Here is a 114974-nt window from a genome sequence, read left to right as displayed (position 1 = left end):
GTACCTGATTAAGTTCATCCTTCGTGAGGAAATCGACCTCGGCACCCGCCTTGATTCTGAACTTCATAGGTTGTCCTTTGCGAAGAAGACCAGTCCGATAATGAAGAACACGACGCCCACAGCGATGAACGCGACTTTCATGCGGTTGGTCCACCACCACGTAAGCAGGGTGCCTATCTCCGCGAAAGGCTGAGCAATCATCGCGAACGGCACGGCAATTGCCGATACCAAACCGCCTAGCCCGAAGTCGAAGAGCCCAGCATTCTGGGCCGTGCCCCCACCGCCGGCCCCGGCCCCTGGCGTGGCTCCGTCGGCGGGTGCATGACCCCCCAGGGCGCTCACCGTGGACCGCCAGGCCGCGTGTACCGTCTCAGCGCCCCGGCCGGAGTAGTAGGACTCCGCCGGGGCTTCAGCGGCCACCGCAGCTTGCTCTGCGGCCCTCTCGGGGTTGGACTGCCACAGGGACGCCGGTTGGGCTGCTGCACCGCGTTGGTAGGCGGACAGCATGTAGCGGGTCGCCCATGCGGGGTTCTGCGCCTGGGCGGCCGTGACCCCGGGATGGGCTGGCAGGTGGATTTGGAAGGGGCCGAAGGAGGTCCCGTTGTCGCCCACTGCATTGGGGTTCCAACTCGACTCCAGTCGGGAGCCCAGCAGCATGGATTCCCGAACGTGGGGGTCGCGGGTGGCGTCAAGGATCGCTTGAACGACGGAGTCAGCCAAAGTACTTGCTCCTACTCGGTGACTTAGGTTCCTTCTTTCGCTCTGGTTCGGCTTCGGCTTCGGCGGTTTCCTCGCTGGCTTCCTTGGCGCTTTCCTCGTTCTTCGGCGCTTCCGGAGCGGCGAATCCGAAAGCCTTTTTGAACGCTTCCGCGTTCCCTCGGAAAACTATGATCTCTTCCGATCCGGCCGCGTCTACTTGGTCGGCCATCTTTTCGGGTTCTGCTTCGCTCTGTTCTTGTTCTGCTTCTTCCATCAATCGCTTAAGAAGTGCTTTTTCTTCGGCGCTCAAACGTGCCATGGGTTTCCCTGCCTTTTCCGGGCGGTCGTGGGGCCGTGAGGCACCCTGTGTTTTCTCGCTCTGACCAGTGCAAACGCGGGTGCCGGCATGGGTGGGTGGGAACACGCCCGCCGTTTCCTGGAATTCGCTGGCATGCTTTGAGTGTAAGCACTCAGCGCCCGATCCGGGGGAGCCATGTCGATACCGCAAATTGAGTTCGATGTTCTCGAATCAGAGCCGACAGCAGCAAAGGAACCGAAGCCAGGAGAGAAGTCGAAGAAGGGGCGTGGTCGCCGGTCGAATGCGTCGATTGAGGCGGAGATTCGCGACCAATTGCAGGCGTTCATGCAGCTTGCCGCCCTCTTTTGGGGAACACGAGATGACGTATGCGCCGGAGTTCTCGGGCAACAGGCCCCGTTGATTGCGGAAGATCTCGCGGCGCTGGCCATGAAAAGTGAATGGGCGCGGAAGTACCTCACGCGGACCGCTGACATGGGCCGGGTAATCCCGCTGCTCATGCACGTCACCCCGATTCTCCAGGCGGTACGGATGCACCACATCACGGCACGTTTCGAGAACGGGGGTGACGATGCCCCCGGAACGAGTCCCCTGGTCTGAACTCGGGCCGGAATTCATCGGCTCATGGGGGTGGCCGGGCGGTAAGTGGGAGCCTGAGCATTTGGCCATCCTGGGACCGACAGGTTCCGGGAAGTCGTTTTTCATGACGCACATCATCGACCAACGGGCCAGACGAAGCGGCGCGAACGCGGTCATTATCGCGACGAAACCGGCGGACTCCACCATGACCCGACTCACCAGAACCGGTGAGTGGAAGATGCGTCGCACTTGGCCACCGTCCTACGGCGAAGAACGCATCATTTTCTGGCCCAAGGCGACGGGACTTGCTGAAGGGGTTCAGCAGCAACGCAAAGCCATCTATGACGTTCTCGCGGAAACCTGGAAACCGGATGCGAATACCATCGTGGCGTTCGATGAAATCGCGTACGTCGAACAGGATCTACGTTTGCAGCCCTTCATTACGAAGTACTGGAGAGAGGCACGGTCCCTTGGGATCACGATTGTCGCGACTACACAGCGACCCCGCTACGTATCGCGCTATATGCATTCAGAACCGACGTGGTCTGTCGCGTTCCTGCCCAGTGATGAGGACGAAGCAAAACGGGTAGCCGAGATTATCGGCGGACGGCGCAAGTTCACCGAAGTATTGATGTCTCTTGAGCCCCGAGAATTCCTCATCATTCATCGCAGAAAGCGGCTTGCGTATATTTCGCGGATCGCGTAGTACCCTGGGCCGCGGGGCCTTCCCCAAAAGCATTTTCCCGGGATTCCTCGGGGTTTCTCTTCGTTGTGTCGAACGGGGGTGAATATGCACACGCACTTTAGTGCCATGGCGGCGCTTGGCGCCTTTCTCGGAATCGTCGTGGTCGGCACCTTTTGGCGCCTCATTGCAGCCCACCTGACAGCGTCCAACAGTTCTTTCGCGAACCATCTTGGTAAGGCGATGGCTTTCCAGTATTGAAAGGATCATTCACATGCCCGCTGCCACTAATGGCGCCACTGGTGCGGCGCCTGGCGCCATGGCAAGTGCTACCGGCGGTGTTCCGTTCGTCGTCGGCTCCAACCACTACAGTGAACAGAACTTCCAATTCTCACTGGTTCAGGACTCTTCCGCTCACGAATACGTCCACAACATCACGCCCGGTGGGTTCCTGCGGGGCATCCGCATTCAGGTCAGCAACTCGGGTGGGGCCGGTAGCGCCAAGTACCACGAGGACGCACCATGGTCGATTATCCAGAGTATTTCCCTGGAGAACATCGACGGGTCTCCGATCAAGTACCCGATGAACGGGTTCTCGTGGTACTTGCAGAACAAGTACTGCGCCCCCTGGCACGGCGATCCGGCACGGGGGCCGCGAGCACAGAACCTCGGGCACTCCGGCGGCAATTTCTCCTTCGAGCTGCGTATGTTCCCTGAAATCCGTGACACCGCCGGAGTCTTGGCGAACACCGACGCGCGAGCGCAGTACCGCATTCGCATCACCATGGCGCCGGCATCCCAGGTCTACAGCACCGTTCCGGCGACCATGCCGATTACCACCGTCACGGGAGTGATGGAGGCGTGGGCGCAAACGGATACGGCGGACTTGCATGGCAACCCCATTCAGGCCCGGCCCGATGGGTTGGCGGTCGCCGCGATTACCCGGCACCAGATTCTCACGTTGAACGCTGCCGGGGCTGACAACACATTTCAGCTCACCAATACCGGCAATGAAGTGCGCTGCCTCATCATTGTGGCCCGTGACTCGAAGGGTGTCCGGCAGGATTATCTGTCGTCGCCGGTACGGTTCCGCCTCGATGACCGTTCCCTGTCCGTATTCTCCCCGACAACCATCGTCAATAAGATGACGGACTTCTATCCGTTCCTCGCGAATGGCACGAGCCACCGTGAGACAGGCGTGTACGTCATTCCGCGATTCCGGCGCCCGGGTGACCTTATCGGCGAATACTGGCTTGGTACGTCCAACGCTACGTATCTCGTGATCGAGTCCTCAACGCCGAATGACGCTGCGAACGTTCCCGGAACGGCTGAGTTCATCACGGATGAAGTCGTACCCGTCGCACCGGTTCCCGTCGAACTTGAGGGGGTGTGAGCATGCAATACCGACTCGGTATGAATCTCGGGGGTTCCTCCGACGATATCCCCAACAGTCAGCCGGTCAACAGTCCGAATTTTTCCCGGAAGGGAGGAGTCACCGCATGGCACCCGACCACGGTCTATCTCGTTCTTCTGGTCTTGGCGGAGTTCGGAACGTATGCCGTGCTCCGTCATGTTTTCCGCAATGCTCACGGGGGTTGATATCGCATGAGTAAGCACGTCGTCATTGCGTTCTTTGTCGGATGGCTGGCAGCCTTGCTGATCTCTCCAACCATTCTCCTGTCCGGTTTCAAGGGGCTCCGCAATGGAGTCTAGGTTCACGGCCGGTGTCGTGCTCGGGGCGGTCGCCTACGCGCTCCTGGCGGAGTTCTTCCGCCAGTTCTCGGCACGCCTGGTGATCGCTGAAGCCACAGACCTTTGCCGACAGTCATGGGCGACGTAATCGGCCTGGTGCTCATGGGCGTGGGCGCCATGCTGATTTGGATCGGCGTGCACGGCCACGAAGGAACCATGTCGGAAATGCTCGGCCAGTTCTTCAGCAAGGTGCAGTCCAGCGAAAAGGGGGGTGGCGGTGCCTAGCGAAAAGGTGCAGCAAGCCGCCCAAGTTGCCGCCAAAGTCGCACCGATCCCGGCCGTCAAGGCTGGAGCCATGGTGGTTGCAGCGAAGGGAGCCAAAGACCAGGCAAGCGGGAAGCCGCAGGGGAAGGCAAAGGGGGCCCCGGCACCGAAGGGGAAGGCAAAGGGCGGTAAGCGGCCTGGTGTTCCACTCCCCAAGGCAACGGGACGCTACCCGCAGGCGGTGAAGGCGGAGTTCCTTGCCGCTTTGATCATCATCGCTCTCTTTCCCCTGGTGGCTAAGAATTTCTCTCCCGTGGCGTGGCTGAAACGTCTTGTCGCGGTATGGCTGACGTTCGTACTCCTGATGCTGGCCTCAAAATTCGGAGCCAGGACGGGAAAGGTAGCGGCCGGTCTCGGCGGGTTGATTGTGCTCGGGTTGCTGGTCTACGGAGGGTCGGCCCGGGAAGGACTGTTGGTTTCCGGCGCCCTGGGGAAACTCGGCGAAGCTCTCCAATCCGGCGACGATACGAATGCGAAGAAGTCCAGCGACACCGCGACGCAAACACTGTTCTCCGGTGTGACGTGGCCAACCACCAACAGTGGCTTCGGGACTGGAATGGGAACTCAGGGAAACGGGGCCCCAGGAAACGGAAGTCAAGGAAATGGAACTCAGGGAAACGGGAGCGTGAGCACGTGAACAAGATCGTTGACATTCTTACCGGCGTGATCATCGTCGCCGGAATCATGGTCCTGGTCCGACCGGGATCACAGGGGCCCTCACTGGTCAACTCCGTTGGATCTTCGTTCTCTTCGATGATCAAGGCCGCGACGGGCGGGGGGTCGTGGTCGTGATGGGACACCGCAGCAGCACCCCGTTGCCGTACGCCCGGCCCCGCTACGACACAGCGACCCCGCGACGTGGCGACGCTTCCGGCGGACCGCCTGAGAGCGGCCGTATCCGGCGTGCCTGGAGCCGCATGGAGCGTGTCGGCGGTCCCGTGTTCGCCAACCCCTCAGGCGCCGTTGAGACGCGCCGCAGGGGGCCTTACTGGCGGGCCGGGAACTACCGACCGGCCGCCGATCCACTCAGGTGGACCGACTCTGGGCCCATCCGTGCAGAGCTGCACATGGACACGTACACCTGGCGCCGTTGGTCGGGCGGGTCGCACCAGGACCGGACAGGGCTCCACACCGGCACCCCCGTTGCCATGAAGGCCGCCAGGACGAAGGGCAGCAACAAGCCCAAGAACATGACCAGGCCCCGGCGCAACAGGCTCACGGAGCAGCGCTACCGGGGACAGACGTACTCGGCGACGACTCAGGTGATTGGGGGTCGTGATGGCTGAGGTGGATCGTGAGTTCTTCACCAAGGATGTCGGGCCATGGCCCATGTGGGTGTGGATTCTCGGCGGGGTCGCAGGCATGTACCTGTGGGAGCGGGTCAAGGGTTCGTCGAAGAAACCGGCTGGTCAGGGTATGCCGGCGGGGGCCGGGAAGCAGGGCCAGGCGGTGAACGACGGGACTACCCCGACGGCTCAGGCCCCGGCGGTGTTCCTACTGCCACAGGGCATGACGACGGACGACGCGACGCGGGTGCAGGGTGGCTGCACGGGGAACTCTGGCGTCAACTCCGGCAATCCGCCGGGGAGTTCGGGGGGTGCGGTCAAGGCGCGGCCGGGTAGCGGGGGGACTTCCGCATGAAAAAGTATCTGTTTCTGTTGCGTATTCGTCTCGCAATCCGCATTCATTCGCGTCGCGGAAAGACCAATAGTGCGGGACTTCCGCTAGATTTCCCCGCTATCGATCCGCGTTCCTCCATACAAAAGACGAATATGTAAACGCTGGCATGCGCCGCAAACATCTGCTTACAGTGCTCACCCACCCCGCGACACACGGAGGTCACATTGCCGCGCAAGGCGACGCAAAGCACCGACGTAACCACCACTGGACCGGAGGTGAAGCACTTCACCGACGAAGAGATAGCGAAAATCCGGGAAGCTGGATATGACTCCGTCGCATCACACGCCGCAAGTTTTGAGGAGTTCACCAGCTCCTACCCTGTGATCAGGGACAAGCGGGAACTGATTGCGGTCCCTTTCATCTCTCTTGAGTGGCATTTCCACGAGGGAGACAACGGGGAGTTTGTGTCGGCGGTCATCATGCGGCGGGACAACTCCCTTGCCGTTCTCAATGACGGTGGCTCCGGGATATACCGCCAGTACAAGGAACTGACCGAACGGATCGGACGCCAGCTTGGCCCGATCACCCACAATAACGGATTGAGCACGTCGGAATACTGGTTCAACTCCGACACCGGCGCTATCTCGCGTAAGCGGCCGGACGACGGTGGAGATTGGCGGAAGGCCACCACTTTCTATCTCACCTGATCTCGGAGATGGGTGGGGCACGCGACGGGGAGCGTGTGCCCCACCTTTCCCATAGCTGAAAGGGGCACCCGGTGGCCAGTCGCCGCGAATGGTCCGCTCTCAGCGACGGATACCGCTCACGGCTCGAACGAAAAGGCATCGACCGTGCGGCTTACGAATCCGGGGCGTCCCTCAAATCCGCAAGAGGTCACAAGGAGACACCCGAGCACCCACGCGACGCGGCCCGGCGGCCGGCCGATTTCACAGCCTACCGAGTACGCAACGCGAAGAATATCAACGTGCTCACCGACAATGGACTACGTCGGGTGCGACTCGACAAAGCCGACCGGAGCAAAGTCGCTCAGCATTGGAACGCCGCACGACTGTGGGCGAAGAAAGGTCAGTCCGAAAGGATCAATGCAATGGCGGGGGTCACTGTGCAAAATGTGGATACCGGGGAGAACATCCCACTTGCCGGAGCGAGCATGGACCTTTACGAACTTGCCCTCACTGGGCAAATGAACGTCGAATCCATTTACGTTGCCGCGTGAAGGGGGGAATCGTGCGCTACGAGGAACACCATATCGCGGGGCGCCGCAACTCGAACGCCACCGTTCGACTGTGCGTCGAATGCCACCGTCGCATCACGGCCTGCCAGGGTGCCGTAGGAGTTCCCCTCTCCGGCACCGCTGAAGAAACTCAGCGCACCGCCGCCATGGTTCTTGGACTTCTCATCATTGTGGAGACGCTTGCCAATGCCTACGCCCGACGCATCGCAGAACGCTACGGACTCCGACCCGACGCCCGAACGGGATACAGAACCCCTCGTGCTGCCTAAGCCTGAAGACCTCATTCCGACGAAACCTCGTGTCATCGACGTCATTGTTCGGGGGCTTGAACCGTGAGGCACATTCTTGTTTTCGATACCGAAACCACCGCCGACACCGTGCAGAACCTGAACTTCGGCGCGTTCCGTATCTACGAACTCGACTACGAAGGGCAGATACTCACGCTCATAGAAGAAGGAATCTTCTACCAGGACGACCTAGCGAAACGCGATCCGGAAGGGTTCGCGACACTGAAGGAATACGCCGAATCCCACACGGCCCCCATCGATCACCGCATCCTGTCGATATCGGTAGCGGACAGGAAGCTGCATTTCCTCTCGCGCACGGAATTCGTTGAGCACTACCTGTGGCGCCGGGCCTACCGGTACCGCATGGGAGTTGTCGGCTTTAATTTGCCGTTCGACATTTCCCGTATCGCCATTGACGTGGGAGCCGCACGAGGTTTCTACGATGGGGGATTCTCGTTCAAGCTCTGGGAGGACAACGACCATTGGCGCCCCCGACTCAGGGTGAAGCATTTGGATTCGAAGAAATCGTTCATCGGTTGGGGCACGACTCCCGAGCACAAATGGCGGGGACTGTTCATCGACTGCCGGACGCTGGCGTTCGGACTGACTAGCACTCCACACAGTCTCGAATCGGCTTGCCGGGCGTTCGGAGTTGAGGGCAAGCACCCCGTGACCGACCACGGAGTCATCACCCCGGAGTACATCGACTATTGCCGTGAGGACGTAGCAGCGACCGCCCGACTTTTCGACGCCATGCTGAGAGAGTTCTACAAGCACCCCATCCCTAAGTTGGCGCACCAGGTCTATTCACCCGCCACGCTTGCGAAAGGGTATTTCGAAGCCATGGGCATTACCCCGCACATGGGGCGTTCCTCGGTCCCTGACGATGTGCTGGGGTTCACCATGTCCACGTTCTTTGGCGGCCGGGCCGAAGCACGCATCCGACGCACCACCGCTCCCGTGTCGGTGCTGGACTTCACGTCCATGTATCCCACGGTCGGTCACCTCATGGGCTTGTGGGACCTGATCACGTCTGCCGATATTCAGGCCGAGGAATTCGACCTTGATCTATCGAATGTCGATGTGGACTACTGCCTGAATCCCGATAACTGGCCTAGCTTCGTCGGCATAGCCCAAGTCATGCCGGACAAAGACGTGCTACCAGTCCGGGCGAACTACGGACTGAACGAGACACCCAATATCGGCATCAACTACTTCAGCGCCACTGAACCTTTCTGGTACGCCATTCCTGATGTGATCGCCTCCACCCTCCTTACTGGAAAGGCCCCGAAGGTGTTGAAGGCGTACCGGTTCACGTCGGCCGGCCGCGCCCCCTCACTTCAACCTGTCTCGCTCCTGGGGCGCATCGACGTATCCCCCGAAGAAGACTTCTTCAAATACGCGGTGGAAGAACGCCAACGGGTGAAGAACTCCGACCCCCAATTGGCGGCACTCCTCAAGACGGTAGTAAACTCCGGGAGTTACGGAATCTTCGCTCAGGTCAACCGCAAGAAATTCGCCCAACCGACACCGGGCAAACTGCTGTACCGGTCCGGAGTAACCCAACGAATCAGCACGTCGAAGGAAACACCGGGCGAGTACTGCTATCCGCCGTTGGCGACCATGCCGACTTCCGGGGCGCGGCTCATGCTCGCACTCATGGAGAAAATCGTGCTGGACGCGGGTGGCTACTACGCCTTCATGGACACAGATTCCTGTGCGGTAACCGGTACCGATCCTGATGCCATCATTGAACGATTCGACGCACTGAACCCCTATGACCGTGACCTCGTACCGCACATGCTCAAGAGGGAGTTTGACGGATACGCCTACGTCATCAGTGCCAAGCGTTACGTGCTCACCGACGCGGCCGGGAACATCGTCAAGAGTTCAGAACACGGTTTGGGCTATCTCATGGCGCCGGAGAAGGGTGGGCATAAAGCGTGGATCGAGCGTTTGTGGCGTGCCATTCTCGACGACGAAGAACCCGAATGGGGAACTCTCTCTGCCCTTATGCGTCACAGCGTTTCATCTTGGGGGCTTTACAACGCGTTCCGCACCCTCAATGCAAAAAAGAAGTACACGGAACAGATGAAGCCTTTCAACTTCATGATGATCGGGCAGATTGATCCCATGTACCGGGCCCCGGAATCGGGATTGCTCATCGCACCCTACGAAGCCGACAGTGCCAAATGGGGGAGCGTGACATGGGTGGACCGGAACAACCCCGACAAGCCCATCAAACGCCCTCCGCTCGTTGTCTTTCAAGACGTCATTGACGACTATGCCGTTCACCCAGAATGGAAATTCGAGGACTTGGGCGGCCAATACTGCCTGACAACGACCAGAGGAATACTCAGGCGCCAATGGATACACGCCCCCGGCGCCACCACGGTTGGCAAGGAATCCAACAGTCTTGAGGGAACTGAACTACTTGACGCCGAAGGAATCGCGCCGGTCCTTTTCGGGAAGACCTGGGAAGACTGGTTCCCTCTCGTTGATTTCTTCCTAGACCAGTGCGCCGAAAGTAACGTCGCGTCACGAACTCAAGTCAAGCAATACCGGAAAGGCAGCAAACCCCGACCGAAGAAAATGAAGGAAATCATCCAAGCCAGTGCGCTCTACGCATGGCGAGACCTCAGAGAAGAACACGCGGATTCTATTCTGAATCGCGACCCGCTACACGTACTGCAAACCTGGTACCACATACACCACGGCTGAGAAAAGACAAGGACCCGCCAGCCCCAAACTGGCGGGTCCTTTCGTCCCCTGAATGCTCCGTCACCCAGGGAACAGCACAACACTACGCGAGATCACACCGGAGGAATCCCACCAACGGCAACCAGGGGTGTACCAGGCTCATGACGACCCTCACACCGCACCGGCGCCTGACAGAAGAACCCCCGGCGCCCACACGACCAACACCCCACATTCGCCCACACCGTGACGCCACAAAGGCCCGGATCAACACGTAGCAACTGCTCCTTCGTACACCCCCACCCCATGCACCCACGGCATTCAAGATGAGGCCCAGCGCACTGCAATCCGACCATTCCCCCTAGCTCTTCGGAACGCAGTGCAGACACGGCGTCTTACCGTCGCGCTCAGCCTTGCTCAGCGACACCACCGCCACGACCGGCGCCGGATTGATCCGGCCCAACGTGTAGCAGGTGGGAATGGCGTGGTAACGCATCCCCCGCCCCTTGGCGACGTACACCGGACCGCTACCCGCCGACTGGGAGACGGGATGCTGACGGGCCTGCGAAGCCGACGACCCATCGTCGTGAAACACGACAGTGACGCCGTGTTCCTCGCAGTAGTACGCCCACCGACTCAACGGCTGCATGTCGTGAGAAGGCATGACCGGGCAACGCTGGATCACTGGCCATCCCCCTTGATGCCCGCAGCGGCCCGTTCGGTCCTGGTGGCCAGCCGGAGCATGCGGGCCGGAGTCGCCCACTCAGTGCCCCCGCCCACGGGGCGGAGGTGCACCTTGCCGCCCCAACTCCCGTCCATCACCACACCGATGCGTCCGTGCAACTCGTCCCAGACGTAGGCGCCCTGTCGGTACGTCATCAGCCAGCCACCTCCACGCCGTGAATCCGCCGGGGGCCCGCGTCGATCCCGTGCGTCGAGAGCCACAACGCCCGGCGCCGACCCCGCTGCAACCGCCGCTCCTGGCGCTCCTGGGGGGTCAGGATGTACGGCCGGAGGAACGCCACGTCCTCACCCCGCAGCACCCGCAGTTCGGCCGGGACACGGGGGATGGTGAGCGTGGGGGTGTCGGGGTGTTCAGGGGTGGGCGGTGCATCGGCCGACCGATGCCGGCCACGGGCGGGGAACAGCAGATGCAACAGCAGTTCGATGATCCACGCGCTATGTTTGCGCATGTCGTCAACCTCCCGACGGTTGATGGCCATGCCCCCGGACGTTCGCCGCGTCGCGGGGGTCTTTGGCGTTCTGGTGGTTCATCAACTCACCACAGAACCGCTAGGGTTGAGGGACTTGACCGCCTTGCGGTCAAGTACGGCGACTGGCGGCCGGTCTGTCAGCATCCTCATATGGGGAGGTCAGAGGGGTGATCGACGTAGAGCGGTCGGGGTACTTGACTCCGCAGCAACGCTTTGGGGTCACAGTCAAGGATGTCCGCATAGGCCGGAAGATCACACAGAAACAGCTGGGGACTTACTCCGGGTACTCAGAGGCGTACGTTTCGAAGGTTGAGAAGGGCACTATGAAACCCTCTCAACAGTTCGCCGAAAAGTGCGACGCCATGTTTCAAACACGCGGCATGTTTGTGCGACTGCTCGGAGACATTGAACGGGACGACAACCCCTCATGGTTTGTGCCGTATCTGGAAAGAGAGCGGGAAGCGTCGAGGGTTCTCGACTTCTCAACAACCAGCATCATGGGGATTTTTCAGACCGGGGAGTACGCACACGCCGCTTTCCGTGCAGGGCACCCACGTGGGTCGGCCGAATTTATACACACTAAGGTGGGTGCACGGCTCAGGCGACGTGAAATCTTGGAGAAGTGCAACCCGCCAATGATCTGGGTGGTGCTTCACGAGGCTTGTTTACGGACTGTAGTTGGCGGGGCATCTGTGATGGCCGCACAGCTTGATCACCTCATCTTGTCCGCCGAATCGCCGAGTGTAGATCTCCAGGTCATGCCGTTCTCGTTCGGAGCTGCGGCGGCGCATGTACCGGCGTTCACTCTACTGACCTTTGACGACGATCCCACCGTTGTGTACGCGGATGACCCGCAGGGTGGGCGGCTTTATCAACAGTGCGAAACCGTGGATACCTATTACGAGCATTACGACCGTCTAAGGTCACACGCGTTAGCGCCCACCGACTCGCTAATCCTCATCGATAAAATCCGTAAGGAGTACCTGTCGTGAATTTGACCAACGCTGCCTGGGAGAAGTCGTCATACAGCGGCTCAAGTGGCGGTCAGTGCGTGGAATTCTCCCGTACATTTGCCGGGTCAGGACTCATTCCCGTACGTGACTCGAAGACCCCCACCGGACCCGCACTGGTTTTCCCGGCTGACGGCTGGTCGTGCTTTGTGTCCGCCGTCAAGCAAGGGGAGTTCCCTGGCTGAGCTGTTCCGAACTCAAGCCAACGGCCACCCTCCAACGTCACGGAGGGTGGCCGTTCGCATGCCCGCCCACCCATGGCTACACAGAGCCACGGATGGTTACATGAAGGACGGGTTCAGCAGGCTCTATCACTACTCCCCCGTCCGGCGGAGGGGGATTCCCGCCGGGCGGGCCGGTTCGCCGGCCCGGGGCCATGCTCGGTGTACGTACGCCGCCCGCGTACGGACTCCCCGGCGCGGGATCCGGTGGTCTGCTCCCCGCGGTGCCCGGCGCGGGGGCGTGCCGCCGACTCCATGAGGGAGGTCGCCCACGTGACCGAGCGCCCCGACATCCCGCCCGACCGTCGACGCCCCTCCGGGGGCCGCGGGCGGGGGACGCCGGGCCGCGATCGGCGGGCACGGTTCCGGGGCTGGCCGGAGCGGCCCGAGGGGCTGCTGGCGACCGACCGGCCGGGGCCGCCGCGGACCCCGGCGCCGCGCCACCGCCGCTGGCTGCGGGCCGCGGTACTGGCACTGACCGTCGCCGTGCTGGCGTCGGCGGGGTTGGGATGGGCCGTGTGGACCCGGCTCAACGACAACATCCGCTCGGACAGCGCCACCGAGCGGGAGCTGGAGAAGTACGAGTCGGAGCGCCCGCCGGCGGGCCCGCCGAACGCGCAGAACATCCTGTTGATCGGCTCCGACAACCGGGGCGGCGGCAACGAGGAGTACGGGGCGGACACCGGCACCCAGCGTTCGGACACCACGATCCTGCTGCACCTGGCAGCCGACCGGAGGAGCGCCACCGCGGTCAGCATCCCGCGCGACCTGATGGTGCAGGTGCCGCACTGCAAGCGCGCCGACGGGTCGGAGTCCGCGCCGCAGACGATGCAGTTCAACTGGGCGTTCGCGTTCGGCGGCGCGGCCTGTGCGATCCGCACGGTGGAGAAGATGAGCCGGATCCGGATCGACCACCACATCATCGTGGACTTCAGGGGCTTCAAGAACATGGTGGACGCGGTGCACGGCGTGCAGCTCTGCCTGGTCCGGCCGATCGAGGACGACGAGGCGCACGTGTCGCTGCCGGCCGGGTGGCAGACGTTGGACGGCGAGGCGGCGCTGGGTTACGTGCGGGCCCGCAAGAGCCTGGGCGACGGCAGCGACACCCAGCGGATGGCGCGCCAACAGCAGTTCCTGGGTGCTCTGGTGAAGAAAGTGCAGAGTAATGGTGTGCTGCTCAATCCGATGCGGCTGTATCCGGTGATGGATGCCGCGACGAGTTCGCTGACCACTGATGCCGGGCTGGCTTCGCTCCGGGGTTTGTACGAATTGGTCCGCAGTATGCGTGGCATTCCCACCGCACATGTGCAGTTCCTGACCGTGCCGCGTACCGAGTACCGCTACGACCCGAATCGCGATGAGCTGGTGCAGCCCGACGCGGACCGGCTCTTCGAGCGGCTGCGCAATGATCAGCCGGTGGCGGTGGTGCCGCAGCCCCCCGCCCGGGCCGTGGACGACAAGGTGGCCGGCGACCGGCGGGGCGGGCGGGCGGCGCCCACCGCGAGTCCGCCGCCGGCCTTTCCCGGGAGTACCGCGGAACACGGCGCCTGCCAATAAAAAAGCCGCAAAGGGCGGCGGCGCCCCGTGAAGGGAATGGGCGGATTGCCCAGTTGTAGGGAAGTGGAATTTGTCACGGGCGTCGCCCCACGTTGAACTGGGCGGATAGTGTGAGCGATCCGGTCCGCTCGACCAGCCGACCGATGACCCTTGTCCATTGACTGTTGACTGTTGACCGAGCACCGAACCAGCTAAGACACGATCGACCGACCGAGCGCCTTGAGGGGATGGCGCCGCGTGGTACCGACGGAGGACTCAAGGCACCGTGGACGCGCAAGGCCGTGGGCAGGCGGACGACAACAACGTCGATCCCGCCGATCAGTGGGTGTTCAATCCGAACACCGGCAACTACGAGTTGCGGCTTGACCCGGCGGGTCAGGCCCCGGCTCGGCCCGCCGACCGCAAGGCGCCCGGCAGACGTTCCGCGCGCAATCCCCGTGCGGGGGGCGGTGACACGGACACCCGTCCGCTGCCGGTCCAGCGTGGTCGGGGCGCGGACGACGACGAGCCCGCCGAGCCCGCCGAGGGCGGCCGGGCGGCGCGCCGGGCGGCCGGCCGGGCCGGGACCGCGGCGGCGGCCGGGGCCGGGGCCGCGGCGAGCCGCCGCAAGCCCAAGCCGAAGAAGTCGGGCAAGCGGAAGTTCCTGTACTGGACGGCCGGTGTGGTGGGCTTCGTCCTGGTGGCCGGCTGCGGCACCGCGTTCGTGATCTACCAGCAGCTGGACGGCAACATCAAGAAGGTCGACGTCGGCGAGGAGAACTCGGCGGTCACCGACGGCCCGGTGAACCTCCTGATCATCGGCACCGACGCGCGCACCGGCAAGGGCGACACCGGCTACGGCGACTCGGGCAGCGTCGGGCACGCGGACACCACGATCCTGATGCACGTGTCCAAGGACCGGACCAACGCCACCGCGCTGAGCATCCCGCGCGACCTGATCACCGACATCCCGGACTGCCCGACGAAGCAGCCGGACGGCTCGACGAAGGTCGTCCCGGGCCAGCAGCACGTGCGGTTCAACACCAGCCTGGGCCAGGAGGGCCGGGACCCGGGCTGCACCTGGCGGACCGTCGAGAAGCTGACCGGGGTGAAGATCAACCACTTCATGATGGCGGACTTCAACGCCGTCAAGGACCTGTCCGACGCGGTGGACGGCGTCGAGGTGTGCGCGGCCAAGGACATCAACGACCCGAAGTCGCACCTGAAGCTGACGGCCGGCCGCCACGTCGTCAAGGGCGAGCAGGCGCTGGCGTTCGTCCGGACCCGGCACTCGGTGGGCACCGGCAGCGATCTGAGCCGGATTCAGCTCCAGCAGCAGTTCATCGGGTCGCTGATCCGCAAGCTGAAGTCCAGCGCGTTCGGCAGCCCGAGCAAGCTGCTGGACGTCGCGCAGGCGGCGACCAAGGCGCTGACGGTGGACACCGGTATCGGCACCGCGAGCAAGCTGCTGGACTTCGGCAACGACCTGAAGAAGGTCGATCTCAACAAGATCACCTTCGCCACCGTCCCGGTGCTGGACAACCCGCGGGACAAGGCCACCGTCGTCCTGGACACGGCCAAGGCCGACCCGCTGTTCAAGATGGTGCAGCAGGACCACACGCTGGCCAAGGGCGCCGGCAAGGACAAGGGCGGCAAGAGCGCGCCGGTCAAGAAGGCCCCACCGGAGCTGGTCCGGGTCGATGTCACCAACGGGGGCGGGCCGTTCGGCGCGGCCCAGGAGACCGTCGACTGGCTGCAGAACACCAAGGGCGCCCGGCTGTCCACGAACGCCGGCAACGCCCCGGAGAAGCTGTCCGCGACCCGGCTGGAGTACGCGCCCAACCAGGCCGACCAGGCCGCCACGTTGGCCGAGTGGATGGGTCTGCCCAAGAGCGCGTTGAAGAAGACCGGCGCGGACGCCGGTCCGCGGGTCCCGATGAAGCTGGTGCTCGGCAAGGACTTCACGGCACCGGGTTCACCGATCGAGGCGCCGACCGAAACCCCGGAGGGGGTTCAGCACGTCAATGCAGATGACAAGAACATCTGCGCGAAGTAACCCGGCGGGCCACTCGACAGGGAACGCCAACAGGGGCCCAACAGGGGACGCGGCGACAGCCGCCCCAGTGGAGCCGGTGCTTGCATCGGCTCCACTGGGGTCGGTGCTTGCACCGGGCGCCGAGCGCACCGGAACGGACACGGGGGGATTGCCGAATGCCGCAGAGCGGTGTGCGCGGTGACGGGCAGCGCCAGGAGCCGGAGCCGCAACGGCTGGGCTGGAAGGCCGGCGGCTTCGCGAACAAGGGGCTGCCGCCGGACGCGCCGGACTGGGCCGCCGACGGAGCCGTCGGCAGCCTCGCGTCCGACGCGGACGGTGGCCCGCCCGATGACGGGCCGACCGGCGGCCGCGCCCGGCGCCGCAAGGCCAACAAGGCCGACAAAGCCAACAAGGCCGCCAGGGCCGACGGTTCCGGCAAGGGCGGCAAGGGCCGCCGGGTGCTGCGCTGGACGGCGCTGGGCCTGGGCGTGCTCCTGGTGGCCGGGGCCACCGGCGGCTACCTCTACTACCAGCACCTGAACGCCAACCTCCGCAAGGAGGCGCTGGACCTCGGCCCGGGCGGGCTGAAGAAACCGGAGCCCAACGCGTTCGGGCAGACGCCGATGAACATCCTGCTGCTGGGATCGGACGGCCGGAACACCGAGAAGAACATCGAGCTGGGCGGGGCCCGCCAGGACGCGGACCGCAAACCGCTGGCCGACGTGCAGATGCTGGTGCACGTCAGCGCCGACCGCAGCAACATGTCGGTGATCTCCATACCCCGGGACACCCGGGTGGCGATCCCGCAGTGCACCGACCCCAAGGACGGCCACACCTACCCGGAGACCACCGCCGCCATCAACGAGTCGCTCCAGCACGGCGGTCCGGGCTGCACGGTCGCCACCTGGAAGGCACTGACCGGGATCTACATCGACCACTTCATGATGGTCGACTTCGCCGGGGTGGTGGACATGGCCGACGCGGTCGGCGGGGTGCCGGTCTGCGTCGACCGGAACGTCTACTCGCACGACAGCAAGGGCCACGGCAGCGGGCTGAAGCTGACCAAGGGCACCCACTCCGTCCAGGGCGTCCAGGCGCTCCAGTGGCTGCGCACCCGGTACGGCTTCGAGGACAACACCGACATCGGCCGGGCCAAGGCCCAGCACATGTACATGAACTCGATGATCCGTCAGCTCAAGCAGGGCACCAAGCTCACCGACCCGGTGCAGCTGCGGGACCTGGCGGAGGCCGCGACCAGCGCGCTCACCGTCGACGAGGGGCTCGGCTCGGTCAAGAAGCTCTACGACCTGGGCGGCGACCTCCAGCGAGTGCCCACCCAGCGGATCACGATGATCACCATGCCCTGGGAGTACGGCCCCGGGGAGCGGTACGTCGTCCCCAGGCCCGGTGACGCGGAGGCCACCTTCGGGATGCTGCGCGGCGACGTGGCACTGGACGGCAAGGACACCACGAAGAAGCCGGAGCCGGCCCCCTCGCCGTCAACTCCCAAGGACAAGCTGGCCGTTGTCGTCCAGAACGGCACCGACGGCGCACGTGGACCGGCCGGCGGCCGGGCGAACGACATCCAGGAGCGGCTGGTCGCGCTCGGCTACGCCGGCGCGCGCACCGACTCCCGGCTGACCAGTCAGGCCGACACCGCCCTGCTCTACAAGGGCGCCGCCCAGCGGGGCGACGCGCTGGCGCTCGCCAAGGCGCTGGGGCTGCCCGGCGGCTCGGTGCGGGAGTCGTCCTCGGTCAGCACGATGCGGCTGGTGGTCGGCGAGGACTGGCGGACCGGCACGGAGTTCCCCGCGGCGTCCGGCGCGGGCGGCGGGGCGTCCGCGCACCGGGCCCCGAAGAGCGCGGACCCGCTGAACGCCGAGAAGGACTCCTCGGCCTGCATGAAGGTCAATCCGCAGTACACGTTCTGACCCGCCGGGACCTGCGGCAGGGGGTGCGCGCCACCGGGCGCGCACCCCGTGGCGGCTACTCCGCGACCGGGGCCGGGGTCTGCACGGCCGGCCGCCGGCTGGCGATGACCTTGCGCGCGAGGGCGCGCGGGCTGGTGAGGAAGCCGACGCCCCACGACATGTGCATGGTCGCCAGGGCGACGGGGATCTGGGCGCGGGCCTTCAGCGAGAGCCCCTTGCCGGCCGGCAGCGAGCCCGCGGTGATCGCGGCCAGATAGCCGGCCGGGACGACCAGGCCCCAGGGGGTGACGGCCGCGCCGACGACCAGGCCCGCCGCGATGGCGCAGACCGCGGTCGGCGGGGCGAGGTAGCGCAGGTTGATCGACCCGGAGTGGTAGCGGGCGACGACGTGCCGCCACTTCCCGTAGTCCTTGTACTGCTTGGCCAGCGCCTTGATGCTGGGGCGCGGCCGGTACTGGACCTTCAGCTCCGGCGAGAACCAGACGCCGCCGCCGGCCTCCCGGATGCGGAAGTTCAGCTCCCAGTCCTGGGCGCGGATGAACTCCACGTTGTAGCCGCCCTGCTGCTCCAGCACCTCGCGTCGGAAGACACCGAGGTAGACCGTCTCGGCGGGGCCGGCCGTGCCGCCGGTGTGGAAGGCGGCGTTGCCCACACCGATCTTGGAGGTCATGGCGGCGGCCACCGCCTCCTCCCAGGCGTTCTCGCCCTCGGCGTGCATGATGCCGCCGACGTTGGCCGCGCCGGTCTCCGCAAGGAGGCGCACGGCGGTGGCGATGTAGTTCGGCGAGAGCATGCCGTGGCCGTCGACGCGGACGACGACGGGGTGCCGGGACGCCTTGATGGCGGCGTTCAGCGCGGCGGGGGTGCGGCCGGTGGGATTGGGCACGGTGTGCACCCGGGGGTCCTCGCGGACCAGTTCCGCGGCGATCTCGTCGGTGCGGTCCGTGGACGGGCCGAGGGCGATCACCACCTCCATCTCGCCGGCGTACTCCTGCGCCAGGATGTGCCGGACCGCGTTGCGCAGGTGACGTTCCTCGTTGAGCACCGGCATGATCACGGAGACGGCCGGGAGCTGCTGCTGGGGCATGGTTCCTCGGGGGTACGGCCCGCGGCGAGCCGCCATGGGGAGGGCGGCAGCGCCCGCCGGGAGACTGCGGTATTCCGCCTCACGGTACCGCGAACGGGGGACGCCCTCGGACGGCAACCGGGTGGCCGGGCAGCGTTCGCCCGGTGTGTGGCGTTTTGATGCAGATCATATGGGCTTACGGTGACCCGGTCCGTTCCGTGACAGGCCCCGCGCCGCGGCCGTCGGGCACCGCCCGGGCCCGTCCCACCCGGCTCCGCCGCCCTGTCCCCGTCCACCGCGGAGGTGGCCTGTGACCGCGCCGTCCCCCTCCTCCCGCACCGTCCCGGGCCGGCGTCCCCGGCGGTCCCGACGACGCCGGGAGCGCCGGCGTCGCCCGGAGCCGCGCTGGGGACTGCGGATCAGCGCCGCGGCGACCGCCCTGCTGCTGTCCGCGAGCGGTGTGGGGCACGCCATGGTCACCGACGTGGAGACCGGGATCGGCCGGGTGGACGCCTTCCAGGGGATCAGCGACCGGCCCGGGGACGGCGCCGGGCTGACCTTCCTGGTCGTCGGCACCGACGGCCGGGAGAAGCTGACCGACGAGGAGAAGCAGCGGTACCACCTGGGCGGCGAGCCCTGCCACTGCACCGACACCCTGATGCTGGTGCACCTCTCCGCCGACCGGAGCCGGGCCAGCGTCGTCAGCCTCCCCCGCGACTCGTACGCCGAGGTGCCCGCCCACCAGGACGCCGACGGCCGGCGCCACCCCCGGCACGCGCTCAAGCTGAACGCGGCCTACGCCGAGGGCGGCGCCAACCTGACCGTGCGCACCGTCGAGCACATGACCGGGGTGCACATCGACCACTACCTGGAGGTCGACTTCACCAGCTTCATGCGGACCGTGGACGCGGTCGGCGGGGTGGAGGTCTGCACGGTGCGCCCGCTCCGGGACCGCTACTCGGGGCTGGACCTGCCGGCCGGGACCTCGCGGCTCAACGGCGGCCAGGCGCTCCAGTACGTCCGCTCGCGGCACGTCGACGCCTCCGCCGACCTGGGCCGGATGCAGCGCCAGCAGCGTTTCCTGGCCGCGCTGCTGGACCGGATCACCTCGTCCGGGGTGCTGATGAACCCGGTCCGCTTCAAGGCGGTCGCGGACGCCATGCTCCGGTCCGTGCGGGCCGACGACGGCTTCGGCGCGGGCGATCTGGCCGATCTGGCGCAGGCGATGCGCGGCTTCGGCCCGGCGTCGTCGGAGTTCGCCTCGGTGCCGCTGCGGGGCGAGGCCGAGAACGTGCCGGGGCTGGGCTCGACGGTGCACTGGGACCCGGTCCAGGCGCCGAAGCTGTTCCGGGCGCTGCGCGAGGACCGGCCGTTCGCGCCCCGCCCGGAGCACGCGGCGCCGCCCGCCACGCTCGTCGACGTCCCGCCCGAGCGGGTCCAGGTGCGGGTGAAGAACGGCACCGGGCGGCACGGGCTGGCCGCCCGGGTCACCCGGGAGCTGCACGACACCGGCTTCGCCACCACCGGCGCGCCCGGCGACTCCGCGCCGGGCGCGGTGCCGCACACGGTGATCACCTACGACCCGCACTGGAACCGGTCGGCGCGCTCGCTGGCCGCCGCGCTGCCCGGTGCCCGGCTGCGCCCGGCGGCCGGACTCGGGCCGACGCTGCGCGTGACCGTCGGGGCGGACTTCCGGGCGGTGCGACCGGTACGCGCCGAGGAGCCGACCCCGGCCCCCGGCACCCTCGCGGCGATCACCGGCGACCAGGCGGTGTGCCGATGACCGTGCCCGCGCCCCGCCGCACCGCCGCGGGGCCGCCGCCGGCCGGACCGGACCGCCGGCTGCGCGCGGGCCGGACCGCGGCGGCGGTCGCGCTGCTGGCGCTGCTCGCGGCGACCGCGGCGGCGGCCCCGGCGGCCCCGACCGCGCCGGCCGGCTGCGGCGTCCTGGTCCGCGGCCGGCTGTGTCTGCGCGGCCCGGTCGGCGCGACCGGCCTCTACACCGCCGTCTACCAGCGGGACGAACCGGTGCTCGGCGAGCTCACCATCCGGCTCGGCTACCAGCGCAAGAACTCCCGGATCACCGCGTTCCCCGGCTGGTTCGGCACCGGGCGGACGCACGGCGGCACGCTCCGGCTGAGCGGCCGGGTGGAGATGCTGCCGGACGAGTGCATCCGGGGCGTGATGGAGCACACCGCGACGGTCTTCGTCACCAAGTGGAGCTGCGACTGACGCCGGGCCGTCCGGTGTCCGGAAAGGTGTGTGCGAGATGTGGCAGATCGTCCTGGCCCTCACCCCGGCCATGGTGGTGCTCTTCGTGCTCGGTTGGCTGGCGTTGGCCGTGGGGTTGGCGCTGTGGTCGCTGCGGGCCCCGCACCGGCACGCCCCGCGCACCGCGGCCCGGGTCCTGTTGGCGGCCTGGGTGCTGCTGATGCTGGTGGTGACCCTCACCCCCACCCAGCCGATCGGCTCCGCCGACGCGACGTTCTGGTGGCGTCCGGGCGGGGGGCTGCTGGAGCTGGGCGCGCAGCTGGAGCCCGGGGAGGTGGCGCTGCTGGTGCGGCGGCAGATCGCCGGCACCGCGCTGTTCCTGCCGGTGCCGCTGCTGCTGCGGTTCGCCGCGCCCCGGTGGTCGGCCGCCGGCGCGTTCCTGCTCGGGGTGGGCCTGAGCGTCGCCATCGAGGTGGCGCAGCTGCTGATGCGGGCGGGGCGGGTGGCCGACATCGACGATGTGCTGTGCGCGGCGGCCGGGACCGTCGTCGGGGCGGCGCTGGCGCTGCTGGCGAAGGGGGCGGCGGTGGCGCTCCACCGCCGGGCGCGGTCCGGCCGGACGGTCCGGGCCGCCGCGGCGCCCGCGCCCGAGGAGGCGTGAGGGCCCGCCCCGGACCCGCGGGCGCCCCCTCAGGTGTCGTCGAGCCCCTCGGCGGCGCGCCGCTCCCGCAGCTCCTTGATGGCGCGGCGGCGGGCCAGCCGGTGCGTCCGGCGGATCTGGGCCTCCTGGTAGCGCCGCCTGTCGCGTTCGCTCTCGGGGACGACCGGCGGCACCGTGCGGGGCTTGCCGTGCTCGTCGACGGCGGCGAAGACGAGGTAGGCGGAGCCGACCTGCTGGGCGGGGGTGGATTCGTTCCAGCGCTCGGCCAGGACCCGGACGCCGATCTCCATGGAGGACCGGCCGGTCCAGTTGACCTGCGCCTTGACGTGGACGAGGTCGCCGACCCGGACCGGCTCCAGGAAGACCATCTCGTCCATGGACGCGGTCACCGCCGGGCCGCCGGAGTGCCGGCCCGCGACCGCCCCCGCGGCGTCGTCGACCAGTTTCATGATCACGCCGCCGTGCACCGTCCCGAGGAGGTTGGTGTCGTTGGCGGTCATGATGTGCGACAGCGTGGTGCGGGAGACGGAGGTGGGCTTGCCCGCAGGGGCGTCCTCCGGGGCGTGGGCGACGAGGTCGGTCATGCAGAACAGCGTAAGCCGGTGCCGTACGGGACCGTACGGCGCGGGCGGCGGGAGCGGGCCCGGGCGGTGTGAGACCGGTCTCGGCGCCGCGTGAGATACCTCTCCCGCCCTCCGCCGGAAACCATCCGGAATTCCTTGTTCCGATGGCGGCGCCCGGAATCGTCGGACCCTTCGCCGTATGGCCCGTTAGCGCTCCGTCGCTTTGCATCAGGTCTGCAACAGCCACGGCCCGATCCGGTACCCGCCCTATGGAGCTGCCCCCCGCGGCGTGCACACTTCCCCGTATGAATGAGTGGCCCCAAGGACGGTCCGGCGACCAGAGCGGCAACCGGTACGGACGCGGCAGCGGCAGCAACGAGCCGGAAGGTGCGCGCGCCATGCCGCACGTACGGCGCGACGCGGGCCCCGGCTACGGACGGAACGAGCCCCCGCTGCCGTCGTCGCTCTCCCCGCGCCGCGGCGGGAGCGTGCCGCCGCAGCAGTCCCAGGGCTACGACGACCACTACGACAGTGGCTACAACACCGGGCAGGTCTACGGCGGGGGCGGCGGCCGGGGCCGAAGCGGCGGCGGCGACGGGTACGGCGGCGACGGCTACGCCCGGCCGCGCCCGCGCTGGGGCCGCCGCATCAAGTGGACGCTGATCACCGTGGTCGTGGTGGCGCTGGTCGCCTCGGTCGGCACCTACTTCTGGGCGGACGGCAAGCTGCGCCGCGAGGTCGACCTGAGCAAGGTCATCGACCGCCCCGCGACCGGCGACGGCACCAACTACCTCATCGTCGGCACGGACAGCCGCGAGGGCATGACCGACGAGATGAAGCAGAAGCTGCACACCGGCGGGCCCACCGACGGCGGGCGCACCGACTCGATGCTGATCCTGCACGACGGCAGCAACGGCCCCACGCTGATATCCCTGCCGCGCGACTCCAACGTCGAGATCCCCTCGTACGTCGGCTCGACCTCCGGCAAGCAGTTCCCGGCACGCGGGCGGCACACCAAGCTGAACGCGACCTACGCCGAGGACGGTCCGGCCCTGCTGGTGCGCACCGTCGAGTACAACACCCACCTGCACATCGACCACTACGTCGAGATCGGGTTCGCCGGCTTCGCCAACATCGTCGACGCGCTCGGCGGCGTGGAGATGGACATCCCCCAGGCGTTCAAGGACAAGGACTCCGGCGCCGACTTCAAGGCCGGCACCCAGACCCTCACCGGCGCGCAGGCGCTGGCGTTCGTCCGGACCCGGCACGCCTTCGCCTCCCAGGACCTCCAGCGCACCAAGAACCAGCAGAAGTTCCTGGCCGCCGTCGCCAAGCAGGCCGCCACGCCGGGCACCCTGCTCAACCCCTTCAAGTTCTATCCGACGCTCGGCGCCGGCCTGGACACGCTGAAGGTGGACAAGGACATGAGCCTGTGGGACCTGGGCCAGATGTTCTTCGCGATGAAGGGCGTCACCGGCGGCGACGGCAAGTCGATGAACATGCCGATCTCCGGCAGCGTCGGCGGCAACCTCGTCTGGGACCAGGCCAAGCTCAAGCAGCTCGTCCAGCAGCTCAACAACGACGAGCCGGTCACCGTCTCCGGCAACTGACCGGACCGACGCCCTATGAGGAGGGGCCCCGACCGCGGTGCGGTCGGGGCCCCTCCTCATAGGGCGCGTGGGAGGCTCCGCCTTACGGCAGGTTCCTCGCCATGACGATCCGCTGCACCTGGTTCGTGCCTTCATAAATCTGCGTGATCTTGGCGTCCCGCATCATCCGCTCCAGCGGGTAGTCGCGGGTGTAGCCGTAGCCGCCGAGCAGCTGGACGGCGTCGGTGGTGATCTCCATGGCCGCGTCCGAGGCGTAGCACTTGGCCGCGGCGCCGAAGAAGGTCAGGTCCTCGCCCTTGCCGCCGGCCGAGACACGCTCGGAGCGGGCCGCCGCGGCGTAGGTGAGCTGGCGGGCCGCCTCCAGCTTCATCGCCATGTCGGCGAGCATGAACTGGACGCCCTGGAAGTCGCCGATCGGCTTGCCGAACTGCTTGCGCTCCTGGACGTAGCCCTTGGCGTAGTCCAGCGCGCCCTGGGCGATGCCGAGCGCCTGGGCCGCGATGGTGATGCGGGTGTGGTCCAGGGTCTTCATTGCGGTGGCGAAGCCGGTGCCCTCCGCGCCGATCATGCGGTCGGCGGGGATGCGGACGTTGTCGAGGTAGACCTCGCGGGTCGGGGAGCCCTTGATGCCGAGCTTCTTCTCCGGGGCGCCGAAGGAGACGCCCTCGTCGCCCTTCTCGACGACGAACGCCGATATGCCCTTGGAGCGCTTCTCGGGGTCGGTGACGGCCATGACCGTGTAGTACTCCGACACCCCGGCGTTGGTGATCCACCGCTTCACGCCGTTGAGGACGTAGTGGTCGCCGTCGCGGACCGCCTTGGTCTTCATCCCCGCCGCGTCGGAACCGGCGTCCGGCTCGCTGAGGCAGTACGAGAACATCGCGTCGCCCTTGGCGAGCGGCGCCAGGTACTTCTTCTTCAGCTCCTCGTCGCCGGAGAGGATCACCGGGAGCGAGCCGAGCTTGTTGACCGCCGGGATCAGGGACGACGAGGCGCAGACCCGGGCGACCTCCTCGATGACGATCACGGTCGCCAGCGCGTCGGCGCCGGCGCCGCCGTAGGACTCCGGCACGTGGACGGCGTGCAGGTCGTTGGCGACCAGCGCGTCCAGCGCCTCCTGCGGGAAGCGGGCCTCCTCGTCCACCGCGGCGGCGAACGGCGCGATCTTCGCCTCGGCGAGCGAGCGCACCGACTCGCGGAGCATGTCGTGCTCCTCGGACGGCCGGTACAGATCGAAATCAGCGGTTCCCGCCAAGGTCTCTCACTCCCCAGAGGTGCCGGTAGTGCTAACTACCGTTAAGTAACCCTTACTGAGAAGGGATTCTAGGGCGATCCCGGAGCCTCGGGTAGGTGAGGTTGCCGACAGTCCCCCCATGGGGCGGACCGCGGTCGGGGAGGGTGCGTTCCACGCGCGGATATGCTCGGTCAGCACCGCAATCCGCCAGACGTCTGGAGCCCCGCACATGGCCCTCAAGATCACCGTGATCGGCACCGGCTACCTCGGTGCCACCCACGCCGCCGCCATGGCGGAGCTGGGTTTCGAGGTGCTGGGCCTGGACGTGCAGCCGGAGAAGATCGAAATGCTCCGCCGGGGCGAGGTCCCGATGTACGAGCCGGGCCTGGAGGAGCTGCTGCGCCGCCATGTCGCCGGCATCGAGGGCTCCACCGGCCGACTGCGCTTCACCACCTCCTACGAGGAGGTCGGGGCCTTCGGCGACGTCCACTTCGTCTGCGTGAACACTCCGCAGAAGCACGGCGAGTACGCCTGCGACATGTCCTACGTCGAGGCCGCCTTCGACGCGCTGGCACCGCACCTGACCCGGCCCGCGCTGGTGGTCGGCAAGTCGACGGTGCCGGTGGGCAGCGCGGCCCGGCTCGCGCGGCGGCTGACGGCCGCCGCCCCCGCCGGCGCCGACGCCGAGCTGGCCTGGAACCCGGAGTTCCTGCGCGAGGGCCTCGCCGTCCAGGACACCCTCCACCCGGACCGGATCGTGGTCGGCGTGGCCGGCGAACGGGCCGAGGCGCTGCTCCGCGAGGTGTACGCCACCCCGATCGCCGAGGGCTCCCCGTTCGTCGTGATGGACTACCCCACCGCCGAGCTGGTCAAGACCTCCGCCAACTCCTTCCTCGCCACCAAGATCTCGTTCATCAACGCCATGGCCGAGGTGTGCGAGGCCGCCGACGGCGACGTGGTGAAGCTGGCCGAGGCGATCGGCCACGACGAGCGGATCGGCAAGAAGTTCCTGCGGGCCGGCATCGGCTTCGGCGGCGGCTGCCTGCCCAAGGACATCCGGGCCTTCATGGCCCGCGCCGGCGAACTCGGCGCCGACCAGGCGCTGACGTTCCTGCGCGAGGTCGACTCGATCAACATGCGGCGCCGCGGCCACATGGTCGAGCTGGCCCGGAACGCGGTCGGCGGCAGCTTCCTCGGCAAGCGGGTCGCCGTCCTCGGCGCGACCTTCAAGCCGGACTCCGACGACGTCCGCGACTCGCCCGCCCTCAACGTCGCCGGCCAGATCCACCTCCAGGGCGGCCAGGTCACCGTCTACGACCCCAAGGGCATGGTGAACGCCCAGCGCCTCTTCCCGACCCTGGGGTACGCGGAGAGCGCTCTGGAGGCGGTGCGCGGCGCGCATGTCGTCCTGCACCTGACGGAGTGGCGCGAGTTCCGCGAGCTGGACCCGGCGGTACTGGCCGAGGTCGCCACCGAACGCCGCGTCCTCGACGGCCGCAACGCCCTCGACCCGGCCCTGTGGCGCAAGGCCGGCTGGACGTACCGGGCGCTGGGCCGCCCGAACGCGTAACCGCCGCGGCCGGCCCCCACCGGCCCGCTTCCCACCCACGACGACGGGAGGGGACGGGCCGGAGGGGCGACCGAGAACGCGGAAGGCCCTAGCCGAGCGTCATGTTCGACGGTCCCCGGCGGCCCTGCTCGTCCCGGGCGACGTCCTCCGCCCCGCGGAGCACCCGTACCGCGTTCTGCCACGTCAGCTTCGCCAGGTCGGCCGCCGACCATCTGCGGTCCAGGAGTTCGGCCAGGAGATTCGGGTAGCTCGCGACGTCGGCCAGGTCGGAGGGGGTGAAGGCGGTGCCGTCGTAGTCCCCGCCGATGCCGATGTGGTCGATGCCGGCGACCTCGCGCATGTGGTCGAGGTGGTCGGCGACGGTGGCCGCGGTGGCCATCGGCCGCGGGTTGGCGGCCTCGAAGGCGCGCTGGACGGCCATGCCCCGCTCGGTGGTGTCGAGGTGGTGCAGGCCGTGGGCGCGCATGTTCTCGTCGGCGCGCAGCGTCCATGCGACCGCGGCGGGCAGCACGAACTTCGGGACGAAGGTGGCCATCGCGACGCCGCCGTTGGCGGGCAGTTGGGCCAGCACGTCGTCGGGGATGTTGCGCGGGTGGTCGCAGACCGCGCGGGCCGAGGAGTGCGAGAAGAGCACCGGCGCGGTGCTGACCCGGAGGGCGTCGCGCATGGTGTCGGGCGAGACGTGCGAGAGGTCGACGAGCATCCCGCAGCGGTTCATCTCGCGGACGACCTCTTCGCCGAAGGCCGACAGGCCGTGGTGGCGCGGTGCGTCGGTCGCCGAGTCCGCCCAGTCGTTGTTGTCGTTGTGGGTGAGCGTCATGTAGCGGACGCCCAGGGCGTGGAAGGCCCGGAGGGTGGCCAGCGAGTTGTTGATCGAGTGACCGCCCTCGGCCCCCATGAGGGAGGCGATGCGGCCCTCGGCGCGGGCCGCCTCCATGTCGTCGGCGGTGGCCGCCGGGCGCAGATCGGCTGCGTAGCGCGCGGTCAGCTGACGTACTGCGTCGATCTGTTCCAGGGTGGCGCTGACGGCGTGGTCGCCGGTGTAGTCGGAGCGTACGTACACCGACCAGAACTGTGCGCCGACGCCGCCGGCCCGCAGCCGGGGGATGTCGGTGTGCAGGTGGGCGCTCTGGTCGGTGGCGACGTCGCGCCGGTCGAGGTCGTAGCGGACCTGTTCGCGCAGCGCCCAGGGGAGGTCGTTGTGGCCGTCGACGACCGGCCAGCGGGCGAGCAGCTCCAGCGCGGCCTCCCGCGCGGTGGTCACTTGCCGCTCCCGAAGCCGAAGCCGGCGGACCCGGCGACCTTGTTGCGCAGCCGCTTGCCCTTCTCGGTGGCCTGGTCGTTGAGGTCCTGCTGGAACTCCCGCATGCGGGCGAGGAGTTCGGAGTCGTGGGCGGCGAGCATCCTGGCGGCGAGCAGTCCGGCGTTGCGGGCGCCGCCGACCGAGACCGTGGCGACCGGCACGCCGGCCGGCATCTGCACGATGGAGAGCAGGGAGTCCATGCCGTCCAGGTACTTCAGCGGGACCGGGACGCCGATGACCGGCAGCGGGGTGACGGAGGCCAGCATGCCGGGCAGGTGGGCGGCTCCCCCGGCGCCGGCGATGATCGCCTTCAGGCCGCGGCCGGCCGCCTGCTCGCCGTAGGCGATCATCTCGTGCGGCATGCGGTGGGCCGAGACCACGTCGACCTCATAGCCGATCTCGAACTCGTCCAGGGCCTGGGCGGCGGCCTCCATGACGGGCCAGTCGGAGTCGGAGCCCATGACGATGCCGACGAGGGGGGTCGCGGGAGAGCTCATTCGGTGATCGTTCCTCGCAGGTAGCCGGCGGCGTGTGCGGCGCGCTCACGCACATCCGCCAGGTCGTCGCCGTAGGTGTTGACGTGCCCGACCTTGCGGCCCGGCTTCACGTCCTTTCCGTACATGTGAATCTTCAACTGCGGATCGCGGGCCATGCAATGCAGGTACGCCGCATACATGTCGGGGTAGTCACCCCCGAGGACGTTGGCCATCACCGTCCAGCGGGCGCGCGGGCGGGGGTCGCCGAGCGGGAGGTCGAGGACGGCCCGGACGTGGTTGGCGAACTGCGAGGTGATCGCGCCGTCCTGGGTCCAGTGGCCGGAGTTGTGCGGACGCATGGCCAGCTCGTTGACGAGGACCGCGGGCGCGCCGTCGGCGTCCCGGACCTCGAACAGCTCGACCGCGAGGTGGCCGACGACGCCGAGCTCGTCGGCGATCCGCAGGGCGAGCTGCTGGGCGTGGGTGGAGAGCTCGTCGGAGAGGTCGGGGGCCGGCGCGATCACGGTGTCGCAGACGCCGTCGACCTGGACGGACTCCACGATCGGGTAGGCGACGGCCTGGCCGTGCGGGGAGCGGACCACGTTGGCGGCCAGCTCGCGGACGAAGGGGACCTTCTCCTCCGCCAGGACGGGCACGCCGGCGAGGAACGGCTCGGCCGCCTCCTTGGAGGATCGCACGAGCCAGACGCCCTTGCCGTCATAGCCCCCACGGACGGTCTTGAGGATCACGGGGAACCCGTCCGACCCGTCACCCCGGCCCTCGCTCGCGAAGCGCTCCACGTCGGCCGGGTCGGAGACGATGCGGTGCCGTGGGCAGGGCACGCCGATGGCGTCCAGCTTCGCCCGCATCACCCCCTTGTCCTGGGCGTGCACCAGCGCGTCGGGGCCGGGCCGGACGGGAATGCCCTCGGCCTCCAACGCCCGCAAGTGCTCGGTGGGAACGTGCTCGTGATCGAAGGTGATCACATCGCAGCCACGGGCGAACGCGCGCAGGGTGTCCAGATCGCGGTAGTCGCCGATGACGACATCGCTGACCACCTGAGCCGCCGAGTCCTGCGGGGTGTCACTGAGGAGCTTGAACTTGATGCCGAGGGGGATACCCGCCTCGTGGGTCATACGGGCGAGCTGACCGCCACCGACCATGCCGACTACCGGGAACGTCACGCCCCCAGGGTAGCCGCCCGGTAGTCGTGCACCCGACCCCGGCTTGGAGGATCATCCGAGAGCTGGCGTTCGAGGGTGATCGGAAGAGTCCACAACCGCGGTGAGGTACCGGACCGGGCCGAGGGCCCCTCCCGGCAGTGGCCGGGGAGGCGCCCGGCCCCGGCCCGGCGATAGGGGGAGGCCGCATGGAGAGCGGCGACATAACGAGGAACTCCCGGGCGCTGGTGACCGTGATGGCCGTCCTCGCCCTGCTGATCGCCCTGTACTCGGTGATCGACCAACTGACCGGGCCCGAGGAGTACGGCCCCGGCGACACCGAGATCGTGGTGTCCGCCGGCGACCGCTTCACCATCGACGTGCCCGACGACCCCGGCGACGGCCGCCATTGGATCGTCGCCGCCCCGCGACCGGATCCGGCCGTTCTGCGGACCACCGGATGGGAGTCCCCGGGTGCCCTCGGTGCGCCGGAGAACGCCGCCCCCGCCGCCGGCGGGCGCCTGACCCCCACCCCCGGCACCCGCGCACTGGGCTTCGAGGCCGTCCGCCCGGGCCGTACCGACCTGCGGCTGCTGCACTGCCTGCGGTGCGCGACGGGGGCGGCGGACGAGCCGGGCGCCGGCGTCCTCAATTTCCGGATCACGGTCGGCTGACGGGCGGTCGCGGCCCGCTCCGTGGCCGCGACATGGCCATGACGTGGCCGCGACATGGCCGCTTCCGTGCGCGGTGGTGCGGGATGGACCGCCCGTACACCGCCGTTCAACCGGCGTGGTTAGCATGAGGGCCTACCGGGTCGCCGGCCCGCCTACCGCCCACAACGGGGAGCTGAACGATCACCATGAGTGAACCGAGCGCGCTGCGGTCGCGACTGGAGGCGCTCACCCGGGAAATAGTGAAGTTCGGTGCCGTCGGCGGCGCCGGCGTCGTGGTGAACTTCGCGGTCTTCAACCTCGTCCGGCACCTGACCGAGCTCCCCGTCGTCCGGGCGAGCATCGTGGCGACGGTGGTCGCCACCGGCACCAACTACGTCGGCTACCGCTACTTCGCCTACCGGGACCGCGACAAGCACGGCCGGACCCGTGAGCTGACGCTGTTCCTGCTCTTCAGCGTGGTCGGCCTGGTCATCGAGAACGGCATCCTCTACGCGGCGACCTACGGGTTCGGCTGGGACAGCCCGCTCCAGAGCAACGTCTTCAAGTTCCTGGGCATCGGGATCGCCACGCTCTTCCGCTTCTGGTCGTACCGCACCTGGGTCTTCCGGGCACTGCCCGCCCGGGAGGCGGTGGAGACCGCCGAGTCGTTCCTGACGGACGACTCCCCACTGCCGAGCGGCGCCTCCCGGAAGTAGGCCCCGCCGTCGCGACAGGTCGTCGCGGCAGGGCTCCGGGCTCACTCCTCGGTGGGCTCGCCCTCCCGGGCCAGGAAGAGCGCGAAGACCGGCGGGTGCTGCTGGAGGAGTTCCAGCCGACCGCCGTCCGCCTCGGCCAGATCGCGGGCGACGGCGAGCCCCAGACCGGTGGAGTTGCGGCCGGAGACGGTCCGTTCGAAGACCCGCGAGCCGAGGTCCGTCGGAACACCGGGGCCGGCGTCGGTGACCTCGACGACCGCCTGATTGCCGGTGACGCGGGTGCGCAGCGCGACCGTGCCGTCGCCGTGCATCAGGGAGTTCTCGATCAGGGTGGCCAGCACCTGGGCGACCGCCCCCGGGGTGCCGACGGCCCGCAGGCCCTTCTTGCCGGAGCGGACGATGGCCCGTCCGGCGCTGCGGTAGGCCGGGCGCCACTCCTCGATCTGCTGCTTGACGACCTCGTCCAGGTCGAAGGCGACCGCCGAGCCGGTGCGCGGGTCCCGGGAGTTGGTCAGCAGTCGCTGCACCACGTCGGTCAGCCGCTCCACCTGGGCCAGCGCGATGGTGGCCTCTTCCTTCACGGTGTCCGGGTCGTCGGTGAGGGTGATCTCCTCCAGCCGCATGGACAGCGCGGTCAGCGGGGTGCGCAACTGGTGGGAGGCGTCGGCGGCCAGCCGCCGCTCGGCGGTGAGCATCCGGGCGATCCGCTCGGCGCTGGCGTCCAGCACGTCGGCGACCCGGTCGAGCTCCTGGACGCCGTAGCGGCGGTGGCGGGGCCGGGGATCGCCGGAGCCGAGCCGTTCGGCGGTCTCGGCGAGGTCGGTGAGGGGGGCGGTGAGCCGGCGGGCCTGCCGGATGGCGAGCACCACGGCGGCCAGGATGGCCAGCAGCGCGACGGCCAGGATCACCAGCAGGGTCCGGCCGATCTCCGCGCTGACCGTGGAGCGGGACTCCTCGACCCGGACCCGCTCGCCGCGGTCGCCGTGCACCTCGGACTCGATCACGTCGCCGGCCGGCCGCTGCCCGATCTCGATCTTCGGCTTGCCGGGCACCTTGATCTCGGCGTAGCGGTGCGCGGTGATCTGCTCCGAGAGGATCTCCGGGGTGATCTTCTCGCCGCTGCCCAGCCGGCTCTCCACTATCCCGACCAGTCGGACCGCCTCGGACGCCACGCTCTCCTGCGCGCCGGACTGGATCGTGCGGGTCTCGACGATCACCAGGGAGACGCCGAAGACGGCGATGACGACGAGCACCACGGCGAGCGTGGAGTTGATCAGTCGGCGGCGCACGGGCCCCTAGCTCTTTTCGAAGCGGAAGCCGACGCCGCGGACGGTGGCGATGTACCGGGGGTTGGCGGCGTCGTCACCGAGCTTCTTGCGCAGCCAGGAGATGTGCATGTCCAGCGTCTTGGTGGAGGACCACCAGGTGGTGTCCCAGACCTCGCGCATCAGCTGGTCGCGGGTGACGACCCGGCCGGCGTCCCGCACCAGGACCCGCAGCAGGTCGAACTCCTTCGCGGTGAGCTGGAGTTCCTCGTCGCCCATCCAGGCGCGGTGCGACTCGACGTCGATCCGCACGCCGTGGGTGGCCGGCGGCTGCTGCGGCTCGGCGGTGGAGCCGCGGCGGAGCAGGGCCCGGACCCGGGCGAGCAGCTCGGCGAGCCGGAAGGGCTTGGTGACGTAGTCGTCGGCGCCGGCGTCCAGGCCGACGACGGTGTCCACCTCGTCGGCACGGGCGGTCAGCACCAGGATGGGGAAGGAGTGGCCTTCGTTGCGCAGGCGACGGCAGACCTCCAGACCGTCCATACCGGGCAGCCCCAGGTCCAGGACCACGAGGTCGATGTTGCCCTGGAGACCGGCGTCGAGCGCCGTCGGGCCGTCCTCACGCACCTCGACGTCGTAACCCTCGCGGCGCAGGGCGCGGGCGAGCGGCTCCGAGATGGACGCGTCATCCTCGGCGAGCAGTACACGGGTCATGGGCCGATGGTAGTCCGATGTACCGACGGCGAGGGGCGGACCAGCACGGATGGGCGACAGTGGGTCCGTTCCGCGCCCGCTCACGCGCCTGAGCCGGGGGCGCGCGGGCGTGGGCGTGGTCGCACGGACGGCTTCAAACGGTTCCCTGCACGAGTGTGAGCGTTCTCTCACCACTCCCCCGGGGCCGTCAAGCGGACGTATGGTGTCCGGAACGTCCAGCGCACAACCACCGGGACGATGGCGCAGAACTCGAAGCCATCGGTCCTTGTTGTGTGTGGGGCTGGTATCCCCAGCCCCTGACACAGTGAAAGACCTGTCGACCGGGTCCGCCGGCCGCGCTATCGCGGCACGGGGGCGTGGATCCCGGTGTTCGGCCTCCCGTCGACCCTCCTCGTGTGGGACGAACCTCCCGGACGTGGGGGGCGGGCGGGCGGCGCCGGTGCCGGTCATCCCCACACGGGCGCGCACCGACTCTCGGACGCGTCCCGAGAAGCAAGGAACCACCATGGCGTCCAGCCTGACGAAGGATGCTGCCCAGCAGGGAACCCCTGCCAACGGCGGCAAGACCTTCTTCGGCCACCCCCGCGGCCTGGCCCCTCTCTTCATGACCGAGATGTGGGAGCGCTTCAGCTATTACGGCATGCGCTCCCTGCTCGTGATCTACCTGATCTCCGGCGGTCCGGACGCCGAAACGGGCGCCCAGGGCGGCGGTCTGGCCATGAAGGCGGCCACCGCCTCGGCCATCTACTCCATCTACGTGGCGATGGTCTATCTGCTGGCCATGCCCGGCGGCTGGATCGGCGACCGTATCTGGGGACCGCGCAAGACCGTCGCCATCGCGGCGGGTGTCATCATGACCGGCCACCTGGTGCTGGCCGTGCCGGGGCAGGCCGGGTTCTTCGCGGGTCTGGCGCTGGTCGCCGTGGGCTCGGGCCTTCTGAAGGCCAACATCTCGACGATGGTCGGCCACCTCTACGACGGTCCCCAGGACCCGCGCCGGGACGGCGGCTTCACCCTCTTCTACATGGGCATCAACATCGGTGCCTTCGCGGCGCCGCTGGTGATCGGCACCGTCGGCCAGAGCGTCAACTGGCACCTGGGCTTCGCGCTGGCCGCGGTCGGCATGGCCCTGGGTCTGGTGTCGTTCCTGGTCGGTACCCGCCACCTCAGCCCGCAGTCCAGCGTCGTGCCGACCCCGCTGCAGGCCGAGGAGCGCGCCATGTGGCTGCGCAAGGGCCTGATCTGGGTCGCCGCCGCCGCGGTCTTCTACGGCGTGGTCGGCTTCACCGGCCACTTCACCCTGGACTGGGCGCTGATCCCGCTCGCGCTGCTCGGCCTGATCATCCCGATCACGGTGCTGGGACGCATCAAGCGCGACAAGGAACTGACCGACACCGAGCAGACCAAGGTCAGCGGCTACATCTGGTTCTTCGTGGCCGCCGCGGTGTTCTGGATGATCTTCGACCAGGCGGGCTCGACGATGTCCGTCTTCGCGGAGAAGAAGACGAACGGCCAGGTCTTCGGGATGGACTTCCCGTCGTCGTGGTTCCAGTCCGTGAACCCGCTGTGGGTCATGGCGCTCGCCCCGGTCATCGCCTGGGTGTGGATGTGGCTGGCGCGCCGCGATCGCGAGCCGAGCACCACGGTGAAGTTCTCCATGGCGATGTTCTTCATCGGCGCCTCGTTCGCCGTCTTCATCATCCCGATGCTGATGGCCTCGGACGGCACGAAGGTCAGCCCGATGTGGCTGCTGTCCATCTACATGATCCAGACCATCGGCGAGCTGTGCCTGTCCCCGGTCGGCCTGTCGGTGACCACCAAGATGGCGCCGCAGAAGTACGCCAGCCAGATGCTGGGCGTGTGGTTCCTCGCCGTCACCGCGGGCGACTGCATCACCAGCCTGCTCTCCACCGCCGGCGCGGACCTGAGCGGTCCCCCGGTGCTGGCCGCCGAGGCCGGGCTGGCGGTGCTGGCCGGTGTCGCGGTGTGGCTGAGCCGCAAGAAGATCGTCGCGCTCATGGGCGACGTCCGCTGATCGGTCCCCGACAGGGGAGTCAGGGCCCGGCACGCTGGTTGCGTGCCGGGCCCTTCCGTATGCCGGGCCCTCGGTGTGCCGGGCCGTCGTGCCCCGGGCCGCGGGGTCAGCGGCGCGATCGCCGCGGGGTGAGGGTGAGTGCCGCGGCGCCGAGCAGGACGACGGTGCCGGCGAGCACGCCGAGGGCGGTCAGCGTGCCGTGGTCCGCCGCGCCGGTCTGGGCGAGGCCGCCGGCGCTGCCGCTGCCGCCGGACCCGCTGGCCGATCCGGCCGTGCCGCCCCCGGAGGAGGAGCCGCCGGCCGAGCCGCCCGAGGTGCCGCCGGGCTGGGCGGCGGTGTCCAGGGCGAGCGAGACCCCGGGGTCCTTCTCGGGGGTGCAGGTCGTGGTCGTCCCCAGGGCGTCGACGGTGAGGACGCCCGGGGTGAGCGTGGCCCTACCGGTGGCACCGGGCTTGTAGGTGCCCTTGAGGTCGGGGATCTCGATGGGCTGGCCGGCCTTGATGGGCCCGGCGTTGGTGGGGCCCTCGACCTTGACGGAGCCCTTGTCGGCGCCGCCCACCTTCACGTCCATCGACGGTTTGACCGAGCCCTTGGGGATGTCCGCCGGGCTGTCCATGACGGACTTGGCGAAGTGCACCGTCAGGTCGTAGCCGCCGCCCTTCTTCACACCGTCGATCTGGACCGGCGAGGTCGCCTTCTTGTCGCCGATGGGCGTCTTGCAGGCGTAGGGGACCTGCACCTCCTTGCCCTTGTACGCGGTGCCGTCGGGGTCGCCGCCGGTGCCGCCGGAGGAGCCGCCCGCGGTACCGCCGGTGCCGCCGGAGGTGCCCGCGCTGCTGCCGCCGGTGGTCGCGCCGCCGGAGCCGGTGCCCCCCGAACCGGTGCCCCCGGCGGTCGTCCCGCCGCTGTCCGAACCGCCGCTGCTGGTCCCGCCGCTGCCCGTGGTGCCGCCGGAGGAGCCGCCGCCGGCGGTGACCTTGATGGTGGCCGCCGCCTTCACCGCCTCCTTGGGCGCGCACTTGGTGTCGGTGGAGATCGGCTTGCTGACGTTGATGTTGTAGGCACCGGGCGTCAGCGTGACCTCTCCGGGCGCGGTGAGTTTCAGCGTGCCCTTCATGGCGGACAGCTTCATCGGGCTGTTCTTCGGGATCGGCGGGTTCTGCCGCGGTCCCTGCATCGCCAGATCGGCGGTCTGCGCCCCGGCGACCTTCAGCGTGCCGGTCGGCTGGACGGTGTCCTTGTCCAGGTCGAGGATGCCGGGGTTCTGGGAGGCCGCCTGGACGGTCGTCCAGACCACCTCGACCGCGTCGCCGACCTTGGCGGTCGCGGGGGCGCTGATCTCGACCTTGGTGGTGCCCTCGACGGGCGGCAGCCCCGAGATCGGCGGCGGCTGACACTCGGTCAGGTACGCCACCTCGGCGGCCTGGGCGGTCCCGGCGGTGGTGACCACCCCCGCCCCCGCGAGCATCAACGCGGCCGCCGCGGCGGTGACCGCTCTCCTGCGCTGCCCGGTCGGCCTCGTGGGCCGGGTCAACCTCATCAACGTCATCACGCGGAACCTTTCGACGGGGGTCGTTCGGTTGCTGTGGTGGACGGTGCGGTGTCCGGGGTGAACCACGGCAGTGCGGCGGTGCCGTCCGGCGCAGCGCCGGTGCCGGGTTCCCTGTCGTGCCGGTCCTTCTGCCGGCCCTTCGGCCGGTCGTCGTGCCGGTCGCCGTGCCGGCCGTCATTCCGGTCGCCGTGCTGGTCCCCGCCGGTGCGCCCGGGGCGGGCGGCGGCTCCCGGGCGGGGCGGGCGGACGCGGTCGACGACCGCCATCCCGATCCGGAACACCACCGTCGGGACGACCACGCACAGCAGCACCCAGAAGAGCGTCACGCCCCACGGCCGGCCGACCTCCCACGGCTGCTCGACCAGCAGTCTGCCGCCGTACTTGAGGGAGACCAGGTAGTCCCCGTGCGCCCCGGCGGCGAGCTCGACCGGGAGCCTGACCTCGGTCCGCCGCCCGGCGGGGACGGTCCCGCGCCACTGCTGGTCCTCCCACTTCGGCGCGAAGACGCCGTGCGAGGTGCCGACCTGGAAGATCGGGTCCTTGGTCGGCGTCGACCCCAAGTTGCCCACGGTGACGGCCAGTTCGCGCTGCGGCGGGGCACCGAACCAGGTGAGGAGTCCGCCGCTGCCGATCAGCCGGGGCTGTGCCAGGACGGCCAGCCGGCCGGCGCTGACGTCCTGCGGCAGCGGCGCGACCGGGTGCCCGGCCACCTTGAACGCGGCATCCGCGGCGGCCGCCGGGCCGGTCACGGTCGCCACGTGCACCACACAGGGGCAGGGCTTGGGCGGTTCGGCGACCGGCAGCGGCCTGCTGAACGCGCCCCGGTCGTCCGTGGTGACGGCCCGCCCGTCACCGTTGGCGCAGGAGTTGGTGCCGCCGATCATGTTCTGTCCGCAGATCAGCAGCGTCAGCAGGGTGTGCGGGCGCCAGCCCCGCCCGGTGACGGTGATGCTGCCGCCGGCACCCGCCTCCTTCCGGGAGACCGCCGCCGAGGGCGGGTCGCCGGCCGGCGCGGCGTGCGCCGCCGCCGCGGGCAGGACGGACGGCAGGACCGGGAGCAGGGCCAGGGCGAGGGCGGCGAGCAGGGCGGACGGGCGGTGCCGGCGCCCGGCCCGGCGGCCCGACCCGACGCGCGCACCGTTCCCGCCCGTCCCGTCCCGCGCCCCGTGCCCGCCGCCCGCGCCCTGCTCGCCCGTCTCGCCGTTCTCACCGTTCTCGCGGCTCTCACCGTTCACCCGCGCACCCCTGATCCCGTCCTCGCGACCGTCGTGGTGTCCGTCGCCCCGCCCGTCGCCGTCCCGCGCGCCGCCGTTCCGCCTGCCGTCGCCGCCTTCGCCCGGCTCGCCGTCGCTCCGTTCGCCTTCGGTGCGTCCGCTGCCGGTGCGTCCACTGCCGACGCATCCGCTGACGACGCGTTCCCCTGCGCCCCCTGCGCCCCCTTCGTTCCGTTCGTTCCGTTCGTCGTCGCGCTCGTCCGCCGTGTGCCGTCGGTCGGCCGCGGCCCGGGCCGGCGCGTCACCGCCCGTGCGTCCCCCGCGGCCGGCGCGTCTGCGGCGCCGCACCACCGCCCAGCCGCCCCCGCCCGCCGCCAGGAGGAGCGACAGCGCGCCGCCCGCGCCCCAGGGGGCGGCGGTGTACCGGGCGGTGGCGGTGTCCCGCGCGCCGCCCGCGGCGGTCGCGGTGAGCCGGACGTCCACCGCGTCCAGGGCCGGCGGATCGGACCAGGTCTCGGTCCGGTCGGCGCGGGCGCCGGGCGGCAGGACGTCCGGCAGGGTGCGGGCGGGCCGGCGCAGCAGCGGGCCGAAGAGGCCGTCGGCACGGACCTCCAGCCGCGGCCGGAGCGCGGTGTTCCCGCGGTTGACCAGGGTGTAGTGGATCAGCGCCGCGCTCCCCCGGCGGGTCACCGACACCTGCTCGACGGTGAGCGCGGACAGCGTGGGGCCGGTCACCCGCAGCCGTATCGGTATCCGGGTCCGCGCGCCGGGCGTCGTACCGGTGACGGTGAGTCCACCGGGACGGCCACCGGGGGCGGCGGTGTCCGGCACGGTCACGGTGAACGGCACGCTGGCCTGCGTCCGCGGCGGAACCGTCACCTCCGGGGTGCCGAAGGCGAGCCATCCGTCGACGCCGCCGTCGCCGGCCAGGCGCACGGTGAGCGGCCGGCCGGTCGGGTTGCGGACGGCCAGCCGGTCGGTGAGGGCGGTGCCCGGCGGGCCCTCCAGGTAGAAGGCCGTCCGGGCGGCCCCGGTCGGTGCGGCGGACCAGCCCGGCGCGGCGGCGGTCGGCGGCCCGGCCCGTGCCGCGGTGGGCGGCCGGGCCTCGGCCGCCGCGGGGCACAGCAGGACCGCGGCGACCGCGAGGGCCGCGCCGGTGGCCGCGGTGCGGGGACGGAACGGCATCGGCGGCTCCCGTCGGCCGTCTCAGACGCGTTGCTGACGGCGGGTCAGCCAGAGCACTCCGGCCGCGCCGGCCAGCAGGACGGTGCCGCCGAGGGTGCCCAGCGCGAGGGCGGAGTCCGCCGGTCCGGTCTGCGGCAGTTGGCCGCCGCCGGTCGAACCGCCCGCCGCCGCGGAGCCCCCGCTGCCGCCCGAACCACCGCCGCCCTTGACGTCCAGGGTCAGCGAGGGCTTGGGGTGGTTGCTCGGGGTGCAGGTGGTGGTGGTGCCCAGCGCCTTGATGGTGAGCGTGGAGGCGGTGAAGGTGACCTTCCCGCCGGCCTTCGGGGTGTACGTACCGCTCAGGTCGCTGATCTTGATCGGGGTGTTCGCGGGAATCGCCTGGTCGTTGGGCGGTCCGCTGACCTGCACGGTGCCGCTCTCCGCGCCGCCCAGCTGGATCAGCGCACTGGGCTTCATCGCGCCCTTGCCCAGTTCGACGGGGCTGGAGGAGACGCCCTTCTGGAACGACATCACGAGCTTGTACGCGCCCCCACTGGGCGTTCCCTTGATGTCGATGGGCGAGACCGCGCCCTTGTTGCCGATCGGCGTCTTGCACTGGTAGTTCACGTCGACGACCTCGGCGTGCGCGGCGGGCGCGGTGAACAGCACCGCGGATCCGGCCGCCGTCGCCGCGGCCACGGCCAGCCCGGCCGCCCGCCGCGGCCGCCTGCCGTGCTGTGCGTGGAAGCGGGCCACCTTGATTTCCCCTTCTTCGGGTTCGGCGCGCCGCCGGATATTACTGACGGCACATCAGATCGGGCGCTCAAGGTACGCCCGGGAGGTTGTCGAGGGAAGGCACCGCACAGCCCCGATACGAGGCATCGGCCGTATCCCGTCCGGCAGGGGCCCGGCCCCCGCCCCGAACGGCCCCGGAAACGACATGGCGCGGGCCCATGGGCCCGCGCTCTCGATCTCTCCCCGTTCGCCGCCCCTTCAGGAGGGGGCGGCCAGCTCCGCCCAGACGGTCTTGCCCGCACCGTCGGCGTTGCGCACCACGCCCCAGTCCAGGCACAGCCGCTGCACGATGAACATGCCGTGGCCGCCGGGACGCCCCGGGCGGTGCGGGCTGCGCGGCGCCGGCGAGCCCGCACCCAGGTCGCTGACCTCCAGACGGAGGACCTTGGCCGCGCAGCGCAGCCGCAGCTCCTCCGGGCCCTCGGCGTGCAGGCAGGCGTTGGTCACCAGCTCGGAGACGACGAGCAGGACGTCCTCGGCCGCGGCCCGCTGATCGGCGGTCGCGGCCGGCAGCCAGCCCCAGTCGTGCAGCGCCTCCCGGGCGAAGTCGCGGGCCCGCGCCACGGCGCCCCGGGTGTCCGCCAGGCGCAGCCTGCGGATCTGCCCCGCCGGGACGGCGGACGAGGCGCCGGCGGTGGGGGCACCACCCATGCCACTCAGGCTATGGGGGCCCGGCTCCGGGCCGAGATCGCCCGGCGGGTACGGCCGGGTGGTGCTCATCAGCGCTTCACCTCACCGATTCGCCTGTTCACGGACAACAGATAACTGACTGATTCAACGGATTCAGATGTCTCCTGCCCGACCGGACCGTGAGAACACCCACTTCTTGGGTACGGAAGTTGTGATGCCGACTACGCGCCCGGAACGCATCCTTCCGGACGTCGCGGCCGGTCAGTCGGCCAGGGCCGCGTCGAGTGAGTCGTGCACCGTGAAAACCGCCTCCGCGCCGGTGATCTCGAACACCCGGGCCACCACCGGCTGCATGCCGGCCAGGTGGACACCGCCCCCCGCGGCCTCCGCTTTCAGTCGGGCGCCGAGCAGCACGTTCAGACCGGTGGAGTCCATGAATTCAAGGGGTGAGCAATCCACCACCAGGCGTGCGTATCCGTCGTCGACACAGCCTTCCAGCGATTCCCGCAGCAGATCCGCGGTGTGGTGATCCAACTCACCCGCGACGGTCACGACCGCGCTGGCGCCGTGATGGCGGATCTCGACATGAAGCCGACCCCGGCTTGCACTGCCGACCGTCCCGCGGTCCATGCGAGCGCACCCCTCTTGCTGCCTAGACGACTGTTTTCGTGACGACCTTGCTTACGACTGCGCTCGTCGAACCCTACGCCTTCCTGACGCCCGTCGGTAGTCGCAGAAAGTGCATAGCGTTGAATTCTGGACATCGCGCACTTGCCTTCTTCCGGCGAAGCCAGGTAGGCGTAGAAGGACACATTCGAAACGGCCGGCTTTGGAGGCGCCGCACACCGCAGCTTCACGCAGAGGCTTCGGCAGCCATATGCCGAGAACGATGGAGGAGACACATGTCACCCCGGCTCGACGAATTGCGTATCGAGGACGAGCAGATCCCCGCATCGTCGACACCCCGGTCCGATGTGACCGGTCACATTCCTTCCCAGTCGCATGCCGCGGCCACCGAGCCGGTGGGCGTGCCCGACATCGACGGCCTGCCCGAGATCCCACCGTTCGACGAAGTGGGTCCGGTGGACGCGAGGGCCCTGTCGAAAACCCTCTTCGAGCGCCTGGAATCGCTGGAAGAAGGCACCCACGAATACGCGTACGTCCGCAACACCCTGGTCGAGCTGAACCTCGCCCTGGTGAAGTTCGCGGCCTCCCGGTTCCGCTCCCGCAGCGAGCCCATGGAGGACATCGTCCAGGTCGGCACCATCGGTCTGATCAAGGCGATCGACCGTTTCGAGCTGAGCCGCGGCGTGGAATTCCCGACGTTCGCGATGCCGACCATCGTCGGCGAGATCAAGCGTTTCTTCCGCGACACCAGCTGGTCGGTGCGGGTTCCCCGGCGCCTTCAGGAACTCCGCCTGGACCTGGCCAAAGCGGGCGACGAACTGGCGCAGAAGCTGGACCGGGCACCCACGGTCGGCGAACTCGCCGAACGCCTCGGCATCACCAAGGACGAGGTCGTCGAAGGGATGGCCGCGAGCAACGCCTACACCGCGAGCTCGCTGGACGCCCAGCCCGAGGAGGACGACAGCGAGGGCGCGCTGGCCGACCGGATCGGCTACGAGGACAACGGCCTCGAAGGCATCGAATACGTCGAGTCGCTGAAGCCGCTGATCGCCGAACTGCCCTCGCGGGACCGGAAGATCCTCTCGCTGAGATTCGTCGCCAATATGACGCAGTCCGAGATCGGCGAGGAGTTGGGCATTTCCCAGATGCACGTCTCCCGGCTGCTCTCCCGCACCCTCGTACGGCTCCGCAAGGGCCTGATGATCGAGGAATAGCCGCCGCGGTCGGCGCCGGCCCCCGCGGTCGGCGGGCGCCCGTGCACACGAGGGCCCGCCCCGGAATCGTCCGGGACGGGCCCTCTGTGCGTCTGCCGGCGGGTGCGCCCGCCGCCTCGTCGCGCCGTCCTCAGAGGCGAACGCCCTTGTGCCAGACGTCCGTCACCAGCGGCACGCCCGGACGGTAGGCGAGGTGGACGTGGGACGGGGCGTCCAACAGGAGCAGGTCGGCGCGGGCGCCGGGGGCGATCCGGCCGACGTCCTCGCGGCGCAGCGCCCGGGCACCGCCCGCGGTCGCCGCCCACACCGCCTCGTCGGGCGTCATCCCCATGTCGCGGACGGCCAGCGCGATGCAGAACGGCATCGAACTGGTGAAGGACGAGCCCGGGTTGCAGTCCGTGGAGAGCGCGACGGTGGCGCCGGCGTCGAGCAGCGGGCGGGCGTCGGGCCACTTGGCGCGGGTGGAGAACTCGGCGCCCGGCAGGAGCGTGGCGACGGTGTCGGACTGGGCCAGCGCGTCGATGTCGGCGTAGGTGAGGTGGGTGCAGTGGTCGGCGGAGGCGGCGCCCAGTTCGACGGCGAGCTGGACGCCGGGGCCGTGGCCGAGCTGGTTGGCGTGCACCCGCGGCACCAGGCCCTTGGCCCGACCGGCGGTGAGGATGGCGCGCGCCTGGTCGCCGTCGAAGGCGCCGCGCTCGCAGAACACGTCCACCCAACGGGCGTGCGGGGCGCAGGCGTCCAGCATCGGGCCGGTGACCAGCTCGACGTAGCCGGCCGGGTCGTCGGCGTAGTCGGGGGAGACGATGTGGGCGCCCAGGAAGGTGACCTCGTCGGTGTGGGCGGCGGCGATCCGCACCGCGCGGGCCTCGTCCTCGACGGTGAGGCCGTAACCGGACTTGATCTCCTGGGTGGTGGTGCCCTGGCGCAGGCCCTCGGCGAGGTAGCGGGCGACGTTGGCGTGCAGCGCGTCGTCCGCGGCGGCGCGGGTGGCCGCGACGGTCGTGCGGATGCCGCCCGCGGAGTAAGGGCGCCCGGACATCCGGGCGTTGAACTCCTCGGTGCGGTCGCCGGCGAAGACCAGGTGCGAGTGGGAGTCGACGAAGCCGGGCAGGCCGGCCCGGCCGGCCGCGTCGACGGCGTTGTCAGTGGCGGGTGCTTTGCTTGAGGGACCGACCCAGGCGACGCGGTCTCCGTCGATGACGACCGCGGCGTCCTGGATCAGACCGAGGGGGCCTTCACCGAGGGAGGGGTCGTTGGTGACGAGCTGGGCGATGTGGGTGATGGCGGTGGTCGGCGCGGAGGTCGTCGTCATCGCGGGGGTGTTCTCCTTCGTCCGCGGGCGGCGCGGGCCGGGCGGCCTGGGGGCACCTTCCAGCGGTAGCTGGTGGAGGGTGGGGGTGGTCAGCCGCGCACGGCGGCGATGGCGTCGGCGAGGGCGGTGGGTACGTCGGGCACGCGCGTGTGCGTCCCGTCGCGGACGATCTGCCGACCACCCACGACGGTGTGTCGCACATCCGCCGCGGTGGCGGCGAATACGGCCGTCTCGGCGCCCAGTCGGGGCAGCGGTCCGGCGGTGCGTACGGAGTCCAGCCGGATCGTGGTGAGGTCGGCGAGCGCGCCCGGCGCGAGGGTGCCGGCGTCGTCCCAGCCCAGGGCGGCGTGGCCGTCGGCGGTGGCGGCGCGCAGCAGGGCGGCGGCGGTCCAGTGGCCCCGGGTGCGGGTGCGCAGCCGCTCGTTGAGCTCCATGGCGCGGGCCTCTTCGAGCAGGTCGATGACGGCGTGGCTGTCGCTGCCCAGGGAGAGCAGGCTGCCCTGTTCCTGGAGCGCCACGGCCGGGCCGATGCCGTCGGCGAGGTCCCGCTCGGTGCTCGGGCACATGCAGACGCCGGTGGCGCTGCCACCGAGCAGGGCGATGTCCTCGTCGGTGAGGTGGGTGGCGTGCACGGCCGTGGTGCGCGGGCCCAACACCCCGTGGTCGGCCAGCAGCTGGGTGGGGGTGCGGCCGTGCGCCGCCCGGCAGGCGTCGTTCTCGGCGGTCTGCTCGGAGAGATGGACGTGCAGCGGTGCCTGCCGCCGCCGGGCCCAGTCGGCGACGGTGCCCAACTCCTCGGCGGGGACGGCGCGTACGGAGTGCACGGCGGCGCCGATCCGGGCGTGCTCGGCTCCCTTGAGGGCGTCGGCGCGCTCCGCCCAGGCGTCCGCGGTGCCGTCGGAGAAGCGCAGCTGGTGCTGGTTGGGGCGGTCGCCGAAGCCGGCGGAGAGGTAGGCGGTGTCCAGGAGGGTGATCCGGATGCCGGCGTCGTCGGCGGCGGCGAGCAGCGCCCGGCCCATCGCGTTGGGGTCGTCGTAGCGGGTGCCGCCGGGCGCGTGGTGGAGGTAGTGGAATTCGCCGACGCAGGTGATGCCGGCGAGCGCCATCTCGGCGTAGACGGCGCGGGCGAGGGCGTAGTAGCTGTCCGGGGTGAGCCGGTCGGCGACGCCGTACATGACCTCGCGCCAGGTCCAGAAGGTGCCGGAGCCGACCTGGACGGTGCCGCGCAGGGCGCGGTGGAAGGCATGGCTGTGGGCGTTGGCGAGGCCCGGGAGGGTCAGCCCGTGGAGGGCCTCGGCTCCCGGTGGCGGTGCGGGCGTCCCGGTGCGGACGGCCGTGATCCGCCCGTCCGCCACCTCCACGGTCACGCCCGGCTCGACGTGCGTGCCGAGCCAGGCGTGTTCGAGCCAGTAGGTCGTCGGTGTTGCCTGTGGCGTCAGCGGCACGCCAGCCCCTCCAGTACGTCGGCGAGTGCGGTGACCCCGGCGACGCAGTCGTCCTCGGCGGCCGACTCGGCGGGCGAGTGCGAGACGCCGGTGGGGTTGCGGACGAACAGCATGGCCGTCGGGACGGTTGCGGACAAAATACCCGCGTCGTGTCCGGCTCCGGTGCCCAGGACCGGTACCGGCCGCTCGCTCTTCTTGCCGAGGAGGGCGCCCAGTTCGTCCCGCAGGGCGTGCTGGAACTCCACGACGGGGGTGAAGGACTCGCGGACGACGTCGAGGTCGACGCCGTCGCGGGCGGCCCGCTCTGCGGCGGCCCGCTCGATGCCGGTGATCACGGTGTCCAGGGTGTCCTGGCCGGCGGCGCGGGCGTCCAGCCAGCCGCGGACCAGCGAGGGGATGGCGTTGACGCCGTTCGGTTCGACGCTGACCTTCCCGAAGGTGGCCAGGGCGCCGGTCAGGCGAGCCTGCTCGCGGGCCGCGAGCACGGTCGCTGCGTAGGAGAGCATCGGGTCGCGGCGGTCTTCCAGGCGGGTGGTGCCGGCGTGGTTGGCCTCGCCGCGGAAGTCGAACCGCCAGCGGCCGTGCGGCCAGATCGCCGAGGCGATGCCGACCGGGTCCCCGGAGAGGTCCAGGGCGCGGCCCTGCTCGACGTGGAGTTCGACGAACGCCCCGATGGTGGCGAGCCGTTCCGGGTCCGGGCCGATCGCCTCGGGGTCGTGGCCGGCGCGCTCCATGGCCTGCGGGAGGGTGACGCCGTCGCCGTCCCGCAGCCGGTGCGCGGCCTCGGCGGTCAGCGCGCCGGCGGACAGCCGGGAGCCGACGCAGGCCAGCCCGAAGCGGGCGCCCTCCTCGTCGCCGAAGTTGACGATCGCCAGCGGCCTGGTGGGCTCCGCTCCCCGCCCCCGGAGCTCGTCGAGCGCGGCGAAGGAGGAGACCACGCCCAGCGGGCCGTCGAAGGCGCCGCCGTCCGGGACGGAGTCCAGGTGCGAGCCGGTGACGACGGCCTCGCCGGGGGCGACGTCCTGGTGGCCGGTCGCGCCGAGCCAGGCCCACTGGTTGCCGTTGCGGTCGAGTTCGTAGGCGAGTCCGCGGGCCTCGGCCTGGGCCCGGAACCACGCGCGGCAGTCGGTGTCCGCGCCGGTCCAGGCGAAGCGGCGGTAGCCCCCGGAGGAGGAGTCACGGCCCAGCGGCCGCAACTCCTCCCACATCTCGTGGAACGAGGAGGTCACTCGCCCTCGCCCTCGCGCATCGGGATGCGGACGCCCCGCTCGGCGGCCACCTCGTCGGCGCGCTCGTAGCCGGCGTCGACGTGCCGGATGACGCCCATGCCGGGGTCGTTGGTGAGCACCCGGCGGATCTTCTCGCCGGCCAGCGCGGTGCCGTCGGCGACCGTGACCTGTCCGGCGTGGATGGAGCGGCCCATGCCGACGCCGCCGCCGTGGTGCAGGGAGACCCAGGAGGCGCCGGAGGCGACGTTGACCATGGCGTTGAGCAGCGGCCAGTCGGCGATCGCGTCGGAGCCGTCCTTCATGGCCTCGGTCTCGCGGTACGGGGAGGCGACGGAGCCGCAGTCGAGGTGGTCGCGGCCGATGGCCAGCGGCGCCTGGAGGGTGCCGTCGGCGACCATCTCGTTGAACCGCTCGCCGGCCTTGTCGCGCTCGCCGTAGCCGAGCCAGCAGATCCGGGCGGGCAGGCCCTGGAAGTGGACGCGTTCGCCGGCCATCTTGATCCATCGGGCCAGCGACTCGTTCTCGGGGAAGAGGTCGAGGATCGCCTTGTCGGTGGCGGCGATGTCCCGCGGGTCGCCGGAGAGCGCCGCCCAGCGGAACGGCCCCTTGCCCTCGGCGAAGAGCGGCCGGATGTAGGCGGGGACGAAGCCGGGGAAGGCGAACGCCCGCTGGTATCCGGCGAGTTGGGCCTCGCCGCGGATGGAGTTGCCGTAGTCGAAGACCTCGGCGCCGGCGTCCATGAAGCCGACCATGGCCTCGACGTGCTTGGCCATCGACTCCCGCGCGCGCTGGGTGAAGTCGGCGGGCTTCTCGGCCGCGTAGGCCGCCATGTCGGCGAAGTCGATGCCGATGGGCAGGTAGGCGAGCGGGTCGTGGGCGCTGGTCTGGTCGGTGACGATGTCGATCGGGGCGCCGTCGGTGAGCATCCGCGGGAGGAGTTCCGCGGCGTTGCCGAGCAGGCCGATGGAGAGCGGCTTGCGCTGGTCGCGGGCCTCGACGGCGAGCTGCAGGGCGTGCTGGAGGTTGTCCGCCCTGACGTCCAGGTAGCGGTGCTCGATGCGGCGCTCGATGGCGCGCGGGTCGCAGTCGATGCAGATCGCGACGCCGTCGTTCATGGTGACGGCGAGCGGCTGGGCGCCTCCCATGCCGCCGAGCCCGGCGGTGAGGGTGATGGTGCCGGCCAGCGTCCCGCCGAACTTCTTCGCCGCGACCGCCGCGAAGGTCTCGTAGGTGCCCTGGAGGATGCCCTGGGTGCCGATGTAGATCCACGAACCGGCCGTCATCTGGCCGTACATGGTGAGGCCGAGGGCCTCCAGACGGCGGAACTCCTCCCAGTTGGCCCAGTCGCCGACGAGGTTGGAGTTGGCGATGAGCACCCGCGGGGCCCACTCGTGGGTCTGCATCACGCCGACTGGCTTGCCGGACTGGACGAGCATCGTCTCGTCCTGCTTGAGCGTGGTCAGGGTGCGCACCATCGCGTCGAAGGAGCGCCAGTCACGGGCGGCCTTGCCGGTGCCGCCGTAGACGACGAGCTTGTCCGGGTGCTCGGCCACCTCCGGATCGAGGTTGTTCTGCAGCATGCGCAGCGCGGCTTCCTGCTGCCATCCCCGTGCGCTCAGCTCCGTACCGCGCGGTGCCCGCACGGGTCGCGGTCCCGACATGGGCCGTGCCTCCCTGACTCTTAAATGGATTGACCTATTCACAGTCTTGCTCGACTGAATACCGCTAGTCAACAGGGCGCGGCGAGAGCTTTCCCCAACCGGCCACTTCGACTTGCCGGACGGGAAAGCCGAGTGCTAGCTTTCCCAGTGGGAAAGTTGAACGGGGGCGCCGCCGGCGATCCCCGTACCGTCCGTCCGACACGGACCGTCCGACACGTCTACGGGGAGGCGAAGGACATGACGACACCAGTGGATGCCGAGCGGGCCTGGCAGGATCTCCAGCGCATCCGGGTCCCTCAGGAGCGCGTGTACGACGAGGTCGAGCGCCACGCGGAGCGGGACCAGCGGTCGACCTACGTGACGGCCGCCATGATGTGGCTCTTCCTCGCCAGCTACGAACTCAAGCTCCCCACCTGGGGTTCCCTCCTGATCCTCGCCGGCTACATCGGCGGCGTGAGCAGCCTGATCGTCTTCCACAGCCGCCGCTCCAGAGTGCGGCTGCACCGCTCGCGGTACAGCTGGCGCAGCTTCGCCACCTTCTTCGCGGGCGCCGTCGTCAGCGTCGGCACGATCGTCCTCAGCGACCTCCTGACCGAATGGCTGGCACTGCCCTACGGCAACCTCATCAAGGCCACCGTCTCCGTCGCCGCCTTCCTGCTCTTCGTCGGCCCGGCCAACCGTTGGGCGGTCAGCCCGCTCCGGAGCCGTGCCCTGGGCGAACACCCCCAGAGAACCGTCCATGAGGAGGTACGCCGATGAGCACTCCCTCGGGATTCGACGAACTGATCCACCCGTCCACCCGGCTGTCCGTCGTGGCCCTGCTCGCCGCCACGGAATGGGCCGACTTCCCGTTCATCCGCGACAGCCTCTCGCTGAGCGACTCCGCGCTCTCCAAACAGCTGCACACGCTGGAGGAGGCCGGATACCTGGAGATCCGCAAGGAGGGCGGCGGCCGCAAGCGGCGCACCAAGGTGCGGCTGACGGCCCGCGGCCGCACCGCCTTCGACGGCCATGTCGCCGCCCTCCGCGCCATCGTCGAGGGCGCGGGCCCCGCAGCGGCCCTCGCAACGCCCCAGCAGCACGCGGAGGCCGGCCGATGACCACGACCGCACGCCCGGAGACCAGCACGATGACCACCACACCGACCGCCCCGACCGGCGCCGCGCCGGTCGTCGAGACCCGCGCCCTGCGGATGTCGTACGGCAGCGCCGACGTCCTCAAGGGCGTCGACCTGGACATCCGGCGGGGCGAGATCTTCGCCCTGCTCGGCCCGAACGGCGCCGGCAAGACCACCACCGTCGAGATCCTGGAAGGCTTCCGGCAGCGGTCCGCCGGCGAGGTGCGCGTCCTCGGGACCGACCCGGCGCGCGCCGACGACGCCTGGCGCGGCCGGATCGGACTGGTCCTGCAGTCCTGGCGCGACCACCGCCGCTGGCAGGTCGCCGAGCTGCTGACGCACTTCGCGATGTACTACCCGGACCCGCGCGACCCGGCCGAACTGCTCGACCTGGTCGGCCTCACCAAGCAAGCGGAGAAGCGGGTCGACCAGCTCTCCGGCGGTCAGCGCCGGCGCGTGGACGTCGCGCTCGGCATCGTCGGCCGCCCCGAACTCCTCTTCCTGGACGAGCCCACCACCGGCTTCGACCCCGAGGCGCGCCGCGACTTCCACGACCTGGTCGAGCGCCTGGCCCGTGAGGAGGGCGTCACGATCCTGCTCACCACCCACGACCTGGCCGAGGCCGAGCGGCTGGCCGACCGCATAGCGATGCTGGTGGACGGCCGGATCCGGGCCTGCGGCACCCCGGCCGAACTCGCCCGGCGGGCCGCCGCGCAGGCCGAGGTCCGCTGGACGGCGTCCGACGGCAGCCCGTGCCGCGAGCACACCGCGGACCCGTCCCGCCTGGTCTGGGAACTGCACCGCGAGGCGGCCGGACCGATCGCGGACCTGGAGGTGCGCCGCCCGACGCTGGAGGACACCTACCTGCACATGGTGCACCGGCAGAACTGGGACGACGAGCAGGAGACCGGCTTCCCGACCGGCGACACGACGGGGGAGGCAACGGCAGCATGAGGGGGACGGACATGACGACGGCGACGGACAGCGGCCCGGCCACGACGGAGCGGGACCGCGGCACGGCGGGCGGCGGCCCGCGCCCGACCGGCGGGGGCACGACCCGGCCCGGCCGGTTCCGCCCCTGGCAGGCAGGGCTGCGGCGCGGCGGCATCGAACTGCGTCATCTGCTGCGCAACCGCAAGGAGTTCTTCGGCTATGCGACCAACATCGTGGTGGCCCTGGTGCTCGCCGGCTACATCAACGGCAAGGTGCCCGGCACCCAGATCCCGATGGCGCACCTGACGCTCGCCGGTTTCTCCGCGTATCTGCTGTTCCAGATCGGCCTGATCAACCTCCCGCAGATCCTGGTGACCGAGCGCGAGGAGGGCACCCTGCTGCGGCTGCGGACCACCCCCGGCGGCATACCCGCGTACCTCGTCGCCAAGTCGCTGCTGATCGTGGTCATGGCGCTGGCCACCCTGGTGGTCCTGCTGGGCGCCGCCGCCGCGCTGGTGAACGGGCCGCTGCCGCACAGTCCGGCCGGCTGGCTGACGCTGCTGTGGGTCACCGCCCTCGGTCTGCTCGCCGTCGTACCGCTGGGCGCGGCGATCGGCGCGGTGCTCCCCAATCCGCGCGAGGCACTGGCGATGATCATGCTGCCCGCGATGGCCCTGCTGATCACCTCGGGCGCGATGTTCCCGATATCCAAGATGCCGGCGGTGGTCCAGAACATCGCCTCGGTCTTCCCGCTGCGCTGGATGGCACAGGGCCTGCGTGCGGCGCTGCTGCCGGACTCCGCCCGCGCCGCGGAGCTGGCCGGCTCCTGGCAGCTGCCGACGGTCGCCCTGGTCCTGGCCGCCTGGGCCGTCGTGGGCTTCCTCCTGGCGGTCCCGCTGCTGCGCCGCGCCACCCGCCGGGAGTCCGGCTCCCGCCTGACCGCCCGCCAGGGCAAGGCCGAGCTGAGCGGCGTCCCCGTGGCGTAACCCCACCGGGGGCCTCCCGCCTCACCCCGCCTCGTCCCCACCCCGTGCACGCGTCACGGGGTGGGGACGAGGCTCGTGCGGGGGGGCACGAGCAGGGCCGGCCACGGGGCAACGGCAGCGCCGGCCACGGGGCTGCCGGCACCCCCGGCCCGCCTCATGATCAACACCGCCATGGCCGGACCGCCACGATCGACACACAAGATCCGCACCGCCGAGATCGCGGCACAAGATCGACACAACATGGCCACCGGATGGGCTCCGACCACCCACGTCGGCCGTGGCGCGGGGCCCGGGCGGATGATGAAGTTGAGTCATGACCCTCACCGACCGAGACCGTGCCGTTCAGGCGGCCCTCGCCCAGGGGCTGGTCGGCCCCCGTCAGCCGGTGGCCGGGCTGCTCGACGTCGCCGGCATCCGCCGCTCGGCCGCCGAACTCCGCGCCGCCTTCACGGAGTTCACCGCCCCCGGCACCCAAGTGCTGCATGCCTTCGCGGTGAAGGCCGCCTCGCTCGTGCCCGTACTGCGGCTGCTGGCCCAGGAGGGGATCGGCTGCGAGGTGGCCAGTCCCGGCGAGCTGGCGCTGGCCCGGGCCGCCGGGATCCCGGCCCGGCACACCGTCCTGGACTCCCCCGCCAAGACCCTCGCCGAGCTCCGCGAGGCGCTGGCCCTGGGCATCGCCGTCAACGTCGACAACCACGAGGAACTCTCCCGCATCGACCGGATGATGGCCTCGGCCCCGTCCACCGCGCCGATCGGACTGCGGGTCAACCCGCAGATCGGCGGCGGCAGCATCGGCGCGATGAGCACCGCCACCGACACCTCCAAGTTCGGTGTCCCGCTGCGCGACCCGGGCGCCCGCGAGTGGATCGTCCGGGCCTGCCTCGACCGCCCGTGGCTGACCCGGCTGCACGCCCACGTCGGCTCCCAGGGGATGCCGCTGGAGCGGATGGCGGAGGGCGTCCGGGCGCTCTACGACCTCGCCGAGGAGATCAACGAGCAGGCCGGCGGCCCCCGGATCACCACCCTCGACATCGGCGGCGGCCTGCCCGTCAACTTCTCCTCGGACGCCGTCACCCCCACCTACCGCGAGTACGTCGCGCTGCTCCGCTCGGCCGTCCCCGGGCTGTTCTCCGGCCGGTACGGCCTGGTCACCGAATTCGGGCGGTCGCTGCTGGCCAAGCACGGCATGGTGCTGGCCCGCGTCGAGTACGCGAAGTGGGCCGGCGGACGGCCGATCGCCCTCACCCACGCCGGGGCGCAGGTCGCCACCCGCACGGTCTTCGCGCCCGCGTCGTGGCCGATCCGGGTGGCGGCGTACGACGCCGCCGGCCGCCCCAAGACCGGGGCGCCGGTGCCGCAGGACATCGCCGGCCCGTGCTGCTTCGCCGGTGACCTGGTCGCCGAGAACCGCCCGCTGCCCCGCCTGGAATCCGGCGACCACGTCGCCCTGCTGGACACCGGCGCGTACTACTTCTCCACCCACTTCGCCTACAACTCCCTCCCCCGCCCCGGCGTCTACGGCTACGCGCCGGCCCCCGACGGCACGTTCGCCTTCGCCACCGTCCGCACCCCGCAGACGCTGGAGGAGCTCACCGCGGAGAGCGGCGCCGACCACGCCAACGAGCTGCGGAGCCTGGCGCTGGGCTGAGCGGCAGCGGCCCGCGGCCGGCGCTCACTCCACGAACAGGCCGCGTTCCGCCGCCTTGGCGTCGAACTCCTCCAGGCGGGCCTGGGCGTCCGGGAGGTCGTCGCACATCGCCTCCAGCAGGACGCGCCCCAGCAGCATCGGGGCGCAGGCGGTGTCGAAGGCCAGGCCGGTGCCGACGGGGGCCGGCAGCAGCAGGTCGGTGTGATGGGCGACCGGGGCGAAGACGCTGTCGGCGACGGTGACGACGGTGAGCCCGGCGGCGCGGGCGTAGGCGAGGGCGTCGATGACCTCGCGGGGGTGGCGGGGCAGGGCGAAGCACAGGAGGGCGCTGGCGCCGGCGTGGACCGCGGCGTCGACCCGGTCGGTGAGCATGGTGCCGCCCTCGTCCAGCAGGCGGACGTCCGGGTGCACCTTCCGGGCGAAGTACGCGAAACCGGCGGCCTGGGCGGTGGCGGCGCGCAGGCCGAGGACCGGGAGCGGGCGGGAGGCGGCGAGGAGCCGGCCGGCCTCGGTCACCGGGCCGGGGTCGGCGAGGGCATCGGCGAGGTGACGGAGGTTGTCGATCTCCGCCTGGACGGCCTGCTGGTACTCGTTGTGCGCGCCGGAGGCGCCGGGCTTGCCGGCGGGCGCGACGTCCCGCAGATGGCGGCGGAGCGCCGGGTAGCCGTCGAAGCCGAGCGCGACGGCGAAGCGGGTGACGGAGGGCTGGCTGACGCCGGCCAGCTCGGCCAGTTCGACGCTGGAGAGGAACGGCGCGTCGGCGGCCCGCCGCACCATGCAGTGGGCGATCCGCCGCTGGGTGGGCGTCAGCCGGTGCCCCTCGAAGAGCCGCTGGAGGCGGGCGGCGGTGCCGGTGGCGCCGACCGCCGTGCTCCCCGCCGCGCCCATCGCCGGCGGCTGCGTCCCGTCCGTGCGGACGCCGTTGTCCCCGTCCCCGCTCATGGCCTCTTCTTCCCGGCCCGGTCGGGGGCCTTGACGTCGGTCCACCGACTGTACGGAATTCCTGGCCGGCGTCGGTCCCGGGTGGGGCGGGAGGGGGCGTGGCGGCGGTCTCCGGCCACCCGCGGCGGGGAATGTCCGCCCGCGCCCCGCGCCGCCGCCCCGGGCGCGCCCCCGGGCCGGTGCCGTACGGCCCGGCGGGATGGCGGGCCCGGCCCTACGCCTCGTCCCGCGGCGGCAGCCCGAAGAGCGGGAAGAGCCGCTCGGTGTCGAGGAAGGAGGTGAGCCCGGTGATCCGCCCGTCGGTGATCTCGACGACCTGGAGGGCCCAGGGCACGCCGCCCGCGCGGTACTGCCCGAAGGCCGGCATCCCGTTCGCCGTCAGCGGCACCGGGCGCGAGTCGTGGCAGCCGCGGCCCGGGTCGCGCAGGAACGCCGGCACGTCGGCGCGGCCCCGCAGCCGGAGCGAGTGGGGCGGCATGGAGAGGGCCCGGTCCTCGTGCAGGACGGCTCCGCGCTTCGCGGCGGACGCCCGCGAGCGGAGCGAACGACCGCCCGCCTATTGACCTTCCATTCACCGTCCCCTGATCCTGCATGAACTCATGCACACAGCACGGCGGGAGAGGCGGCACCCATGGCAGGCGTGGTGGAACGACGCTCGATCGATGTCGTCCCCGACGACGAACGGCACGGCAGTGCGGTCAACCAGTTCACCCTCTGGCTGGGCGCCAACCTCCAGATCACCGCCGTCGTCACCGGCGCGCTCGCCGTGGTCTTCGGGGCGAACGCCTTCTGGGCACTGATCGGACTGCTGCTCGGCAACCTCGCGGGCGGGGCGGTGATGGCGCTGCACTCCGCGCAGGGGCCGCGGCTCGGACTGCCTCAGATGATCACCTCGCGGGCGCAGTTCGGGGTGCGCGGGGCGGTGGTGCCGCTGGCGCTGGTCATCGTGATGTACATCGGCTTCTTCGCCAGCGGCAGCGTGCTCGCAGGGCAGGCGGTGGGCGAGCTGACGCACCTCGGCGGGACGGCCGGGATCGTACTCTTCGCCGCGGTCACCGCGCTCGCCGCGACCGTCGGCTACCGCCTCGTCCACCTGCTCGGCAAGGTCGCCGGCCTGGTCTGCGCGCTGGCCTTCGTCTACCTCGGCGTCCGGCTGCTGCAGCGCGCCGACCTCGCCGCGCTGCTGCACGACCACGGCTTCGGGGCGCCGGTGTTCCTGCTCGCGGTCTCGCTCTCGGCGTCCTGGCAGCTGGCGTTCGGCCCGTACGTGGCGGACTACTCGCGCTATCTGCCGCGGCACACCTCGACCCGGGCGACCTTCTGGTGGACGTTCGCCGGCTCCGTGCTGGGCGCGCAGTGGTCGATGGCCTTCGGGGCGCTGGCCGCCGCCGCGGCCCCGGGCGCGTTCGTGGGCCACGAGGTCGGCTATGTCGTCGGACTCGGCGGCAGCGGGCTGATCGCCTCGTTCCTCTACCTCGTCATCGCCCTCGGCAAGCTCACCATCAACATCCTCAACACCTACGGCGGCTTCATGTCGCTGGTCACCAGCGTCACCGGCTTCCGCGGGCCGGGGGCGCCGGGCGCCGACGGCGGAGGACGTGCCCTCTCGCCGCGCGGCCGGGCCGCGTACATCGCCGGGATCATGGTGGCCGGCACCGCCGTCGCCCTGCTGGGCAAGGACTCCTTCCTCGCCTCCTTCAAGGACTTCCTGCTCTTCCTGCTGACGTTCTTCACGCCCTGGTCGGCGATCAACCTGGTCGACTACTACCTGATCTCCAAGGAGCGCTACGACGTCCCGGCGCTCAGCGACCCCGCCGGCCGGTACGGCGCCTGGAACGTCCGGGCCCTGACCGTCTACGCCGTCGGCGTGCTCGCCCAACTCCCCTTCCTGGCCACGGCGTTCTACACCGGCCCGCTGGTCGCCCCGCTCGGTGGCGCCGACGTCTCCTGGCTGGTCGGCCTGGCGGTGCCCGCCGCCCTGTACTGGCTCACCGCCCGCCGGGACACCGCGCGCCTGGTGGAGCCGGCGGCCCACGAGGGGCCCGCCCCCGTCGGATCGGGGGGCTAGCCCTACCGCGCCGCCGCCGACCCGGCCGTAATCTCGACGGTATGGCGACACACGACCCTGAGCTGAAGAAGGAACTCGACGCGACCCTCCAGACGCGCAAGGAGCTGGGGCCGGAGTACGAGTCGGAGCTGGTGGAGTCCTTCTTGGAGAAGCTCGACGCGAACGTCGACCGGCGGGTGCGCCGACAATTGGCCGAGCAGCAGATGCAGGTGGCGCGCGGGACGCTGCCGCCCCGCAGGTCGGGCGTCCCCCACGAGTTCTGGCAGCGGTTCGCGGTCGCCGTGGTCTCGTTGGTGCTGGCCATCCCGCTGTCCGCGATCGCCGTGGCCAACGCGGGACTGATCGGCCTGGCGCTGTGCTGGGCCGGCATCGTCGGGGTCAACGCCGTGCACGGCCTGGGGCGGCGGACGGTGCTGCCGGGCAAGTCCGAGCGGCGCGAGGGCGACTGGGACTGAGCCGGCCGGAGGCCCGGCGACGGGGCATCCGGAAGTCCGGCCTCCGAAGGGCCGGGAGAGCGGACTTGGGGCTCGGAGAAGAATTTCGCGGGGACCGCCGCACCCCGGCCGGAGCCGGGGGCGGGACGACGGCGGTCCCCGCACGAGACGCGAGCCGGGTCAGGGCCGGTCGTCGCATCCTGGCGATCGAGGAGGTCCGGGAGCCGCTCCGGAAGTCCGCATCGCCCGCACAACAATGTGCCGGAGAAGTGTTAAGTCCGTGCTGCGGACACGTGACGCATACGTACACCTTGCGCCGACGAACCGTTTCCTGACGGACACTTGACACCGCCCGGGCGCGACACCCGGGCGGCGACGGACCCCCGGTGCCTACTTGGCGACCCCGCGCGCCAAGTACGCCAGCAGGTCCTGACGGCTCACCACGCCCTTGGGCTTGCCCTCGACGAGGACGATCGCCGCGTCGGCGTTCTCCAGCACCGCCATCAGGTCCGAGACCGGCTCACCGGAGCCGACCTGCGGCAGCGGCGGGCACATGTGCTTCTCCAGCGGGTCGGAGAGCGAGGCGCGCTGGGTGAACAGCGCGTCCAGCAGCTCCCGTTCGACGACCGAGCCGACGACCTCGGCGGCCATCACGTCGGGGTGCCCGGCACCCGGCTTGACGATCGGCATCTGCGAGACGCCGTACTCGCGCAGCACCTCGATCGCCTCGCCGACGGTCTCCTCCGGGTGCATGTGGACGAGGGAGGGCAGCGCGCCCTCCTTGTACTGGAGGACCTCGCCGACCCGGGCCGCGGTGCCGCCCTCCTCCAGGAAGCCGTAGTCGGCCATCCACTCGTCGTTGAAGATCTTGGAGAGGTAGCCGCGCCCGCTGTCCGGGAGCAGGATGACCATCACGTCGTCCGGCCCGAGCCGCTCGGCGACCCGCAGACCGGCCACCACGGCCATCCCGCAGGAACCGCCGACCAGCAGCCCCTCCTCCTTGGCCAGCCGCCGGGTCATCTGGAAGGCGTCCTTGTCGGAGACCGCCACGATCTCGTCGGCGACCGTGCGGTCGTAGGCGGTCGGCCAGAAGTCCTCGCCGACGCCCTCGATCAGGTACGGCCGGCCGGAGCCGCCGCTGTAGACGGAGCCCTCCGGGTCGGCGCCGACGACCTTGACCTTGCCGTCACTGACGTCCTTCAGATAGCGGCCGGTGCCGCTGATGGTGCCGCCGGTGCCGACGCCCGCCACGAAGTGGCTGATCCGCCCGTCGGTCTGCTCCCACAGCTCCGGACCGGTGGTCTCGTAGTGCGAGCGCGGGTTGTTGGGGTTGCTGTACTGGTCGGGCTTCCAGGCACCGGGCGTCTCGCGCACCAGCCGGTCGGAGACGTTGTAGTACGAGTCGGGGTGCTCGGGGTCCACGGCCGTCGGGCACACCACCACCTCGGCGCCGTAGGCCCGCAGCACGTTGATCTTGTCCGTCGACACCTTGTCGGGGCAGACGAAGATGCACTTGTAGCCCTTCTGCTGGGCCACGATGGCGAGCCCCACCCCCGTGTTGCCGGAAGTCGGCTCCACGATGGTGCCGCCCGGCTGCAACTCGCCCGACTCCTCGGCGGCCTCGATCATCCGCACCGCGATCCGGTCCTTGACCGATCCGCCGGGGTTGAAGTACTCGACCTTCACCAGGACGGTTGCCTGGATCCCTTGAGTGACGTTGTTGAGCCGCACGAGCGGGGTGTTGCCGACGAGCTCAATCATCGAATCGTAAAACTGCACGGTGGTCTCCGCGGTCGGGGGCACGCTCTCCTGCGCCCGTGCCGCCAGCCTATTGCCCTGGTCGCCCAAGGGCCGTCCGGTCGATCGACCCCGGCTCCGATCCACCGGCGCCCCGGGCCCGCGAGCCCGTGCGCAAGGCTCCATCGGAGGTCCGCCGCGTTGCACGGCAGCCAGGAACGGGCACCTACCTGGTGAAGGAGTTCTTGCCCTTTCACGAGCGCGTCCGGCCTCACAGCCGCGGCGCGCCCGCGCTGCACGGGGAGGTGCCGGCCGATGGCGACGACGGTGACGACGGGTTCCAGGGCGAGAGTGGCACGGCGGATCGCGACCGCGGCCGCGTTCGGCGGCGGCGGGGTCGGGCTGCTGGGCGTGGCCGCCGTCGGGCTGCTGCTGACCGAGGTCCGGCTGGCCCGGCGCACGGTCGGCGGCTCCAACGACATCCCGCCGTGCGCCGACGGCCGCTACGGCGCGGCCTTCGGCCACCGCACCGACCGCCCCCCGCTGCGCCTGGGCTTCCTCGGCGACTCCACCGCGGCCGGCCAGGGCGTCCACCGCCCCTCCCAGACGCCCGGTGCGCTGCTCGCCTCCGGCCTGGCCGCGCTCGCCGAACTCCCCGTCGACCTGCGCAACGTGGCGCTGCCCGGCGCCCGGTCCGACGACCTGCCCCGCCAGGTGGAGCTGTTGCTGGGGAGCGGCGAGGAGACCCCCGACGTCTGCGTCGTCATGATCGGCGCCAACGACGTCACCCGCCGCCTGCCACCCGCGGAGTCGGTGCGGCACCTGTCCGAGGCGGTGCGCGTGCTGCGCACGGCGGGCTGCGAGGTGATCGTCGGCACCTGCCCCGACCTGGGCACCATCGAGCCGGTCTACCAACCGCTGCGGTGGGTGGCCCGCCGGCTCTCCCGGCAGCTGGCCGCCGCGCAGACCATCGGCGTCGTCGAGAACGGCGGCCGGACGGTCTCGCTCGGCGCGCTGCTCGGCCCGGAGTTCGAGGCGCGCCCCCGGGAGCTGTTCGGCCCGGACAACTACCACCCCTCGGCGGAGGGGTACGCCACCGCCGCGATGGCGGTGTTCCCGACGCTGTGCGCGGCGCTCGGGCTGTGGCCCGAGGAGGAGCGGCCGGAGCCGGCCCGGCGCGAGGGCATCCTCCCCGTCGAGCAGGCCGCGGCCCGGGCCGCCTCCGAGGGCGGCACGGAGGTCACCGCCTCCCGCCGCGCCCCCTGGGCCCTGCTCAAGCACCGCCGGCGCCGTCAGCTTCCGACGCCGGAGGAGGACCCGGCGGACCGGCCGTCGGTCACCGGATAGGCGGGTCCGCGCCGTCACGTCGTCGGCCCGGCGCGGCGAGCGCGCGGGCCCGGGGACCGCCCGGCGTCGACGGGGGCCGACGAACGGCGAGCGGGGCACGGCCGGACCGGCCCGGGCCCACCGGCGCACGTCAGGGGGCGCAGAGCGACCTATGGGCGCCCGCGCGGGAATAGCCGGCGCCCGCACCCCCGTTCCCCATAAGCGCACGCTTAGAAAAGAGGCCCGCATCACAGCACGCACCCCGTGACCTCTTGCCGTACGTGCAGGTAACTTCCCTGACGGTCCGCCTTGTTCCGCCACCCACCGCCCGGCCCCGGTCGCACGGCGGGGCGTCGGACGCCGCACCCACACACCCTTGGAGCCGTGATGCCCGAAGCCGTGATCGTCTCAGCCGCCCGCTCCCCGATCGGCCGCGCCTTCAAGGGCTCCCTCAAGGACCTGCGCCCCGACGACCTCACCGCGAAGATCATCGAGACCGCCCTCGCCAAGGTCCCCGAGCTCGACCCGACCGACATCGACGACCTGATGCTCGGCTGCGGCCTGCCCGGCGGCGAGCAGGGCCACAACCTCGGCCGCATCGTGGCCGTCCAGATGGGGATGGACCACCTCCCGGGCTGCACCATCACCCGCTACTGCTCCTCCTCGCTCCAGACGACCCGGATGGCGCTGCACGCCATCAAGGCCGGCGAGGGCGACGTCTTCATCTCGGCGGGCGTCGAGATGGTCTCGCGCAGCGTCAAGGGCACCTCCGACGGCCTGCCCGACACCCACAACCCGCTCTTCGCGGACGCCGAGGCGCGCACCGCCGCCCGCGCCCAGCAGGAGGGCGCGGACTGGCACGACCCGCGCGAGGACGGCCTGATCCCGGACGCGTACATCGCGATGGGCCAGACCGCGGAGAACCTCGCCCGCCTCAAGGGCGTCACCCGCCAGGACATGGACGAGTTCGGCGTCCGGTCCCAGAACCTCGCCGAGCAGGCGATCAAGAACGGCTTCTGGGAGCGGGAGATCACCCCGGTCGAGCTCCCGGACGGCACGGTCGTCTCCAAGGACGACGGCCCGCGCGCCGGTGTCTCGCTGGAGGGCGTCCAGGGCCTCAAGCCGGTCTTCCGCCCCGACGGCCTGGTCACCGCCGGCAACTGCTGCCCGCTGAACGACGGCGCCGCCGCGCTCGTGATCATGTCCGACACCAAGGCGCGCGAGCTGGGCCTGACCCCGCTGGCCCGGATCGTCTCCACCGGCGTCTCCGGCCTCTCCCCCGAGATCATGGGGTACGGCCCGGTCGAGGCCAGCAAGCAGGCGCTCCGGCGCGCCGGCCTGTCGGTCTCCGACATCGACCTGGTCGAGATCAACGAGGCGTTCGCCGCCCAGGTGATCCCCTCCTACCGCGACCTGGGCATCGACCTGGACCGGCTGAACGTCAACGGCGGCGCGATCGCCGTCGGCCACCCCTTCGGCATGACCGGCGCCCGGATCACCACCACCCTGATCAACTCCCTCCAGTGGCACGACAAGCAGTTCGGCCTGGAGACCATGTGCGTCGGCGGCGGCCAGGGCATGGCGATGGTCATCGAGCGGCTGAGCTGAGTCGCAGCGGAGGGTGGGGGCCGGTCGCGAGGAACGAGCGCCCGGCCCCCACCCGGAGCGAAGGTGAAGCTCAGTGCGACCCATGGCACGCGCGGCTGAGCTGAGTCGCAGCGGAGCGCACGCGCGTATCTGAAGGGTGCGCGGGGAAAACGGACCAACTCCCGTCCCCCGCGCACCCTTCGCTGTCGCTCGGACACGTTCCGCGACGGCGCGTGACCCAGGCCACTCGGTGACAAGATCGCGACCCAATCGCCCCCAGGATTGTGACCAACATCCCGAGGCAGCAGCGTTTTTGCAGCTCAGTCGGGGGGCACCCCACCGCAGGAGCCCCCAAGGGCGCACCATTTCAGGACATACCACCCTGCGAACAGTCGCCGACGTCAGTCACGCTGTTGTAGGAAGTCCGAGAACAATCTGCTAACGGGAGTACGCCGGTGACCGGTCCACGACAGTGTGGGCGTATGCCCGGAAGTGAGCGAACCACCGAGAGGTGCGCGCCTCGTGCATGCGAGGCCGAGCGAAGCGAGGTTTCGGCATGACTGTCACCACCCTCGTCCTGCTGGTGGCCGCGGCGGTCGCCGTGGTGCTGGGCGCCGTCGCCCTGTACACCGCCCGTGCGCTGCGCGGCCAGCTCGCCGCGCTGCACGCCGAGCTCGTCGCCGCCCGCGCGGACGCGGCCACCCACGCCGAGGCCGCGCAGGTGGCGGCCGCGGCGGTGCCCGCCGCCCGCGGGGTGCCGGCCGTCGAGACCCCGCTCGCGGACATACGCGCCGCCGTCGCGGACGCGCTGGCCGAGGAGCGGGAGCGGGAGCTGGCCGAGGCGCGCGCCTTCTGGGCCGCGCAGGAGGCCCGGGAGTCCATGAACGCGGCGGACGCCCCGTCGCTGTCCGGCCCGCTGTCCGCCCTCGGCGAGGACGGTCCGCTCGACGGCCGCGAGGGCCGCCGGGAGCCGTCCGAGCGGCTGGAGCTGGACCGGTTCGACAGCCAGCCGTTCGTGCCGCGCCAGGCCGACCTGGCCGGGCTGGAGTCGCTGCTGGGCCCGGATGCCCTGGAGCCGCTGCCGGCGCTGGAGCCCGTCGAGGCCCTGGAGTCGTTGGAGGCACTGGAGTCCGTCGAGGCGCTGGAGGCACTGGACGCGCCGGAGTTCGAGCCGGCGGAGCCCACCGAGCCCGCCGAGTCCGCCGAGCTGGCCGCCGCCCGCCGGCGCCACCCCTCGCACCCGGACTTCTCCCCCGTCCCGGCCATCGGCGACCACGAGCGCACCGTGGCGCGCCTGGCGGAGCTGGCCCGCGAGGGCACCCCGCTCGCCGACGTCCGCCCCGGCCCGCTGGGCACGCTCGACGTGTACGTCTTCACCGACGGCACCACGCTCTGCCTGACCCCCGGGCACCGGGAGACCGCCGAGAGCCTGGCCGCCGCGCTGCGCGACGGCCACGCCCCGGTGCTGCTGGGCGGCTCGGGCATCTCCGGCGCCTACGCGCTGACGTTCTCCTGGGGCGAGCGCCGCAACGAGAGCGTCTACATCCTCGCCGACCGGGTCATCGCCTCGCTCTGAGCCGCCTCCCGGACCCGGCGCACGGCCTCCGCCAACTGCTCGGCGGGGGCCGCTTTCACGTCAGCTTCCGCCGCGCCGCCCTCGGGCGCGCCGGCGGCGGCCCGCAGCGCCTCGACGAGGTCGTGTCCGGCCACGGCGAGTTGGTCGCCGACCGCGAACATCCCGGCGTCCGGGAGTTCCCTGGGCCGCTCCCCGGGGCGTTCGATCCGCTGTGCGCGGGCCGTCAACTCCCGCGCCAGCGCCAGCCCTTCGGCGGCGGCACCGCGGCGCAGGGCGCTCTGCGGCAGCGCCCGGAGGCGGTCGGCGAGCGCGTCCACGGCGGTCTGCAAAGGCGTCACGTCAAGCACGGCGTGAGCCTAAGCGCAACTCCCGGGTGGTTGCCAATGCCGGAACGCTCAGGCACGGTGAGCGGAAGAACCAGCATCGACCGCGTCCGGAGGCGCCGATGTCTCAGTCCTTCTCCGAAGAGACCCACCAGAACATGCTCTCCCGCATCCCGCACTGCACCGGTCGGGATATCGCCGAATGGCTCCGCACCGTCGACGAAGGCCCCGCTCTCATCCGCTTCGACGAAAAGGTCAGCTGGCTGCGCGGCGCGCACAACCTCTCCCATGGCCACGCCAAGGCGATCGTCCATGAACACGATCTCCGGCGCGCCGCGCGCAAGTTCTGAAAATCCGGGCCCGGGAGGAGTCCCGGTACGCGCGAGGGGCCCGTGGGCAGTCGCCCACGGGCCCCTCGTCCGCTCATGCGGGGTGTCAGTCGCGCAGGATCGAGATCAGCCGCAGCATCTCCCAGTAGATCCATACCAGGGTCGTGGTCAGGCCGAACGCGGCCAGCCAGGACTCCTCGCGCGGCGCGCCGTAGGCGACGCCGTCCTCGACCTGCTTGAAGTCCATGGCGAGGAAGAGCGCGCCGAGGACCACGCCCACGACGCCGAAGAGGATGCCCAGGCCGCCGCTGCGGAAGCCGAGGCCGTCACCCCCGCCGAACACCATGAACAGCAGGTTGACCAGCGACAGCATCAGGAAGCCCAGCGCCGCGATCATCACGAAGCGGGTGAACCGCGCGGTGACCCGGATGATCCGGGTCTTGTAGGCGACGAGCATGGCGACGAACACCGCCATCGTGCCCAGCACCGCCTGCATGGGGGCGCCGTTCAGCTTCGGCAGGTCGTTGATGAAGCCGCTGAGCGCGCCCAGGAAGACGCCCTCCAGTGCCGCGTAGCCGAGGATCAGCGCGGGGGACGGCTTGCGCTTGAAGGACTGGATGAAGCCCAGCACCGTGGCGGCCAGGCCGGCGCCGATCGCGAAGGCGAGCTGTCCGGTGAGGAACAGCCAGCCGACGGTGGCACCGGCGATGACCGTGCCGAGTGTCAGGCCCGTGCGCGCGACGACGTCATCCATCGTCATCGGGCGGGTCTGCGGGGTGTGCTGCGGTGCGTACTGCGGCGCCTCGGTGGCGTACGGGTTGGCTCCGGCGTACGGGTTGGCTCCCGCGTACGGGTTGGCTCCGGCGTACTGGGTGGCGGTGGGGCCCCCGGCCTGCGCGTTGAAGCCCGCGTAGCCGTTGCCTCGGCTGAACCCCCGTCGCGAGAAGACCGGGTTGCTGCTCCTCATCTCACTCCTCCATGGCCGCCCTGCGCGGCCTTGACGCAAGCGTAATGGCTTGGCAAAGACACGTCTCTCGTCCCTGGGCAGGATCTTCCCTCGTCCCACGGATGACACGTCCTCTGCAGAGAGGACGTTCAGGAGCCCGCGGAGGTGCCCGGACGGGCACGCCGACTACCGGATCGCGACGTGTTCGTCACATCTGCCGCTGTGTCATATGCCACTCCGCGGACCGCCGGGCGGACGGCGCGGGCCGTCAGATAGTCCGGACAAAATCCGGGTAATCGATCTTTTCCCGTCCCCGTCGAACGGGCATTTCCCCACACCGTCAACTCCGGGACCCCGGGGTCACCGGCATGATCCGAATCCGATAAATGTCTGATCACCGGAGGCCGGGGCAACCGATTGACCAGAGTCGTCGTCATACTGGCTAGCCGGTACCTGCCCTTCCACGGGCAGTGCCCCGTCACCACGTGTAGCGATCCGGGTGCGGGTGGTCGTAAACCCCGTGTGCAGATGGGGCTATTCTGGCCGGAAACAGCAGCGAAAGAGGGTTGAGGTGCCTGTGCCTGACGTCTCAGTAGTCGTCATTGTCTACAACGACGCCGACCGGTTGCCGACCGCGGTCCAGTCCGTGCTGGATCAGACACTCCGGGACGTCGAGGTGGTGATCGTCGACGATTGCAGCACCGACCGTTCTTTCGAGGTCGCGCAGGCGCTCGCGGCCACCCATCCCGAGCGGGTCAGAGCCTTCCAGCTGCCGGAGAACAGCGGTGCCGGCGGCGAGCCGCGGAACCTCGGCATTCAGCACACCCGGGGACAGTACGTCATGTTCCTGGACAGTGACGACGTCCTGGAACACAACGCCTGCCGCAATTTGCTGGAGGCCGCCGAGGAAACCGGCTCGGACATCGTCTCCGGTCTGTGTGTCCGAATCCACAAGGACACCCGGAACCAGAAGCGTGACGAGTGGTACGCCTGGCTGTATTCCACGACTCGCACCTTTGAGTCCGTTACGGAATTGCCGGACCTTTTTGTGTGGGACACCCTCTCCACCAACAAGTGCTACCGCCGCGAATTCCTCATCGAGAACGATCTCCGCTTCCCGAAGGGGATGTTCTACGAGGACCTGATGTTTATCGCCGACGCCTACCTCGCGGCGAAGCGCATTACGCTGATTCCCAATCAGGTCTACTTCTGGAACGTCTTCGAGAAGGCCGCCGTGAAGTCGGTGACGAACCGACGGCACGAAATGACGAACTACATCCACCGGTTGGAGGTCCACCGGCGGATCGACGCCCTGCTGGCCGAGCGCGGCCTGACCGAGATGAAGCTCGCCAAGGACGTCAAGTTCCTCAAGCACGACCTGGTGCTCCACCTGCGGGACCTGCCCTTCCGCGACGAGGCGTACCGCCAGGAGTTCGCCGCGCTCTCCCAGGAGTACCTCGCCGACCTCGCGCCCGAGGCGTACGAGCGGGTCCTGCCGATACAGGCCATCTGCGCCTACCTGCTCCAGAAGGGCGACTGGGACAACCTCATCCCGGCGGTCGACACCCTCATCAACCGCGACAAGCTCTCCTCGCCGCTGGCCCAGCGCGACGGCCGGATCTACTGGTGCGACGGCCACGCCGACGACGCGTTCGGCCGCCAGGTGCTGGACGTGACCGACATCGGCTACCACGAGAAGCCGGTCAACCAGCTCTTCCTGCGCAACCAGCTCACCCGGTTCTCCGAGGCGGGCAACACCGTCTCGCTGGCCGGCCGGATCACCAACCCGCTCGGTGCGATCCCCGAGGGCGCCAAGCTCGCCGGCCAGCTGGAGTTCAGCGCCCGCCGCCGCAGCCTGCAGTCCTTCGCCTTCCCGGTCACCACGCTGCGCCACGAGGGCGACACCGTGGCGTGGGAGACCACCGCGGACGTCACCGCGCGGCTGCGCCCGCTGGGCATCGTCGACACCATCTGGGACGTCCGGCTGCGCCTGACCGTCGACGGGGTGCCCACCACGTCGCGGCTGACGGTGGCCGACACCGAGCTGGCCGGCGCGCCGCTGCCGATCCGGCCGCGGCTGACCCGGATGGTCGCCGACCACATCGAGCCGCACATCTCCTCCAAGGGCCACCTGGCGTTCCGCCTGATCAGCGAGAGCCAGAGCGCCGAGCGCGTGCAGGAGCTCATCTCCAGGAGCGTCCACGGCAAGCCGGGCGCGCTGGCCAAGTCCGGCTTCCGCAAGGCCAAGGCGCTGCGCAAGACGCTCACCTCCGGGGACACCAAGCTCCGGGCGTACCACGAGGTCTTCAGCCGGCTGCCGATCAAGAAGCGCACGGTGGTCTTCGAGAGCCACCTGGGCAAGCAGTACAGCGACAGCCCGCGCGCCATCTACGAGGAGATGCGCCGGCAGGGCCTGGAGTTCGAGGCGATCTGGGCCTACGCCGGGTCCCCGAAGGACTTCCCCAAGGACGCCACCCTGGTCAAGCGCTGGTCGCTGCAGTACCTCAAGGCGCTGGCGCAGGCGGAGTTCTGGGTGGACAACCAGAGCTACCCGCTGAAGCTGACCAAGCGCCCCGAGACCACCTACATCCAGACCTGGCACGGCTCGGCGCTGAAGAACATGGGCTTCGACCAGCCCTCGCTCAAGGCGCAGACCCGCCAGCAGCAGGCCGAGCAGCAGCGCTCGCTGGACCGCTTCGACCGGTTCGTGTGCCGCACCGAGCACGACGCGCGGACGCTGGCCAAGGCGTTCCGCCTCAAGGAGAAGACCCTGCTGCGGGTCGGCTACCCGCGCAACGACGCCCTGGTCAGGGCCCGGCTGCGGGAGGCCGAACTGGGCCACCGCGAGCGCGGCCAGCTGGCGGCGGAGCTGGGCATCCCCGCGGACAAGAAGGTGCTGCTGTACGCGCCGACGTTCCGCAAGGCGGGCGGCCGGCACGGCCGGTTCGCGCTCCCCTTCGACGTGGAGCGCTTCGCCGACCAGTTCGGCGACCGCTACGTCCTGCTCGTCCGCTCGCACTACCTCAACCACGTGGTGCTGCCGCCGACCGTGCAGGGCCGGGTGATCGATGTCTCGGCGCGCCACGACATCACCCCGATCCTGGAGCTGGCCGACGGCCTGGTCACGGACTATTCGTCGGTGATGTTCGACTACGCGCTGCTCGACCGGCCGCTGGTGTTCTTCACCTACGACTACGACGAATATGTGCACGAGGGCCGCGGAACGTACTTCGATCTGCTGGAACACGCACCAGGACCGGTAGTACGCACCGAGGAGGATTTCTTCGAGGCCGTGGCGTCTTTCGAGTCCCAGCAGCTGGAATACGCCAAGGACCGCAAGGAATTCGTCGCCAAGTTCGGGGAATACGACCAGGGCGACGCCGCACAGAGCATCGTCGACCAGTTCTTTGCGCAGTGGAGCCGTTGATGACCAAGTCGAACGCAGCCGAGCCGCGGGACATCTTCTTCGTCTCCAACAGCGTCAACGAGCTGGGCGGCATCACCAGTTGGTCGCACCAGATGGCGCGCCTGTTCGCCGAGCAGGGCCACCGGGTGCACGTCATCGGGATCGTGCCACCGCCCGAGGGCCGGGTCCACGAGCTCGGTCCCGATCTGCCGTACCGGACCACCACGCTCTACGACGTGCACCCGCCGAGCGTGCGCCCGGTACGCGGCCTGCGGGACAAGCTGAACGTCGTCGAGCAGCGCCGCCGGACCGCCCGCGAGGCCGGGATGCACGAGCAGGCCGCGAAGATGACCACGCTGTTCCGGGGCGCGCAGCCGGGCGGCGTGGTGATCGTGACCCAGGTGTGGGCGATGGAGTGGGTGGCGCTGGCCGACACCGCCGGGCTGGCGGTGATCGGAATGAGCCACGAATCGTTCGAGACCTGCCGCCGGTCGTCCCGGTTCGCCCGCGTCAAGCGGTTTTACCAGGACGTCGACCGGATGCTGCCGCTCACCCGCGAGGACGCGGACAAGTGGATCCGCCAGCGGATGGACAACGTCGGCTTCATGCCGAACCCGCTGCCGTTCTTCCCCGACGTCCCCTCGGACCGGTCCCGGAAGGTCGTGGCGAGCATCGGCCGGCTGCACGAGGAGAAGGGCGTGGACCTGCTCCTGGAGGCGTGGGCCAAGGTCGCGCCGCAGCACCCGGACTGGACGCTGCGGATCTACGGCTCCGGTGAGGAGGCCGAGGCGCTGCGCAAGCAGGCGGCCGAGCTGGGGGTGACCGACTCGGTCGAGTGGATGGGGCGGACCAGCGATGTCGCCGGAGCGCTGCGGGAGAGCGCGGTGTTCGCGCTGAGCTCGCGCGGCGAGGGCTTCCCGCTCGCGCCGATGGAGGCGATGGCCACCGCCGTGCCGTGTGTGGCCTTCGACGTGGCGCCGGGCGTCCGCGAGATCATCACGGACGGCACGGACGGCTTCCTGGCCCCGCCCGGCAACATCACCGAATTCGCCCGGCACCTCGACACTCTGATGTCGGACCAGGAGCTGCGGGACCGGATGGGCGAGACGGCCCGGGAGAACATCCAGCGGTTCTCCACCGACGAGATCGTCGGCCGCTGGGAGGCGCTGTTCGCGCTCGTGGAGCGCTGAGCCGCCACCGCGCAATACCGAGGCGGGGCCGCCGGGTTTTCCCGGCGGCCCCGCCTCGTGATACACGTTGAATATTCAGGTACTTACGGGTCTTTGTCCCGCTGCCCGCGGGAAGTGCCCGGAGCCGGACTTGAACCGGCACGGCCCGAAGGCCAGCGAGGTTTAAGCTCGCCGTGTCTGCATTCCACCATCCGGGCGTGGGGTCCCCCATGCCTCCTCATAGAAGGCAGCACGAGCGTAGCCCGCAGCGCACCAGGCGGATCGGCCGCTCATCCCGAGGTTGTCTTATTTTATTGGCAACTGAGGGTGCATCAGGGTCCGACAGAGCCTCTGGCACATGCCTGGAGCCCATGTTCGCCGGTGGTCGCGAGAGCGAAATCCGACCCCGAATTGACGAAAATTCGACGCCTCCGCGACGGCGCCCCAACGCCCTCCGCGCGCCCTCCGGCAATGCCCGACCGGTGCCCCACCGGCACCATCGGCCTCAGGGACGACCTCATACCCAGGGATGACGGAGCACGGGGAGCTAATCCCTGGGGGTGGCCCAAGGACGGTCACACGGGTTGACGTCCGGGCACGATGCGCTGCCGGACGATGGAAACCGATGTTCCGCCACCCCGCCGCCGCGGCCACCGCGCCGGTGCGGGAGCGGCCCGTTCCTCGTCCCGACAGGAGACCCTTCCCGTGACCACCACCCACTCCGGCGCCACCGTCGCCGGCCGCAGCACCGCGGTGGCCGCCCGCGCCACGGATCTCAGCAAGGTCTACGGACAGGGCGAGACCCAGGTGGTCGCCCTGGACGCGGTCTCCGTCGACTTCCGCCAGGCCCGGTTCACCGCGATCATGGGCCCCTCCGGCTCCGGCAAGTCCACGCTGATGCACTGCATGGCCGGCCTGGACGCGATCTCCGGCGGCTCGGCGAAGATCGGCGACATCGAGCTGACCGGGCTGAAGGACAAGAAGCTCACCCAGCTCCGGCGCGACAAGATCGGCTTCGTCTTCCAGGCGTTCAACCTCCTCCCGACGCTCACCGCCCTGGAGAACATCACCCTCCCCATGGACATCGCCGGCCGGAAGCCGGACCGCGCCTGGCTGGACCGGGTCGTGGAGACCGTCGGCCTCTCCGGCCGGCTCAAGCACCGCCCGAGCCAGCTCTCCGGCGGCCAGCAGCAGCGCGTGGCGGTGGCCCGCGCCCTGGCCTCCCGGCCCGAGATCATCTTCGCCGACGAGCCCACCGGCAACCTCGACTCCCGCTCCGGCGCCGAGGTCCTGGGCTTCCTGCGCAACTCCGTGCGCGAACTGGGCCAGACGGTGGTGATGGTGACCCACGACCCGGTCGCGGCGTCGTACGCGGACCGCGTCATATTCCTCGCCGACGGCCGGATCGTCGACGACATGCCCGACCCCAGCGCCGACATGGTGCTCGAACGCATGCTGGGCTTTTCCGGGGGTGCCCCCCGGACCCCCGGCCTCGACGCCACGGGCCGCGTCAGCTGACCGGCAGCAGCCACCTCCCGCACCCCGGACACCCCGGACCACTCCTCCAGGACTGACCCACCCATGTTCCGTACCGCCTTGCGCAATGTGCTCGCGCACAAGGCCCGGCTGCTGATGACCGTGCTCGCCGTGATGCTCGGCGTGGCCTTCGTCTCCGGCACCCTGGTCTTCACCTCCACCCTCTCCGACGCCCTCCAGGGCACCGCCCGCAAGGGCTTCGACAACGTCGACGTGGCCATCCAGCGCGGCGGCTCCGACCGCGCCGACGGCGTCCCCGGGGCCCGCCCCGCGCTCGACCAGAAGCTGCTGGAGACGGCCGCCCACCTGCCGGGCGCCGCCTCCGCCACCGGCACCGTCTCCGGCTTCACCGCCATCGCCGACAAGCACGGCACGATGATCGGCGACGGCTTCTCGACCCTCGGCGGCAACTACTTCCCCGGTCCGAACGGCACCGACGCCCGCTATCCGATGCGCAGCGGCGCCGCCCCCAAGGGTCCGCACGAGTTCGCGCTGGACGCCCACACCGCCGACCGCGGCGGCTACAAGGTCGGCGACACCGTCCGGATATCCGTCGACGGCCCGGTCCGGGAGCAGAAGCTGACCGGCGTCTTCAGCACCGACGACGCCCGGGTCGGCGCCGGCGGCAGCCTCGCGCTGTTCGACACCGCCACCGCCCAGAAGCTGTTCGCGGCCCCCGGCCGGTTCGACGAGATCGACGTCAAGGCCGCCCCGGGCACCTCCCAGGCGGCGCTGAAGGACGCGGTGGAGAAGGTGCTGCCGCAGGGCACCGAGGCCACCACCGGGCGTCAACTCGCCGACGAGCAGGCCACGATGATCGCGCAGAGCATGGACGGGATGAAGACCGGCCTGCTCGGCTTCGCCGCCGTCGCGCTCTTCGTCGGCGTCTTCATCATCGCCAACACCTTCACCATGCTGGTCGCCCAGCGCACCAAGGAGCTGGCGCTGCTGCGTGCGGTCGGCGCCAGCCGCCGCCAGATCACCCGCTCGGTGCTGACCGAGGCGTTCGTGGTCGGCGCGGTGGCCGCGGTGACGGGCCTGCTGGCCGGTATCGGCATCGGCGCCGCCCTGCGCTCGCTGCTGAACGCCACCGGCGCGAAGGTGCCCGACGGCCCACTGGTGATCTCGCCCAGCACGATCCTGATCGCCCTGGTGGTCGGCATCGTCGTCACGGTCCTGGCCGCCTGGCTGCCCGGCCGCCGGGCCGCGAAGATCCCGCCGGTCGCCGCGATGAACAGCGTGCACGCCACCGCCACCACCAAGTCGCTGGTGGTCCGCAACACCATCGGCGCGCTCTTCGCGGGCGCCGGCACGGCCGCGGTCCTGGTCGCCACCGGGATGTCCGACGGCAAGGTCACCATGGGCGCGGGCGCCGCGCTGCTGCTGATCGGCGTGTTCGTGCTGACGCCGCTGCTGTCCCGCCCGCTGGTCGCGCTGGCCTCCCCGGTGCTGCGGCTCTTCGGGATATCCGGCACCCTCGCCCGGCAGAACGCCGTCCGCAACCCGCGCCGGACGGCCGCCACCGCCTCCGCGCTGATGATCGGGCTGACCCTGATCACCGGCCTGACGGTGATCGCCGGCAGCGTGCAGCAGGGCATCGACAAGATGGCCACCTCCGCCCTGAAGGCCGACTACGTCGTCTCCATGGCGACCCGGTCCCCGCTCTCCCCGGACGTGGCGAAGAAGCTCGCGGCCGTGGACGGGGTCACCGCGTCCAGCCCGCTGCGCAACTCCCCGTCCCGCATCGGCGCCGACACCGAGTACCTGACCGGCGTCAACGGCAAGGACTTCGGCCGGCTCACCCAGCTCGACTTCACCGAGGGCGCGCTCGGCACCCTGGACGGCGACCGGGCCGTCGTGGACGACTCCCTCGCCAAGGACAAGGGCTGGCACGTCGGCTCCCGGCTGCCGGTGACCTTCGAGGACGGCAAGAAGAGCACGCTGACCATCGGCGGGATCTACCAGGGCAACGAGGTGATCCGCGGCATCATCCTGGACAACGGCACGCTCGCGCCGCACCAGAAGCACGCCACCGACATGCAGGTGCTGGTCAAGACCGCGCACGGCGCCACCCCCGAGGCCAAGGACTCCCTGGTCAAGGCGCTCGGCAAGAACCCGGCGATCACCGTCGCGGACAAGAGGGACGTCTCCAACGCCATCGCCCAGACCTTCACGCTGATGCTGAACATGGTCTACGGCCTGCTGGCCATGGCGGTGATCGTGGCGGTGCTCGGCGTCATCAACACCCTGGCGATGTCGGTCTTCGAGCGCTCCCAGGAGATCGGCATGCTGCGCGCCATCGGCCTGGACCGCCGCGGGATCAAGCGGATGGTGCGGCTGGAGTCGCTGGTGATCTCGCTCTTCGGCGGGGTGCTGGGAATCGGCCTGGGCGTGTTCCTCGGCTGGGCGGCCGGTGAGCTGATCAGCGGCTCGCTGCCGACCTACGAGCTGGTGATGCCGTGGGGCCGGATGACCGTCTTCCTCGCGGTGGCCGCGCTGGTGGGCGTCCTGGCCGCGCTGTGGCCGGCGCGCCGGGCGGCGAAGCTCAACATGCTCCAGGCCATCAAGGCCGAGTAGCCGGCACCCCTCCCGAACGGCCCGAGGGCCCCGTTCCCCCGCCCTGGTGCGGGGGAACGGGGCCCTCGGCCGTGGGCACCCGGTGGTTCAGCCCCGCCAGTCCCGGGCCCGCAGCGGCAGCGCGGGGGCCCCGGAATCCGGCGTACGGACCGCCAGCACCTGGTTGACCCCTATGCGGTTGCGCTCGAACGACAGCGCCGAGGCGGCCATGTAGAGCCGCCAGACCCGGGCCCGGCCCGGGGACGTGAGCCGGGCCGCCTCGTTCCAGTGGGCCTCCAGATTGGCCACCCACCGACGCAGCGTCAGCGCGTAGTGCTCCCGGATCGCCTCCACGTCCCGCACCTCGAAGCCGGCCTCCTCCAGCTGGCCGACGGTCCGCCCCACCGGGGCCAACTCCCCGTCGGGGAAGACATAGCGGTCGATGAACTCGTCGACGCGGTACGTCTCCTCGTCCGCCAGCGGCCGGCGCGCGATCTGGTGGTTGAGCAGCCGCCCGCCGGGCTTGAGCAGGGCGTACAGCAGTTCCGCGTACTCCGCGTACCGGGCCCGGCCGACGTGCTCGGCCATCCCGATCGAGGAGATCGCGTCGAACGGCCCGTCGGCGATCTCGCGGTAGTCCTGCACCCGGATCTCGACCCGGTCGGCGAGCCCGGCCTCGGCGATCCGCTTGCGGGCGTAGGTGGCCTGCTCCTCGGAGAGCGTGATGCCGACCGCCCGGACGCCGTACTCGCGGGCCGCGTGCAGCACCATCGAGCCCCAGCCGCAGCCCACGTCCAGCAGCCGCTGCCCCTCCGCCAGGCCGAGCTTGCGGCAGATCAGGTCGAGCTTGTCGCGCTGGGCGTCCTCCAGGGTGGCGTCCGGCGTCTCCCAGTAGGCGCAGGAGTAGACCATGGACGGGCCGAGCACCAGCGCGTAGAAGTCGTTGCCGACGTCGTAGTGGTGGCTGATCGCCTGCCGGTCGCGGAGCAGGGAGTGCAGCGCCCCGCGGCGCGGGCGGGCCTCCTCCACGGGCGGCGGGGGCGGGACCGGGAGGCCGGCCAGGGAGAGCAGTTCCTTGGCGGCGGCGCGGATCTCGGGGCGGGCCAGGGCGCGCAGCACGGCGGCGCGCGGCGCCTTCGGGCCGGCGCTGCCGCGCTCCCAGATCAGCCCGGCGAGCCGGTCCAGCGCCTCGTAGAGGTCGCCCTGGACGTCGATGTCACCGGCCACCCAGGCCCGGGCCAGGCCCAACTCACCTGGTTTGAAAAGCAGTCGGCGCAGCGCCCGGCGATTGCGGATGACGAGCACCGGGGCGTCCGGGGGGCCGGACTCGCTGCGGTCCCAGGCGCGGATCCGCACCGGGAGCGGGGCCCCCAGAACCTCCTCGGCAAGGTTGGTGAGCCGTCCAGCGGCACCGGCCATGTCGCACACCTCCGTCATGACGAGTCGGGCAAAGAAGTTTCACCCACCACCTAAACGCCAAGTGGGCGCCCATATAGTCCCGTTCGCCTGCAAGAGAACAACATGCCGCCCGTTTTCAGCCATACCCGGGCACGCCGAAGGGCGCCCGCCCCACGGATGGCGGACGCCCTTCGGGCTGGTCGGAGTACCCGACCGATGGTTCAGGAAGCCTTGGCCTTCGGCTTGCCTCCGTCGGCCGCGGCGGCCGGAGCGGGGGCCGGCTTGGCGGCCTCGTAGAACTCCTCGCGGGGGTTCTCCATGGCGCCCAGCGAGACCACTTCGCGCTTGAGGAAGGTGGCCAGCGTCCAGTCGGCGAAGACCCGGATCTTGCGGTTGAACGTCGGCATCGCCATGCCGTGGTACGCGCGGTGCATGTACCAGGCGAGACGACCCTTGAGCTTGATCTTCATCTTGCCCATGACGATCATCGCGACGCCCTTGTGGAGGCCGAGGCCCGCCACCGCGCCCTTGTTGGCGTGGCTGTACTCCTTCTGCGGGAAGCCCCGCATGCCGGAGACCACGTTGTCACCGAGGACCTTGGCCTGCCGCAGCGCGTGCTGCGCGTTCGGCGGGCACCAGGCGTTCTCGTTGCCGTTCTTGCGGCCGACCATGTCCGGGACCTGGGCGTTGTCGCCCGCGGCCCAGATGTAGTCGGTGCCCTGCACCTGGAGGGTGGCGGCGGTGTCGATGTGACCGCGCGGGCCCAGCGGCAGGCCGAAGCGGGACAGCGCCGGGTTCGGCTTGACGCCGGCGGTCCACACGATGGTGTTGGAGAGCACCTCGAGGCCGTTGTCGAGGACGACGTGGCCGTCGACGCAGGACTTCATGCCGGTCTTGAGGTAGACCTCGACGCCCCGGGACTCCAGGTGCTCCTTGCCGTAGGCGCCGAGCTTGGGACCGACCTCGGGGAGGATCTTGTCCGCGACGTCGACCAGCAGGAAGCGCATGTCCTCGCGCTTGACGTTCTTGTAGTACTTCGCGGCGTCGCGGGCCATGTCCTCGACCTCGCCGACGGTCTCCGCACCGGCGAAGCCACCGCCGATGAAGACGAAGGTCAGCGCCTTGCGGCGGACCTCCTCGTCGGTCGTGGAGTCGGCCTTGTCCAGCTGCTCCAGGACGTGGTTGCGCAGGCCGATGGCCTCCTCGATGCCCTTCATGCCGATGCCGTTCTCGGCCAGGCCGGGGATCGGGAAGGTACGGGAGACCGCGCCCATCGCGACGACCAGGTAGTCGAAGGGCAGCTCATACGCATCGCCCACGATCGGGGCGATGGTGGCGACCTTGCGGTCCTGATCGATGGTGGTCACCCGGCCGGTGAGGACCTCCGCCTTGGGCAGCACGCGCCGCAGCGGGACCACAACGTGACGGGGGGAGATGCTGCCGGCCGCAGCTTCAGGGAGGAAGGGCTGGTACGTCATGTACGAGCGCGGGTCGACGACCGTGACGGTCGCCTCGCCGTACCGCATCTTCTTCTGGATGCGGCGTGCCGCGTACAGGCCTACGTACCCACCGCCTACAACGAGGATCCTGGGACGCTCCGTGGTGCTCATGCAATCGAGTATCCACCCCCACATGGGGGGTCGCTCGTGAGCCCCTTCACAAGAATGACGAAGGCATCTGCTACACTCCGCCGGCTCCGTGACCGACGCCATAGCGCGTTCGGGGAACCACGGTATAACGCGACACGTTGGATACCCCTATTGATCAGGGCTTGTCCGTCTGCGAGCGGCTGGACCACGCCCCTCGCGGACACTCTTGTCACACGGTGGAGACCCACCGTAGACCCCGCATTCTTCGGGCAGATGAGTCCTAGGACCTTCGAATGAGGGTCGGATGGCCCCATAGTTCGCCCGGGAGGCGGTTTTTTCATGTGAAGGATTTCACGAACCTTTTTTCCGGGCGCCCCTCGGGACCCCCTCCGAGGCCCCTGAAACCCGCTCAGACGGCGCCGCGCCCGCACGAAAAGCCCGATATGGGCAGCGGCTGCGGCGCCGTCCCGGACCCCGTGCGGGGACCGCTCGTCAGGCGAGGCTCCAGGCGATTCCGTCCAGAATGTCGTGTTCGCTGACCACGACCTCGTCGGCGTCGATGCGATCCATGATCGACAGCAGCACGAGGGCGCCGGCCGCGATGACGTCGACCCGGCCGGGGTGCATGACGGGGATCGCCGCCCGCTCGGCGTGGGTGGAGGTCAGCAGGCGCTCGGTGATCTCGCGGACCGCGGCCCGGGAGATCCGGGAGTGGTGGATGGCCGCGGAGTCGTAGTGGTCCAGGCCCTGCGCGATGGCGGCGACGGTGGTCACCGAACCGGCCAGGCCGACCAGGGTGGCGGCCTCGGTCAGCGGGACGGTCTCCTCGGCGTGGTCCAGGGCCGCGGCGATGTCGGCCTTGATGGCGGCGATCTGGTCGGCGGTGGGCGGGTCCGTGATGTGACCGTCGTGGAGCAGATGGCGCTCGGTCATCCGCACGCAGCCGACGTCCACCGAGCGGGCGGCCCTCACAGAGCTGCGATGCGCAGCATCTCCGGCGAGGGCGGTGGCGGGTGACGGGTGGGCCCCGCCGAGCACGAACTCCGTCGAGCCGCCGCCGATGTCCACGACGAGGTAGGGGAGTTCGATGTGCGGGTGGCCGGTCAGCTCCTTGGTGGCGCCGGTGAAGGAGAACTCCGCCTCCTGGTCGCCGGTGATCACCTCGGGCTCCACGCCCAGGATGTCCACCACGCCGCGGACGAAGTCCGCGCGGTTCTCCGCGTCGCGGGAGGCCGAGGTCGCCACGAAGCGGAGGTGCTCCGCGCCCAGGTTCTTGATCACCGCGGCGTACTCCCGGCAGGCCGCGAAGGTCCGCTCCAACGCCTCCGGCGCCAGCCGCCCGGTGCGGTCCACGCCCTGGCCGAGCCGGACGATCTGCATCCGGCGGTCGAGCTCCTTCAGCTCGCCGGTGGTCGGGTCCACGTCCGCGACCAGCAGGCGGATGGAGTTGGTACCGCAGTCGACAGCGGCGACACGCTTCACTCGGACGCTCCCTCGTCGGTCTCGACGGTCTCCCCGCACGGGCTCACGCAGGGGCCCTTCTTCCACCACTCGGGCAGCATGGCCAGCGCCTCGTCGCCGAGCGGGTTGACTCCCGGGCCGGCGGCCAGCGAGTGGCCGACCAGCACGTGCAGGCACTTGACCCGGTCGGGCATGCCGCCCGCGCTCGGGAAGCCCTGGAGCACCTCGATGGCGTCCCGGCGGCGGATGTAGTCCTCGTGGGCCGCGCGGTAGGCGGCGGCCAGCTCCGGGTCGGCCGCCAGCCGTTCGGTCATCTCCTTCATCACGCCGTTGGCCTCCAACGTGCCGATCGCCGAGGCGGCGCGCGGGCAGGTGAGGTAGTAGAGCGTGGGGAAGGGGGTGCCGTCCTCCAGGCGCGGTGCGGTCTCGACGACGTCCGGCTGGCCGCAGGGGCAGCGGTGGGCGATGGCGCGCAGGCCGCGCGGCGGACGGCCGAGCTGCTCCTTGAAGGCGGCGATGTCCGCGGCGGTGGGCTCGGTGGGCTCGGTCTGGGGCGGGGGCGTGTCCATGTGCGCTTTCGGTGAGGGCCGGTGGTGAGTGACGAACGGGCCGGGCGGAAGCACGGCGAGAGCGTGCCGTACGGCCGTGTGCGGGCCCGCCCGTACACAGTCTCGCCGCTGCCCGCCGGTGCGGGCTACCGCTTGGTGACGGCGGTGGTGTCGCGGGCGTGGGCGGTGGCGGCGTGGTCGGCGCCGTCCGCGCGGTCCGCGTCTTCCCAGAGCTTGTCGTACCAGGGGCGTTGGGCCGCCGCCGCTCCCTTGGGCGCGGCGCGGACCCCGGTCCCGTCCTGGACGATGTACCCGGTCTCGTCCGGCATGACGTAGTGCAGGTGCCGGCGGGCCTGTTGCCGGACGTAGGCCGGGTCCTGCCAGCGGGCCTTCTCGTCGCGCAGCCGGTCGAGCGCGGCGGCGGCGTCCTGGGCCTTGCGGCGCTGGTCGGCGATGTCCGAACGCTGGGAGATGTACTGCCTTATCGGGTACGCCAGGGCGACCACCAGCGAGCACATCACCAGCGCCAGCAGGGCGGCCCGGCCGGTGAGGCGGTTGCGGCGGGGCCGTCGCTTGGCGCGGTGGACGCGGGCGGCGGCCTGTTCGCCGAGCGCCTTGAGCCGGGTCGCGGTGGAGAACCGGTCCGCGGGCACGTCGTCTCGCCTCCCCTTCAGCTTCCGTCCTGACGTCGTCACGGCGGTCGTCATGACGTACGTCCCCGGCAACGGTACGGGACCGGTGCCGGGGACGCTGCGCTTCACCCCGGCTTTGCTCCGTTGTCGAGTCCTCGGGAGCTCAGCCGGACGGTGGTGTGGGTGGGCCTCAGCCCTTGAAGCGCGGGAACGCGCTGCGGCCGGCGTACACCGCCGCGTCGTCGAGGATCTCCTCGATGCGCAGCAGCTGGTTGTACTTGGCGACACGCTCGGAGCGGGCCGGGGCGCCGGTCTTGATCTGGCCGCAGTTGGTGGCGACGGCGAGGTCGGCGATGGTGACGTCCTCGGTCTCGCCGGAGCGGTGCGACATCATGCACTTGAAGCCGTTGCGCTGGGCCAGCTCGACGGCGTCCAGGGTCTCGGTCAGCGAGCCGATCTGGTTGACCTTCACCAGCAGCGCGTTGGCGGAGCCCTCCTCGATGCCGCGGGCCAGGCGCTCGGGGTTGGTGACGAAGAGGTCGTCGCCGACCAGCTGGACCTTGGCGCCGAGCTTGTCGGTGATGACCTTCCAGCCGGCCCAGTCGTCCTCGAACAGCGGGTCCTCGATGGAGACCAGCGGGTAGGCCGCCACCAGCTCCTCGTAGTACTCCGTCATCTCGGCGGCGGAGCGCTCCTTGCCCTCGAACTGGTACTTGCCGTCCTTGTAGAACTCGGAGGCGGCGACGTCCAGCGCGAGCGCGATGTCCTGGCCGGGGGCGTAGCCGGCTTCCTTGATGGCCTCCAGGATCAGGTCCAGGGCCTCGCGGTTGGAGCCGAGGTTGGGGGCGAAGCCGCCCTCGTCGCCCAGGCCGGTGGCCAGGCCCTTGGCCTTCAGCACCTTCTTGAGGGTGTGGTAGACCTCGGCGCCCCAGCGCAGCGCCTCGGAGAAGGACTCCGCGCCGATCGGGGCGATCATGAACTCCTGGATGTCCACGTTGGAGTCGGCGTGCGAGCCGCCGTTCAGGATGTTCATCATCGGGACGGGCAGCACGTGCGCGTTCGGGCCACCGAGGTAGCGGAACAGCGGCAGGTCGCTGGCCTCGGAGGCGGCGTGCGCGACGGCGAGGGAGACGCCGAGGATGGCGTTGGCGCCGAGCGAGCCCTTGTTGTCGGTGGCGTCCAGGTCGAACATCGCCTGGTCGATCAGCCGCTGCTCGGTCGCGTCGTAGCCGACGAGCTCCGGGCCGATCTGCTCGATGACGGCCAGGACGGCCTTCTCCACGCCCTTGCCGAGGTAGCGGTTGGGGTCGCCGTCCCGCAGCTCGATGGCCTCGAAGGCGCCGGTGGAGGCGCCGGACGGGACGGCGGCACGGCCGGTGCTGCCGTCGTCGAGGCCGACCTCGACCTCGACCGTGGGATTACCTCGCGAGTCGAGAATTTCGCGGGCTACGACGACGTCGATGGACGGCACGTTGTCTCCTTCAGGGGTGTCTGGAGTTCTCGGCATGAGCCTAACGGCCCCGGGGGGATCCGCTCGCCCGTGGCCCGCTCCGTGGGACGAAAAAACCCAACAAGCAGAACAAAGCCCCAGTTCACAGGAGGTTTCGGGGCACTGTTCGCTATGCGGGGAACGTCGTGCCGGGGGGCGACCGGGCCCGGCAACGGAGAAGCCCCGCCACGGCGCGCTCGGGGGTACGCGCCGCGGCGGGGCAGCTCTCGCGGGTCTCTCAGGTGGCCGGTACGGCTCAGACGCTGAGCTTCTGGCCCGGGAAGATCAGGTTGGGGTTGCCGCCGACGACGGACTTGTTGGCGGCGTAGAGCGCCTTCCAGTTGGTGCCGTGCGCCTTGGCGATCTTGGCGAGGGTGTCGCCCGACTTGACGGTGTAGGTGTCACCGGAGCGGTGCGAGTGCTGCGGGGCGGCCGGCTGGGCCTTCTCCGCCTTCTTCTCGGCCTTCTCGCGGACCGGGGCGGACTTCTTGGTGGAGCCCTCGGTCTGCTTGCGGGCCTCGGTGCCCTGGCTCTTCTTGACGGTGGAGCCGGAGGGGTTGACGTCGGCGGCCGGGCCACCGGAGGTCAGACCACCGGCGGCGGCGCAGCCCCAGGCGCCCGGGCCCTGCATGGCGAGCAGCTTCTCGGCGACGGCGATCTGCTGTTCCTTGGTGGCCAGGTCGGCGCGGGCCGCGTACTTGGTGCCACCGGCGGCGGCCCAGCTGGAGTTCGAGAACTGCAGGCCACCGTAGTAGCCGTTACCGGTGTTGATCGACCAGTTGCCGCTGGACTCGCACTGGGCGACCTTCTCCCAGGTGGCGACCGAGGCGGCGGAAGCAGAGGTGGCGCCCATCAGCGGAACGGCGACGGCGGCGCCGGCGACACCGGCCAGCGTGGCGACGCGGACGGCCTTGGAGCTGCGGCGGTGCTTGCCCTTGTTGATCAGCATCGTGCGTTCGTTTCCTCACCGACGCCTACGAGGTGAGCTGTCGGGTTCGGGCCGTGTGAGCTGCCCGGCCGTGTGTGCTGCACACACGGCTTCACCCCAAGCCGACTGACCCGCTCTCACGGGCGGGGTCGGCACTTACCTTGGGTCCCCCGCTCCTGCCTTCGGCGCTTGCGCGTCGTCGACTCCGACCGCCGGCAGGACTCGGCGTGCGATCGAAGGGCCCGCTTTGGCGAGCGGTCCTGACCGTAAGCAGTAACCCTGTTGGTGTTCAAACCCCATCTTCTGAACCAAGTTGACCGTTTTTGATCACCGCGCGAGTCATTTCCGCAGGTAGGCCCCGGTATGGCAACGGGGGACAGGTCCGGACCCATCCCCCGCAACGAGAGCCATATCTCACTTTTACGAAACGCCGCGAAAGACGGCGAACTGCCGGTAACTACCCCTGTGTCCGCCCGAGGTCGAGCATCTGACCGGGGTGGATCAGGTCCGCGTCGGAGCCGATGACGTCCTGGTTGCGGTGGTAGAGCGCGGGCCAGCCGCCCGGCAGGTCATGGCTGACGGCGATCTCTGACAGGTTGTCACCCGGGCGCACGCGGTAGCTGCCGGCCTCCGCCGGGGGCGTGCGGGGCGCCTCGCCGCCGCGGGAGGCGTGCCGGCCGCGGCCGCCGTCCCGGCCGTCGCCGGCCTCCGTACCGTCGCCGGGCGTCCCGCGGTGCTTGCCGGCGGCGGGCGGCGTGGCGGGGGCGCCGGACCGGTCCGGGCCACCGGGCGCGGTGGAGTCGGACGGGGCGGGCGACGCCGGGTCGGCCGGGTCCGTCGAGCCCGACGGGTCGGACGGCACGGACGGATCCGCCGGGTCCGCCGGCGAGGTGGACGGGCTTCCCGACGGGGAATCGGACGGGGAGCCCGACGGGGAGCCGGTGGGTGCCCCGGAGTCGGACGGGGCGGGCGAGGCGGACGAGGAGCCCGAGGGCTCCGGGGTCGCCGAGGGCGCGTGCGGGCCGTCCGCGCCGGCGTCGGAGCCGCTGCCGGCGTCCGGGCCGCGGTCCGTGCCGGAGTCACCGCCGGACGGTTCCGGCGTCCGGGTGGCCGGGCCCGGTTGGGCCTGGTCGCCGCCCGCCGTGTCGGAGCCGTCACCCGCGTCGTCGGAGGCGCCGCCGCCGTTGTGGCCGTGCGTCGGCCGCGGCGAGGGGCGGCTGGTGGGGCCCGGGTCGACGCGGGGCTTGCGGCCGTCCTTGGTCAGTCCGGCGTTCACCGCGCAGCTGGGGAAGGCGTCCGGGCCGCGGTCGTCGAGTATCGCCTCGGCCACGGCTATCTGCTGGGCGCGGCTGGCGAGGTCGGGGCGGGAGGCGTAGGCGGTGCCGCCGTAGTCGTTCCACATCTCCTGGGTGAGCTGGAGACCGCCGTAGAAGCCGTTGCCGGTGGCGGCGCTCCACACCCCGCCGCTCTCGCACTGCGCGACGCGGTCCCAGGTCGCCGTGTCGGCGGCGTGGGCGCCACCCGCGGTGAACAGCGGCAGGGCCAGGCCCGCGCCGGTCACTCCTGCCGTGACAAAGATGGCCGGTGCTTGTCGGGGGCGACGATGCCGGCCGTTCCCGGAACGCATGCGGTTGCCTTTCGCGCGGCGGTTGAGTTGTCGGATCGGCGGCGGAAGGGGTGCCGTGCGGCAGCCCGTGGCCGACCTCGATCGTCGGAGGAAAGGTAGCCGGGGTCACGGGCAGTCACAAGTCGGTGTAGCGGAGATCACGCAATGATTACGTAGCTGACGGAGCGTCAATTACGCGGCCGTTCCTGGTCAGCGCCCCGGTCAGGACGGCTCGGGCGTGAACTCCACCGGCAGCGTGCGCAGTCCGCGCATGATGAGCCCGCCGCGCCAGCGCAAATCATCAGGTTCCGCCGCAAGTCGGAGGTCCGGGAGCCGGGTCAACAGAGTGGCGAGCGCGGTCTGCCCTTCGAGGCGCGCAAGGGGTGCGCCGAGGCAGTAGTGGATGCCGTGTCCGTATCCCAGGTGCGGGTTGTCACGCCGCGTGAGGTCGAGTACGTCAGGCTCGTCGAAGCGCGCCGGATCGCGGTCGGCGGCGGCCAGCACCACCAGGACCGGTTCCCCCTCGGCGATCCGCGCTCCGCCCAGCGTCAGGTCCCGGGTCGCGTACCGCCAGGTGGCCAGCTCCACCGGCCCGTCGTAGCGGAGCAACTCCTCGACGGCGGTGGCGAGCAGCTCGGTGTCGTCGGCCGCGATCGACTTCTGGAGCAGTTCGCGCTGGGCGGGGTGGCGGAGCAGTGCATAGATGCCGTTGCCGATCAGATTGACCGTGGTCTCGAATCCGGCGAACAGCAATACAAAGCACATAGCGGCGGCCTCGTTCTCGGTGAGGTGCTCGCCGTGGTCGGAGGCCCGGATCAGGCCGGAGATCAGGTCGTCGCCGAGCGCGCCGCGCTTGCGGTGGATCAGCTCGGCCAGATAGGCCCGCATCTTCTTGACGGAGCGGGCGACCCCGCCCCGCGGCCCGCCGCCGTGCCGGATCATCATGCCCGCCCAGTCGCGGAAGTCGTCCTGGTCCTCGGGCGGGACGCCGAGCAGATCGCAGATCGCGTAGATCGGCAGCGGGAACGCGAACTCGTGGATGAGGTCCGCGCTCCCCCGCCGCGCGCCGTGCTGTTTTTCGATCATGGCGTCGATCAGCTGGTCGGTCAGCTCCTGTATGCGCGGCGCGAACGCGGCGACCCGGCGCGGGGTGAACGCCTGGGAGACCAGGCGGCGCAGCCGGGTGTGGTCCGGCGGGTCGATGTTCAGCAGGTGCGTCATCAGGTTGGCGCTGCGTTCGCCCGGAATGCCCGTCTTGCCCTTTTGGCGGGCGGCCTCGGAGTGGTGCACCGGGTTCTTCGACAGCCGGGCGTCGGCCAGCGCCTGCCGGGCGTCCGGATAACGGGTGACCAGCCACGCCTCGACACCGCTGGGCAGCCGGGTCCGGTGCACCGGCGCGTGCTCGCGCAGCCAGGCGTACGCCGGATACGGGTCGGCGGCGAACTCCCAGGAGAAGAGTGCGGGGGTGGGGCCGGCGGCGGCCGGAGACGGGGACACCGGGCAACCGGTGGGCGGGTCGCCCGCCGGACGGGCGTCGGACCGGGCCTCCGGGTGGGAGTCGGACCGGGTCTCCTGGCGGGCGTCGGGCGTCTGCTGCACCTATCGACCGTAACCGGTGGCACACCCGCCCCACCCCACCCCCAGAGCCTCAGCCCGTCCGCACGCCCAGCCCCGCCAGGAACGCCGCCGCGGCCGGCGACGGCCCCAGCCCGCTCCACACCACCCGCTCGGTCCGCTCCGGCGCCGGCCGCACCCGCACGGTCCGCAGCCCGGCCAGCCTGCCGGCGAACGCCTCCGGCACCATGCCGACGCCGAGCCCGGCCCGGACCAGCTCCGCCAGGAACTCCACGGTGGTCACCTCGAACGCCACCTCCGCCGTCAGCCCCGCCGCCCGGAACGCCTCCTCGCGCTGCCGGCGGGCCGCCGACCCCGCCGTGAAGTCCACCAGCGTCTCCCGGGCCACCCGCCCCAGCGTCGTCCACTCCCGCCCGGCCAACGGATGCTCCGGCGGCACCACCGCGACCAGTTCGCCGCGCGCCAGCACCTTCTCCCGGACCCCGATCGTGCGCGCCCCCGGCACCAGCCCGACGAACGCCACGTCCAACGCGCCCTCCCGCACCCGCTCCAGCAGCGGATCGCTCATCTCCATCTGCAGGCTGATCTGGACCTTCGGGTACGCGGCACGGAACGCCCCCAGCTCCCGGGCGAGGTCGAGGGCGCTGACGGTCGAGATCGCCCCCACCGCCAGCCGCCCGCGCACCTCGCCGGTCACCGCCTCCACCTCCGCGCGGGCCCGCTCGGCGGCCTGGAGCGCCTGCCGGGCGATCGGAACGAAGGCTTCCCCGGCGGCGGTCAGCCGCACGCTCCGGCTCGTCCGGTGGAAGAGCCGCGCCCCCAGTTCCTTCTCCAGGCGGGCGATCTGATGGCTCAGCGCGGACTGCACCACATGACAGCGCTCCGCGGCCCGGGTGAACCCACCGGTCTCGGCGACCGCGACGACATACCGCATCTGCTGGAGCTCCATGCGCGCGATCGTAGGCGCGCACCGCCCTCCGCCATCCATCTTGACCTGCGATCGATGTGATGAAAACTATGCGTTGGACCGATCGATGCCCACGGCCCGACCCTTGACCCCATGAGAACCACCGCACACGAAGAGAGCGGCCCGCGAACCGGTCCGGACACCGCCCCGGACACGAGCCCCGGAGGCGCCGCGGGCCACCCGACGGCGACACCGACGCCCCGACTCGGCCGCGGCACCCTGCTCCTGATGTCCGTCGCCACCGGCCTCGCGGTCGCCGGCAACTACTTCGCCCAACCCCTCCTGGACGTCATAGGCCACGACCTCCACCTCTCCACCGGCACCGCCGCACTGGTCGTCACCGTCGCCCAGACCGGCTACGGGCTCGGCCTGCTCCTCCTCGTCCCCCTCGGCGACCTCCTGGAACGCCGCCGGCTCGCGGTCGTCCTGTGCACCCTGACCGCCGTCTTCCTCACCGTGACCGCGAGCGCCCCGAACGGGGCGCTGCTGCTCGTCGGCACCGCCCTGACCGGCCTCAGCTCCGTCGCCGCCCAGGTCGTCATGCCGTTCGCGGCCACTCTGTCCGCCCCCGCCGAACGCGGCCGGACCGTCGGCACCGTGATGACCGGCCTGCTGCTCGGCATCCTGCTCGCCCGCACCGCCGCCGGCCTGCTGGCCGAACTCGGCGGCTGGCGCACCGTCTACTGGGTCAACGCCGCCCTGATGCTGCTGATCGCCCTCCTGCTGCGGCTCCGCCTGCCGGTCCTCCACACCACCGCCGGACTGCGCTACCCGGCCCTGCTCCGCTCGACGCTGGCCCTGTTCGCCCACGAACCGGTGCTGCGCTGGCGGGCGGCGCTCGGCGCCCTGACCTTCGCCGCCTTCAGCGTGCTGTGGACCGCGGCGGCCTTCCTGCTGTCCGGCCCCGCCTACGGCTGGCAGGAGTCGACGATCGGCCTGCTGGGACTGGTCGGCGCGGCCGGTTCGCTCGCCGCCTCGACGGCCGGCCGGCTGGCCGACCGGGGACTGGCGCACCGCGTCAGCGGCGTCTGCGCGGTCCTGCTCCTGGGCTCCTGGGGCCTGCTCGCGGCCGGCGGCTCCGGCGGCGGCTGGTCCCTGGCGGCCCTCCTCGCCGGCGTGATCGTGCTGGACCTCGCCGTCCAGGCCGTGCACGTCAGCAACCAGAACCTGATCTACGGCATCCGCCCCGAGGCCCGCAACCGCCTCAACTCGGCCTACATGACGAGCTACTTCGCCGGCGGCGCTGCGGGCTCCGCCCTGACGTCGCTGCTCTGGGGCCTGGGCGGCTGGGCCGGCGTCTGCACCCTGGGAGCGGGACTGTCGGCGGCCGCGGTGGGGGTGTGGACGGCGGAGCGGCTCAGGCGGAGGACGCCCCGAACTCCCCACGCCTGACGGCCGAAACGAAGTCCGCCCAGCTCGCGGCGGGGAAGAGCAACGCGGGGCCGGTGGGGCGCTTGCTGTCGCGGACGGGGACGTGGGCGTGGCCGGCGGCCACTTCGAGGCAGTCGCCGTTGCTGGGCCCGCTGTAGCTGGACTTGAACCAACCGGTCAGGGTGGAAGCGTCGGAGAGGCTGTGATCAGTGGTGGCCATGGTCGAATTCCTCTGCTGTGGCCCGCACGAGGGCCAGGGATTCCTGATGCGACGCCGCGTCGCCCACAGCGAGATCGTAGGCCGACCGGCAGGAGCTGACCACGGCCGGATCGTCCATCAAGTTCCCCGTGCGCAGCCCTTCGACGTAGGCGACAGGTGCAGCGTCAGTGAAGCTCATGAGGGTGACCATGCTCTCGACGAGGGCATGGGATCCGACCGCGAACGGCAGTACATGCAGCCGGATTCGCCCGGCATCGGCCATGTCCGCAATCTTGTGGAGCTGTTCCGCCATGACCTGCGGACCGCCAATCCGGCGTCGGAGTACCGCCTCATCCAAGAGGGTCCACACGACGGGTTCCAACGGGTTGTCGAGAATCCGCGCACGCTCTATGCGATTGACAACGCGCCGGTCAATGTCCTCTGCCCGGTAGTTCGGGCTGGCCGTGCGCAGCACCGCACGTGCGTAGTCGTCGGTCTGCAACAGGCCGGGAACCAGGGAGAGGCCGTACAGGCGGATCTCCGTGGCGAGCGGCTCCAGTTCAGCCGCCACCGCGAAGTAATCAGCGAACTTCGACTCCAGATCCTCCAGCCAGCGGACGAAGAACCCGTCCGTCCCCAGCGCCCGGTCGATCCGCTGCGCGTCATCCGGCTTCGGAAGCCGCCTGCCCGCCTCGAAATGACTGATCAGCGTCGGCGAGCACACCACACGCTCACTCAGCGCCTCCTGCGTCATGCCGGCCGCGATGCGCCGGATCCTCAGCTCCTCCCCGTACTTTTCCCGAGGGGTGCGTGGCCGGTGTTCCCTCTTCATGGGCGGAACTCCCCTCCTTGACAACCGCGTTGTCGGCCTCGACTTACTAGCAGCGTAGCCAGAACAGACCCCACCCTGTGAGGGAAAGGCCACACAGCGTGAAGAAGCGCTGCACCCTCGCACGGAGGTTGACGACATATGACCGAGCCTGATCGAGGGCTCTTGGACGGCGGGCGACTTCTGCCGTGGTCCAGCTCGGAGGGGAAGCCCTGCTACCTCCTCGCGAGCGACGGGACCGGATACGTCTCCCGCATGGCCGACCGGGTGGAGGCGGAACAGCTCGACTCGGCGGCCCTGCTCATCGAGGAGGCCCGGCAGGTCCTTCGCGAACGGACCTGGACACCCGGCGAAATCCACCTGCTCGCGGCCGACTTGACCGCATCGCTGGCCAACGTGCGCCGGGTCGCGGTGAGCCGCGGCGCCCGCCTGCCCGCGCCCGCCGACGACTTCCCCGACCGGGCCTAGGCGCGGCGGGCCAGCAAGTGGGCGTCGAGGAAGCCCCGTTCGGAGGCCGGATCGTGAACCAGTCGGGCGAACGGGACGAGCCCGGCCCCGACCAACAACTCGGCGAACCGGTCCACCGGCCAGCTGTAGGCGGGCGTCACCTTGTGGTCGAAGCGGACCGGCTCCGGTCCTTCGGTCCCGAAGAACGAGACCAGGAGCAGGCCCCCTGGCGCCAGGACACGTACCTGCTCGGCGAGGAGCGCGGGCAGTTCCCCAGGTGGGGTATGGATCATCGAGTAGTGGGCCAGCACGCCGCCGAGCGCACCGTCCTCGACCGGCAGGGCCTCCATCCGCGCCTCGTCGAACCGCAGTGACGGATGGGCCCGCCGGGCGTGGTCGACCATGGCCGGGGAGAGATCGAGCCCGAAGGCGTCCAGCCCCAACTCGTGCAGCATGGCCGTCAGATGTCCGGGCCCGCACCCGACGTCGGCGGCCCGCGGGTTCCCCGTCCCGCGCACCAGCTCGGCGAAGGTGCCGATCATGTTCCGCGCGAACGGCTGCGTCTCCAGCCGATTGGCGAACATCGAGGCATACAGTTCGACGACCCCGTCGTAGGCCGCCCTGGTCTCATCCTGATGCTCCATCACGGGCAGAGAAGCTAACACCCACGCATGTGCGCTACTTCTCCGGCCCCGCGCCGTCCCACTCCCGGCGGCTGACTGCACGTCACGTGATCACGAGGCAGGCGGGTCCTCCCCGAGGGCGCGCCTGGCGCCGGGGTGGCCCGGAGCCGCCGCCTGGCCGGTGCACGAGACCGCCCCGGCCGGAAAGCTGGCGGTCGGTGGAACTTTCCCGTTCTGGAAACGATCAGCGCTTGACCCTGCCGTGATCGGGTCGGGAGCATCGAACCGACAGACGGATGCCGAGGCGATGTGGTGGAGGGCTACTCCATCACGGACCCGGAACGGCTGACGCAGCTCGACTTACCCGAGGGAGGAGAGAGCCGTGATGGTTCCTTCCGCGGTCCTGGAGGACTACTTCCGTGCTCAGTGGTGAGGAGTTCGGCCGGCTCTTTGAGACCTTCGAGCGAACGGCCTTCCGGTTGGAAACCCTCGCGGTGTACGACGTCGAAGAAGAGCGTGAAGAGTTCGAAGCGTTCCTGGCCGGGAAGCCCATGCCGCCAGAGTGGCACGACAACCCTTGGGTGCGGTCCATGACGAACCGGGGGAAGTCCGTCTCCCGCGTGCACGTCCTTCGCTCACCGCTGACGGACTATCTCCGCTACGAACTGTCGGCATACCCGGGGAACATCACAGCGGGCGAATCCATCGGCATCGTCGACCTCGCGGAGCAAGAAGTTTTCGGCTTGCCGGATCACGACTTCTGGCTCTTCGACGACACCGACACCTACCGAATGCACTACACCGAAGCCGGGCAGTTCACCGGGGCGGAACTCCTACACCCCGACCGGCTCGCCGAATATCGGCGCCATCGGGACACCGCCCAAGCGCACGCCGCCCCGTTCGCGGAGTACTGGAGCCGGCACCACTGACCCGCCAGTCAGAACTCGGGTAAGCCCTGCGGGCAGGTGCTACCCGTCCGTCTCCCCGAGGGCGCGCTTGGCGCCGGGGTGGCCCAGATCGGCGGCCTTGCGGTACCAGATCGTGGCCTCGGCGGCGTCGCCGTCCTTCTTGTGGAGTTCGGCGAGGCGGAACGCACCGTAGGCGTCGCCCTGTTCGTAGCCCTTGAGGTACCAGGGGCGGGCTTCGTCGGGGCGGTCATGCTGTTCGAGGAGTACGCCGAGGTTAGCGGCATCGAGGCCCTGGCCCCGCTTGGCATCTTCCTCGAAGAACTCCACGGCTGCGTCTACAGTGTGGGCAATTACGGGCCGGAGAAACTCGGCGGCACACTCGTCACCCAAATCGGCCGCACGGCGCATCCAGACCTCGGCGGTATTGTTCTCGCGCAAGAGCAAGTGGACGATCCCCATACCCCTCGCAACGGGCTCGTACCGGACTCTGGCAGCATCCAGATAGCTGCTGAAGGCACCGAAGACCTCGCCCCGGCCGAGCCGCAGATCACCGAGCAGGTGCGCGGCCTCCGCGCTCCCCTGCTCCGCTCCGGCCGTGAACCAGCGCTCGGCCCGCTTCCGCAGCAGCTTCCCCAGCAGCGTCGCCGCCTCCGCGTCGCCGGCTTCGGCGGCGGCCTCCAGGAAGGGCTCGGCCGCCCGGTCCTCGCCCCGCTCCGCGAGCAGCCGGCCGAGCCGGCCCGCCGAACGCGGCTCGCTGGCCTCCGCCGCCCGACGGAACCAGCGCTCGGCCTCGTCCCGCTCCCCCAACGACTCGGCGAGAACACCGAGGTTGTGCAGGGCGGAGGTGTCACCGGCGTCCGCGGCGCGCTGGAAGGCGACCTGTGCCTTTGCCGCGATCTCGGCGTAGTCGTACGCCGCGTCGGAGCGGGCCTTTTCCAGGGCGCAGCCCCACACCGGGCCGGGGACGTCCGGCAGTTCCTCGTGCCGGCCCGCCGCCTCGACGAGGATCGGCGCGGCCCGCCAGGTGTCCCCCCTGGCCCGGTCCAGCAGTCGCAACAGCCCGTACCGTCGCTCCACCGCCCACGCGCGGGCGTCCTCGGCCGACTCCCGCTCCATGCCGGTCACGTCCGCGTACCCCTCGTGGACCTTGAGGAGGAGGTCCATGGGGAGCGGGCCGGTGAGGCCGCAGCGGGCGAGGTCGAGCGCGGCGCGGACCAGGGCGTGGCCGCGCGGGTGGCGGTCGGCGCGGCGAGCGCGCCACCACTCGTCCCAGAGGAGGGGGCCCAGGGCGAGGTATGCGGCGGCGCCCTCCGGGCCACTGGACGAAACGGCACCTATCAGACGTGGGTCCCCTGAGCGTGCGGCCTCCCCCGCCAACCGCTCCCGCTCCGCCGGGCTCCACTCCCGGGCCAGTTCGACGATGCGGGCCAGGTCGAGGACCCGGCCGCCGGGCTGGGCGCGGCAGGCGTCGTAGGCGTCCTCCCGCATGGTGGCGACCACGACGGCCTTCAGGGCCGCCAACTGGGCAAGCAGGCGCGGCTCCAGTCCGCCCTCGCCGAGGTGCTCGTCGAGGTCGTCGAGCCAGATGAGGTAGCGCTCGGGGCGGCCTTGCAGCAGGGCGGGCAGGCCGCGCAGGTCCGTGCCGCGGGGCGGGGCGAACACCCGACGGCCGGCCGGTCCGCGGACCAGTGCCGCCAGCGCCGTACGCGATTTTCCGGCGAACGGCTCGCCGAGCAGCAGGACCAGCCCGCCGTCCGCACGCGCCTGTCCCAACGCCGCGTCGAGTTCCTGATCGCGGTCGCGAAGGACGTAGGGAGGGAGGGGCGGTCCGGGGATACGGTGGGTGGGCCGGACGCCCAAGGCGATCGGGTCCAGGTCCGCTGCCGTGGGCCAGCTCTCCGGGCTGGGGAGGGTGCCGGCGAAGCCGGAATGCGTGATGGTGATGCCGCTGATGGCGTTCGCCTGGATCACGGGGCCGTGGGTGGTCCCGCCGGACACGATGTTGTGGACGGCGGTGGGGGACCCGGCGGGGGTGGGGGGCTCGGCGGGCTCAGCGAGTGCGGTGAGCGCGGGCAACTGGTCCACGAGTTCGCGGAGTTCGGCGGCGGCCACCGGGGCATCTGCCAGGAGGTCGCCGAGACGGTCCTGCCACCAGCGCTCGGCCTCCTGGGGTTCCGGGGGCGGGGATCCCAGGTGCAGCTGGCGCCCCCATACCTTCGCAGTGTTCGCGCCGGCCGCCGCCAGAACCGAGGCCGCCCGCTTCACCAACTCCTCGTCCATCCAGGCCCCTCCCCCTCAACTCCCGCTCCCCAAGGACACCAACGGTACTAAGCGCCGCTCCCCTCGGCCGCCACCACCGCATCCCGATAAGCGCGGGCCGCTGCTCTCAGGGCGGCCTCCGGGTCCACGCCCTCGGACTCGGCGCGGACGGCCAGGGAGAGGAGCTCGTAGCCGATGCCGGCGCCCGGCGGGAGGGGCACGTCGAGGGCGGCCGTGCGGACCCGGGAGGCGAGTTTGGCGGCGAGGGCGAGGCCCGGTTGGGCGAGGGGGATGCCCTCGGTGACCGAGGTGCGCTGCTTCTCCTCGGCCTTGGTGCGGAGCCAGTGGGCCTTGACGTCCTCGGGGGTCTCGGCGAGTTCGTCGCCGAAGACGTGGGGGTGGCGGTGGAGCAGCTTCTCCACGAGGGTGCCGGCCACGTCGTCGACCGAGAACGGGGCGTCGGGGTCGTCCTGGGCGATGCGGGAGTGGAAGACCACTTGGAGGAGGACGTCGCCCAGCTCCTCGCGGAGCGCGTCGCGGTCGCCCTCCTCGATGGCCTCGACCAGCTCGTACGCCTCCTCGATGCCGTACTTGGCGAGGTCGCGGTGGGTGCGGATGCTGCTCCACGGGCACTCGGCGCGGATCTGGTCCATGACCTGGACGAGGTCGAGCAGGCGGGCGCCGGGGAGGTCGTAGGAGCCGGGCAGCAGCTCCAGGTCGGGCATGGCCTCGCGGCCGGAGCCGGCCAGCCGGGCCAGGCCGTCGGTGAGGGCGCTCTCGCCCTCGGCGGAGGTGAGGACGACGGCGGTGCGGTTCTCGGGGACGACGTCGTCGACCAGTTCGCGGGCGGTGGGGGTGGCGGTCTCCACCGTGACGCCGGCCTCGCGGAGGTAGGGCAGCTGGGGGTGGTCGGGGTCGCCGCACAGGACGCGGTCGGCGGCGCGCAGGGTCTGCCAGGCGGGCCAGGACAGCAGGCCGGGGGCGACCCGGTGGCTGGTCGTGAGCAGGACCAGGCGGCCGGTGCCGGCGCCCTCGGGGCGGGCGGAGTCGGCGCCGGTACCGGCAGCGGCGGGGGTGGCGTCAGCGGCGTCAGCGTTCACGTAGACGAACGTAACGCACGCCACCGACAGCGCCCCGGCCGCCCGCGTGCCGCCCCCGCCCGCCCCGAAGGGCCGAGGGCTACGCCTGCTCCTGGTGGGTGGTGGCCGGCACGATCCACGGGACCTTGGTCTCGCCGAGGATCACCTGCTGGTCGTCCCACGTGCCGTAGCGCGGATTGACGTCGACGCTCATCGCGCGGGAGGTCCTGGCGAGCGCGTCGACGAGCCTGCGCTGGCCGTCGGGCCGGCCGCGGTCGGCGCGCAGGTGCTTGGCGAGGCCGTCGATCAGGAGCTGGTTGCGGACCACCTGGTCGATCTGGTCGGGGGCGATGCCCTGCTGGAGCCACATCGTCCTCAGCCGGGCGGCGCCGCCGGCCCGTTCCTCGGCCGTGGCCCGGGCGTCCTGGATGTCGGCGCGGGTGACGGTGACCCCGGCGTCCCGGGCGGCGCGGGCCAGCACCTCGTCGAAGATCATGCCGTTGAGGGTGGAGAGGTTGAGCCGGCCGGTGTTCATGATCAGCTGCTTGCCCTGCGGGGACGTGGCCTGGGCGGTGCGGACGTCCTTCACTCGGGCCTGGAGCTGGGCGACGGTGATCCGCTTGCCGTCGACGACGGCGGCGGCACCGGGGTGGGCGTCGGTGCCGCAGGCGGCGAGCAACGGGGTCGCGGCCAGCAGAGCGGCGGCGGCGGAAACGGAGAGCGCTGTCCTACGGCGGAACACATGGCCTCCCGGCAGATCGGATCGTGCGACGGAGTGACGATCTCGTACGGCTCGTACGGAATGACGACCTTGTTGCGACCTAGCTTCGACCTTTCCTGAGTGATCGATGCTAGGGAGTCGGCGTGGCACAGGCCACTGCTTCGGCCAACGAGCCGCGCGGGGGTCGGTTCCGGCCGCCCGGCTGGCCGGCGCACCGCGGCGCCGTGGCGGCGCGGCACCGCCCCGGGTATCAGCCCTGCATCTGCCCCAGCCAGTACAGGGTCCGGCGGACCTCCGTGGGGAAGGCGTGGTGCGGGCCGTGCAGCCGCTCGGCGTCGTACAGGAGGCGGGAGAGGGTCTCCTTGGCGGCGCCGTGCTCGCCCTGGGCCAGCAGCAGATGGCCGATGGAGCGGCGGATCTCCAGGGGGCGGACGGGGTCGTCGGCGTAGTGCTCGAAGTACGGGAGGAGGGCGCGGTACTCCTCCAGGGCCTGTGCGACCTCGCCGAGTTGTTCCAGGCACTGGGCGGCGTCGTAGTGGAACTGGAGGGCCTGGCGGGTGGCGCCGGCGCCGGACTCCTTGCCGTACTCCTCGGCCAGGATGCGGAGTTCGGGCAGCGCGCGGCGGTACTGGCCGTCGTCCATGAGGGTGGCCGCGTACTGCTTGCGGAGGGTGCGGACGACCGGGGAGTGCGCGCCGTGGCGCTCGGCGGCGGCCGGGAGGATGCCGCCGAGGATGTCCACGGCACGGGTGATGCGGCCCTGGTCGAGGAGGAGTTTGACCTCGTCGACGGCGGCGGCGACGTCCGGCCCGCCGGAGGCGGAGGTGCGCGGGTCGGCCGCGGGGCGGGACGCCGCCGGGGAGCCCAGGGAGCTCCAGGGGGCGTTGCCGGCGAGGGAGGCGCGCGGGTCCTGGACGGCCCGGGCGGGGGCCGCGGCCGGGCGGGACGTGCCGCCGCGCGGCGGCGCCGGCGCCGGGTGGGCGGGCTCGGGGACGCGTGGGACGGCCAGCGCGGTCGGGGTCGGTGCGGGGCCGGCCGAGCGCAGCGGCCAGGGGGCGTGCGGCTGGCGGAACGGGCGGGTGGGGTCCATGGGGGCCGGCGGGGGGTGCGGGCCCGCGCCGGAGGCGGGCAGGAGGGGGGCGAGGGCCGCGTAGACCTCCTGGGCGTCGGCGGGGCGGGCCCCGGGGTCCTTGCGGAGCAGGTGCAGGACGAGCGCTTCGAGCGCCTCGGGGACGTCGGGGCGGAGCCGACGGACCGGCACCGGCTCCTCGTGGAGGTGGCGGTGCAGGACACCGAGCGCGGTGGAGCCGGCGAACGGGACCTCGCCGCTGAGGAGTTCGTGCAGGAGCACCCCGAGGGCGTAGAGGTCGGTGTACGGGCCGACGGCGCCGCCCATGGCCTGTTCGGGCGCCATGTAGGCCGGGCTGCCGATGGGCGAGCCGGTGTGCGTGAGGCGGGTGGTGTCGGTGTCCAGGGCGGAGGCGATGCCCAGGTCCAGGACGATCAGCGAGCCGTCCGGCCGGATCATGACGTTGCGGGGCTTGAGGTCCCGGTGGACGATCGGCACCGCGTGCACCGCGGCCAGCACGGCGCACAGTTGGGCGGCGACGGAGACCGCCCACGGCCACGGGTAGGGGTCGTGCTCGGCGAGGTGGTCGGAGAGGTCGGCGCCGTCGACGTACTGCATGACGAGGTAGAGGTCCTCGTCGTCGCTGCCGGCGTCGTGGACGGTGACCAGTCCGGGGTGGTCGACCTGCGCGGTGACCCGGCACTCGCGGACGAAGCGGCGGCGCATCTCCTCGCCGTCGGGGGTGCCGGCGACCCGGTCGGGGCGGAGCAGCTTGACGCCGACCCGGCGGTCCAGCCGGCGGTCGTAGCCGATCCAGACCTGGCCCATGCCGCCCTGGCCGAGCAGGACGGAGAGTTCGTAGCGGTCGGCGATGACCCGCCCGTTCACCGGCCCTCCTTGCGGAGGTAGTCGCTGAGTTCGTCGAGTTCGGCGCGAACCTGGTCGATGCGCTGGGGCGGCGCCGGGCGGTGCTCGGGCACGTGGGGAGCGGCGGGCGGGGGCATCGGGGGCTGGACGGTCCCGGTCGTGGCGTACGAGGGGAAGGGCTGGGTCTCCTGGACGTGCAGGGACGGGTGCAGCGGCGGGTGGGGGTGGCCGGGCGCCGGCGGGGCGTAGGGGGGCGGGAACGCCCCGGCCGGGAACGCCCCGACCGGGTACGCCGCCGGGACCGGGCCCATGGCGTGCGTCCGCTCGGCGCGCAGGTCGACGACGAGGTAGTACGCCACGACCGCGGCGATCTGGAGCAGCAGGAGGCCGACGCCCACGTTGGTGCGCCAGTCCGTCTCCGGGAAGCTGACGATCAGCACACAGGTGCCGACGAACAGCGCCAGGTCGGCGGCGAAGAGCCACCAGCCCAGCGGTCGGCGCAGCACGATCGCGGCCCGCAGCATCGCGGCCCAGGACAGGAAGCCCAGGCTGAGCACCGTGGCGGCCACGAAGGCCACCCGCAGCGTGAGGACCGTCCCGCGTCCCGGGGGACGGTTCGGCGGCGGGGACGGGACGGGGCCGTACATCAACTGCTCCTGACGGATCGTTCGTGGCCGGGGCCGGGCCGGGTCTCCCGCGAACAGGGCGGTACCCCCTCGGTGGCCGTGTGCGCGGCGGCTCCGCCGGTGCGCACACGTGCTTGCGAGCGTATATACGACTCCGCGCGCGCGTGCAGGGTTGTAGGGATTGCCCCGGTTGATCCGCCGGTCCCCGGGGGCTCCGTCCGCGCCCCGGGTGGTCCGTCCGCCCCCGGTTCCGCCGCTCAGTCCGGATCGACCGATCCGTCCGTCAGTCCGTCGTGGAGTCCCTGCACCAGTTGCTCGCCGAGTCGGGAGGCGAGCCGCAGGGCGCTTTCGAAGGCGGCCAGGTCGGCGAACCGGCGGCTGTAGCGGCGCTGTTCGACGAGCGGGAGCCGGGGCAGCTGGAGGCGGCGGACGTCGAGCCGGGTGGCGGTGGAGGCGTAGCTGCTGGCCTGGCGGTTGTTGGCGGTGCCGCGGAGAAAGCCGGCCAGGAACCACGGGTCGAGGGCGGCGGTGTCGGGGCGCAGCAGGGTGAGGTTGCGGCCGAGGGCGGCGCCGGCGGTGGCCGCGTCGACGACCCGGGCGGTGGCGCCGCCGCCGAGCACCGGGACGACCACGTCGCCCTCCTGGACGAGGACGGGTTCCTCGGGGGAGGTGCCGGTGGGGGTCTCGGGGAGGGTCCCGGAGGGGGCGAGGCCGCCGATGACGTCGTGGTCGGTGAGGACCGCGGGGGCTCCCCCACCGGGTCCGGCGGTGCCGGGGCCGCCGGCGCGCAGGACCAGGGCGCCGGAGCGGGCGAGTTCGCCGACGGTGGTCAGCGGCCAGCGGCCGGCGGGCGGCTGGGCGGCGGCGGTGTCCGAGCCGGGGTGCGGGGCGAGTTCGGCGGTGCGGGCCAGGGTCGCGGTGAGGCGGTCGTGGACGCGGGCGAGTTCGGCGGGGCCGCCGGCCGCGGCGGGTGGCGGCAGGTGCCGGGCGGGGGCGAGGTCGACGTCGTCGCCGAGGAGGTCGATGGCGGCCAGGGAGCGGCACACGCCGGGCACTTCCTCGATCCCGCCGTCGCGGTCGAAGTCCCGCCAGGCGTCCACGGCGGTGGCCCGCACGGTCTGCCAGTCGAACTTGTCGCGGCCGGCGGCGGGGGTGCCGCCCTGCGCGGGGGGGCGCCCCCGCTCGAAGGACGTCGAGAGTGCGGGAGGGGCCGAGGACTTGGGGGCGGACGCGGCGGTGTCGACGACGAGCAGGTGCGGGACGGTCGGGGAGTCACCGGGCTTGCGCAGCACCCACAGGTGCAGCGGGATGTTGTTGGGCGGGGCGGCGCCGGCGGGCAGCGCGATCACCGCGCGCAGGGCGCCGCGGCGCAGCAGGTCGGCGCGGATCCGGCGGCCGGAGCGGCGGGAGGCGGCGGCGGGCGGCATGAGGAGGACGGCGGTGCCGCCGGGCCGCAGCCGGGCCAGTGCGTGCTGGACCCAGGCCAGCTCGGATTCGTTGCGGGCCGGGAGGCCGTACTCCCAGCGGGGGTCGTAGGCGAGTTCGTCATGGCCCCAGTTGCGTTCGTTGAACGGCGGGTGGACGAGGACGGCGTCGGCGGCGAGCTGCGGGAAGGCGTCGGCGCGCAGGGTGTCGGCGGCCCGGACCCGGACGTCCGCGCCGGGGGCCTCCAGGGCGAGCCGGAGCGCGGTGAGCGCGGCGAGGTCGGGGTCGAGTTCCTGGCCGTGCAGGGCGAGGGGGGCGGCGTCCGCGGGACGGACCGCGGCGAGGAGGCCGCCGGCCCCGCAGGCCGGGTCGAGGACGGTGCCCAACGGGCCGGTCGACGCGGCGAGTTCGGCCATCAGGGCGGCCGGGCCGGGCGGGGTGAGGGTGTACTGGCGGGGGTTGGCGTCCAGGTGGCGGCCGAGCAGGAAGTCGTAGGCCGCGGCGGCACCGTCGGCGGTGGCGAGGTCGCCGGCGGCGCGGACCAGGGCGGCGGAGGGGGCGAGGGCGGCGCGGGTCAGGCCGCGCACCGGGTGCTCGGGGCCGAGCCGGCCGGTGAGGACGGATTCCAGCATCGCGGGCAGTACGCCGGTCAGTTCGGCGTCGTCGGCGGCGGCGCGCAGCTGCCGCCAGGCGGCCGGTCGCTCCTGGACCAGGAGCAGGACGGCGCCGGCCTGGCGGAGGGCGGCGGCGGCCCCGGCGGGGTGGCCGACGAGCTGTTGCCAGACCCGTTCGCGGGCCGGGACCTCGGCGATCTTGCCCTGGTCGCGGAGCCATTGCTCGACGTCGCGGAGGGCGAAGGCGGGGCTGGTCTCGGTGCCGCCGACGGGCTTGGGGAAGTCGGCGTGGCGGCGCCGCCAGTTGCTGACCGCGGCCCGGCCGACGCCGGCGAGCCGGGCGATGCCGGCGGCGGTCACCTCGGTCGGGCGGTCGCCCGCCTGTCGCCCGCCGCGGCCCGCGTTGTCGTCCGTCGCCTTCTCCGGCACCTGTGTGGCTCCTGTCCCGATGACCCCGTGACCTTGTGTGACCTCTGTGTCGAGGAGCATACCCATGCACTACAGACGAACCCCTTCACGGCGTGAACATCGGCGTTTCGCATACTCGTGTTGACTCGGTTCACAGCCTCTGTTGTTATTGACCCACCGATTCGACGGAACGATTCCAGCGCCCGGAAGGGGCCCCTTCGCATGTCCCAGCAGATGCACTACCAGCCCGTCCCGGAGGGGGCGCCCGGCATGCCGACCCCCGGCCACCACCAGGCGGCTCGCAACGGCCTCGGCATCACCGCCCTGGTCCTCGGCATCATCGGTGCCCTCAGCGGCATCCCGATGGTCCTGTTCTGGCTGGCCGGGCCGCTCGGTCTGCTGTCGCTGATCTTCGGCTTCGTCGGCCTGAGCCGGGTCAAGAAGGGCCAGGCCACCAACAAGGGCGTGGCGATCACCGGCACGATCCTCGGCGGCCTCGCGATGATCCTGGCGGTCATCGGGATCATCGTCACCGTGCTCGCCGTGAACAAGGCCGTCGACGAGATCAACAAGCAGGTCAACGGCTCCCAGGCGCAGCCCAAGGACGGCAGCAAGGGCAACAAGACCTACGGGCCGGGCGACACCGCGACCTACCCCGACAAGGGCCTTGAGGTGACCGTCCTGAAGGTCGCCCCGTACACGGTCGGCGACATCGCCTCCGGCCACACCGCGGGCAACAAGGCGTACAAGGTCACCGTGCAGATGAAGAACAAGGGCAAGGCCGCCTTCAACCCCGCCCTGACCCAGATCAAGGCCAAGACCGGCGCCGAGGGCCGCAAGGCGGAGCAGATCATCGACGGCAAGATCGGCATCGGCTTCGACGGCTCCATCGCCCCGGGCGCCACCGCCACCGTGGACGTCGCCTTCGACGCCCCGCCCACCGCCAAGGCACTCGACGTCGAGGTCGCCCCGGACATCGACATGCAGGGCGTCTACTGGAAGCTGCCGACCAGCTGACCCCGCGCGGCCCGGCACCCGGTACCGGCGCCGCCCCGGAATCCCCGCACGACGGCCCCGGCCCGGATCGCACACCCCGCGATCCGGGCCGGGGCCGTTCCCGCGCGGCGCGCGGCTACTTCGCCGTGAAGCGCGCCGGCGCCTCGGTCGGCGTCCCCCCGCCCGGCAGCGCCTGGCGCGGGCAGGAGTTGAGCACCTTCGCCATCGCGTCCTTCTCGGCCCGGGTCACCCACAGCCCGTACTTCTTCTTCACCGCCACCTGACGCGCGACGTACGTACAGCGGTAACCGGCGTACGGGGGCAGCCAGTCCGCCGCGTCCCCGTCGCTCTTGCTGCGGTTGGCGGACGCCTCCACCGCGATCAGGTTCAGCGGATCGTTCGCCAACGCCACCCGCTTGCGGGCCGGCCACTGCCGCGCCCCGGTCTGCCAGGCGTCCGACAGCGCCACCACGTGGTCGATGTCGACGGTGCTGCGACCACGCTGATAGCGCAGCGACTTCCCCGTGTACGGGTCCTTCGGCAGGTTCCCGGACACCACCACGCACTGCTTCGCGTCCCGGTACGCGGTGCCGCGCAGATCCCGCTTGAGGATGTCGTCGCGGGTGCCGCAGCCGTTGCCGTCGGTGTCCGCCCAGGCCGAACCGAAGCGGTCCCGGGCGTAACCGTCCTTCGTCCCCTGGCGCTTGACGGCCAGGGAGTCGAGCGTGCGCAGGGCACTGCCCGGCGCCCCCGACCGCCCGCCGCCGTCCGCGGGAGCGGACGGGCCCGCCCCCGCGTCCGAACCGCCGCCCCGACCGCCGTGACCGGAACAGCCGGTGACGGTCAGCAACGCGGCCAGGGCGGCGGCGCCGACCACAGCCGAGGCGCGCGACGAACGGCGCGGGGCGGCGGGGCGGGAGCGGGCGGACAGCGTCCGTATCACGTGGGGCATCCAATCCAGGAGCGTGGCAACAGGGTTGCGGGACAAGTGAACAAGGAGGCGGGCCGAGCCGGCCGACGCCGGACCTGCGCACACCCCGATTCGGATATCTTTTCGGAAATCGAGAGTGAGGACGCCCATGGACACGGCCGCAGCAACGACGGCGGACGGCCGCACCGGGCGCTCCCCCGGCACCGCCGCCGACCCCGCGCCCGGGCCCACCACCGTGCCGGCACCGTCCCGCCTCGCCGCGCTGCGCGCCCCGCGCCTCGACCCGTACTGGACCGCCGGGTTCTTCTTCCTCGCGTTCGCCGTGCTCTCGTACTGGCGCTACCGCACCCTGTCCACGATCTCCTGGGACCTGGGCATCTTCGAGCAGGCGGTCCGCGGTTACGCCCACCTCCGGGCGCCGATCGTCGACCTCAAGGGCCCCGGCACCAACGTCCTCGGCGACCACTTCAGCCCCGTCCTGGTGCTGCTCGCCCCGTTCTACCGGCTCTTCCCCTCACCGCTGACCCTGCTCACCGCGCAGGCCGCGCTGTTCGCGCTCTCGGCGCTACCCGTCACCCGCGCCGCCGCCCGCCACCTGGGCCGCCGGCGCGGGCTGGCCCTCGGCCTCGCCTACGGCCTGTCCTGGGGCATACAGCGGGCCGTCGACTTCGACTTCCACGAAATAGCCTTCGCGGTACCGCTGATCGCCTTCGCCCTCGAAGCGGCGCTGCGCGGCCGCTGGAACACCGCCGTCTGCTGGGCCGCGCCGCTCGTCCTGGTCAAGGAGGACCTCGGCGTCACCGCCGCCGCCATCGGGGCGCTCTCACTGATCCGCACCCGGCGCGCCGGTCCGCTGCCGATCGCCCTGGTCGCGTTCGGCATCACCGCCACCGCCGTCACTCTCGGCCTGCTGATACCCGCCTTCAACGGCTCCGGCTCGTACGACTACTGGAGCAAGATCGGCGGCCACGGCGACACCGCCCCCGGCCTCCCGATCGACGTCGCCCTGCGCACCCTGCTGTGGACCCTGCTGCCCACCACCGGCCTGCTCGCCCTGCGCTCCCCGCTCCTGCTGGTGGCCGCGCCCACCCTCGGTTGGCGCTTCCTCTCCCACGACCCGCACTACTGGGGCACCGACTGGCACTACAGCGCCGTCCTGATGCCGGTCGTCTTCCTCGCCCTGATCGACGCGCTGCCGCGCGCGCTGGCCTCCGCCCGGCCCTGGCTGCGCTCCTACGCCCACCACCTGCCCGCCGCCGTCCTGGCCGCCGCCCTCGCGCTGGCCACCACCCTGCCGCTGGCCCGCCTGACCGAGGCCGACACCTACCGCACGCCGCCACAGGTGGCCGCCGTCGAGCGGCTGCTCAACCGCATACCCGACGGCGCGACGGTCGAGTCCGACGTCCGCCCGCTCAGCCGCCTCACCGGCCGCACCCGCGTCTTCTGGACCGGCGACACGGGTGGGCTGGCGCCCGGCTACGTCGCGGCGCAGCTCCATGACGGGCGCACGCCCGAACAGGCCCTGGCCGATGCGGAGGCCCGGCATGGCCGGGCCAGGTATGTCGTGCTGGGGGCGGCGGATGATGTGGTGGTGCTGCGGCGGATCGCCTGACGGCGGGGCGTCCCCACGATGCCGGTTGTCCCGCCGTGTTGGGTTTCCGCCTTTGGCGGAGGGGTTGTTGGGGCGGGGCCGCCGGTGCTGATGCGTGGGGGGTGGTGGGTGCGGGGCCGGAGGGGTGGGTGGTTCGGACGTAAAGCGCCAGCAGTCCGAACCACCCACCCCTCCGGCCCCGCACCCTCCCGCCGTCGTCGTCCGCGCCGGCCCCGCCCCCTGTGGGAAAAGGGGAGGTCAGGGGTGCTCACGCACAACCCGCGCTTCTGGCTTAGACGTGCGGTTCTGGCCCCGACCCGCACTTCTGGCTTCAGGGTCACCACGACGGCCCTGAAGTCCCCCACCCCCGCATGTCCGCCCCGCACCCTCCCCGTCGTCGTCCGCGCCCGCCCCGCCAAAAACCCACCGCGGGGAGAGCCGGAACCGCGCGTCAGCTCAGGATCGTCGTGAGGAACTCGCCGACCCAGGCGAGCAACTCGCGCCCCACCAGCGGCTTGCCGCCGATGCGGCCGGTCGTCGGGCGGGGTACCAGGATCTGGCGGGTGGCCGGCTTGAGGACCGTGCGCGGGTGCAGCCGCTTGAGGCGGAGCTCCTGGGACTCCCGCAACTCCACCGGGCCGAAGCGGATGTTGGAGCCCTGGAGGGTGATGTCGGATACGCCGCAGGAGCGGGCGAGCATCCGCAGACCGGCGACCAGGAGGAGGTTCTCCACCGGCTCGGGGAGCTTGCCGTAGCGGTCGGTGATCTCCTCGCGGACCGCGGCGATGTCCTCCTCGGTGTTGGCCGAGGCGATCGCCCGGTACGCCTGGAGACGCAGCCGCTCGCCCGGCGCGTAGTCGTGCGGGACGTGCGCGTCCACCGGGAGTTCGATCTTGACCTCCAGCGGTGGCTCCTCCACGCCGCCCTCCAGGGACGCCCGGTAGTCGGCCACCGCCTCGCCGACCATCCTGACGTACAGGTCGAAGCCGACACCGGCGATGTGGCCGGACTGCTCGCCGCCGAGGAGGTTGCCCGCGCCGCGGATCTCCAGGTCCTTCATGGCCACGTACATGCCCGCGCCCATCTCGGTGTGCTGGGCGATGGTGGCGAGGCGCTCGTGCGCGGTCTCGGTGAGCGGCTTCTCCGGCGGGTAGAGGAAGTAGGCGTAGCCGCGCTCGCGGCCACGGCCGACGCGGCCGCGCAGCTGGTGCAGCTGCGAGAGGCCGAAGTTGTCGCCGCGCTCGACGATCAGGGTGTTGGCGTTGGAGATGTCGATGCCGGACTCCACGATCGTGGTGGAGACCAGGACGTCGAACTTCTTCTCCCAGAAGTCGACCACGACCTGCTCCAGCTGCGACTCGCCCATCTGCCCGTGGGCGGTCTGGATGCGCGCCTCGGGCACGATCTCCCGGAGCCGGGCCGCCGCGCGGTCGATGGACTCGACGCGGTTGTGGATGTAGAAGACCTGGCCCTCGCGCAGGAGTTCACGGCGGATGGCGGCGCCGATCTGCTTCTGCTCGTAGGGGCCGACGAAGGTCAGCACCGGGTGCCGCTCCTCGGGCGGCGTGGTGATCGTCGACATCTCCCGGATGCCGGTGACCGCCATTTCGAGGGTCCGGGGGATCGGCGTCGCGGACATCGTCAGGACGTCGACGTTGGCGCGGAGCTTCTTCAGCTGCTCCTTGTGCTCGACGCCGAAGCGCTGCTCCTCGTCGACGATGACCAGGCCGAGGTCCTTGAACTTCGTCTCCGACGAGAACAGTCGGTGGGTGCCGATGACGATGTCCACCGAGCCGTCCCGCAACCCCTCCAGGACCGCCTTGGCCTCGGTGTCCGTCTGGAACCGGGACAGCGCCCGGACGTTGACGGGGAACTGGCCGTAGCGCTCGCTGAACGTGCCGTAGTGCTGCTGGACGAGCAGGGTCGTCGGCACCAGCACCGCCACCTGCTTGCCGTCCTGGACGGCCTTGAAGGCGGCGCGGACCGCGATCTCGGTCTTGCCGTAGCCGACGTCGCCGCAGATCAGCCGGTCCATCGGGACCGACTTCTCCATGTCCTCCTTGACCTCGGCGATCGTGGTGAGCTGGTCGGGCGTCTCCGCGTACGGGAAGGCGTCCTCCAGCTCGCGCTGCCAGGGGGTGTCCGTGCCGAAGGCGTGGCCGGGCGCCGCCATCCGGGCCGAGTACAGCTTGATCAGGTCGGCGGCGATCTCCTTGACGGCCTTCTTGGCGCGCGCCTTGGTCTTCGTCCAGTCCGCCCCGCCGAGCCGGTGCAGCGTCGGCGCCTCGCCGCCCACGTACTTGGTGACCTGCTCCAGCTGGTCGGTGGGGATGTACAGCCGGTCGCCGGGCTGGCCGCGCTTGGCCGGCGCGTACTCCACCAGCAGGTACTCGCGGGTGGCGCCCTGGACCGTGCGCTGCACCATCTCGATGTAGCGGCCGACGCCGTGCTGTTCGTGGACGATGAAGTCGCCGGCCTGGAGGGTCAGCGGGTCGATCTGCTTGCGGCGGCGGGCCGGCATCCGGGCCGCGTCCTTGCCGGCGGCCTTCTGGCCGGACAGGTCGGTCTCGGTGAGCACCGCGACCTTCAGGCCGGGGTCGATGAAGCCGTTGTCGATCGAGCCGCAGGCCACATGCACGACGGACGGCGCGATCCCGCCGAGGTCGGCCTCCAGGCGGGCGGCGATGCCCTCGCCGCCCAGCACCTCGACCGTGCGGGCCGCCGGGCCGTGGCCCTCGGTGACGAACACCGTGCGCCAGCCGTCCGCCAGCCACTCCTTGGTGTCGGCCAGCGCCCGCTGGGTGTCCCCGCGGTACGTCTCCGGGGCGTGCATCCCCAGCTTGAGGGTGTCCCCGTCGGCCTCTTCCTCGTCGGCCGCGAACGGTGACACCGACCACCACATCATGCCCAGCTCACGGGCCCGGTCCCGGACGTCCGCGATGCCCCACAGGGACGCCGCGCCCACGTCGATCGGGGCCGCGCCGCCCCCGGCGCTGGCCGCCCAGGACGCCTGGAGGAACTCCTGGCTCGTCGCCACCAGGTCCGCCGCCCGGGTCCGCACCCGCTCCGGGTCGCAGACCACCGCCATGCTGCCCTTCGGCAGCACGTCCAGCAGCAGCTCCATGTCGTCGACCAGCACCGGCGCCAGGGACTCCATGCCCTCGACGGCGATCCCCTCGGCGATCTTCCCCAGCAGCTCGCCCAGCTCCGGGTGCTGCTCGGCCAGCTCCGCGGCCCGCGCCCGCACCTCGTCGGTGAGCAGCAGCTCACGGCAGGGCGGCGCCCACAGCCCGTGCTCGGCCACCTCCAGGGAGCGCTGGTCGGCGACCTTGAAGTACCGGATCTCCTCGACGTCGTCGCCCCAGAACTCCACCCGCAGCGGGTGCTCCTCGGTGGGCGGGAAGACGTCCAGGATGCCGCCGCGGACCGCGAACTCGCCGCGCTTCTCGACGAGTTCGACGCGCGCGTAGGCGGCCGCCGCCAGGCCGTCGACGACCTCTTCGAGATCGGCCGCCTGGCCCGTCCGCAGACTCACCGGCTCCAGCTCGCCCAGCCCCTTGACCTGCGGCTGGAGCACGGAGCGGATCGGCGCGACGACCACCGACACCGGGCCCGCCGTCGGGTCGTCGGCGGTGGGGTGGGCCAGCCGGCGCAGCACCGCGAGGCGCCGGCCGACGGTGTCCGACCGCGGCGAGAGGCGCTCGTGCGGGAGCGTCTCCCAGGACGGGAACTCCACGACGGAGTTCTCCTCGCCGGCCGGCACCAGCGACCGCAGCGCGGCGGCCAGGTCCTCGGCCTCCCGGCCGGTGGCGGTCACCGCCAGCACCGGGCGGCCGGCCTGCCGGGCCAGCGCCGCCACCGCGAACGGGCGGGCGGCCGGCGGCCCGACCAGATCGACATGCGGCCGGTGCCCGTCGGCCGCGGCCTTGACCGCTTCGGCGAGCGCCGGGTCCCGTACGACGGCGTCGAGCAGACCACTCAGGCTCATGAAAAGGTTCCGTCCCAGCGAGGCGAACAACGCGACCGGTCCGACACCCCCTCGACAGCGCCGACGGGCGCAAACGGACCGGGGTTGACCACCTTACGCCGGACCACCGACAACCGACGGCCCCTACGGCCCGTCCGCGAAGCCCCGTCGTCCGCCCGCCGCCGTCCCACGCTGCGAGAAACCCCATTCCGCCCGGCCACCGCGCGTGCAAGGGTGTGCACGGAATCGTGCCGACTACACGTATACGTGTCAGGGTCGGCCACGCCGCCACACGGCAGGAGGGGGCCACGGTGAACCGCACCACCCAGGGCAGTCACGGCGCGGACCGGAACGGTACCGGGAACCAGCCACCGGACGGCCCGGCCGCCTCCCGGCGCGGCCCGGTCGTCGCCGCGCTCATGCTCGGCATGGCCCTGGCCGCCCTCGACTCGACGATCATCGCCACCGCCGTCCCCCAGATCGTCGGCGACCTCGGCGGCTTCGCCGTCTTCTCCTGGCTCTTCTCCGGCTACCTCCTCGCCGTCACCGTCACCCTCCCCGTCTACGGCAAGCTCTCCGACACCTACGGCCGCAAGCCGATCCTGCTCACCGGCATCGCCCTGTTCCTCCTCGGCTCCCTGGCCTGCGCCGGCGCCTGGGACATGGGCTCGCTGATCGCCTTCCGGATCCTCCAGGGCCTGGGCGGCGGCGCCCTCCAAGGCACCGTCCAGACCATCGCCGCCGACCTCTACCCGATGAAGGAACGCCCCAAGATCCAGTCCAAGCTCTCCAGCGTCTGGGCCGCCTCCGCGGTCGCCGGCCCCGCCCTGGGCGGCCTGCTCACCAGCTACGGCGACTGGCGCTGGATCTTCCTGGTCAACCTGCCCGTCGGCGCCCTCGCCCTGTGGCTGATCATCCGGCACTTCCACGACGCCCGCCGCGACCGGCCGACCGCCGGGCGCCGCGCCCGCGTCGACTGGCCCGGCGCGCTCGCCGTCTTCGCCGCCGGCGGCCTGCTGCTCACCGCCCTCGTCCAGGGCGGCACCGCCTGGCCCTGGCTCTCCGCCCCGTCCCTGCTGCTGCTCGCCGGCAGCGCCCTGGCCGCCGTGGCCACCGTGCTGATCGAACGCCGCGCCGCCGAACCGATCATCCCCGGCTGGGTCTGGCGCCGCCGCACCATCTCCGCCGTCAACCTCGCCCTGGGCGCCCTGGGCCTGCTGATGGTCGCCCCGACCGTCTTCCTGCCCACCTACGCCCAGGCCGTCCTCGGCCTCGGCCCGATCGCCGCCGGCTTCGTGCTCTCCGTCATGACGCTGAGCTGGCCGATATCCGCCGCCCTCAGCAGCCGCGTCTACAACCGCATCGGCATCCGCAACTGCGCCCTCCTGGGCATCGGCGCCGCCGCCCTCGTCCTGCTCGCCTTCCCCCTGCTCCCCTACCCCGGCGCCGCCTGGCAGCCCGCCCTGCTGATGCTCGCCCTCGGCGCCGCCCTCGGCCTCTTCCAACTCCCGCTGATCATCGGCGTCCAGTCCTCCGTCGGCTACGCCGAACGCGGCACCGCCACCGCCTCCATCCTCTTCTGCCGCCAGGTCGGCCAGTCCCTCGGCGCGGCCCTCTTCGGCGCCATCGCCAACGCCACCCTCAACGACCGCCTCACCCACGCCCCGGCGGCCATCCGCGCCGGCCTCCCGCACGACCTCGACGCCGTCTCCCGCGCCCTCCAGCACGCCGGCGCGCTCACCGCCCGCACCGCCGACTACCTCCGCCGCGCCGTCGACACCACCGTCGAACACGTCTACCTGGGCGCCGCGGCAGCCGCCGCCCTCGCCTTCCTCACCGTCCTCGTGCTCGCCCCCCGCCGCTTCCCCGTCCACACCGAGGCCCGCACGGTCACCGCCGCCGACACCACGACGAACGAGGGCGTCGGCACCAACGACGGTGCCGACGCCCCTTCGACCGGATGACGGACGGCCGGCCCCGCTCCCTCGCCCGCGACTAGGGCGCTTCTGATGGGACAGGCCCTAGCGCCGCCCCGGGCCGCCGCCCCGCTCGCCCCGCGGCAGCCCCGTCTCCACGGTTTCCTCGTTGTCCGGATCCCGTTCCGCGCCGGTGCCCTCGACGGCACCCGCACCGGCACCCGCGGGGGCCCCGGAGGCGGCCCCGGAGCCGGCCCCGGAGAACTCCGCCGGGTCCTTGCCGGTCAGCGCCGCCAGGCTGTTGCGCACATGCGTCATGTGGATGCGGACCTCCTCCCGGGCCTCGTCGTGCTCCCGCACGATCCGCTCGGTGGCCCGCTCGATCCGCTCCGCCTCGACCCTGCCCTGCGCCAGCAGCTCCGCCGCCCGCGCCTCGGCGTCCTCCAGCCGGTGCCGCGCGGACTCCTCGACCTCCGCGGTCAGCCGCCGCCGCTCGGCCATCACCGCCTCCCCGTGCGCGTCCAACTCGGCGACCCGCTGGTCCATCTCGGTCTCCAGGCGCGCCAGCTCCCGCTCCAGGGAGTCCCACTCCTCGGTGTGCCGGGCCTCCTGCTCCTTGCGCATCTTCCCGGACCGCCGCCGGGTCTCCGCCAGCTCCTCCGCCGCCTCCGCCCGCAGCTCCTCGGCCTCCTGGACGGCCTCCGCCACCAGCTCGCCGGCCTCGTCGACCGCCGCCTTGTCCGTGCGCCGCGCGTCCTCCGCCGCCTCCGCGCGCAGCCGCTGGGCCGCCTTGTCCGCCGCGCCCTGCAGCTTCTGCGCGTACTCGGCCGCGTCGTCGTACAGCTGCTCCGCGGCCGACGCCGCCTCGGACCGCAGCCGCGCCGACTCGGACTCCGCCGTCGTCAGGATCAACCGGGCCTGCTGGCCGAGGGACTCGTAGGTCTGCTCCGGCAGCTGCGCCACGTAGGCGCGCAGGTCCGCGAGTTCGGCTTCCATCTCGTTGCACAGGACGGTCAGCCGGGCGGCCCGTTCCCAGCACGAGTCACGGTCGATCGAGAGCCCCTCTACGCGCCGGTCCACGTCCTCCGGCCGATAGCCGCGCCCCCGTACGGTCTCGAACCCGTGAGGCGAAACCGAAGTACTCATCCCTCAAGCCCCTCTCCGCTGCGCACAGCAGTCGCGCGAACCCGCAAGCCTCCGCACAGTCCCGCGCACATCTTTCTGGATCGGCCCGAAGCGGCTCCATCACGACACTCCGCCCATTCCTTCCCACAAGGATGCGCCATTTGCCACCAGAAGCCTGAATTGGATCTTCGCCCGCGCGAGGGGTTTGCCCGCACCGCACGTTGCCGCGGCACCGGACGGCGGCCGTCGGGGCCGGGTGGCGCGGCCGGTTCCGTCCGCCCACGGGGACGCGCCGCGCGGCGGTCCGTCACCGGGACGGCGGACACGCCGACGGCGGGGGGCGGTCGCACCACCCCCCGCCGTCATGGCGAGCACTCCACCGGCGCCGGCGCCCGGCGGAGTCAGAAACCGCCGCGCCCCGGCCCCGGGACGCCTACAACAACCCGTCCCACATCTGTTCCAGCAGCACCGACCACCAGGTCTCCGGCGACCCCAGCGCCGGCGGATCCAATGCCACCAGCTGCGCCTGGAAGTCCACCGTCCAGCGGCCGGCCTGCTCGGGCGTCAGCCCGTACCGCAGGCGCCACATCCGCCCCAGCATCGCCAGGCACCGCACGAACTCCGGCAGCCCGGTGTTCACGAACTGCGGCGCGACGGCCTGCCCACCGGGCCCTTCCCCCAACGGGACGGCCACGATGTTGGCGGTCCCGTACTGGACGCACAGCTGACGGCCGAAGTCGTTGCCCATCACCAGATACGAACCCGCGTCCGGCGCCGGCTGCACCCTCCGCTCCGCCGCCAGCTCCGCCAGCGTCGGCACCGGGCGCCCCGGCTGCGCCTGCGCCCAGAAGAACGGCCCGAAGTCGACCGGCATCCCGGCCCACACCAGCGTCTGCGCGACGACGTCCGGCACGCCCTGCCGGGAGACCGCCCGCTGGTCGAAGCGGAAGATCCCCTGCGGCCCGAACGCCTGCTCCAGCTCCTGCCCGATCGCCTGCGGCGGCACCGGGGGCACCGGCTGCACCTGCGAGGGGTGCGGCAGCGGTGCCCGCACCGGCGCGGGCCGTGCCGGACCGTCGGCGACCTGGTGCAACTCGCCCTGATGCTCGATCAGATGACGTACACCCTGCTGGCGCGACGCATGGTCCCTGCCGTACGCGGCGGTGTGGCTGATCCGCACCTGCGGCCAGGTCTCCCGCACCATCCGGGCGCAGTAGCCGCCGGGCAGCTCGCAGCACTCCAGCTCGGTGTGCAGCTCCACCACCTGCTGCGGCGGCACGTTCATCGCCCGCAGCTCGTGCAGCAGTTGCCACTCCGGATGCGGGGTGCCCGGCGCCGAGCGGCGCACGATCTTCTGCTCGCTGCCGTCCGGCGCGCGGTAGCTCAGCACGGCCATGTAGCCGGGGCCCACGGTCGGCTGACCACTGGGGGCCTGCGGGTAGCCGTACGCGCCGGGGGCGCCCGGACCGCCGGGGCCCGGTACGCCGGGAGCCGGCACACCGGGCGGACCCGGCGGCGGGCCGGGCTGTGCCGGCGGGGCCATCGGCGGGGCCGACGGCATGCCCGGCCCGGCGGCCGGCGGCATGCCGGGACCACCGGGCCCCGCACCAGGGGGACCGCCGGGACCACCGGGCAGCGCGGCACCGCTCGCGAGCATCGTGGCGGCGGCGTGCACCCCGCCCGCGGCACCCGCACCACCCGGCGGGGCGGGCGGCGGAGGCGGAGGCGGCCCGTCCTGGCCGCCGGGGCCGGGGCCGCCCGCGGGCGCACCGGGCTTGCCCGGCGCCCCCGGGGCCTTGGGCGCACCGAGCGGACCGGGGGGCGGCGGCGGGGGCATGCCCGGACCGCCGGGGGCCCCGGGCCCGCCGGGACCACCGACGGCTCCGCCCGGGCCGGGCGCCGCGGCCTGGAGGGCCGCACCGTCCGCGAACATCGTGGCGGCGGCGTGCACCCCGCCCGCGGCACCGGGACCCCCCGGGCCGCCGCCGGGCTGTTGCCCGCCGGCCGCACCGCCGGGGCCCTCACCGGGCCCGTCCACGGCGCTCAAGTCCAGTTCGGAGGCGTCCAGTTGGGACACCAGCTGGGTCGGCACGTAACCGCTGGCCGGCGCACCGGACGCACCCGGGCCCGAGGGCGCCGGGCCGTCCCCGGGACGCGCGTCCGCCTTCTGCGTCTCGACGGCCGCGACCGACTCCGGGTCCGGCCGGCCGCCGTCCCGGCCCGCGCCGGGGACCCCGGGCGCGCCGGGAGGCGGCGGCGGGCCGCCGGCGTTGCCGGGCAGCGAGGATCCGCCGGCGAGCATCGTCGCCGCGGCGTGCACGCCCCCGCCGGGGCCACCTCCGGACGGCGGGGCCGGCGGGGCCGGCGGCACCACACCGGGCGGCGGCGGCACGTCCGCGATCGGCGCCCCGGTGGGCGGCGGCAGGTCGCGCAGCCCGGCCGACGCCGCGGCCGGCGCGGGCGCCGCCGGCGGTGCGGCGGGCGGCGCGGGCGGCATCATCGGCGGCGCGGGCGGCATCGGCGGCAGCCCCACCGGGCCGCCCGCGCCCGACTGGCCGGGCACGTCGGCGACCGGCGGCGGCAGCGCGGGCGAGATACGGGTACGCGGCAACTGGCTGCCGCCCTGGAGCAGTTCGGTCTTGGCGTCGGGCCGCACCCGCGGCGTCGCCGGGGTGTCCTCGTCGTCGGATCCGGCGAGCGGCGGCGCGAACACCGTCTGCGGCGGCGCCACCGAACGGTCCTCGCCGGCCCCGCCCGCGGTGGTGTCCGCGGCGGCCCACGGCGTGTCGTCGGCCGCACCGGAACCGGCGGCGGAGACCGGAGCCGGAGCCGGAGCCGGATCGGGGACCGGAGCCGGATCGGCCCCGACGGCCGCCGGCCCGGCCGCGGAGTCACTGGCGGAACCGCCCCTGCCGTCCGTCCCCTTCCGGCCGCCGAGCCCCATCGCGTCGGCCGCCTCCTGCAACCACTCCGGCGGCGTCAGCAGGAACGAGGTGGCCTCCAGGTCGATCCGCCGCGGCGGCTCCGCGGCCCCGTACCCGCCGTCCGCCGGTGCGCCGTACTCCTCCTCGAAGCGGCGGATCACCTCGCCCACCGGCAGCCCCGGCCACAGCGTCGTCTCGCCGCTGTCGCGGGCGATCACCAGCCGGCTCCGGCCGCCCTCGCCGGCCGGTCCGCCCTCGCGGTCCTCGGCCCAGGCCACGAAGCCCAGCGCGAACTCCCGCACCCGCACCTCGCGGTGGAACTCGGGCAGCGCCTCGCCGTTGACCCACTGCTCCGCGCGCTCCTGCGCCTGCGCGAACGTCACCACCGCGATCAGCCCTCCACCGGCACGGCGTAGGCGAAGCCGCCGTCCACCATCAGGTTCGCCACCGTCTCCAGCTCCGGCGGGTTGCCCGCCAGCCGCAGCAGGAAGTCATCGAAATCCGCACCACACGGCAACATCAGCCGCTCCACCCGCTCCTGCACCGACCACCCGTCCTGATCGCGGGCGTCGTCGTACGGGCAGAACCACACCGACCCCAGCGCCTCGCCGCGCACCTTCACCGCTATCACCCCGCCCTGCACGAAGACCACGCCCAGGTAGTCCTTGGTGAAGTGATCGCGCAGGCACTTGTTCACATAGACGAGGTCGTTGACCGCGGCGTCGTCGCGCACCGTGAAGAACGGCTGGTCGACCAGGAGCCCCAGCTCCGCGTCGAGCGCCGCCCCCACCGGCGCGCATCCGCCGGCCGCCTTCAGGAACGACCGGTACGCGCCCGGCAGCCGGTAGCCCAGCGCCTCCTCGGCCTGCGCCACCTGCTCCTCGCTCACCGCCAGCTCCCGCCGCGGCAGCCCGAAGTGCACCGGGCGGGTCTCCTGCAGCGGGCGCGTCCCGCGCTTGTCGTGCGCCACCGCCGCCGTCGCCAGCCCCGCGTGGTGCCGCAGCAGCGCCTTCACCTCGACCGGGATCAGTTCCATCCGCCGGGTCCCCGCCACGTGGTGCCAGGTCCAGCCGTGCGGCGTGGCCACCGACGGCACGTCTATCCACAGCTCGTGGCCCTGCGCGTGCAGCGCCGCGTTCGCCGAGACGAAGTCCGTCAGCCGCAGCTCGTCGACGCCGAAGCCCTCCGGCGGCTCGGCGATCTCCGCCGCCGCCCGGGCGTACGACGAGAAGTCCGGGAAACCGTCCGCGTCCATCCGCACCCCGGCCGGATACCGCGCGGCACGCACCGGATCAGGGAAATGTACGACCTGCCCGGCATAGGCCGAGTTCGGTGGCACGGGACGTCCTGCGGCATGGAGGCCGGAATGCGCCTCCAGCCCTTGCCGACCTGTCGTCATCGCGGTTGCCCCCTGGCTGAAGCTGGCTTTGGGGGCACAGCCTATGCGGTGCCGCAACACCCGCCCGTCGCCCCCGTTGCCGGTCCGGCCATCGCCCGTCCACGCCCTCCGGACCGCGCCGCGGCGCGGCACGGCGGCAGCGCGCGCACGGTGCTCGTCAGCCCCACGACACTCCCGCGTCACCCCCCGCCCCGCGGCCTCCGCCGCCGCCCGGGCACACGCCGCCCACCAGCCCCGTTACCGGACAACCGACGAACCGTCACACCCCAGTGACATCCCCGACAGCGCGCCCGACTACCGCAACACCCAGCACATTTGGCAATCTGACCTCCGCAACCGGGGGATTGCAGGGAGGGAAGCACCACCATGAGCACCACCGCACACCACACGTCCACCGCGGGCGACCCCCGGGCCAGTGGCGACCCCCGCATCGGCTGGAGCGGCACCGCGGACGCCGACCGCGCCCCCGTCCTCCGCCACCGCCGCGACGGCATCCTCCCCACCATCGGCGCCGCCCTGTCGGTACGCGGTCAAACCCTCACCTGCACGGCGAGCAAGGCGGAACAGCCGCCCGCCCTCCACCCGCTGGTCCAGGACTTCCTGGACACCCTGCCCACCGCGCAGCGCGACCGCTTCACCGGCCGATGTCCCGAAGCGGTCCTGCTCTCCCGGCACCTCACCGCGGTCGAGGCCAACCGCGGCAAGCGCGCCTCCCGCAAACCCCTCACCAACGGCGAAGCCCGTCGCTCCCTGAAACACTCCAAGATCACCGCACGCCACATCCGCGAGGACGGCGACCCCCAGCACGGCGGCTACGCACCGCCCTGCCGCTCCTGCGACGCCCTCCTCGCCCACTTCGGCGTCATGCCCATCGGGGCGACGACGCCCCAAGGGAGCTGATCGCCACCATGCCGACCACCCCCGCCCACGACGGGCCCGGATCCACCCGCTTCCCCGCCGCCGTCGACATCGCCCTGCACGACGCCGGCTGGCAACCGGGCCGCTGGGACATACAGCAGGCCGAGCACTGGGCCGACACCCTCCGCACCCACGCCTCCCCGGCCGGCCACCGGCACACGGTCTTCCCGGCCGCCGTCGAGGCATGGGCCGAATTCGGCGGCCTGCGGATCGCCGGCCCCGGCCCCGGCCGGCACATCGCCCCCACGCCGTTCGTCATCGACCCGCTCCTCGGCCTGCACCTCGCCCGCACCCTCGGCGACCTCGGCCGCGCGCTGGGCACCGAGATCGCCCCCCTCGGCCAGGAGCAGCTCCCCGACACCAAGGCCACCCGGGGCGCCACCCACCCCCAGGCCACGCTCGCCATCGACACCGAGGGCCGGGTCTACAGCCTCGACCACACCGGCGACTGGTACCTCGGCCCCGACCTCGACCAGGCGCTCGGCACCCTCATCCTGGGCACCCGCCCGAGCCGCCTCACCGTCTCCGCCGACTGACGCGACGCGCGACGCCGCGCCACCGGCCTCAGGCCGCGGCCGCCACCGGCACCACCGCGGACACCCGGAAGCCCCCCGCGTCCGTCGGCCCGGAGACGAACGCGCCGCCCAGCGCGGTGACCCGTTCCCGCATCCCCAGCAGACCGTTCCCGCCGCTCGGCAGCCCGGCGTCGGTCGCCCCGCGCTCCGACGGGCCGTTCTCCACCTGCACCGCCACCTCGCCGGCCCGGAGCGCCAGC

99 protein-coding genes, 1 tRNA gene and 1 riboswitch (2 of these 101 cut by a window edge) are annotated in these 114974 nt (G+C 71.3%); of the genes, 45 read left to right on the top strand and 55 right to left on the bottom strand.

Annotation, left to right across the window (positions count from 1 at the left end; all coding sequences use genetic code 11):
* The 3 genes in view from SNOUR_RS46335 to SNOUR_RS46330 are tightly spaced (each overlapping or abutting the next) and all read right to left on the bottom strand, a layout consistent with a single transcriptional unit that may run on beyond the window.
* Positions 1 to 67, bottom strand: the beginning of a protein-coding gene (locus tag SNOUR_RS46335; RefSeq protein WP_159425912.1) for a hypothetical protein. It extends 359 nt beyond the left edge of the window; only the first 67 of its 426 coding nucleotides appear in the window; its start codon is at positions 65 to 67; the stop codon falls past the left edge of the window.
* Positions 64 to 720, bottom strand: coding sequence for an Asp23/Gls24 family envelope stress response protein (locus SNOUR_RS24215; RefSeq protein ID WP_067350800.1), 657 nt, complete (start codon positions 718 to 720; stop codon positions 64 to 66). The genes SNOUR_RS46335 and SNOUR_RS24215 overlap by 4 nt, the downstream gene beginning before the upstream one ends.
* The gene (locus SNOUR_RS46330) at positions 713 to 1018 is read right to left on the bottom strand and encodes a hypothetical protein (protein ID WP_159425911.1); all 306 of its coding nucleotides are present in this window, start codon (positions 1016 to 1018) and stop codon (positions 713 to 715) included. The genes SNOUR_RS24215 and SNOUR_RS46330 overlap by 8 nt, the downstream gene beginning before the upstream one ends.
* Before the next feature lie 174 nt (positions 1019 to 1192).
* Here SNOUR_RS46330 and SNOUR_RS24210 point away from each other — a divergent pair, with 174 nt between their 5' ends.
* The 8 genes from SNOUR_RS24210 (at position 1193) to SNOUR_RS24185 (ending at position 10175) form a co-directional block, all read left to right on the top strand.
* Entirely contained in the window at positions 1193 to 1615 is a 423-nt protein-coding gene (locus tag SNOUR_RS24210; protein WP_159425910.1) for a hypothetical protein, read from the top strand.
* A complete protein-coding gene (locus SNOUR_RS45470) occupies positions 1587 to 2300 on the top strand; it encodes an ATP-binding protein (protein ID WP_312633479.1) in 714 nt (237 codons plus the stop codon). The genes SNOUR_RS24210 and SNOUR_RS45470 overlap by 29 nt, the downstream gene beginning before the upstream one ends.
* 250 nt (positions 2301 to 2550) lie before the next feature.
* Entirely contained in the window at positions 2551 to 3669 is a 1119-nt protein-coding gene (locus tag SNOUR_RS24205; RefSeq protein WP_067350794.1) for a hypothetical protein, read from the top strand.
* A gap of 434 nt (positions 3670 to 4103) precedes the next feature.
* On the top strand, positions 4104 to 4253 hold the full coding sequence (locus SNOUR_RS46325) for a hypothetical protein (protein ID WP_159425908.1): 150 nt from the start codon (positions 4104 to 4106) through the stop codon (positions 4251 to 4253).
* Positions 4246 to 4929, top strand: coding sequence for a hypothetical protein (locus tag SNOUR_RS46320; RefSeq protein ID WP_159425907.1), 684 nt, complete (start codon positions 4246 to 4248; stop codon positions 4927 to 4929). Before SNOUR_RS46325 ends, SNOUR_RS46320 begins: the two co-directional genes overlap by 8 nt.
* A 1258-nt stretch (positions 4930 to 6187) precedes the next feature.
* Positions 6188 to 6619 (top strand): hypothetical protein, encoded by a 432-nt coding sequence (locus tag SNOUR_RS24190; RefSeq protein ID WP_159425906.1) that lies wholly within the window; start codon positions 6188 to 6190, stop codon positions 6617 to 6619.
* Positions 6620 to 6690: 71 nt separating this feature from the next.
* Positions 6691 to 7149 (top strand): hypothetical protein, encoded by a 459-nt coding sequence (locus tag SNOUR_RS46315; protein ID WP_159425905.1) that lies wholly within the window; start codon positions 6691 to 6693, stop codon positions 7147 to 7149.
* Positions 7150 to 7499: 350 nt separating this feature from the next.
* The gene (locus tag SNOUR_RS24185) at positions 7500 to 10175 is read left to right on the top strand and encodes a hypothetical protein (protein ID WP_067350787.1); all 2676 of its coding nucleotides are present in this window, start codon (positions 7500 to 7502) and stop codon (positions 10173 to 10175) included.
* A gap of 337 nt (positions 10176 to 10512) precedes the next feature.
* Here the strand turns inward: SNOUR_RS24185 and SNOUR_RS24180 are convergent, their stop codons facing one another.
* Genes SNOUR_RS24180 through SNOUR_RS24170 form a run of 3 tightly spaced genes read right to left on the bottom strand, consistent with a single transcriptional unit; the run spans position 10513 to position 11344 of the window.
* Positions 10513 to 10815 carry a hypothetical protein gene (locus SNOUR_RS24180; RefSeq protein WP_159425904.1) on the bottom strand — a complete coding sequence of 101 codons (303 nt, stop codon included), beginning with the start codon at positions 10813 to 10815 and terminating at the stop codon, positions 10513 to 10515.
* A gap of 17 nt (positions 10816 to 10832) precedes the next feature.
* Entirely contained in the window at positions 10833 to 11030 is a 198-nt protein-coding gene (locus tag SNOUR_RS24175; RefSeq protein ID WP_067350781.1) for a hypothetical protein, read from the bottom strand.
* A complete protein-coding gene (locus tag SNOUR_RS24170) occupies positions 11030 to 11344 on the bottom strand; it encodes a hypothetical protein (RefSeq protein ID WP_312633476.1) in 315 nt (104 codons plus the stop codon). Before SNOUR_RS24170 ends, SNOUR_RS24175 begins: the two co-directional genes overlap by 1 nt.
* 188 nt (positions 11345 to 11532) lie before the next feature.
* Here SNOUR_RS24170 and SNOUR_RS24165 point away from each other — a divergent pair, with 188 nt between their 5' ends.
* From SNOUR_RS24165 to SNOUR_RS24155, 4 genes are all read left to right on the top strand, one after another.
* Entirely contained in the window at positions 11533 to 12357 is an 825-nt protein-coding gene (locus SNOUR_RS24165) for a helix-turn-helix domain-containing protein (RefSeq protein WP_067350775.1), read from the top strand.
* Positions 12354 to 12560 carry a DUF397 domain-containing protein gene (locus SNOUR_RS43290; RefSeq protein ID WP_079142858.1) on the top strand — a complete coding sequence of 69 codons (207 nt, stop codon included), beginning with the start codon at positions 12354 to 12356 and terminating at the stop codon, positions 12558 to 12560. The genes SNOUR_RS24165 and SNOUR_RS43290 overlap by 4 nt, the downstream gene beginning before the upstream one ends.
* 309 nt (positions 12561 to 12869) lie before the next feature.
* Positions 12870 to 14153, top strand: a complete 1284-nt coding sequence (locus SNOUR_RS24160) for an LCP family protein (protein ID WP_067350773.1) — start codon at positions 12870 to 12872, stop codon at positions 14151 to 14153.
* A gap of 265 nt (positions 14154 to 14418) precedes the next feature.
* Positions 14419 to 16188: an LCP family protein gene (locus SNOUR_RS24155; RefSeq protein ID WP_067350769.1), complete on the top strand. Its 1770-nt coding sequence runs from the start codon at positions 14419 to 14421 to the stop codon at positions 16186 to 16188.
* Here SNOUR_RS24155 and SNOUR_RS49280 read toward each other — a convergent pair.
* Positions 16154 to 16678 carry a PEP-CTERM sorting domain-containing protein gene (locus tag SNOUR_RS49280; protein WP_376738542.1) on the bottom strand — a complete coding sequence of 175 codons (525 nt, stop codon included), beginning with the start codon at positions 16676 to 16678 and terminating at the stop codon, positions 16154 to 16156. The two genes, SNOUR_RS24155 and SNOUR_RS49280, sit on opposite strands and share 35 nt — an antisense overlap.
* A gap of 112 nt (positions 16679 to 16790) precedes the next feature.
* Here SNOUR_RS49280 and SNOUR_RS24150 point away from each other — a divergent pair, with 112 nt between their 5' ends.
* The gene (locus SNOUR_RS24150) at positions 16791 to 18098 is read left to right on the top strand and encodes an LCP family protein (protein WP_446677950.1); all 1308 of its coding nucleotides are present in this window, start codon (positions 16791 to 16793) and stop codon (positions 18096 to 18098) included.
* A gap of 55 nt (positions 18099 to 18153) precedes the next feature.
* Here SNOUR_RS24150 and SNOUR_RS24145 read toward each other — a convergent pair whose 3' ends face one another.
* Positions 18154 to 19185, bottom strand: coding sequence for a glycosyltransferase family 2 protein (locus SNOUR_RS24145; protein WP_067350764.1), 1032 nt, complete (start codon positions 19183 to 19185; stop codon positions 18154 to 18156).
* Positions 19186 to 19474: 289 nt separating this feature from the next.
* On the opposite strand from SNOUR_RS24145, the gene SNOUR_RS24140 reads away from it, so the two are divergent.
* Genes SNOUR_RS24140 through SNOUR_RS24130 form a run of 3 tightly spaced genes read left to right on the top strand, consistent with a single transcriptional unit; the run spans position 19475 to position 22036 of the window.
* Positions 19475 to 20947, top strand: a complete 1473-nt coding sequence (locus SNOUR_RS24140; RefSeq protein WP_067350762.1) for an LCP family protein — start codon at positions 19475 to 19477, stop codon at positions 20945 to 20947.
* Positions 20944 to 21396, top strand: coding sequence for a hypothetical protein (locus SNOUR_RS24135; RefSeq protein ID WP_067350759.1), 453 nt, complete (start codon positions 20944 to 20946; stop codon positions 21394 to 21396). Before SNOUR_RS24140 ends, SNOUR_RS24135 begins: the two co-directional genes overlap by 4 nt.
* Positions 21397 to 21433: 37 nt before the next feature.
* Positions 21434 to 22036, top strand: coding sequence for a VanZ family protein (locus SNOUR_RS24130; protein WP_067350757.1), 603 nt, complete (start codon positions 21434 to 21436; stop codon positions 22034 to 22036).
* A gap of 29 nt (positions 22037 to 22065) precedes the next feature.
* Here SNOUR_RS24130 and SNOUR_RS24125 read toward each other — a convergent pair whose 3' ends face one another.
* Positions 22066 to 22620: an acyl-CoA thioesterase gene (locus tag SNOUR_RS24125; protein WP_039635857.1), complete on the bottom strand. Its 555-nt coding sequence runs from the start codon at positions 22618 to 22620 to the stop codon at positions 22066 to 22068.
* 284 nt (positions 22621 to 22904) lie between these two features.
* On the opposite strand from SNOUR_RS24125, the gene SNOUR_RS24120 reads away from it, so the two are divergent.
* A complete protein-coding gene (locus SNOUR_RS24120; RefSeq protein WP_067350754.1) occupies positions 22905 to 24209 on the top strand; it encodes an LCP family protein in 1305 nt (434 codons plus the stop codon).
* Between the two features lie 82 nt (positions 24210 to 24291).
* Here SNOUR_RS24120 and SNOUR_RS24115 read toward each other — a convergent pair whose 3' ends face one another.
* Positions 24292 to 25464 carry an acyl-CoA dehydrogenase family protein gene (locus tag SNOUR_RS24115; RefSeq protein WP_067350749.1) on the bottom strand — a complete coding sequence of 391 codons (1173 nt, stop codon included), beginning with the start codon at positions 25462 to 25464 and terminating at the stop codon, positions 24292 to 24294.
* A gap of 208 nt (positions 25465 to 25672) precedes the next feature.
* On the opposite strand from SNOUR_RS24115, the gene SNOUR_RS24110 reads away from it, so the two are divergent.
* Positions 25673 to 27013, top strand: a complete 1341-nt coding sequence (locus SNOUR_RS24110) for a UDP-glucose dehydrogenase family protein (RefSeq protein WP_067350747.1) — start codon at positions 25673 to 25675, stop codon at positions 27011 to 27013.
* Positions 27014 to 27101: 88 nt separating this feature from the next.
* On the opposite strand, the gene SNOUR_RS24105 is transcribed toward SNOUR_RS24110, so the two are convergent.
* The 3 genes from SNOUR_RS24105 to SNOUR_RS24095 are packed head-to-tail and all read right to left on the bottom strand — an operon-like array spanning position 27102 to position 29976.
* Entirely contained in the window at positions 27102 to 28277 is a 1176-nt protein-coding gene (locus tag SNOUR_RS24105) for a dipeptidase (protein WP_067350744.1), read from the bottom strand.
* On the bottom strand, positions 28274 to 28813 hold the full coding sequence (gene purE / locus SNOUR_RS24100; RefSeq protein ID WP_067350742.1) for a 5-(carboxyamino)imidazole ribonucleotide mutase: 540 nt from the start codon (positions 28811 to 28813) through the stop codon (positions 28274 to 28276). The genes SNOUR_RS24105 and purE overlap by 4 nt, the downstream gene beginning before the upstream one ends.
* Complete coding sequence (locus tag SNOUR_RS24095) at positions 28810 to 29976, bottom strand: 5-(carboxyamino)imidazole ribonucleotide synthase (protein WP_268253974.1); 1167 nt, start codon at positions 29974 to 29976, stop codon at positions 28810 to 28812. Before SNOUR_RS24095 ends, purE begins: the two co-directional genes overlap by 4 nt.
* Positions 29977 to 30161: 185 nt before the next feature.
* On the opposite strand from SNOUR_RS24095, the gene SNOUR_RS24090 reads away from it, so the two are divergent.
* Together SNOUR_RS24090 and SNOUR_RS24085 are read left to right on the top strand one after the other, a co-directional pair.
* A complete protein-coding gene (locus SNOUR_RS24090) occupies positions 30162 to 30626 on the top strand; it encodes a protease inhibitor I42 family protein (protein WP_312633467.1) in 465 nt (154 codons plus the stop codon).
* 185 nt (positions 30627 to 30811) lie between these two features.
* Positions 30812 to 31321, top strand: coding sequence for a GtrA family protein (locus SNOUR_RS24085; protein ID WP_039635840.1), 510 nt, complete (start codon positions 30812 to 30814; stop codon positions 31319 to 31321).
* Positions 31322 to 31362: 41 nt separating this feature from the next.
* Here the strand turns inward: SNOUR_RS24085 and SNOUR_RS24080 are convergent, their stop codons facing one another.
* Together SNOUR_RS24080 and SNOUR_RS24075 are read right to left on the bottom strand one after the other, a co-directional pair.
* Entirely contained in the window at positions 31363 to 32610 is a 1248-nt protein-coding gene (locus SNOUR_RS24080) for a sensor histidine kinase (RefSeq protein ID WP_067350733.1), read from the bottom strand.
* A 6-nt stretch (positions 32611 to 32616) separates the two neighbouring features.
* Positions 32617 to 33297 (bottom strand): response regulator transcription factor, encoded by a 681-nt coding sequence (locus SNOUR_RS24075; RefSeq protein WP_016575659.1) that lies wholly within the window; start codon positions 33295 to 33297, stop codon positions 32617 to 32619.
* Between the two features lie 505 nt (positions 33298 to 33802).
* Between SNOUR_RS24075 and SNOUR_RS24070 the strand changes: the two genes are divergently transcribed.
* Complete coding sequence (locus SNOUR_RS24070; RefSeq protein WP_067350731.1) at positions 33803 to 35332, top strand: peptide MFS transporter; 1530 nt, start codon at positions 33803 to 33805, stop codon at positions 35330 to 35332.
* Positions 35333 to 35438: 106 nt separating this feature from the next.
* On the opposite strand, the gene SNOUR_RS24065 is transcribed toward SNOUR_RS24070, so the two are convergent.
* The 5 genes from SNOUR_RS24065 to SNOUR_RS24040 form a co-directional block, all read right to left on the bottom strand.
* Positions 35439 to 36881, bottom strand: a complete 1443-nt coding sequence (locus tag SNOUR_RS24065; protein ID WP_079142857.1) for a hypothetical protein — start codon at positions 36879 to 36881, stop codon at positions 35439 to 35441.
* On the bottom strand, positions 36881 to 37969 hold the full coding sequence (locus SNOUR_RS24060; protein ID WP_067358693.1) for a hypothetical protein: 1089 nt from the start codon (positions 37967 to 37969) through the stop codon (positions 36881 to 36883). The genes SNOUR_RS24065 and SNOUR_RS24060 overlap by 1 nt, the downstream gene beginning before the upstream one ends.
* Before the next feature lie 1335 nt (positions 37970 to 39304).
* Positions 39305 to 40018, bottom strand: a complete 714-nt coding sequence (locus SNOUR_RS24050; RefSeq protein ID WP_067350725.1) for an LPXTG cell wall anchor domain-containing protein — start codon at positions 40016 to 40018, stop codon at positions 39305 to 39307.
* 237 nt (positions 40019 to 40255) lie between these two features.
* Complete coding sequence (locus SNOUR_RS24045) at positions 40256 to 40777, bottom strand: ATP-binding protein (RefSeq protein ID WP_067350723.1); 522 nt, start codon at positions 40775 to 40777, stop codon at positions 40256 to 40258.
* Between the two features lie 171 nt (positions 40778 to 40948).
* The gene (locus SNOUR_RS24040; RefSeq protein WP_039635822.1) at positions 40949 to 41317 is read right to left on the bottom strand and encodes an STAS domain-containing protein; all 369 of its coding nucleotides are present in this window, start codon (positions 41315 to 41317) and stop codon (positions 40949 to 40951) included.
* A gap of 272 nt (positions 41318 to 41589) precedes the next feature.
* Here SNOUR_RS24040 and SNOUR_RS24035 point away from each other — a divergent pair, with 272 nt between their 5' ends.
* A complete protein-coding gene (locus SNOUR_RS24035) occupies positions 41590 to 42528 on the top strand; it encodes an RNA polymerase sigma factor SigF (protein WP_067350720.1) in 939 nt (312 codons plus the stop codon).
* Positions 42529 to 42658: 130 nt separating this feature from the next.
* On the opposite strand, the gene hutI is transcribed toward SNOUR_RS24035, so the two are convergent.
* The 4 genes from hutI to hutU form a co-directional block, all read right to left on the bottom strand.
* Positions 42659 to 43840 carry an imidazolonepropionase gene (gene hutI, locus SNOUR_RS24030; RefSeq protein WP_067350717.1) on the bottom strand — a complete coding sequence of 394 codons (1182 nt, stop codon included), beginning with the start codon at positions 43838 to 43840 and terminating at the stop codon, positions 42659 to 42661.
* Positions 43841 to 43929: 89 nt separating this feature from the next.
* Complete coding sequence (locus SNOUR_RS24025; RefSeq protein WP_067350714.1) at positions 43930 to 45285, bottom strand: formimidoylglutamate deiminase; 1356 nt, start codon at positions 45283 to 45285, stop codon at positions 43930 to 43932.
* Positions 45276 to 46493, bottom strand: coding sequence for an allantoate amidohydrolase (locus tag SNOUR_RS24020; RefSeq protein ID WP_312636048.1), 1218 nt, complete (start codon positions 46491 to 46493; stop codon positions 45276 to 45278). Before SNOUR_RS24020 ends, SNOUR_RS24025 begins: the two co-directional genes overlap by 10 nt.
* A gap of 17 nt (positions 46494 to 46510) precedes the next feature.
* Complete coding sequence (gene hutU, locus SNOUR_RS24015) at positions 46511 to 48175, bottom strand: urocanate hydratase (protein ID WP_067350709.1); 1665 nt, start codon at positions 48173 to 48175, stop codon at positions 46511 to 46513.
* A 237-nt stretch (positions 48176 to 48412) separates the two neighbouring features.
* On the opposite strand from hutU, the gene SNOUR_RS24010 reads away from it, so the two are divergent.
* The 5 genes from SNOUR_RS24010 (at position 48413) to SNOUR_RS23990 (ending at position 52859) form a co-directional block, all read left to right on the top strand.
* Complete coding sequence (locus SNOUR_RS24010) at positions 48413 to 48934, top strand: hypothetical protein (protein ID WP_067358691.1); 522 nt, start codon at positions 48413 to 48415, stop codon at positions 48932 to 48934.
* Entirely contained in the window at positions 48931 to 49275 is a 345-nt protein-coding gene (locus SNOUR_RS24005; RefSeq protein WP_039635804.1) for a transcriptional regulator, read from the top strand. Before SNOUR_RS24010 ends, SNOUR_RS24005 begins: the two co-directional genes overlap by 4 nt.
* A complete protein-coding gene (locus SNOUR_RS24000) occupies positions 49272 to 50246 on the top strand; it encodes an ABC transporter ATP-binding protein (RefSeq protein WP_067350706.1) in 975 nt (324 codons plus the stop codon). Before SNOUR_RS24005 ends, SNOUR_RS24000 begins: the two co-directional genes overlap by 4 nt.
* Before the next feature lie 11 nt (positions 50247 to 50257).
* The gene (locus tag SNOUR_RS23995) at positions 50258 to 51211 is read left to right on the top strand and encodes an ABC transporter permease (RefSeq protein ID WP_079142856.1); all 954 of its coding nucleotides are present in this window, start codon (positions 50258 to 50260) and stop codon (positions 51209 to 51211) included.
* Between the two features lie 313 nt (positions 51212 to 51524).
* Entirely contained in the window at positions 51525 to 52859 is a 1335-nt protein-coding gene (locus SNOUR_RS23990; RefSeq protein WP_067350705.1) for a type III PLP-dependent enzyme domain-containing protein, read from the top strand.
* A gap of 24 nt (positions 52860 to 52883) precedes the next feature.
* Here the strand turns inward: SNOUR_RS23990 and SNOUR_RS23985 are convergent, their stop codons facing one another.
* Complete coding sequence (locus tag SNOUR_RS23985) at positions 52884 to 53801, bottom strand: MurR/RpiR family transcriptional regulator (protein ID WP_079142855.1); 918 nt, start codon at positions 53799 to 53801, stop codon at positions 52884 to 52886.
* 214 nt (positions 53802 to 54015) lie between these two features.
* Positions 54016 to 54279, bottom strand: a complete 264-nt coding sequence (locus SNOUR_RS23980; RefSeq protein ID WP_067350702.1) for a sigma-70 family RNA polymerase sigma factor family protein — start codon at positions 54277 to 54279, stop codon at positions 54016 to 54018.
* 153 nt (positions 54280 to 54432) lie between these two features.
* On the opposite strand from SNOUR_RS23980, the gene SNOUR_RS23975 reads away from it, so the two are divergent.
* Both SNOUR_RS23975 and SNOUR_RS23970 read left to right on the top strand, forming a co-directional pair.
* Positions 54433 to 55869, top strand: a complete 1437-nt coding sequence (locus tag SNOUR_RS23975; protein WP_067350699.1) for a purine-cytosine permease family protein — start codon at positions 54433 to 54435, stop codon at positions 55867 to 55869.
* Between the two features lie 41 nt (positions 55870 to 55910).
* Positions 55911 to 56324: a hypothetical protein gene (locus SNOUR_RS23970; RefSeq protein ID WP_067350696.1), complete on the top strand. Its 414-nt coding sequence runs from the start codon at positions 55911 to 55913 to the stop codon at positions 56322 to 56324.
* A 369-nt stretch (positions 56325 to 56693) separates the two neighbouring features.
* Here SNOUR_RS23970 and SNOUR_RS23965 read toward each other — a convergent pair whose 3' ends face one another.
* Positions 56694 to 58082, bottom strand: a complete 1389-nt coding sequence (locus SNOUR_RS23965) for a cystathionine beta-synthase (RefSeq protein ID WP_067358686.1) — start codon at positions 58080 to 58082, stop codon at positions 56694 to 56696.
* A gap of 309 nt (positions 58083 to 58391) precedes the next feature.
* Here SNOUR_RS23965 and SNOUR_RS23960 point away from each other — a divergent pair, with 309 nt between their 5' ends.
* The 3 genes from SNOUR_RS23960 to SNOUR_RS23950 all read left to right on the top strand — a co-directional run bounded on the left by SNOUR_RS23960 (position 58392) and on the right by SNOUR_RS23950 (position 62529).
* Positions 58392 to 59387, top strand: a complete 996-nt coding sequence (locus tag SNOUR_RS23960) for an SGNH/GDSL hydrolase family protein (protein ID WP_067350694.1) — start codon at positions 58392 to 58394, stop codon at positions 59385 to 59387.
* 366 nt (positions 59388 to 59753) lie between these two features.
* Entirely contained in the window at positions 59754 to 60974 is a 1221-nt protein-coding gene (locus SNOUR_RS23955) for an acetyl-CoA C-acetyltransferase (protein ID WP_067350691.1), read from the top strand.
* 535 nt (positions 60975 to 61509) lie between these two features.
* Positions 61510 to 62529 (top strand): hypothetical protein, encoded by a 1020-nt coding sequence (locus SNOUR_RS23950; protein ID WP_067350688.1) that lies wholly within the window; start codon positions 61510 to 61512, stop codon positions 62527 to 62529.
* Here the strand turns inward: SNOUR_RS23950 and SNOUR_RS23945 are convergent.
* Complete coding sequence (locus SNOUR_RS23945; RefSeq protein ID WP_067350686.1) at positions 62493 to 62876, bottom strand: hypothetical protein; 384 nt, start codon at positions 62874 to 62876, stop codon at positions 62493 to 62495. The two genes, SNOUR_RS23950 and SNOUR_RS23945, sit on opposite strands and share 37 nt — an antisense overlap.
* A 98-nt stretch (positions 62877 to 62974) precedes the next feature.
* Between SNOUR_RS23945 and SNOUR_RS23940 the strand changes: the two genes are divergently transcribed.
* Positions 62975 to 63202 carry a DUF4287 domain-containing protein gene (locus SNOUR_RS23940; RefSeq protein ID WP_039635780.1) on the top strand — a complete coding sequence of 76 codons (228 nt, stop codon included), beginning with the start codon at positions 62975 to 62977 and terminating at the stop codon, positions 63200 to 63202.
* Between the two features lie 85 nt (positions 63203 to 63287).
* On the opposite strand, the gene SNOUR_RS23935 is transcribed toward SNOUR_RS23940, so the two are convergent.
* Positions 63288 to 64148 carry a Bax inhibitor-1/YccA family protein gene (locus SNOUR_RS23935; protein WP_067350683.1) on the bottom strand — a complete coding sequence of 287 codons (861 nt, stop codon included), beginning with the start codon at positions 64146 to 64148 and terminating at the stop codon, positions 63288 to 63290.
* A gap of 556 nt (positions 64149 to 64704) precedes the next feature.
* On the opposite strand from SNOUR_RS23935, the gene SNOUR_RS23930 reads away from it, so the two are divergent.
* On the top strand, positions 64705 to 67554 hold the full coding sequence (locus tag SNOUR_RS23930; protein ID WP_067350681.1) for a bifunctional glycosyltransferase/CDP-glycerol:glycerophosphate glycerophosphotransferase: 2850 nt from the start codon (positions 64705 to 64707) through the stop codon (positions 67552 to 67554).
* On the top strand, positions 67554 to 68723 hold the full coding sequence (locus SNOUR_RS23925) for a glycosyltransferase (RefSeq protein ID WP_067350679.1): 1170 nt from the start codon (positions 67554 to 67556) through the stop codon (positions 68721 to 68723). The genes SNOUR_RS23930 and SNOUR_RS23925 overlap by 1 nt, the downstream gene beginning before the upstream one ends.
* 115 nt (positions 68724 to 68838) lie before the next feature.
* Here SNOUR_RS23925 and SNOUR_RS23920 read toward each other — a convergent pair.
* Positions 68839 to 68920, bottom strand: a tRNA-Leu gene (locus SNOUR_RS23920).
* Between the two features lie 487 nt (positions 68921 to 69407).
* Here SNOUR_RS23920 and SNOUR_RS23915 point away from each other — a divergent pair.
* A complete protein-coding gene (locus SNOUR_RS23915; RefSeq protein WP_067350677.1) occupies positions 69408 to 70220 on the top strand; it encodes an ABC transporter ATP-binding protein in 813 nt (270 codons plus the stop codon).
* A gap of 63 nt (positions 70221 to 70283) precedes the next feature.
* Positions 70284 to 72815 carry an ABC transporter permease gene (locus SNOUR_RS23910; protein ID WP_067350674.1) on the top strand — a complete coding sequence of 844 codons (2532 nt, stop codon included), beginning with the start codon at positions 70284 to 70286 and terminating at the stop codon, positions 72813 to 72815.
* Positions 72816 to 72902: 87 nt separating this feature from the next.
* On the opposite strand, the gene SNOUR_RS23905 is transcribed toward SNOUR_RS23910, so the two are convergent.
* The 10 genes from SNOUR_RS23905 to SNOUR_RS23860 form a co-directional block, all read right to left on the bottom strand.
* Positions 72903 to 74213, bottom strand: a complete 1311-nt coding sequence (locus tag SNOUR_RS23905; RefSeq protein ID WP_067350672.1) for an SAM-dependent methyltransferase — start codon at positions 74211 to 74213, stop codon at positions 72903 to 72905.
* 200 nt (positions 74214 to 74413) lie between these two features.
* Entirely contained in the window at positions 74414 to 75802 is a 1389-nt protein-coding gene (locus SNOUR_RS23900; protein WP_067350669.1) for an NAD(P)/FAD-dependent oxidoreductase, read from the bottom strand.
* A gap of 471 nt (positions 75803 to 76273) precedes the next feature.
* Entirely contained in the window at positions 76274 to 77263 is a 990-nt protein-coding gene (locus SNOUR_RS23895; protein WP_067350666.1) for a Ppx/GppA phosphatase family protein, read from the bottom strand.
* On the bottom strand, positions 77260 to 77811 hold the full coding sequence (locus SNOUR_RS23890) for a DUF501 domain-containing protein (protein ID WP_067350663.1): 552 nt from the start codon (positions 77809 to 77811) through the stop codon (positions 77260 to 77262). Before SNOUR_RS23890 ends, SNOUR_RS23895 begins: the two co-directional genes overlap by 4 nt.
* A gap of 125 nt (positions 77812 to 77936) precedes the next feature.
* Positions 77937 to 78443, bottom strand: a complete 507-nt coding sequence (locus tag SNOUR_RS23885; protein WP_067350660.1) for an FtsB family cell division protein — start codon at positions 78441 to 78443, stop codon at positions 77937 to 77939.
* A gap of 169 nt (positions 78444 to 78612) precedes the next feature.
* Complete coding sequence (gene eno / locus SNOUR_RS23880) at positions 78613 to 79929, bottom strand: phosphopyruvate hydratase (protein WP_067350653.1); 1317 nt, start codon at positions 79927 to 79929, stop codon at positions 78613 to 78615.
* Positions 79930 to 80167: 238 nt separating this feature from the next.
* On the bottom strand, positions 80168 to 80860 hold the full coding sequence (locus SNOUR_RS23875; protein ID WP_067350650.1) for a transglycosylase family protein: 693 nt from the start codon (positions 80858 to 80860) through the stop codon (positions 80168 to 80170).
* Positions 80861 to 80867: 7 nt separating this feature from the next.
* Positions 80868 to 81037: riboswitch (cyclic di-AMP (ydaO/yuaA leader) on the bottom strand.
* A gap of 259 nt (positions 81038 to 81296) precedes the next feature.
* Positions 81297 to 82400, bottom strand: a complete 1104-nt coding sequence (locus SNOUR_RS23870; RefSeq protein ID WP_312633443.1) for a transglycosylase family protein — start codon at positions 82398 to 82400, stop codon at positions 81297 to 81299.
* 267 nt (positions 82401 to 82667) lie between these two features.
* Positions 82668 to 83942: a cytochrome P450 family protein gene (locus SNOUR_RS23865; RefSeq protein ID WP_079143528.1), complete on the bottom strand. Its 1275-nt coding sequence runs from the start codon at positions 83940 to 83942 to the stop codon at positions 82668 to 82670.
* A 151-nt stretch (positions 83943 to 84093) separates the two neighbouring features.
* A complete protein-coding gene (locus tag SNOUR_RS23860) occupies positions 84094 to 84969 on the bottom strand; it encodes a LysR family transcriptional regulator (RefSeq protein ID WP_067350645.1) in 876 nt (291 codons plus the stop codon).
* 111 nt (positions 84970 to 85080) lie between these two features.
* Between SNOUR_RS23860 and SNOUR_RS23855 the strand changes: the two genes are divergently transcribed.
* Positions 85081 to 86379, top strand: coding sequence for an MFS transporter (locus tag SNOUR_RS23855; RefSeq protein WP_067350643.1), 1299 nt, complete (start codon positions 85081 to 85083; stop codon positions 86377 to 86379).
* Here SNOUR_RS23855 and SNOUR_RS23850 read toward each other — a convergent pair.
* Positions 86345 to 86578, bottom strand: a complete 234-nt coding sequence (locus SNOUR_RS23850; RefSeq protein WP_067350642.1) for a DUF397 domain-containing protein — start codon at positions 86576 to 86578, stop codon at positions 86345 to 86347. The genes SNOUR_RS23855 and SNOUR_RS23850 overlap by 35 nt on opposite strands.
* Positions 86565 to 87389 (bottom strand): helix-turn-helix domain-containing protein, encoded by an 825-nt coding sequence (locus SNOUR_RS23845; protein WP_067350640.1) that lies wholly within the window; start codon positions 87387 to 87389, stop codon positions 86565 to 86567. The genes SNOUR_RS23850 and SNOUR_RS23845 overlap by 14 nt, the downstream gene beginning before the upstream one ends.
* 138 nt (positions 87390 to 87527) lie before the next feature.
* On the opposite strand from SNOUR_RS23845, the gene SNOUR_RS23840 reads away from it, so the two are divergent.
* Positions 87528 to 87854 carry a hypothetical protein gene (locus tag SNOUR_RS23840; RefSeq protein ID WP_067350638.1) on the top strand — a complete coding sequence of 109 codons (327 nt, stop codon included), beginning with the start codon at positions 87528 to 87530 and terminating at the stop codon, positions 87852 to 87854.
* Here SNOUR_RS23840 and SNOUR_RS23835 read toward each other — a convergent pair.
* A complete protein-coding gene (locus SNOUR_RS23835) occupies positions 87851 to 88480 on the bottom strand; it encodes a class I SAM-dependent methyltransferase (protein WP_067350636.1) in 630 nt (209 codons plus the stop codon). The two genes, SNOUR_RS23840 and SNOUR_RS23835, sit on opposite strands and share 4 nt — an antisense overlap.
* 395 nt (positions 88481 to 88875) lie before the next feature.
* Here SNOUR_RS23835 and SNOUR_RS23830 point away from each other — a divergent pair, with 395 nt between their 5' ends.
* Entirely contained in the window at positions 88876 to 89385 is a 510-nt protein-coding gene (locus SNOUR_RS23830; protein WP_067350634.1) for a DUF6879 family protein, read from the top strand.
* Between the two features lie 39 nt (positions 89386 to 89424).
* Here SNOUR_RS23830 and SNOUR_RS23825 read toward each other — a convergent pair whose 3' ends face one another.
* The 6 genes from SNOUR_RS23825 to SNOUR_RS23800 all read right to left on the bottom strand — a co-directional run bounded on the left by SNOUR_RS23825 (position 89425) and on the right by SNOUR_RS23800 (position 98453).
* On the bottom strand, positions 89425 to 91644 hold the full coding sequence (locus tag SNOUR_RS23825; protein ID WP_067350628.1) for a tetratricopeptide repeat protein: 2220 nt from the start codon (positions 91642 to 91644) through the stop codon (positions 89425 to 89427).
* 47 nt (positions 91645 to 91691) lie between these two features.
* The gene (locus tag SNOUR_RS23820) at positions 91692 to 92723 is read right to left on the bottom strand and encodes a nucleoside triphosphate pyrophosphohydrolase (RefSeq protein WP_079142854.1); all 1032 of its coding nucleotides are present in this window, start codon (positions 92721 to 92723) and stop codon (positions 91692 to 91694) included.
* A gap of 79 nt (positions 92724 to 92802) precedes the next feature.
* Positions 92803 to 93444 carry a SurA N-terminal domain-containing protein gene (locus SNOUR_RS23815; RefSeq protein ID WP_067350626.1) on the bottom strand — a complete coding sequence of 214 codons (642 nt, stop codon included), beginning with the start codon at positions 93442 to 93444 and terminating at the stop codon, positions 92803 to 92805.
* Between the two features lie 229 nt (positions 93445 to 93673).
* Positions 93674 to 95380 carry a serine/threonine-protein kinase gene (locus tag SNOUR_RS23810; protein WP_067350624.1) on the bottom strand — a complete coding sequence of 569 codons (1707 nt, stop codon included), beginning with the start codon at positions 95378 to 95380 and terminating at the stop codon, positions 93674 to 93676.
* On the bottom strand, positions 95377 to 96006 hold the full coding sequence (locus tag SNOUR_RS23805) for a hypothetical protein (protein WP_067350622.1): 630 nt from the start codon (positions 96004 to 96006) through the stop codon (positions 95377 to 95379). The genes SNOUR_RS23810 and SNOUR_RS23805 overlap by 4 nt, the downstream gene beginning before the upstream one ends.
* Before the next feature lie 236 nt (positions 96007 to 96242).
* The gene (locus SNOUR_RS23800; RefSeq protein WP_376738540.1) at positions 96243 to 98453 is read right to left on the bottom strand and encodes an N-6 DNA methylase; all 2211 of its coding nucleotides are present in this window, start codon (positions 98451 to 98453) and stop codon (positions 96243 to 96245) included.
* A gap of 201 nt (positions 98454 to 98654) precedes the next feature.
* On the opposite strand from SNOUR_RS23800, the gene SNOUR_RS23795 reads away from it, so the two are divergent.
* Positions 98655 to 99449: a DUF4190 domain-containing protein gene (locus SNOUR_RS23795; protein WP_067350620.1), complete on the top strand. Its 795-nt coding sequence runs from the start codon at positions 98655 to 98657 to the stop codon at positions 99447 to 99449.
* Positions 99450 to 99564: 115 nt separating this feature from the next.
* On the opposite strand, the gene SNOUR_RS23790 is transcribed toward SNOUR_RS23795, so the two are convergent.
* Complete coding sequence (locus SNOUR_RS23790) at positions 99565 to 100380, bottom strand: HNH endonuclease family protein (protein ID WP_079142853.1); 816 nt, start codon at positions 100378 to 100380, stop codon at positions 99565 to 99567.
* Positions 100381 to 100507: 127 nt separating this feature from the next.
* On the opposite strand from SNOUR_RS23790, the gene SNOUR_RS23785 reads away from it, so the two are divergent.
* Positions 100508 to 101971, top strand: a complete 1464-nt coding sequence (locus SNOUR_RS23785; RefSeq protein WP_067350618.1) for a DUF2079 domain-containing protein — start codon at positions 100508 to 100510, stop codon at positions 101969 to 101971.
* A gap of 430 nt (positions 101972 to 102401) precedes the next feature.
* Here the strand turns inward: SNOUR_RS23785 and mfd are convergent, their stop codons facing one another.
* Positions 102402 to 105938 carry a transcription-repair coupling factor gene (gene mfd / locus SNOUR_RS23780; RefSeq protein ID WP_067350617.1) on the bottom strand — a complete coding sequence of 1179 codons (3537 nt, stop codon included), beginning with the start codon at positions 105936 to 105938 and terminating at the stop codon, positions 102402 to 102404.
* A gap of 290 nt (positions 105939 to 106228) precedes the next feature.
* Between mfd and SNOUR_RS23775 the strand changes: the two genes are divergently transcribed.
* A complete protein-coding gene (locus SNOUR_RS23775; protein ID WP_079142852.1) occupies positions 106229 to 107881 on the top strand; it encodes an MFS transporter in 1653 nt (550 codons plus the stop codon).
* A 57-nt stretch (positions 107882 to 107938) separates the two neighbouring features.
* Here the strand turns inward: SNOUR_RS23775 and SNOUR_RS23770 are convergent, their stop codons facing one another.
* The 3 genes from SNOUR_RS23770 to SNOUR_RS23760 form a co-directional block, all read right to left on the bottom strand.
* Positions 107939 to 108979 carry a coiled-coil domain-containing protein gene (locus SNOUR_RS23770; RefSeq protein WP_312633432.1) on the bottom strand — a complete coding sequence of 347 codons (1041 nt, stop codon included), beginning with the start codon at positions 108977 to 108979 and terminating at the stop codon, positions 107939 to 107941.
* Between the two features lie 412 nt (positions 108980 to 109391).
* Positions 109392 to 112268 (bottom strand): SUKH-4 family immunity protein, encoded by a 2877-nt coding sequence (locus tag SNOUR_RS23765; RefSeq protein ID WP_067350614.1) that lies wholly within the window; start codon positions 112266 to 112268, stop codon positions 109392 to 109394.
* A gap of 5 nt (positions 112269 to 112273) precedes the next feature.
* Positions 112274 to 113281: an HNH endonuclease gene (locus SNOUR_RS23760; protein WP_067350612.1), complete on the bottom strand. Its 1008-nt coding sequence runs from the start codon at positions 113279 to 113281 to the stop codon at positions 112274 to 112276.
* Between the two features lie 366 nt (positions 113282 to 113647).
* Between SNOUR_RS23760 and SNOUR_RS23755 the strand changes: the two genes are divergently transcribed.
* Both SNOUR_RS23755 and SNOUR_RS23750 read left to right on the top strand, forming a co-directional pair.
* Positions 113648 to 114181, top strand: a complete 534-nt coding sequence (locus SNOUR_RS23755) for a YwqJ-related putative deaminase (protein WP_067350610.1) — start codon at positions 113648 to 113650, stop codon at positions 114179 to 114181.
* Between the two features lie 8 nt (positions 114182 to 114189).
* Complete coding sequence (locus SNOUR_RS23750; protein ID WP_067350607.1) at positions 114190 to 114735, top strand: SUKH-3 domain-containing protein; 546 nt, start codon at positions 114190 to 114192, stop codon at positions 114733 to 114735.
* A 28-nt stretch (positions 114736 to 114763) separates the two neighbouring features.
* Here SNOUR_RS23750 and SNOUR_RS23745 read toward each other — a convergent pair whose 3' ends face one another.
* Positions 114764 to 114974: the 3' end of a sensor histidine kinase gene (locus tag SNOUR_RS23745; protein WP_167739065.1), read on the bottom strand. It continues 1226 nt past the right edge of the window; only the last 211 of its 1437 coding nucleotides appear in the window; its start codon lies beyond the right edge, outside the window; the stop codon is at positions 114764 to 114766.

Source organism: Streptomyces noursei ATCC 11455 (assembly GCF_001704275.1).
In the GTDB taxonomy this organism is placed as follows: Bacteria; Actinomycetota; Actinomycetes; order Streptomycetales; family Streptomycetaceae; genus Streptomyces; species Streptomyces noursei.
This window is presented reverse-complemented; position numbering and strand designations above follow the sequence as displayed.

Bases quoted from the DNA above. Each gene is read 5' to 3' on its own strand.
- SNOUR_RS24000 (WP_067350706.1), top strand. From the start codon at position 49,272: ATGACCACGACCGCACGCCCGGAGACCAGCACGATGACCACCACACCG.
- SNOUR_RS24070 (WP_067350731.1), top strand. From the start codon at position 33,803: ATGGCGTCCAGCCTGACGAAGGATGCTGCCCAGCAGGGAACCCCTGCC.
- SNOUR_RS24180 (WP_159425904.1), bottom strand. From the start codon at position 10,815: ATGCCTTCTCACGACATGCAGCCGTTGAGTCGGTGGGCGTACTACTGC.
- SNOUR_RS24135 (WP_067350759.1), top strand. From the start codon at position 20,944: ATGACCGTGCCCGCGCCCCGCCGCACCGCCGCGGGGCCGCCGCCGGCC.
- SNOUR_RS23855 (WP_067350643.1), top strand. From the start codon at position 85,081: ATGAGAACCACCGCACACGAAGAGAGCGGCCCGCGAACCGGTCCGGAC.
- SNOUR_RS23995 (WP_079142856.1), top strand. From the start codon at position 50,258: ATGACGACGGCGACGGACAGCGGCCCGGCCACGACGGAGCGGGACCGC.
- SNOUR_RS23925 (WP_067350679.1), top strand. From the start codon at position 67,554: ATGACCAAGTCGAACGCAGCCGAGCCGCGGGACATCTTCTTCGTCTCC.
- SNOUR_RS24175 (WP_067350781.1), bottom strand. From the start codon at position 11,030: ATGACGTACCGACAGGGCGCCTACGTCTGGGACGAGTTGCACGGACGC.
- SNOUR_RS23850 (WP_067350642.1), bottom strand. From the start codon at position 86,578: ATGGCCACCACTGATCACAGCCTCTCCGACGCTTCCACCCTGACCGGT.
- SNOUR_RS23795 (WP_067350620.1), top strand. From the start codon at position 98,655: ATGTCCCAGCAGATGCACTACCAGCCCGTCCCGGAGGGGGCGCCCGGC.
- SNOUR_RS24210 (WP_159425910.1), top strand. From the start codon at position 1,193: ATGTCGATACCGCAAATTGAGTTCGATGTTCTCGAATCAGAGCCGACA.
- SNOUR_RS23825 (WP_067350628.1), bottom strand. From the start codon at position 91,644: ATGGACGAGGAGTTGGTGAAGCGGGCGGCCTCGGTTCTGGCGGCGGCC.
- SNOUR_RS24120 (WP_067350754.1), top strand. From the start codon at position 22,905: ATGAATGAGTGGCCCCAAGGACGGTCCGGCGACCAGAGCGGCAACCGG.
- SNOUR_RS23900 (WP_067350669.1), bottom strand. From the start codon at position 75,802: ATGAGCACCACGGAGCGTCCCAGGATCCTCGTTGTAGGCGGTGGGTAC.
- SNOUR_RS23990 (WP_067350705.1), top strand. From the start codon at position 51,525: ATGACCCTCACCGACCGAGACCGTGCCGTTCAGGCGGCCCTCGCCCAG.
- purE (WP_067350742.1), bottom strand. From the start codon at position 28,813: ATGAGCTCTCCCGCGACCCCCCTCGTCGGCATCGTCATGGGCTCCGAC.
- SNOUR_RS46325 (WP_159425908.1), top strand. From the start codon at position 4,104: ATGGGCGACGTAATCGGCCTGGTGCTCATGGGCGTGGGCGCCATGCTG.
- SNOUR_RS23790 (WP_079142853.1), bottom strand. From the start codon at position 100,380: ATGCCCCACGTGATACGGACGCTGTCCGCCCGCTCCCGCCCCGCCGCC.
- SNOUR_RS24075 (WP_016575659.1), bottom strand. From the start codon at position 33,297: ATGACCCGTGTACTGCTCGCCGAGGATGACGCGTCCATCTCGGAGCCG.
- SNOUR_RS23760 (WP_067350612.1), bottom strand. From the start codon at position 113,281: ATGACGACAGGTCGGCAAGGGCTGGAGGCGCATTCCGGCCTCCATGCC.
- SNOUR_RS23975 (WP_067350699.1), top strand. From the start codon at position 54,433: ATGGCAGGCGTGGTGGAACGACGCTCGATCGATGTCGTCCCCGACGAC.
- SNOUR_RS23910 (WP_067350674.1), top strand. From the start codon at position 70,284: ATGTTCCGTACCGCCTTGCGCAATGTGCTCGCGCACAAGGCCCGGCTG.
- SNOUR_RS23840 (WP_067350638.1), top strand. From the start codon at position 87,528: ATGACCGAGCCTGATCGAGGGCTCTTGGACGGCGGGCGACTTCTGCCG.
- mfd (WP_067350617.1), bottom strand. From the start codon at position 105,938: ATGAGCCTGAGTGGTCTGCTCGACGCCGTCGTACGGGACCCGGCGCTC.
- SNOUR_RS23875 (WP_067350650.1), bottom strand. From the start codon at position 80,860: ATGCTGATCAACAAGGGCAAGCACCGCCGCAGCTCCAAGGCCGTCCGC.
- SNOUR_RS23890 (WP_067350663.1), bottom strand. From the start codon at position 77,811: ATGGACACGCCCCCGCCCCAGACCGAGCCCACCGAGCCCACCGCCGCG.
- SNOUR_RS23805 (WP_067350622.1), bottom strand. From the start codon at position 96,006: ATGTACGGCCCCGTCCCGTCCCCGCCGCCGAACCGTCCCCCGGGACGC.
- SNOUR_RS23845 (WP_067350640.1), bottom strand. From the start codon at position 87,389: ATGAAGAGGGAACACCGGCCACGCACCCCTCGGGAAAAGTACGGGGAG.
- hutU (WP_067350709.1), bottom strand. From the start codon at position 48,175: ATGTCGGGACCGCGACCCGTGCGGGCACCGCGCGGTACGGAGCTGAGC.
- SNOUR_RS24065 (WP_079142857.1), bottom strand. From the start codon at position 36,881: ATGACGTTGATGAGGTTGACCCGGCCCACGAGGCCGACCGGGCAGCGC.
- SNOUR_RS24125 (WP_039635857.1), bottom strand. From the start codon at position 22,620: ATGACCGACCTCGTCGCCCACGCCCCGGAGGACGCCCCTGCGGGCAAG.
- SNOUR_RS46330 (WP_159425911.1), bottom strand. From the start codon at position 1,018: ATGGCACGTTTGAGCGCCGAAGAAAAAGCACTTCTTAAGCGATTGATG.
- SNOUR_RS23905 (WP_067350672.1), bottom strand. From the start codon at position 74,213: ATGGCCGGTGCCGCTGGACGGCTCACCAACCTTGCCGAGGAGGTTCTG.
- SNOUR_RS24170 (WP_312633476.1), bottom strand. From the start codon at position 11,344: ATGCGCAAACATAGCGCGTGGATCATCGAACTGCTGTTGCATCTGCTG.
- SNOUR_RS24045 (WP_067350723.1), bottom strand. From the start codon at position 40,777: ATGAGCACCACCCGGCCGTACCCGCCGGGCGATCTCGGCCCGGAGCCG.
- SNOUR_RS23985 (WP_079142855.1), bottom strand. From the start codon at position 53,801: ATGAGCGGGGACGGGGACAACGGCGTCCGCACGGACGGGACGCAGCCG.
- SNOUR_RS24020 (WP_312636048.1), bottom strand. From the start codon at position 46,493: ATGTGGGAGGAGTTGCGGCCGCTGGGCCGTGACTCCTCCTCCGGGGGC.
- SNOUR_RS24110 (WP_067350747.1), top strand. From the start codon at position 25,673: ATGGCCCTCAAGATCACCGTGATCGGCACCGGCTACCTCGGTGCCACC.
- SNOUR_RS24090 (WP_312633467.1), top strand. From the start codon at position 30,162: ATGGAGAGCGGCGACATAACGAGGAACTCCCGGGCGCTGGTGACCGTG.
- SNOUR_RS23950 (WP_067350688.1), top strand. From the start codon at position 61,510: ATGACTGTCACCACCCTCGTCCTGCTGGTGGCCGCGGCGGTCGCCGTG.
- SNOUR_RS23970 (WP_067350696.1), top strand. From the start codon at position 55,911: ATGGCGACACACGACCCTGAGCTGAAGAAGGAACTCGACGCGACCCTC.
- SNOUR_RS24085 (WP_039635840.1), top strand. From the start codon at position 30,812: ATGAGTGAACCGAGCGCGCTGCGGTCGCGACTGGAGGCGCTCACCCGG.
- SNOUR_RS23940 (WP_039635780.1), top strand. From the start codon at position 62,975: ATGTCTCAGTCCTTCTCCGAAGAGACCCACCAGAACATGCTCTCCCGC.
- SNOUR_RS23750 (WP_067350607.1), top strand. From the start codon at position 114,190: ATGCCGACCACCCCCGCCCACGACGGGCCCGGATCCACCCGCTTCCCC.
- SNOUR_RS45470 (WP_312633479.1), top strand. From the start codon at position 1,587: ATGCCCCCGGAACGAGTCCCCTGGTCTGAACTCGGGCCGGAATTCATC.
- SNOUR_RS24130 (WP_067350757.1), top strand. From the start codon at position 21,434: ATGTGGCAGATCGTCCTGGCCCTCACCCCGGCCATGGTGGTGCTCTTC.
- SNOUR_RS24205 (WP_067350794.1), top strand. From the start codon at position 2,551: ATGCCCGCTGCCACTAATGGCGCCACTGGTGCGGCGCCTGGCGCCATG.
- SNOUR_RS24005 (WP_039635804.1), top strand. From the start codon at position 48,931: ATGAGCACTCCCTCGGGATTCGACGAACTGATCCACCCGTCCACCCGG.
- SNOUR_RS24150 (WP_446677950.1), top strand. From the start codon at position 16,791: ATGAACATCCTGCTGCTGGGATCGGACGGCCGGAACACCGAGAAGAAC.
- SNOUR_RS24040 (WP_039635822.1), bottom strand. From the start codon at position 41,317: ATGGACCGCGGGACGGTCGGCAGTGCAAGCCGGGGTCGGCTTCATGTC.
- SNOUR_RS24010 (WP_067358691.1), top strand. From the start codon at position 48,413: ATGACGACACCAGTGGATGCCGAGCGGGCCTGGCAGGATCTCCAGCGC.
- SNOUR_RS23860 (WP_067350645.1), bottom strand. From the start codon at position 84,969: ATGGAGCTCCAGCAGATGCGGTATGTCGTCGCGGTCGCCGAGACCGGT.
- SNOUR_RS24145 (WP_067350764.1), bottom strand. From the start codon at position 19,185: ATGCCCCAGCAGCAGCTCCCGGCCGTCTCCGTGATCATGCCGGTGCTC.
- SNOUR_RS24035 (WP_067350720.1), top strand. From the start codon at position 41,590: ATGTCACCCCGGCTCGACGAATTGCGTATCGAGGACGAGCAGATCCCC.
- eno (WP_067350653.1), bottom strand. From the start codon at position 79,929: ATGCCGAGAACTCCAGACACCCCTGAAGGAGACAACGTGCCGTCCATC.
- SNOUR_RS23980 (WP_067350702.1), bottom strand. From the start codon at position 54,279: ATGCCGCCCCACTCGCTCCGGCTGCGGGGCCGCGCCGACGTGCCGGCG.
- SNOUR_RS23935 (WP_067350683.1), bottom strand. From the start codon at position 64,148: ATGAGGAGCAGCAACCCGGTCTTCTCGCGACGGGGGTTCAGCCGAGGC.
- SNOUR_RS23785 (WP_067350618.1), top strand. From the start codon at position 100,508: ATGGACACGGCCGCAGCAACGACGGCGGACGGCCGCACCGGGCGCTCC.
- SNOUR_RS23770 (WP_312633432.1), bottom strand. From the start codon at position 108,979: ATGAGTACTTCGGTTTCGCCTCACGGGTTCGAGACCGTACGGGGGCGC.
- hutI (WP_067350717.1), bottom strand. From the start codon at position 43,840: ATGACGACGACCTCCGCGCCGACCACCGCCATCACCCACATCGCCCAG.
- SNOUR_RS23955 (WP_067350691.1), top strand. From the start codon at position 59,754: ATGCCCGAAGCCGTGATCGTCTCAGCCGCCCGCTCCCCGATCGGCCGC.
- SNOUR_RS23755 (WP_067350610.1), top strand. From the start codon at position 113,648: ATGAGCACCACCGCACACCACACGTCCACCGCGGGCGACCCCCGGGCC.